Below are 114,005 nucleotides of genomic sequence, written 5' to 3'. Positions count from 1 at the left end.
GACGTGCGCGGCACGCTCACCCCGCAGCTGCATCGCGACGAGGCAGAAACCCATCTTCTGCTGGTCGATCTGGGGCATGGCCGCAACCGCATGGCCGGCAGCATCCTGGCGCAGGTACTGGGGCAGGGCGGAGACACCGTACCCGATCTCGACGATGCACAGGATCTCGTCCACCTCGTGCAGGCCATCAACCTGCTGCGGGCCCAGGGCCACATCCTGGCCTATCACGACCGCAGCGACGGGGGCCTGCTGGCTGCCGTGGCCGAAATGGCCTTTGCCGGCCATGTGGGCGTCGCCCTCAACATCGACATGCTGCTGGCTCCCGGTGACGGCGTCAGCGACAGCCGCATGGACAGCGGCGAGAGCAAGAACTGGGCCCAGCAGATCAGCGGGCGCCGGCATGAGCAGACCCTTGATGCGCTCTTCAGCGAAGAACTGGGCGTGGTGCTGCAGGTACGCAGCAGCGAGCGCAGCGCCGTCATGCAGGTCCTGCGCGAACAGGGGCTGGGCGCCTGCTCTCACTTCATCGGCACGGTGCGCGCCGAATCCTCCTCGCTCGAAATGGGCAAGGGCCAGCTCTCGATCTGGCGTGATGCGCAGCAGATCTTTGCCGCCGATCTTCACGACCTGCATCAGGTCTGGGACAGCGTGAGCTGGAAGATCTGCCAGCAGCGCGACAACCCCGCATGTGCCGACAGCGAGCATGCCGCTGCAGGGGCCAAGGACGATCCCGGCATGCACGTGCACCTCACTTTCACGCCCGAGGCGCCAGCCGTGCTCAGCCACCGTCCGCGAGTGGCCGTGCTGCGCGAGCAGGGAGTCAATTCCCACATCGAGATGGCCTACGCCTTCGACGCCGCAGGCTTCGAGGCGCTGGACGTGCACATGACCGACCTGCAGTCCGGCCGCGTGCGCCTCGAAGATGTGCAGGGCGTGGTCGCGTGTGGCGGCTTCAGCTATGGCGATACCCTCGGAGCCGGCGTGGGCTGGGCTCGCAGCATCACCTTCAATCCGATGCTGCGCGACGCCTTTGCCACCTTCTTTGCCCGCACCGACACCTTTGGGCTCGGTGTGTGCAACGGCTGCCAGATGTTTGCCGAACTCGCTGGCATGATCCCGGGGGCCGAGCACTGGCCCCGCTTCACCCACAACCAGAGCGCCCGCTTCGAGGCGCGCCTGAGCATGGTCGAGGTGCTGGACTCTCCCAGCTTCTTCCTGCAGGGCATGGCAGGGAGCAGGCTGCCCATTGCAGTGGCCCATGGCGAGGGCTATGCCAACTTTGCGGTGCAGGGCGATGCTTCCCGTGTGCTGGCTGCCATGCGCTATGTCGATCACCATGGCCAACCCACCGAGGTCTACCCCTTCAACCCGAACGGCAGCCCTGGTGGCCTCACTGCCGTGACCACGGCCGATGGCCGCTTCACGGCCATGATGCCGCATCCCGAGCGGGTCTTCCGTCAGGCGCAGATGAGCTGGACCGACCCTGCCCAGGCAGGCGATTGCAGCGGCTTCAGCCCCTGGATGCAGCTCTGGGTCAACGCGCGCAAGTGGGTGGGCTGATCCACCGCACCGGCCCTCGCCCCCTGCACCGGGACGCCGCGCTCCCAGCGCCTTTGCCTGCAGACAGCAGGCAAGGCAGCAGGCAGCGCATGGCGGTCGATGGGCGCGGGAAGACCCGCATCAGGCGTGACGAGGTGCCCGCCTCTTGATCCAGGCCATCCAGTCCCCGTCTGCGATGACGGGGGCATGGCGAACGCACGCGGAGTTTATCTCGTAGCAGATGCCGTCCAGTCGATGGCGGTGGCCATGGTCCGTGTCCACCTCCACCGACAGGACGCGCTTGGCTATTCGTCCAGTCCCTGCGGATGGATGCCTTCGATGGCGTCGAGCTGGCGCTCCAGCTCCGGCGTGATGGCCCATACCTCTGCCTGTACATGGGGCGCCATATCCGTGCGCAGGACCAGGCCCGGATAGGCCCCCAGATCATGCAGTGTGCCGGACAGCAGCGTGGTGCCCACATACTGCGGAGCGGGGGTGAGCAGCGTGATGTCATTGCTGCCTCCCCGTCGCAGGGTACCGTAGACCAGCACATGCGTCACCGGTGGCGAGCGGCGTGCGAACGAGACGAAGCCATCGTCAGGCAGAACAGGGGGTATCGGCATAGAAACTCACTCCTCGGACGTGGAACTGGGCCCCGTCTCCGACCCTGGTGGTGAGGGCCAGGTCGCTCGGGCAGGCGAACCATCGACCTCCGTGGCCGATTCCAGCAGTGCATGCAGGTGGAGCCGCCGGGCATCCAGTGTCGGGTACCCCGAAAAGACCACGCGATAGCCGGACTCCGTGCCCTCGATCCGGGCCGGAAACCCGAGCGGCATGGTGACCTTGTCGTGAATATGCCCGAACGGGAACCCAGTGAACACCGGCAGCCCCGTGAGCTGGCGCAGCGTGGCAATGACGCTGTCGAAGTCATAACTTTCGTCATACAGATCGTGCACGCCGCCCAAGCGAAATGTCCCCAGCACAATGGCCTGCTGTCTGCGTAACACCCCTGCGAGGTACAGCGTCTGCAGCATGCGTTCGAGCCGGTAGGGCTGTTCGCCCACATCCTCCAGGAACAGAATGCCGCCCTGCACATCCGGCATCCACGGGCTGCCGACGAGCGATGCCAGCACCGAGAGGTTGCCTCCCCAGAAGCGGCCTTCGACGCGCACCGCACGGCCGGTTGGCGGGGGCTGCATCGCGACGCGTACCTCGCAGGACGGGCTGGTACTGGTCTCGACAAAATGGCGCAGCGTGTACAGGCTGGGATTCAGGCTGCCGAACTCGCTGGAAAACATCGGGCCGGCCAGACTTCCCATGTTCCCCTGTGCCAGCAGGGCCAGTTGCACGGCGCACACATCGCTGTATCCCATCAGCAGGGTGCCCGCTTCGCGCATGCGGTGGCCAAGCCGGCGCCAGTCGACCAGCGGCAGCAGTCGGATGGCTCCATAGCCTCCACGCACACCCAACAGCAGCGCCGGCAGAGAGGCGCGTCCCTGTGCGACATCCTGCAGGTCGGCAGCCCGTTCGGCATCGGTACCGGCAAAGCGCTGGTGACGCCGATAGAGGGCGGCCGTGTTGTCCACCACGAATCCCGCGCTTTGCAGCCGCTGCAGGCCGATGCCGATGCGCTCCGAGTGGGCCAGATAATTGGAGCAGGCAAAGAGGCGCAGATGGGGCGCTGCAGATTCCGGGGACTCGGCTGCACCGCAAGCCAGCGGCCACAGGCTTGCGCATGCTGCAGTCGTCCCGAACCGCAGCCAGGTCCGGCGCGAGATCGGGAGATGCTCTGAAAGAGGGGGAGACATGGAAGACATGGAGCCATTGTTGCGTCATTCCGCGCCTGCATGGGGCACCGCTGGCGATTTGCATGACAGTTCCTGAATGATGCCCGCCGGATGCCCACCTCCCCACGATGGGATGACCCGCATCAAGCCCCCGGGAGGGCCTGCCATGGAGGCGGTCTTTCCTCGACCTAGAATGCAGTCTGGTCTGTTCACTGTTCGATGGCTTCCGCTCCTGCGGCTGCATGCTGCGCAGGGGAAATGGACGGGCCTTGAGTGACTTTGCCGCTGTGCGCCATGCGTCCGCTTTCCGACTGCTGCTTCCTGTGTCATGACACCTTGCTCGCCTGATTCTCCCCCTTCCGCCTGCCTCCGGGGGCAGGATCTGTGGGCCGACATTGCCGCTGTGCGGCAGGCATCTCCCCTGGTGCACTGCATCACCAATCTGGTGGTCATGCAGCTCAACGCCAATGTGCTGCTCGCTGCCGGTGCAGCGCCCGTCATGGCCCATGCGCATGAGGAAGTGGCCGACATGACGGCCATGGCGGGGGCGCTGGTGCTCAATATCGGCACGCTCGATCCTTACTGGGTACGCAGCATGGCGCTTGCCATGCAGGCCGCCGGGTCCCACGGTGTGCCTGTGGTGCTCGATCCGGTCGGGGCCGGAGCCACTCCCTACCGCAACCGCACGCTGGAGGCTCTGCTCGAAGTGGGAGCTCCCGCCGTGGTGCGCGGAAACGCCTCCGAGATCATGAGCATGTCGCACGCCACGGTGAAAACCCGGGGCGTGGAAAGTACAGCCCAGGCTCAGGCGGCTCTGGAGGCTGCGCGCAGCCTTGCACGGCGCACCGGAGGTACGGTGGCCGTGAGTGGCGAGATCGATTTTGTTCTGGACGCCCGGGGCAGGCAGGCGGCGCTGCGCAACGGCCATGTCTGGATGACCCGGATCACCGGCATAGGCTGTTCTCTGTCGGCACTGGTCGGTGCCGTCTGCGCCGTCCAGCCCGATGCCTGGCGTGCCACGCTGGCGGCCATGGCATGGATGGCCGTCGCAGGCGAGATGGCCGCCGAGCGTGCGCTCGCGCAGAAACAGGGAGTGGGCAGCATGGCCGTGCATCTTCTGGACAGGCTGCAGCTTCTGACCGAGGCCGAATTCCTGCAGCGTCTGCAGTGGGAGGCAGTGCCCGCATGACCCTGGACATCCGCCCCGCATTGCAGCCTTGGGGAGTGGAGGCGCTGCAGGTGTACATGGTGACGGATCGTGCCCTGACGACAGGCAGACCGCTCGATGAGGTGGTGCGTGCTGCCGTGGCCGGAGGTGCCGGCTGCGTGCAACTGCGCGAAAAACACCTTTCCACCCGCGACTTTGTGGCACAGGCCCGTGCGCTGCGCCCTCTGCTGGCCGCCTGCCATGTGCCGCTGGTCATCAATGACCGCATCGATGTAGCGCTGGCCTGCGGGGCCGACGGCGTGCATCTCGGGCAGGACGACATGCCGGCCGAGGACGCGCGGCGCCTGCTGCCATCGACCATGTTCATCGGCTGGTCGGTGGAGACGCTGGAGCAGGTGCGCCAGGCAGAGCAGCTTCCGGTGGACTACCTCGGCATCAGCCCCGTATTTGCCACTCCCACCAAGACCGATACCGCTCCGCCGTGGGGACTGGAAGGACTGCGCCATGCGCGGGCGGGGAGCCGGTTGCCGCTGGTGGCCATCGGTGGCATCCACGAGCACAATGCCGCATCGGTGATCGCCCACGGCGCCGATGGGGTGGCGGTGGTGCGCGCCCTCTGTGCGGCAGACGACCCCAGACAGGCCGCTTCCCGCTTGCTCGGTGCTGTGCAAGCGGCGTGCCATGGCCCCCCTTCTTCCGCATGAAGGCGCCATCGCTCGACACCATGGCTTTTGCTCAAGCGGTCCTGAAGGCACATCCTCGTGATCCATGCGGCATGATGCGCGCATGACCTCTGCTCCCGCCTCCGATTTTCTGTGGACGCCCCTGCATGACTGGCCCCTGGATTCGATCCTCGCGCTGCAGGCACAGGCCTATGCGCCTGCGCTGCGCGAGAAGGGGGCGGTACTGCAGGCCAAGCGCGATGCTTCTTCCCGCATGCATCCACTGAGCTGGGCAGTGGCCAGCGCGCTGGCACCGACACGCCTCTGTGCCTATGCCATCGCATGCCCCTGGCGCACCGACATGCCCGCGCAGTGGAATCATGCCCACCTTCCGCCGGCGGCGCCGGATTGCCTGTATGTGCACGACATTGCGGTGGCTGCAGACTGGCAGGGACACCATCTGGCCGCAGGGCTCCTGCAGCGCATTCTGGACGAAGGAGACAGACTGGGATATCGGCAGGCCGTGCTGATCGCCGTGCAGGGCGCCGAACGCTACTGGTGCCGGCATGGATTCGTGCCGGACAGGGCAGCAGGCATGTCCGGTTTCGGCGATTCGGCCATCCGGATGACGCGTGTGTGGACCGGAAAATGAACAGTGCGCACGAGGTGCCTGCCTTGCCGACGGGCGCCCGCGCCGTGGCTCATGGCCTTGGCGCGGAACTCTCGGAAGGCGGGAGCCATTCCACGCTGATGTGCACCAGTTCCTCGTGCACGGCCAGAGCCTGACGCAGGAGGGATGCGCAGGCAGGATCGGGAGCACGCACACTGATCACGGCTGCATAGCGTCCCTTGCCTACCCGCCACACATGCAGATCGGCCAGCGAGGCCGGAGCGGGCAGGGCGGCTGCGGCTTCCCTGATTTCCTGCACCACCGGATCGGTCATGTGGGCATCGAGCAGTACGCACCCGGACTGGCGCAGCAGCCCCACGGCCCAGCTTGCCACCAGCACGCTGCCCGCAAGGCCCATGACGGGATCGAGCCATGCAGCGCCCCACCACCATCCGGCAGCCAGCGCCACGATGGCCAGCACCGATGTCGCCGCATCCATGAGTACATGCACATAGGCCGAACGCAGATTCAGGTCGTGGTGGTGTCCATGGTCCAGTTCAGCATCATGCACGTGTCCATGCGTATGAGCGTGGGCATGTCCGGAGCTGCCATGCAGCAGCCGTGCACACACCAGATTCACGACCAGTCCCAGCACCGCCAGCGCGATGGCCTCCCGGTAGTGAATGGCCACCGGATGCACTACGCGCAGGGCTGACTCCACCAGCATGGCTGCCGCAATGCCGAGCAGCAGCAGGGCGCTGGTGTAGCCCGCCAGCACTTCCACTTTCCAGGTGCCAAAGGCAAAACGCGGATCCTGACCGTGGCTTCTGGCATAGGCATACGCAAAGGCTGCCAGGCCCAGCGCCAGGGCATGGGACCCCATGTGCCAGCCGTCGGCAAGCAAGGCCATGGAGCCCAGCCACCATCCACCGGTGATCTCGGTGGCCATCATGACCACGGTCAGCCACATCGCCATGCGGGTGTGTCTTTCCCCCGTGGGATTGCCCGTGTCGAAATGGTGGTGGGTCTTGCAGGGAGAACACAGGGAAATGGATGACATGGCAGGCAGGGCATGAGGGATGAAAATAGTATACCCCCCTATACCATATGTGGATTCGGCAGCTTGCAGCTATGATGTTCCCATGAGCCACACCATCAAGGACAAATCCCGCCTGCTTGCCCGGGCCCGCCGCATGGAAGGGCAGATGCAGGCCCTGTGCAAGGCGCTCGAAGCCGAATCACCCTGCCAGTCCATCCTGCAGCAGATTGCCTCCATACGCGGCGCCGCTAACGGTCTGATGCTCGAAGTGCTCGAAGGTCACATCACCGACCATCTAGAGGATCCCCAGGCCGATGCGCAGCAGCGCCAGCAGGACACGCGCCAGCTCATCGAGCTGCTGCGCAGCTACATCCGCTAGACGGTGCCCCTGCCTTGGTAGCAGGGAGGCGCTGCAGTGCACTGCACGCTGTGGCCGCCATGGCGTTCCCCCTGCAGTGCCCGGCATGCGGGCAGCGGGTACACTCCGGCACCATGTGTTCCCAAGCCCTGCGCCCACGCCTGTCGACTGCTCCGCTCCTCGATGTCTCGGATCGCCACGCCCGCTATCTCTGGCGGCTGCTGAGCCACGATGCGCTCCTCTATACCGAGATGATCAACATGGGGGCCATCTGCCGGGGAGCGGCCGAGAGCCATCTGCGTTACAACGCGGAGGAGCATCCCGTGGCCCTGCAGCTCGGTGGCAGCGACCCTGCCATGCTGGCCCAGAGTGCCCGCATGGGCGAGCAGTGGGGCTACGACGAAGTCAACCTCAACTGCGGCTGCCCCAGTGACCGGGTGCAGAAAGGAGCCTTTGGCGCCTGTCTGATGCGGGAACCCCGGCTCGTGGCGGACTGCATCAAGGCCATGCAGGATGCCGTGGAGCACATCCCCGTGACTGTCAAGCACCGCATCGGGCTTGACCGGGACGACAGCTACGATCTGGTGCGTGATTTCGTGGGGACGCTGTCCGAGACCGGATGTCGGCATTTCATCGTCCATGCGCGCAATGCCTGGCTCAAGGGCCTGAGCCCCAAGGAAAACCGCGAGATTCCTCCCCTGCGCCCCGAGGTGGTCTACCGGCTCAAGCAGGATTTTCCGGGGCTGCACATCACCCTCAATGGGGGGGTCGTCACCGAAGAGCAGATCCGCATGCACTGGACCCATGTGGATGCCGTCATGGTGGGGCGCGAAGCCTGGCACAACCCCTGGTCGCTGTCCCGCTGGGATGGACTCATGGCAGACGAGCCGGAGCGCCCGCCCCATCTCACCCGCGAGCAGGTCGAGGAGGCCATGGTGCGTTACATGGAGCGTGAAGCCCGGGACCATGGCACCGGCTGGTACGCCATTGCCCGCAGCATGCTGGGCCTGCGACATGGCCTGAGAGGTGCACGCCGGTGGCGTCAGGTCTGGAGTGACCACCGCCTCAAGGACATGCCACCTCATCAGGTCATGGTCCTGGCCCATGCGGCCGAACCTGACCCAGAAGACAGCGCTCCCTCCCACAGCGCTCTCTGAAGCCCGGTGTCATCCACCAGGGGGGCGCAATGCCACGTCGTGGCGGGCCTCACGATCCGCAGAGATGCAGGCCCGGTGCGGGTGTCAATGTGCCGCGCTGGCGCACTGGTGCGTGATGTCCCAGTCGGGCCGGTAGACGCCTGTGCGCACCTGCAGCGCGCCCAGCACGGTATGGAAGTAGTTGTCTTCGCTATAGCGCTCATCGAGCTGGCGTGACAGACAGGCATTGCTGGTGCCCGTGCGCTTCTGCCACTCGGGCGACTGCCACAGAATCATGGGCACATGCTTCTGCACATCGGGGGCAATGGAGTAGGGCAGTCCATGGAGGTAGAGATTGTTCTCGCCCAGGGATTCCCCGTGATCGGCCACATAGAGCAGGGACGTGGCATGGGTGGCGGACTGCGTGCGCAGCCACCCGATGGCATCGTGCAGGAACTTGTCCGTGTAGACGATGGAGTTGTCGTAGGCATTCACGAGCTGGTCATGCGGGCAGTCCTGCAGCACATTGGTGGTGCACTCGGGGAGGAACTTCTTGGTGGAGGCGTCGGACCGCTCGGAATAGGCAGGGCCGTGGCTTCCCATCTGGTGCATGGCGATCACGATGCCCTTGGCACGGCGCTCGGCAGGCAGCTCCGCAATACGCCGATCCAGATCCCTGAGCATGATCTGGTCCATGCATTCGCCACGGGGACACAGGGCAGGGTCCTTGAGTCCGGACGTCATGACATGGGGAACCCGGTCGCACACGCCCTTGCAGCCTGCCGGCTGGTTGTCGATCCACAGCACCGCCAGGCCCGCATGCTGCAGCACGTCCATGAGCGTGGCGTAGTCCTTGTCGCGGGCCTCGTAGGCGACCTTGCCCAGATGAGAGTACATGCAGGGCACCGCCGTGGCTGTGCTCGTGCCGCAGGACCACACATTGTGAAAGCTCAGCACGCCGTCCTTGGCCAGCAGCGGGTTGGTGTCACGGTCATAGCCGTTGAGTGAGAAGTTGCCGGCCCGGCCCGTCTCGCCCAGCACCAGCACCATGAGCGGCGGCTTCTGGGCCGGATCGGCATACGCCGGTCCAAGGGTGGCGTCCTGCCCGATGTCCTGGAAGGGCCGGGGCTTGATCAGCCGGTGCACGACCGTCACCTCCACGAGCGAATACACGGTAGTGAGCGGATTGATGGTGTAGCGGATCTGATGGTGGTTGCGCATCAGCGAGGCCATGGGCTGGTAGCAGGCCAGCAGCGTCATGGCGAAGATCACCAGCGCAGCCACCCAGGCCACCGCGAGCCGACCCAGATGCCCCAGCACCGATGCCGCACGCGCCACCGGGATGCGCCAGAAAAAGGCAGTCGGCAGGAGTGCCACGATGCCCACTACCACCAGCATGCGCCAGTTGAGCAGATCCCGCGTTTCGCGCACATCGGTCTGGAGCACGTTGTTGATCATGTCGCCGTCGATCACGATGTTGTACTGCATCATGAAATAGGCTCCGAATCCTGCCGTGAGCAGAAGAAGCACGGACACCGGCTTGATGAGTGGGCGCCAGGCCAGCGGGATCATCACCAGCATGTTCAGGCAGGCGATGAGCACTGCAAACCCGACAGCGAACAGAATGCCCTCCGCATTGGCCGCCTGCTCCGGCAGGCTGAAGAGGTTGTGCCACAGCACCATGTTGCCCACCGTCGCCATCCAGAGACTGGAGATCATGGCGAACCACAGGGGCGAGCGGGAAGTCCTGAAAAATGCCGGCGAAGCGGCAGGCAGCGTAGCAGTCATGGAGGAGAAGAAGAGGCGTGGGCGACAGGATGCATGCCGCATCGCGATGGGCATGAGCCGCAAACCGATCGGTTCTGTCGCGCCAGAATGCGTACGACCAGCCAGAACCAGCTGGAGGTCATACGGTAAGAATCGAATCAGCTTGTCTGATTATCGCGATCCGCACGCACGTCCACTTTGCCGAGAATGAAACAAATTGCCACTATCTGGGGCAATGCAGGTCAAAAAGCACGCAGCGGCTGACATGTGCGCAGCCTCCTGCATGCCACACCGCTCACCACTCGAAATTCAGCATGCGGTCGGTGGTTTCGGGCAGATGTGCAGCCGGCTTGTTGTCGGGCGGGCTGGTCTTGAGGATGACCATGGAAAGGTTGTCTCCCACCCCGTGTCCCCGGCTGCGCGCGAGCTCGGTGAGCTGCTGGCAGGCTTGGGTGGGCGAGAGCGAGAAGGTGATCTTGGCCATCTCCTTGTCACTGACATGGCCCCACAGCCCATCGGAGCAGGCCAGTATGACATCCTCGGGTTCCAGTTGTCCCCGGTTCTGCTCGCCAAAACGGGGCTGTTCGGGCCCCCCCAGGCAGGAGACGAGCAGATTGCTCTTGGGGTGATGGTAGGCCTCGGCTTCGGTGATCTTGCCTTCGTCGAGCAGACTCTGCACATACGAATGATCCCGCGTGCGGCAGATCATGGCGCCACGGCGGAAATGGTAGAGCCGGGAGTCTCCGCTGTGGATCCAGAAGCACTCCCCCGACGGCATGAGCAGAAAGGCCGCCACCGTGGTGTGCGGCTCGTGCTCGCTGCTGATGTTGAGCATGCGGATGACCGAGTGGGCATCCATGACCAGCTGGCGCAGCAGCGCCTGCGGATTGTCGTGGTCGACATCGAACTGCTGCAGGAGCTGGCGTCCACTGTCGATGACCTGGGCCGAAGCCAGCGCCCCACCGCTGCGACCGCCCATGCCATCGGCCAGCAGGACCAGCAGGCACTGCTTGTTGTAGGGATGCTGGATCACCTGGACACGGTCCTGCTGGTACTCGCGATCCCCCTTGTGGATGGCGGTGGCGATGTTGATGCGGTAATTGCTCATGCGGGGCAGGGACGGGAACATTCCCCCTGGACGGGGGGACTGGCACAATGATGCTCTTTCTGCGCACATGGGGTGTACAGAATCGGATGATGAGGGTCTCTCTCAGTATGGCAGAAAAATCCGCACACGATCGGGCAGTTGCGGCTCCACGGGCCGGGGCAGAGGCGCTCCGGGAGCGGGTGGCCGGTGTGTTCTCGGTCGAGGGGCCGCTGGCGACGGACAATCCGCGCTACCGTCCCCGCCCCGGACAGCTGGACATGGCGCTCGGGGTCGCGCGCACCATCGCCCACGGAGGCGCCTTCGTCGTCGAGGCTGGCACCGGTGTGGGCAAGACCTTCGCCTATCTGGTGCCCGCGCTCCTGAGCGGCGAGCGCATTCTGGTGTCCACGGCCACCAAGAACCTGCAGGATCAGCTGTTCGCACGCGATCTGCCCTATCTCTGCCATCTTCTGGGGCTGCCGGTGCGGCTGGCGCTGCTCAAGGGGCGTTCGAGCTATGTCTGTACCCATCGGCTGCGGCAGGCACGGCAGGACATGCTGGCGGTGGAACCTGCGGTGCAGCACACGCTCGCGCGCATCGAGCGCTTCGTGCAGTCCACCCGCAGTGGCGATCTGGCGGAACTCGACGGACTGGACGAGCGTTCGCCGGCCCTGACTCTGGCCACCTCCACGCGCGAGAACTGCCTGGGCAGCAACTGCCCCGATTTCCGGAGCTGCTACGTCAACCAGGCGCGGCGCGAGGCCCTGGAGGCCGATGTGGTCGTGGTCAATCACCACCTGTTCTTTGCCGACATGGCCGTGCGCGAATCGGGCATGGCCGAGCTCCTGCCGACCGTACAGACCGTGATTTTCGATGAGGCCCATCAGCTCAACGAAACGGGCGTGATGTTTCTGGGACACCAGCTGGGCACCTCGCAGCTGCTCGATTTCTGTCGGGACACCCTTGGGGCCGGCATGCAGCTCGCACGGGGCCTGGTGGAATGGCAGACCCTTTGCGGGAATCTGGAGCGGGCCGCACGCGATCTGCGGCTCGTGGCTGGACGCATGCCCGCTGGCGCCCGTCTGCGCTGGACCGAACCTACCCCGGAAGGACTCGATGAAGTCGAGTGGTATGACGCCCTGGGCGTGTTGAGGCGCGCACTGGAGGCTCTGGTGCCTGCACTCGACACTGTCACTGAGCTGGCCCCCGATTTCGGGCGGCTGATGCAGCGGGCACAGTTGCTGCAGGAGCGCCTGGAAGCGTTCGGACGCCCCTGTCCGGTCGATGCCGTGCGCTGGGTGGAGGTGGCGGGCGGGCTGCGCATGATGCAGGCTCCCCTCGACATTGCCGCGACCATGCGCGACCGGGTGCTGCACCTGCCTTGCGCCGATGCAGGCGACCCCGCATCCGACACATCCGATGCACAGGAGGCCCACCACACAACCCAGCAGGAAGAGCACGATGCCCACCGTGCCTGGATTTTCACTTCAGCCACGCTGGGGGACGAATCCGGTCTGGGATGGTTCACCCAGCCGTGCGGCCTCCAGGACGTGCCGGCACTGCGGGTGGCCAGTCCCTTTGACTATGCAGGGCATGCCAGTCTCTATGTCCCACCGCTCGTGCGTCCGGGCGATGCAGCCCATCCCGTGGCCGTGGCCGTCTTTGCGGCTCGGGCAGCGCGTGCGCTGGGCGGCCGCACGCTGGTCCTGACCACGACACTGCGGACCCTGCGCATCATCGGTCAGGCCCTGCGTGCCAGTCTGGAGCCGGAAGGCCGCATCGAGGTGCTGATCCAGGGAGAATCGACCAAGCGGCGCCTGATCGAGCGGTTCCGCCAGGGTGCCGGCAGCGATGGAGAACGCGGCTGCGTGCTCGTGGCATCCGCCTCGTTCTGGGAGGGAGTGGATGTGCCCGGCGAGGCGCTGCAGATGGTGGTGATCGACAAGTTGCCGTTTCCTCCTCCCCACGATCCGCTGGTGGAAGCGCGCGCCCATCGTCTCGAAGCCCAGGGCAAAAGCCCCTTCAAGGAATACTTTCTGCCCGAAGCGGCCGTCATGCTCAAGCAGGGGGCAGGGCGACTCATCCGAAGCGAAACGGATACCGGCATTCTGGCCGTGTGCGACAGTCGTCTGACACAGATGGGCTATGGCGCACGTCTGCTCAAGGCGCTGCCGCCGATGCGGCGCCTTGCCTCGGAAGAGGAATTTGCGCGTTGCCTGAAGGATCTGGCTGCCCAGCGCACTGACCCTGCGGTATCCGGGAACCCCTGAACACACCGCAGGGCTGAGGCCGGCATGCTTGCGGGGCAGATAGCAAAAAACCCCTGGCTGCCAAGGCAGACAGGGGCGATGCAAGGAATCTGCAGGAACCGGGAATCAGGCAGCCGCTGCAGCGGAAAACTCCCGGAAGGCTGCCAGAGCATTGGCCGTATACATCAGAGACGGCCCCCCTCCCATGTAGACACACACGGCCAAGGCTTCCTCGACTTCTTCCTGCGTGGCACCCAGTTTGACCAGAGCCTTGATGTGGAAGCCGATGCAGGCATCGCAGTGTCCTGCCACACCCAGCGCCAGCGCAATCAGTTCCTTGGTCTTGGTGTCGAGCGTGCCGGCCGCCGTGGAAGCGCCCGCAAGGTCGTTGAAGGCCTTCATCACGTCAGGCTGGTGGCTGCGCATGACAGCCAGACCCGTGGAAATGTCGCGGATGTGGGACTTGTACTCGGGAATGCTCATGGAATGTTCCTCTGTCCTTGGATGTATCGTGCAGTCTTTATTTCTTCATCGGGCAGGTGTTGATGCCGAGGAGCTTGTAGGCAGGGCAGAAACCCAGCACTCCGGTCAGCAGGGGCACCACACCGATCCATGCCCAATTGCTGTTGATGTATCCCATCAGCTGGGGCGTGCCGAGTACCAGCGCCAGCCCCACCACGACACGAATCACGCGATCCAGACCACCTTCGTTCATGACGTTCTCCTCGTTCGAAACAATTTACATTGAAGTAAATTATAAGGGGATAAAAAGACGGGTCAGGACCCGTCCAGGAAAAATGCCCCGCGAAGGATCATCTTCTTGCAGGGCATTTGGTTTCGATCAAGACTTTGCGTCTTCGACCGGAACGTACATCTCGCCGCCTCCGGCGATGAACTCGGCGCTTTTCTCGGCCATGCCCTTTTCAAGGGCTTCCTTCTGGGCGGCGTAGTCGCGCACCTCCTGCGTGATCTTCATCGAGCAGAACTTGGGGCCGCACATGGAGCAGAAGTGCGCCACCTTGCTGCTGTCCTTGGGCAGGGTTTCGTCATGGAAGTCGCGGGCAGTGTCGGGATCGAGGCTGAGATTGAACTGGTCGGCCCAGCGGAATTCGAACCGCGCCTTGCTGATGGCCGAATCCCGAGCCCGGGAGCCCGGATGCCCCTTGGCAATGTCGGAGGCATGGGCAGCGATCTTGTAGGCGATGATGCCCTGCTTGACATCATTGCGGTCGGGCAGGCCCAGGTGTTCCTTGGGCGTCACGTAGCAGAGCATGGCCGTGCCGAACCAGCCGATCATGGCTGCGCCGATGGCGCTGGTGATGTGGTCGTAGCCAGGAGCAATGTCGATGGTCAGGGGGCCGAGGGTATAGAAGGGGGCCTCGTGGCAGTGCTTGAGCTGCTCGTCCATGTTGGCCTGGATCATGTGCATGGGCACGTGTCCGGGGCCTTCGATCATGGTCTGCACATCGTGCTTCCAGGCAATCTGCGTCAGCTCGCCCAAGGTACGCAGCTCGGCGAACTGTGCTTCGTCGTTGGCGTCGTCGTTGCTGCCTGGGCGCAGGCCATCTCCAAGGCTGAAGGAGACGTCATACGCCTTCATGATGTCGCAGATGTCCTCGAAGTGGGTGTAGAGGAAGTTTTCCTGATGATGGGCAATGCACCACTTGGCCAGAATCGATCCCCCACGGCTCACGATGCCCGTGCGGCGGTTGGCGGTGAGGTGGATGAAGGGCAGACGCAGTCCGGCGTGGATGGTGAAATAGTCCACCCCCTGTTCGGCCTGCTCAATGAGCGTGTCGCGGAAGATCTCCCAGCTCAGGTCCTCGGCCACGCCGCCCACCTTTTCCAGGGCCTGATAGATCGGCACGGTACCGATCGGTACAGGAGAGTTGCGGATGATCCAGTCGCGGGTGGTGTGGATGTTCTTGCCCGTGGAGAGATCCATGACCGTGTCGGCCCCCCAGCGGATCGCCCACACCAGCTTCTCGACTTCCTCCTCGATGCTGGAGGTCACGGCACTGTTGCCGATGTTGGCGTTGATCTTGGTGAGAAAGTTGCGCCCGATGATCATGGGTTCGATCTCGGGATGGTTGATGTTGGCCGGAATGATGGCGCGTCCCCGGGCCACTTCATCACGCACGAATTCGGGTGTGATGATCCGGGGAATCTGTGCGCCCAGCCCATTGCCCTGCAGACGCATTTCGCGGTTCAGATCGGCCTGGTACTCGGCCATCCAGGCACGCTTGCCGTTTTCGCGGATCGCGATGTATTCCATCTCCGGCGTCACGATGCCCTTGCGTGCATAGTGCATCTGCGTCACGTTGGCACCCGGCATGGCACGGCGGGGCTGACGCTGCAGGGCAGCTGCCTCGCGGCGCAGCTGGTCGATGCGCTCTGCATCCCGGTCATCGAGCTTGCCCCCATCGTCGAGGATGTGGTGCAGGCGGCCTTCGTAGGATTCGGTGTCGCCTCGGGCCTCGATCCATGCGTTGCGCACACCCTGCAGACCGTGGCGCACATCGATGGTGGCTGCAGGATCGGTATAGGGGCCGGACGTGTCATAGACCGTGACCGTCTCGCCATTGGTGAGACTGATCTCGCGCATGGGCACGGAAACTCCCGCCATGGTTCCCGGCTCCATGGTCTTGCGGGAGGCGGGAAGCGGATCGCGGGTGAGAGTCAGCAGCGCGTTGAGGTCTGCGGGTGGGGCGGGAATCTGGTCGGGCGCGTTCATGGGCAATCTCCGGGGTGGGAAAGAAGTGCTCCGAAGTGGCCGGACGCCCGGGACTGCTGCATGCATGGGGATGCCAGGAGGGGCATGGGCATCTGCAGGTCAGGGGGCAGGCTCTCCTTACGCCGGTGTGAGCCGGGTCAAGTTCGCGGGTTCGGCGTCAGCCATCTCAGCCTGTGGCTCTTCCGCGAACGGACGCCACAAACACCCCGGAGCGCTTGCATTGTATGCACAAAGTCGGACGTGACAAAACGGCACGCCGTCCTCTCCTCCTGCCCCGCAGAATGGGACGGGCGTGGGGCGGCTTTTTCTGCGGAGATCCCTGCGCGGCCATCCCCCGCTATCATTGGCGCTTTGCACAAGGATGAAGGCATGTCGACGATCGACACGGAACAGCCCGCGATGCACATACGGCTCAATGATCAGCCCCTGGAAGTGGCAGGGCAATGCTCGCTCGAAGAGCTGCTCGTGCAGCAGGGCATTGCGCCCGATACGCACGCCACGGCGGTCAATGGGCAGTTCGTGCCGCGCACCCTGCGCGCAGGCACGGCCCTGCAGTCAGGCGATGTGGTGACGTGCTTTCAGGCCATAGTCGGAGGGTGAGTCACCATGACCTGGCAGATTGCCGATGCGGCTCTGGAGAGCCGTTTTTTCCTGGGATCGGCGGGGTATCCTTCGCCCGATAACCTGCGTGAGGCCATCATGGCCTCGGGCGCCGAAGTGGTCACTCTGGGACTGCGCCGGCAGCTCGGAGCCGATCCCCACGCCCGCACCGACAACGGATTCGTGGAGGTGGTGCGCTCCACTGGTGTACGGCTGCTGCCCAACACCGCCGGCTGCCGCAGCGCACGCGAAGCGGTGACACTGGCCATGATGTCGCGCGAACTGCTGGACACCCATTGGATCAAGCTCGAAGTGGTCGGCGACGAACAGACGCTGCAGCCCGACCCTTTCGAGCTGGCAGAGGCGGCCGATGCGCTGGTTCGCGAGGGGTTCGAGGTATTTCCCTACTGCACCGACGATCTGGTGAGCTGCCAGCGGCTGCTCGATGTGGGCTGTCGCATTCTCATGCCGTGGGGGGCTCCCATCGGATCCGGACAGGGGCTGCTCAATCCATGGGCGCTGCGCACCCTGCGTGCCCGCTTGCCGGACGTGCCGCTGGTGGTCGACGCTGGGCTTGGGGCGCCATCTCATGCCGCCGAGGCGATGGAACTGGGATTCGATGCGGTGCTGCTCAACTCGGCCGTGGCCCAATCCCATGACCCCGTGAAAATGGCTGGCGCCTTCCGCGATGCCATTCGGGCGGGGAGGGCTGGATTCGAAGCCGGGCTCATTGCGCCTCAGGACATGGCTGTGGCCAGCACGCCCGTGACGGGGCGCCCCTTCCTGCTCTGAAGCGGAGAGCGAAGCATGAACAAGGCATTCACCCGCGAATCAGATCGCGAGGACGATGAGGACGACGAAGGCGCTGGCCTGCCTGCCTTGCCGACCGGAACCCGCAACTACATGACTCCCCAGGGCTATGCGCGCCTGCGTGCCGAGCTCATGCAGCTCATCGACGACGAGCGTCCGCGCATCGTGGACATCGTGCACTGGGCTGCCGCCAATGGCGACCGTTCCGAGAACGGCGACTATCTCTATGGCAAGAAGCGCCTGCGAGAAATCGACCGACGCATCCGATTTCTGACCCGTCGACTCGAAAAGGCCGAAGTCACCGACCCCAGCGTCCACCACGGCAGTGACCAGGTCTTCTTCGGGGCCACAGTGACCTACATGGAGGAAGATGGCGAGGAGAAAACCGTCACCATCATGGGAATCGACGAGGTCGACAACCTGCAGGGACAGGTCAGCTGGATCGCTCCCGTCAGCCGTGCACTGCTGCGTGCACGGGTAGGGGACGTGGTGCCACTGCACACGCCGGCCGGCATCCGCGACATCGAGGTGATCGATGTGCAGTATCCCGCACCATCCGGAAACCCTCCCGAGGCCTCCTGACCGTCTCCTCTCTGCCTGCAGATATCCCGATGAAGCGCGTGGACTAGGAGGAGGTCTTGACCCGCATGGCACGGATGGCGGCTGGCACGCGGCGAATGGCGCGCAGGACATGGGCCAGATGCTGGCGATCCCGCACCTGCAGAATCATGCGCAGATCCATCACCTCCTGGCTCATGTCGTCCGACATGCTGATGTACCCGATGTTGGCATCGGCATTGGCAATCGCCATGGTGACGCTGGCCACGGCACCCACACGGTTGTGGATGGTCACCGTCACCGCAGTGGCAAAGCGGCTTTCCATGTGGTCGGACCATTCCACGGGCACAAAGCGCTCGCCGTCGCGTGTCTTGAGCCGCTTGGCCACATTGCAGTCGGCCGTGTGCACAATCAGGCCTTCTCCGCGTCCCAGATAGCCGACGATCTGGTCTCCGGGCAGAGGATGGCAGCAGGAGGCATACTTGACCGACGATTTTTCGCTGCCGTCCAGGGCAATGGTCGGTTTGTAGTGCTGCTCGTCCTGGCTGTAGCGTTCCATGGACATGAGCACGGCATCGGGACGTTCCCCCATTTCGGTCATGAGCGTCGCGAGCTGCTTGGCAATCACGCTGGTGATGCGCTTGCCGTGGCCAATGTCGGCAAACAGGTCATCAAGGGTCTTGTTGTTGGCAAAGCGCAGCAGCTTTTCCCAGACGCTGCGATGTGCATCGTCGTCGGGCGGGAGCTGCTCCATGCCCTCGGCCCGGTAGGCCTGGGTGAGCAGCCGCCGGCCCAGTACCTTGGCTTCGGCCTCGGACTGGATCTTGAGATGGTTGCGGATGCGCGAACGCGCCCGCGCCGTGCGCACGAAGCTCAGCCACGCAGGCTTGGGGCGCGAGTCGGGATCGGTCATCACCTTGACGACATCTCCGCTGTGCAGTTCGGTACGCAAGGCAGCCGGCTGGTTGTTGACGACAGCCGAGACAGCCTGATCCCCCACGTCACTGTGAATGGCATAGGCAAAATCGATCACCGTCGCTCCCCGCGGCAGCGACATGATGCGGTTCTTGGGCGTGAAGACAAACACATCCTCGGGGAAGAGGTTGAGCCGCACATGGTCGAGAAACTCGTTGGAATCCAGTGTCTCCTTCTGGATGTCGAGCAGGCTCTTGAGCCAGTTGGCTGGCTTGGCGTCCTTGCCGTCTGCCGTGGCCTGCAGGGTCTGTTCGTTCTGGCTTTTGTAGAGCCAGTGGGCAGCCACCCCCGATTCTGCTACCTGGTGCATCGCGTCGGTACGCATCTGGAACTCGACGTGGATGCCGGCCGGGCCCACCAGCGTCGTGTGCAGGGACTGATAGCCGTTGTCCTTGGGAATGGCAATGAAATCCTTGAGCCGCTGGGGCACTGGCTTGTAGAGCGAATGCAGAATGCCGAGCGCGATGTAGCAGTCGGTATTGGTCGGCACGATGATGCGGAAACCGTAGATGTCGTACAAATCGGCAAAGCTCTGCCGTTTGGTATCCATCTTGCGGTAGATCGAATAGATGGTCTTCTCGCGTGCGCTGATGCGGGCATGCAGCCCGGCTGCCGCAAAGGCATTCTCGACGTTCTTCTGAACTTCCTGCACAAGGTGGCGCCTGCGGCTGCGGGCACGTTCGATGGCCTTCACCAGCGTCTGGTAGCGCCACGGATGCAGGTATTTGAAGGACAGATCCTCCAGCTCGCGGTAGGCACGATTCAGACCCAGTCGGTTGGCGATGGGAGCGTAGATCTCGAGCGTCTCTGCGGCAATGCGCTTCTGTGCCTCCGGCTTCATGTCGGAGAGCGTGCGCATGTTGTGCGTGCGGTCGGCCAGCTTCACCAGGATGACGCGTACATCGTTGGCCATGGCCAGCAGCATCTTGCGGAAGGACTCTGCCTGATTTTCCTGGCGGGTGCTGAACTGGAGCTTGTCGAGCTTGGTCAGGCCGTCGACCAGGTCTGCCACATGGGCACCGAACTCTTCCGTGAGCTGGGCCTTGGTGACCCCCGTATCTTCCATGGTGTCATGGAGCAGGGCAGCCATGAGAGCCTGTGCGTCGAGCTTCCACTCGGCACACTGTGCAGCGACCGCGATCGGATGGGTGATGTACGGTTCGCCGCTCTTGCGCATCTGCCCCAGGTGCGCGCGGTCCGCCAGCTTGTAGGCCTTGCGCACGCGCGCTATGTCTTCTGGACTCAGATAGTCCAGTTTGGTGAGCAGCGCCGCAAAACTGGCGGCGGAAGCATTTTCGGCGGCGGAATTGACCATGGTGGAAACAGTGCACGCCGTCCTGACTACCCCATGCAGCGGTTCGGCGCCTATGTCAGGAATCTTAACCTCAACTCTGCCTGCTCGACAGGACTCTCCCATGCAGGAGTGCGTGCACAGGGTAGACAGGCTGCGTGGATCAGGCAACAAAAAGGCACCTCTGCGAGGTGCCCTGGACGGTGGCGTCGAAGCGCAGCGTATGCGCAGAGCTCAGGTCGGAACCTTCTTGAGCATTTCGAGGCCCACCTTGCCTTCTGCGATTTCACGCAGGGCAGTGACGCCGGGCTTGTTGCGGCTTTCCACCTTGGCGGTGTGGCCCTGGCTCAGCATGCGGGCACGATAGGTGGCCGCGAGCACGAGCTGAAAGCGGTTGGGGATTTTTTCCAGGCAATCTTCCACAGTGATGCGGGCCATGAGGGGACACTCCTGTCAATTGATGCGCAGCTGCGCAAAAACATCCGCCTTGGAGCGGAGCTGCGCAACGAACTTGAGACGCTGGGCGTGCACGATGCTCTTGAGATCGAAGAGCGCACGCTCGAATGATTCGTTGATTATAACAAAATCGAAATTTTGGGCCTGCTGCATCTCGTGCTCGGCGTTGACGAGCCGCTGCTCAATGGTGTCCGAGCTGTCTTCTCCGCGGCGCTCCAGGCGGGCACGCAATTCCTCCAGACTGGGGGGAAGAATGAAGATCAGCACGGCGTGGGGAAAAATCCGCTTGATCTGCAATGCGCCCTGGAAATCGATCTCGAGCAGCACATCGCCTCCAGCGGCAATGCGGGCTTCGACTGCCTGACGCGAGGTGCCATAGCGGTTGCCGTGCACGCTGGCCCATTCGAGGAAATCGCCTTCCTGCACCATGCGGTCGAAGGTCGAGCCATCGACGAAATAGTATTCACGACCATGCTTTTCCTGTCCGCGGGGAGCTCGGGTGGTGTGGGAAATGGAAGCCTGCACGCCTCCATCGACCTCCATGAGAGCCCTGACGAGACTGGATTTTCCGGCTCCGCTCGGAGCGGAAACGACAAAGAGATTGCCAGGATATTTCCGGGCGCTGCAAGAAGAAACTGCGGTCATGATGACGTGGGATGGTGGATCACTCGATGTTCTGGACCTGCTCGCGCATCTGCTCGATGAGGACCTTCATGTCCACGGAGATGCGGGATGTTTCCAGGGAGGCGGATTTGGAGCCCAGTGTGTTGGCTTCACGGTGCAGCTCCTGGATGAGAAACTCCATCCGCTTGCCCAGCTCGCCTCCGTCCCGCAGGTGCTTCTCGATGGTATCGAGATGTGCCTGCAGGCGGGTCAGCTCCTCGGCCACATCGATGCGGATGGCAAAGGCCGTGGCCTCGGTCAGTGCCCGCTCCTCGGCTGTTTCCGAAATGTGGCCCTGCCGGGAAGCGGTCTGCAGGGCATCGTTCCAGCGGTCGAGGAAACGCTGCTTTTGCTGGGCAACCAGCTGGGGGATCAGCGGTTCGGCTTCGCGGGCAAGCGTGCGCAGGGCATCTACCCGTTCCAGCAGGCTGTCGGCGAGCTGTTTGCCTTCGGTGGCACGGGTCTGCTGCATCTGGTCGAGCAGGGCGGTCACGGCAGATGCAAAAGTCCGGGACAGGGCATCCATGGGAAGGGTGGGACGGGCGGTACCGGCAATGCGCAGGACGTCAGCGACCGACAGCGGCATGGCCTGCGGCATCCAGGAGCGAATGGCTTCTTCGCAGGAAGCCAGTCGCTGAAGCGTTCCAACTGCAGGCATGTTGGCTGCGGCGCCGCTGGCGGTGCCGCCGTATTCGAGCGAGGCGCGGAGTTCCAGCTTGCCGCGATGCAGACGCCGCTGCAGCTGTTCACGCGCCAGCGACTCGAACGGACGAAGCTCATCGGACAGGCGGAAGGCCAGGTCGAGGAAGCGGCTGTTCACGCTTCGCAGTTCCAGCGCGAGCTGCCAGGCATGTTCGGATTCCGTGACAGATTTGGCGCTGTCGCTGCCGGTTGCCGAAGGGACGACCGGGATTTGCAGGCTCGCGTAGCCTGTCATGCTGTAAACTGGCATTCATTCCTCACTAGGCATTCCGTATGCAGCCGCAGGCCGCGCAGGGTGTGCCAAGTATAGCCTTCGCGCATTTGTCCTTCGTGTCGATCAGCCCACCATGACCACTGTTGCCAAAGTCAAGCCCGCACCGCTGGCACCTGGCACCCAGCTGGGGGACTACCGGATCGTCAAGCAGATTGCTGCGGGGGGGTTCGGGCTGGTGTATTTCGCCATCGATTCCGCAGGGCGCCGTGTGGCCATCAAGGAATACCTTCCGGCAGCGCTTTGCACGCGGGAAGTCGGTCAGTTCGTGCCGGTGATCCAGCCCGAGAAGATTTCCCTGTACCGCCTCGGGCTCAAGAGCTTCTTCGAGGAAGGGCGTGCCCTGGCACAGATTTCGCACGACTCCGTCGTGCGGGTGCTCAACTTCTTCCGTGAGAACGAAACGGTCTACATGGTGATGAACCTGCTTGAAGGGGCTTCCCTGCAGGATTTCATCCTTACCGCCCGATCGCTCAAGAAACCGCGCGTATTCCATGAGGCCACCATCCGTTCGCTGTTCGAGGAAGTGCTGCGCGGGCTGCGCATCGTGCACCAGCACCGCATGCTGCACCTCGACATCAAGCCGGCCAATATCTTCATCACCAACGAGGACCGCGCCGTGCTGATCGACTTCGGGGCTGCGCGCGAGGTGATCAATCACGAGATCAATTTCGTCCGCCCCATGTACACTCCGGGCTTCGCTGCTCCTGAGATGTACCGGCGCAAGGGGGAGCTGGGTCCCTGGACCGACATCTATGCCATTGGTGCGTGCATGTTCGTGTGCATGCTGGGCTATCCACCCAACGCGGCACCGCAGCGCCTCGAAAAGGATCGCCTGACTCTGGCACTGTCCAAGGTCCGGCGCATCTATTCCGATTCCCTCATCGAGATGGTGGAGTGGTGCATGGCACTTGATCCTCTTTCTCGGCCACAATCAGTGCATGCGCTGACCAAGGAGCTTGAAGCGGATGGGTTGAGGCTCTATTCCCAGAAATATCTGAGTGTGCGGTAACGAGCCGTGCTCGGCGGGAAACAGAGGCGTGGCCTGTATTTCAGGGAATCGGCGCATTCAAGCAACATTGCCCGGCAATGGGTGTGACAGGGTCCGACAACAAAAGAGGCAGGCATGAAATTCAGCGTGTTCCAGCTCAGCCGCCGCGGCGGTCGCAAGAAGAACGAAGATCGCATGGGCTATTGCTATACCCGTGATGCAGCCCTGTTCGTGCTCGCGGACGGCATGGGCGGGCATGTGGAAGGGGAGGTGGCGGCCCAGATTGCCCTCCAGTCCATGGCAGCCCAGTTCCAGGCCGAAGCCAAGCCCACTGTGCGCAAACCGGCGGAGTTTCTCTCGAACGCCCTGATGAACGCGCATCATCAGATTCTGCGGTATGCGGGTGATACCGACATGCCCGATACGCCCCGCACCACGCTGGTGGCGGTCATCGTGCAGGAAGGGCATGCCACATGGGTGCACTGCGGTGATTCGCGGCTCTACATGATCCGCAACGGCAGCCTGCTGGTGCGCACGCGCGACCACAGCTACATGGAGCAGGGTGAGCATTACGTGACCAAGTCCATGCACATCAACCGCAATGTGCTCTTCACCTGCCTGGGATCTCCGAGCCGGCCGATCTTTGATGTGTCCCTGCCCATGCTGCTGCAGCAGGGCGATCGCATTCTGCTGTGCTCGGATGGCCTGTGGGGCACCATGAGTGACGAGGATGTGGTGAAGGGCGTATCCAATATCGACAAGCCGCTGGCCGAATGCGTGCCTGATCTTGTGGAAGAGGCCCTGCGTCGCGGTGGCCCCGGGTGCGACAATACCACCGCCCTGGCGCTGAGCTGGGAAATGCCTGCCACCGAGGGGGCGGAAGTCGTGACCGACAGCATCCTCGATGGGGTGTTTGCCTCCACGATCCAGGCTGCCGGCTGGGACAGCGAGACCGAGAACGAGCTCAACGAAGACGACATCGAGCGTTCCATTGCCGAAATCAATGCCGCCATCCAGCGAGGCGGCCCTCTCAAGAAGAACGAACAGAACTGACTCCATGACAACCGAAGCGAATGTACGCTCGGGCGGTCGCCGCTCGAATGAAATGCGCCCTGTGCGCCTCACCCGCCACTACACCATGCATGCTGAAGGATCGGTGCTGGTCGAGTTCGGCAACACGAAGGTGCTGTGCACTGCCTCCGTGGAAGAAAAGGTGCCCCCGTTCAAGAAGGGCAGCGGCGAGGGATGGCTGACGGCTGAGTACGGCATGCTCCCCCGCTCCACCCACACACGCACGGCCCGCGAGGCAGCCAAGGGCAAGCAATCGGGCCGCACGCAGGAAATCCAGCGGCTCATAGGCCGTTCCCTGCGCGCAGTGGTGGATCTGAAGGCGCTGGGCGAACGCACCATCCAGTTCGACTGCGATGTGCTGCAGGCCGATGGCGGTACCCGCACTGCGTCGATCACCGGCGCCTATGTGGCTCTGCAGGATGCCGTGGCCGTGCTGATGCGCGAAGGCAAGCTCGCGCAGAGTCCCGTGCGGGAGCCGGTCGCAGCCATTTCCGTGGGCATCGTGAACGGCACTCCGCTTCTCGATCTGGAATACACCGAGGATTCGTGCTGCGACACGGACATGAATGTGGTGATGACCGGAGCAGGGCGTTTCATCGAGGTGCAGGGGACAGCCGAAGGAGCTCCTTTCAGCCGACAGGAGCTCGATACCCTGCTGGCACTGGCCGAGAAGGGCATTGTGGAGCTGCATGCGCTGCAGGCGCGCGCGCTGGCAGAGTGAGGGCGATCGGCATGCGCATCGTTCTCGCATCGCACAATCAGGGCAAGCTCGTGGAGCTGCAGGCCCTCTTCGGTGTCCTGGGCGTGGAGCTGGTGCCCCAGGGAGCGCTGGGAGTTCCCGAGGCTGAGGAACCCTTTCACACCTTTCTGGAAAACGCTCTGGCCAAGGCACGCCATGCCAGCCGTCTGACCGGACTGCCGGCCATTGCCGATGATGCAGGGCTGTGCGTGGATGCCTTTGGTGGCCTGCCCGGCGTGCAGACGGCCTACTATGCCACCCAGTTCGGCTATCCCAAGGGAGATGACCAGAATGTCAGGGCACTGCTCGAACAGATGCGCGAGGAACCCCGGCGACGCGCGGCTCTGGTGAGCACGCTGGTGGCGTTGCGCTCGCCCGATGATCCCGAGCCCTTGGTGGCCGTGGGACGGGCCGTGGGAGAAATCACGCGCGAACCCGTGGGCACGCATGGTTTCGGGTTCGACCCTGTGATGTACATTCCCTCGAAGGGCTGCACCTTTGCCCAACTTCCTCCCGAGGAAAAGAACCGCTTGAGTCACCGTGGACGGGCAGCGCAGGAGATGCTGCGCCTGCTGCGAGCCACCTGGTTTGCGGAGGCAGCACGTCCATGACCCTGCCTGCGATAGTGGCTGCCACCGAGCCGGTGCGGGACATCATGGACTACATGCGGCCCGGGGCCCTGCAGCTGGCCTCGCTGCCTCCACTGTCTCTGTATGTGCATCTGCCCTGGTGCCTGCGCAAATGTCCCTATTGCGACTTCAATTCGCATGCGTGGGCGACCTCCGAGTCCCCATTGCCCGAGCAGCCCTACATCGATGCCCTGATGGCCGACCTGCAGCAGGCCCTGCCTCTGGTCTGGGGACGTCCGGTGCACAGTGTGTTTCTCGGTGGAGGCACGCCCAGTCTGTTCTCGCCCGATGCCGTGGCCGAGCTGATCAGCCGCATTCGTGCGCTCCTGCCCTTGGTGCCGCTGTGCGAAATCACCATGGAAGCCAATCCAGGCACCTTCGAGCGCGAGCGGTTTGCTGCCTTTGCCGCAGCAGGGGTGACGCGGCTGTCGATGGGTGTGCAGAGCTTCAACGACAGGCATCTGCAGGCGCTGGGCCGGGTACACGACGGGCGGCAGGCGCGCGCCGCAGTGGAGGAGGCGGCCCGCAGCTTCCAGACATTCAATCTCGACCTGATGTATGCCCTGCCGGGGCAGACGGGGGAGGAATTGCAGCAGGACATTGCACAGGCCATGGCCTTTGCGCCGCCGCACCTCAGCATCTACCATCTCACGGTCGAGCCCAACACCTACTTTGCCAAATATCCTCCGCAGGCGCTTCCCGACGAGGATACCGCCTATGCCATGCTCGATGTCCTGACCGAAGCCACGGCACGGGCGGGACTGGACCGCTATGAGGTATCGGCTTACGCACGACCGGGACATCGGTGCGTGCACAACGTCAATTACTGGACCTTCGGCGACTATCTCGGCATCGGGGCCGGAGCGCATGGCAAGATCAGCTTTGCCCACCGTGTGGTCCGGCAGGTCAAGGTCCGCGATCCGCAGCGCTACATGCAGCAGGCTCTCGAAGGGCGTGCACTGGCGCAGGAGCACGAAGTGGCGCGGGAGGAGCTGCCCTTCGAGTTCATGCTCAATGCGCTGCGGCTGCGCCATGGGTTCGATCCGGCCCTGTTCGTGCAGCACACGGGGCTTGCACCTACTGCCGTGGAACGGGGACTCGACGAAGCCGAGCGCCGTGGATGGATCACCCGCGATCTGCATCATGTGCGTCCCACGGAGCGGGGATTCGATTTTCTGAGTGACCTGCAGGAGCTGTTTCTGCCGTGAGGGGCACGCACAGGGTGCGGCCGCCCATCGGGAGGGGCGTCGTGGGCTGCGTCATAATCGCAGGCAGGTCAGTCCGGCTGGTGCGATGACACTGTCTGCGGTAGCGCTGGATTCTGTGTTTTTTCTTTCTTCACCACGATCTTCATGACTCTGCGTATCCATGTGGCCCAGCTCAATCCCCGGGTGGGTGATTTTGCCGGCAATGTCGAGGCCATCATTCGGGCAGCACGGCATGCCCATGCGGATGGAGCGCACCTGATGCTCACGCCCGAAATGTCCATCTGCGGCTATCCGGCACAGGATCTGTGGCAGCGGCCGGCGTTTCAGAAGGCCTGCGACGAAGCCGTGGAGGCTGTCGCCAGTGCGCTGTCCGATCTGAAGGGGTTCTCCGTGGTGGTGGGTCACCCCAGTGGCAATGACAGCCTGCGCACGCGCTGCGTGACTGTGCCGCAGCACCACAATGCCGTGTCCGTGCTGCGGGAAGGGCAGCGCGTGGCCTGGTATGCCAAGCAGAAATTGCCCAACTACCAGGTGTTTGATGAGCTGCGTTATTTCACTCCCGGCACGGCTCCCTGCGTGATCGAGGTGCAGGGCGTGCGCATAGGCCTGCTGATCTGCGAAGACTGCTGGTTCGACGAGCCGGGTGCTGCTGCTGTGGCCGCAGGGGCACAGGTGCTGGCCATCGTGAATGCCTCTCCTTACCACATGGGCAAGGCGCGGGATCGGGAGCGCCGGCTGGCCGAGCTGTCGAGCCGGCTGAAGGTGCCGACTCTCTATGCCCACATGGTGGGGGGACACGACGAACTGGTGTTCGACGGGGGATCGTTCTGCATGCATGCAGATGGCACCCTGGCTGGACGTGCACGCAGCTTCGTCGAGGATTTCTGGCGGGTGGATGTGGAGCCACCTGTGGCGCCCGGATTGCCGTGCGGACTGCAGGCCCGCATCGAACCTGCGGCAGAACGCGATGGTGTGATCGGCCTGCCGCCCTACCAGCACCGATTCAGCAGTGAAGAGGTATGGCACGCCCTGGTCACGGGGACACGCGACTACGTTCGCAAGAGCGGGTTCGAGCGGGTGGTGCTGGGGCTGTCCGGAGGCATCGATTCGGCTCTGGTGCTGGCGATTGCGGTGGATGCTCTCGGGCGCGACAACGTGCGTGCGGTGATGATGCCTTCGCCCTACACGGCCGATATTTCCTGGCTCGATGCGCGCGACATGTCGGAGCGGCTGCAGGTGCGGTACGACGAGATCCGCATCCTGCCCGCCTTCGAGGCGTTCCGGTCGGCACTGGCGGACGTGTTCGAGGGGCTTCCGGAGGATACAGCCGAGGAGAACATTCAGGCGCGCATCCGTGGCACCCTGCTGATGGGCATTTCCAACAAGCTGGGCTGTCTGGTGCTCACTACGGGCAACAAGAGCGAGCTCTCCACGGGATATTGCACCCTGTATGGGGACATGGCCGGCGGATTCGCTCCCATCAAGGACCTGCTCAAGACCCAGGTCTATGCGCTGGCGCGGTGGCGCAATGCGCATGATCCCTACGGGACTGGGCGCGAACCGATTCCCGACCGGATCATCACCCGTGCGCCGAGTGCGGAACTCCGCCCCGACCAGACCGACCAGGACAGCCTGCCTCCCTATGAGGTGCTCGATGCCATCGTGATGCGCTACATGGAAAACGATGTGCCCATGGCGGACATCGTTGCCGATGGGCTTCCAGCCGAGGCAGTGCAGCAGGTGACTAGGCTCATTCGCATCAACGAGTACAAGCGCCAGCAGGCGCCTGTGGGCATCCGCATCACGCACCGCAGCTACGGCAAGGATTGGCGCTATCCGCTGGTCAATGCCTTCCGCGAGCGCATGGAGTGAATTCACTCGCCCCTGCGCGCGTTCTCCAGAGGACGGCGCGGCATGGGGTAAAGTCCTGCATGCGGACAGGTGCGTACGAGCGCCCTGTCGTTTTATTGTGTTTTTGTCAGCTGAGGAGACCTTTCCCCCATGAAACAGATTACCGCCGTCATCAAGCCGTTCAAGCTCGACCAGGTTCGCGAGGCACTGGCCGAATGTGGCGTCACGGGCTTGACCGTGACCGAGGTCAAGGGCTTCGGTCGCCAGAAGGGACATACCGAGCTGTATCGCGGCGCTGAATATGTGGTGGACTTTCTGCCCAAGATGAAGGTGGAGCTGGTGGTGAACGATGGCGATGTGGACAGCTGCGTCGATGCCATCATCAAGGCCACGCGCACCGGCAAGATCGGAGACGGCAAGATTTTTGTGTCGCCGGTCGAGAACGTGATCCGCATTCGCACGGGCGAGATGAACGAAGACGCCATCTGATCAGCGGGGCTGCCCAAGCCCCTCCGGCATCACCAGGCTCCCGTTCCCGTTCAGGGGGCGGGAGCCTTGCTGTTTGGGGCGGCAGCTGAGAAGGAAACGGGGCGAGCCTTCACTGCTTGCGCAGCAGCAGACTGCCGATGGAGTAGCCGGCCCCGAAGGAGCAGATCACGCCCAGGTCGCCTGCCTCCAGGTCCTGCTGGTGGCGATGGAAGGCAATGATCGAGCCAGCCGACGCGGTATTGGCGAATTCGTCGAGGATCACGGGCGCCTCGTCGAAGGAGGGCTCGTGTCCGAGCAGGCGCCTGGCGATCAGGTGGTTCATGCTCAGATTGGCCTGATGCAGCCAGAACCGACGGATATGTTCCGGCAGGTGGCCACAGTCCTCGATCTGGGCGGTGATGTGTTCCGCAGCCATGGGACAGACTTCCTTGAACACCTTGCGGCCTTCCTGCATGAAGAGCTGATCCCGGTCTGCGGGGTTGCGGTCCTCGGCACGGCTCATGAAACCGGCGTTGTTGCGGATGTTGTTGGAGAAGCGGGTGGCCAGCCGGCTGCCGAGCACTTCCCAGCGATGCGCTGCCACGGAGTCGCCAGCGCGCTCCAGCACCACGGCGGTGCAGACATCGCCAAAGATGAAATGGCAGTCCCGGTCCATCCATGCCTGATGCGCGGAAGTGAGTTCGGGATTGACCACCAGCGCCCGTCGGACCTGTCCTGTGGCAATGGCGTTGACTGCCTGACTGATGCCGAAGGTGGCCGAGGAGCAGGCGACATTCATGTCGAAGGCATGTCCGCCTGCACCGAGGGCATGCTGGATCTCGATGGCCATGGCCGGGTAGGCACGCTGCATGTTGGAGGCAGCGCAGATGACCAGATCGAGGTCCCGGCCATCGCAACGGGCGGCTTCGAGCGCCTGGCGGCCTGCATCGACGGCGATTTCGGCCATCAGCGAGAGCTCGTCATCGGGACGCGGAACCAGACGCGGACGCATGCGCTGGGGATCGAGCACGCCTTCCTTGTCGATCACGTAGCGCTGGCGGATGCCCGAAGCCTTCTCGATGAAGGCCGCATTGGATTCCGGCAGGGCCGCCTGTTCGCCGGCCGCAATGGCAGCCGCATGCTGAGCGTTGTAGGCCTGGGCATATGCGTTGTAGGACGCGACCAGTTCGTCATTGGTGATGGTGTGGGGAGCGACCCAGAGGCCGCTGCCGCTCAGGATGACCGGATGCATGATGGACAGGAGGAAGTTGCAGAAAATCGAACGATTGTACGATGCAGAGCCGCGCGAGCCCAGACGGGCAAAAGGGGGTGAACTGCTCCGGATGGACCTCGCAAAACAGGCTGGCGGTGGCCCTGAGAAAATCGGAAGATCACAGCTTGTCCACAGGATTGTGCACAGGGTGTGGAGGGGGAATCCTCTACCATAGCGGCCTGGCTTCCGTATCCGGATGTCCAGTCGATCTACCCATTTCCATCATGAATCACCCCCAGGACGCCCTTCCCGACATTCCGCAGGATATGCCCGATTACCCCAGCTATCCGGACTATGGCGGCGCTTCCGATGAGCGCATTGCCCAGCTGCGGGTGCCACCGCATTCGGTGGAGGCCGAATCCAGCGTGCTCGGCGGGCTGCTGCTCGACAACAATGCCTGGGACCGCGTGGCCGACCTGCTGGTCCCCAAGGACTTTTACCGCTACGAGCACCAGATGGTGTTCGAGTCCATCGGCAAGCTCATCAACGCCAGCAAGCCAGCCGATGTGATCACGGTGTTCGAGACGCTGCAGAGCCTGGGCAAGGCCGACGAGGTGGGGGGGCTGATCTACCTCAATGCCTTGGCGCAGTATGTGCCAAGCGCCAGCAACATCCGTCGCTATGCAGAAATCGTGCGTGAAAGATCGATCCTGCGCAAGCTTGTGACAGCCAGCGACGAAATTGCGACTACCGCCTTCAATCCTCAGGGCATGCCGGTCGACAAGATTCTGGATCAGGCCGAGCAGAAGATCTTCAAGATCGGCGAGGAAGGCTCCCGCATGAAGGAGGGCTTCCAGCCGATGGAATCGCTGGTGGTGGAACTGCTCGACCGGGTGCAGGAAATGGCCGACAACCCCAATGACATCACGGGGGTGCCCACGGGGTTCTATGACCTCGACCGCATGACCAGTGGCATGCAGGCGGGTGATCTGGTGATTCTGGCGGCACGGCCTTCCATGGGGAAAACGGCCTTTGCGATCAATATCGCCGAACATGTGGCGCTGACCGAAGGCCTGCCGGTGGCCGTGTTCTCGATGGAAATGGGCGCTGCCCAGCTGGCCGTGCGTATCGTGGGTTCCATCGGGCGCATCGACCAGGGGCGGCTGCGCACCGGCAAGCTGACCGACGAGGAGTGGCCCCGCCTGACCGAGGCCATCGAGAAGCTGCGCACCGTGTCCATGCACATCGACGAAACGCCGGGCCTGACGCCCAGCGAGCTGCGCGCCAACGCCCGGCGGCTGGCACGCCAGTGCGGCAAGCTGGGCCTGATCGTGGTCGACTACCTGCAGCTCATGAGTGGCAGCGGGGGCGCCAGCAGCGAAAACCGCGCCACCGAGCTCAGCGAGATTTCGCGGGGCCTCAAGATGCTGGCCAAGGAGCTGCAGTGTCCGGTGATCGCGCTCTCGCAGCTCAACCGCAGCGTGGAAACCCGTACCGACAAGCGTCCCATGATGAGTGACCTGCGCGAATCAGGCGCCATCGAGCAGGATGCCGACGTCATCATGTTCATCTACCGGGATGACTACTACAACAAGGAAAGCCGCGAACCCGGAGTGGCCGAGATCATCATCGGCAAGCAGCGCAATGGCCCGACCGGTACCGTGAAGCTTGCCTTCATCAAGCCCCTGACCAAGTTCGAGAGCCTTGCCAGCATGCCCGAAGAATTCTGAGAGGGCGCCATCCGCTCGGCGCTGGCTGGGTCAGGAGTCTGCTGGTGGGGCCATGCGTACCCAGCCACGCACGCTGTTCACGGCCCACAGGGTTTCGTCTGGAGCCAGCACCCGCAGCCGCTCCATGGGCAAGGGGGCTTCTTCCAGCACGCCACGCTGCAGCAGTGCCTCGCGCAGCGTGCCAGCCAGCAGCCCGGCGGTACGGGGAGGCGTCAGCCACCGGCCATCGGCGGTATGCAGCACCATGTTGGCGCGGGTGGTTTCGGTGACCTGGCCCGAGTGTGTGTACAGCAGGACATCCCAGGCGTCGGGATGAAGGGAGCTGGCACGGTCGTAGTGGCTGCGACGCGTGGTCTTGTGCAGCAGCCAGGGACGCAGGGTGTCTGGCATGGGAGCATCGGCCCAGGCTACGGGCTGTGGGGGAGCGGACAGCGCCTCTCCTGCAGGAGGAGAAAGCCAGTGAACCGGCGCCAGTCCATCGCTGGACCAGATGCGCAGCGCCGGAGAAACATCGCCCTGCAAAAGCGTGGCAGTGGTCGAGAGGGTGCCTTCGGCCGTCTGCACGAGGCGCACGCGCCAGCATCCGCCGGAATGCATGCGGGCACAGGCGTCGAGTGTGTTCTGCCTCTGGGCGCGGGACACAGGGCGGAAGTTCCAGGCACGGGCCGACGCTTCGATGCGATCCAGATGCAGGGGCAGCAGGGCATAGCGCCCATCGACCAGCAGCAGGGTCTCGAACAGGGCAAAGTCGGGCTGCGGCAGCGGAGGGGTATCGAGAAAGCAGGCCTTGAGCTGTGCTTCGGAATATTCGGCCTGTGCGTTCGATGACCAGGTGATCCCGCTGCCCACGCCAGAGGTAAGCCGGCCGCTGGCATCGGCCACCACGGTACGGATGGCGACGTTGAAGACGGCCCTGTCAGGATGCACAATTCCCACGGCACCGCAGTACACCCCCCGGGGTTCGGCTTCCTGCCCGGCAATGCGTGCCATGGCCTTGCGCTTGGGCGCTCCGGTGATCGAACCGCATGGAAAGAGCGCCCGCAACACATCTGGGAGGGTGGTCTCTGGCCTGACGGTGGCTTCCACGGTGCTCGTCATTTGCCACAGGGTGGGATAAGGCTCGGTCGTGAAAAGCCGGGGAACCTGCACGCTGCCTGTCGTGGCGATCTGTCCCAGGTCGTTGCGCAGCAGGTCGACGATCATGACGTTTTCGGCCCGCTCCTTGGTGTTGGAACGCAGGGCCTCGGCCTGTGCTGCATCTTCGGCCGGGGTGGCACCGCGTGGAGCGGTCCCTTTCATGGGACGAGTGACGATGTGTCCCGTGTGCCGGTTCCAGTCGAAGAACAGCTCGGGCGACAGCGACAGCACCTGTTCATCCCCCCAGTCCAGCCAGGCGCTGTAGCGGGCCTGTTGACGCTGGCGCAAGGCCTCGTGGTAGTGCCAGAGGCCCAAGGGGCGTTCGGAGGTCTGCGTCTGCGTCTGCGTCTGCGTCTGCGTCTGCGTCTGCGCATGCGCATGCAGGCGCAGGGTGTGGTTGACCTGGTAGACCTCTCCGGCAGCAATCGCTTCCCGGATGGCTGTGATGGCTGCCTGGTGCTCGGCGGCATCTTCTGCCATGTGCCAGACAGGGGCATCCGCAGGTGCAGCAGATGCGGGGAGCTGGACGGCATGGATGGGCAGGCCCTGGGTGCCCTGGGCATAGTCCGGGGCGGCATCGGGAGCGTCGAACAGGGCAAAGGCCACCAGCGGCTGCGCAGAAGACGATGCGGCAGACGGTGTCGCCAGAGGCAGCCATGCCGCAGCGGCCTCGTAGGCGACATAGCCTACTGCCCAGGCTCCCCGGCGCGTGGCTGCATCGACCTCTGCCAGCGCATCGGCCACCTGATCGGCCCGCCATGCCATGCATACGCGGTGCGCCTGTGTGAAGACGAGCCGCTCCATCCCGCCCTGTGCATCGGGAAAATCGACCACCATGCGGATGGCGGCAAGAGAGGGCATGGGCATGTCCGGCATGTCTGGAAACAGGGCTGGGCAAGACGATACGGCAGCGGAGACAGGGTGCTGGCCAGGCAAGGGCCAAGGGCAGCATGCACACGACAGCACACCACGGCGCGGCAAGGCACTACAGAACTGCATGGCGCAGTGCCGCAGGCCTTGCCGGGCATCGTCACAGCAGGTGCTGCAGCGACTCCTGCTGTGGATTCAGAGCACTTCGCTGGCGAAATCGGCCAGGCGGGAGCGTTCGCCACGGGCCAGCATGATGTGCCCGCTGTGGGGCCAGCCCTTGAACTTGTCCACCACGGCGGTAAGGCCGGAGGAGCCTTCGGTGAGGTAGGGCGTGTCGATCTGGGCCAGGTTGCCCATGCAGATGATCTTGGTCCCCGGACCGGCCCGGGTGATGAGCGTCTTCATCTGCTTTGGGGTGAGGTTCTGGGCCTCGTCGATGATGACGAACTTGTTCATGAAGGTGCGGCCGCGCATGAAGTTCATGCTCTTGATCTTGATGCGGCTGCGCACCAGTTCCTGCGTCGCGGCACGTCCCCATTCGCCGGCACCGCCGTTGCCCGAGCCTTCGCCCTTGGTGAGGAATTCGAGGTTGTCGTCGAGCGCGCCCATCCAGGGCCCCATCTTTTCTTCTTCGGTGCCGGGGAGAAAGCCGATGTCCTCGCCCACGCTCACCGTGGCGCGGGTCATGATGATCTCGGTGTAGCGGCGCTCGTCGAGCACCTGGGTGAGGCCACAGGCCAGCGCCAGCAGGGTCTTGCCGGTACCTGCCGTGCCGGTGAGCGTGACGAAGTCGATCTCGGGATCGAGCAGCAGGTTCATGGCGAAGTTCTGCTCGCGGTTGCGGGCCGTGACTCCCCAGGCCGCGTGCTTGGGGTGCGTGCAGTCGCGCAGGGTCTTGAGCACGGCACTGTCGCCCCGGATTTCCACCACGCGGGCGTACAGGCTGGGTTCACCGGGCTGCTCGAAGTAGACGAACTGATTGACCAGCATCTGCTGCGCAAGCGGGCCGTGCACGCGATAGAAGGTGTATGCACCTTCCTGCCAGCTTTCGATCCGGTCTGGGGTGTCCCAGAAGTCCGGGGGCAGGGGAAGCGTGCCGTTGTAGAGCAGCTCGTCGTCGTCGAGGGTCTTGTCGTTCTGGTAGTCCTCGGCGGGCAGACCCAGCGCACGTGCCTTGACACGCATGTTGATGTCCTTGGAGACCAGCACCACTTCGCGCCCGGGATGGAGCTGTTCGAGTGCAGCCACGACGCCGAGGATCTGGTTGTCTGCCTTGCCCTGGGGCAGGGAGTCGGGCAGCGTGGAGCGCAGTGCCTCGGTCTGGAAGAAGAGCCGGCCGGTGGCTTCGCGGTGGCCGGTGGCGTCGAGCGGCATGCCATCGGACAGGTCCTGCCGATGCACGGCTTCGACCAGGGCATCGAGTGTGCGACTGGTCTGGCGCACATTGCGGGCCACTTCGGTGACCCCCTTCTTGTGGTTGTCCATTTCCTCGAGCACGATGAGCGCGAGGTAGATGTCGTGTTCCTGAAAGCGGAACAGGCTCATCGGGTCGTGCATGAGCACGTTGGTATCGAGCACAAAGAGCTTGCGGGCCGCCGGTGCCGCTGCGGACGAGGGGGCCGCCTGAGGTGCAGGAGGGGCACTGCGCACGGGAGTCTGTGGGCTCCTGGCCGGGACACGCGGCTGCGGTTCGGCCGGCGCGGTGCGCGCTGTCACGGGGGCAACAGGGGCTGCAGGAGCGGGCGTCGATGCCGCAGATGCATTCCCTGCGCTCTTGCGGGCGCGGCGTGCGGGCTTGGCTGCCCGGTCGGGTGCGCCAGCAGGCTTTGCGGTGTCAGGCAAGGAGGAAGATGTGTCCGCCGCCTCGGGAGCAACGGCAGGCTCAGCCTGAGGCATGGGTTCCATGAGCGCAGCCTTGCGCTTGCGCGTGGCTGTCTTGCGCGGAGCGGGTGCCGCCGGGGAAGGAGCGGAGTCGGTCTCTGCGGCAGAGGCCGTGGCCTGCAGGGGCACGTCGGCAGGATCGGCGTCGGCTTCGGAGAGCTTGCGCGGCTGGAAGTATTGGGAATCCAGCAGGCTGGCCGGTTTCTTGGGAGGAGGAGGCAGGGGCATGGGTACGGGAGATGAGGTCTATGGCAACACACCAACCACACCACGGCATGGGCAGCGTGCCAGAAGGACTTGCGTGTCTGTTGCCTGCCAATATACAACCTGCGGTGGCGGTTCTGTCACGGCAGCGTCATCATCCCTATGACGCTGCGCCCCCCTGCAGCCGGCAAGGTGCGGCATGTCGCTCCCGCAGCCGTGGCCACTGGCGCCGGGACCGTGCCCGGTGCCGGTGGCCGGATTCCTGCCGGCACAGGGATGGTCAGGTGCGGCTCGATGGGAAGCTGAACACACTGCCTTCGCGCACGCCGGCCGAAGGCCAGCGCTGGGTGATGGTCTTGCGCTTGGTATAAAAGCGCACGGCATCGGGCCCATAGGCGTGCAGGTCGCCGAAGAGGCTGCGCTTCCAGCCTCCGAACGAGTGGTAGGCCACTGGCACCGGCAGGGGCACGTTCACGCCCACCATGCCGACCTGGATATGGTCGGTGAAATGGCGTGCCGCCTCGCCGTCGCGCGTGAAGATGCAGGTGCCGTTGCCGTATTCGTGTGCGTCGATGAGCTGCATGGCCTCGGCCAGGGTGTTCACACGCACAATGCCGAGCACCGGCCCAAAGATTTCTTCCTGATAGATCGTCATGCCGGGTCGCACATGGTCGAACAGGCAGGGGCCGATGAAATAGCCTTCCTCATGTCCGGGCACGGTGAGCGTCCGGCCATCGACCAGCAGGGTGGCACCTTCGGCCACGCCCTGGTCGACATAGCCACGCACCTTGTCGAGATGCTGGCGGGTCACGAGCGGGCCCATGTCGCAGGTATTGTCCGAGCCGGGCCCCACGTGCATGGCGGCAATCTCTTCCTTGAGACCGGCAATGAGCGCATCGGCCACCTGGTCCCCCACGCACACCGCCAGGGGCACGGCCATGCAGCGTTCGCCGCAGGATCCATAGGCCGCTCCCATGAGGGCATGCACGGCCTGGGCGATGTCGGCATCGGGCATGACCACCGCATGGTTCTTGGCGCCTCCCAGGGCCTGCACGCGCTTGCCGGCCCTGCAGCCCTCGGCGTAGATGTGCTCGGCCACGGGGGTGGAGCCGACAAAGCTCACCGCCCGCACCCGCGGGTCGTGCAGCAGGGTCTCCACGGCCTCGCGGTCGCCATTGACCACATTGAGCACCCCAGGGGGGAGGCCAGCCTCCAGTGCCAGGCGGGCGATGTACAGCGTGCTCGACGGCGCGCGCTCGGAGGGCTTGAGCACAAAGGTGTTGCCGCAGACCACGGCCATGGGCCACATCCACAGCGGCACCATGGCAGGGAAGTTGAAGGGTGTGATGCCTGCAGTGACCCCCAGGGCCTGAAATTCGCTCCACGAGTCGATGCCGGGGCCGACGTTGCGGGTGTGCTCGCCCTTGAGCAGCTCCGGCGCATAGCTGGCGTATTCGACGTTTTCGATGCCCCGCTGCAGCTCGCCATGCGCATCCGACAGCACTTTGCCGTGCTCGGCCGTGATCAGCGCGGCAATCACGTCGGCCTGCTCCTCCAGCAGAACCCGGAACCTGGCCATGATGCGCGCCCGCTTGAGCGCAGGCGTATTGCGCCATGCCGGAAAGGCCTGTTCAGCCGAGGCGATGGCGGCCCCGACGGTGGAAGCCTCGGCCAGTGCCACCTGGGCACGGATGGCTCCGGTGGAGGGATCAAACACGGGCTGGGTGCGGGAGGAATCGGAAGACACCAGGGTGCCATCGATCAGATGGCCAATGATTTTCTGCATGGTCGTGAATAGGGGGAGGCAAAGGGAAGAAGGAATTCCCTCCGACCCTGTGGCGCATGCCTGTCGATATGCAGCCTGGGAGGGAGGGAAAAAGCAGCATCAGGACCTGGCTCTCCCCCGCAGGAGAGAGGCACCCGCAGGCGCGGGAGCTCTGAGCCAGGGCCCCATGAAGAGGCACTGTCAGGCCACCTCCGAGAGAGCATCTCCCAGGGCGCTCACCAGACGGTCGATGTCGGCCGGCTCACTGATGAAGGGAGGCGCCAGCTGGATGGTGTCGCCGCCATAGCGTACATAGAAGCCTTTCTGCCAGCATTTCATGGCCACCTCGTAGGGGCGCAGGGCAGGTTCGCCGGGCAGAGGCGCGATGCTGATGCCTGCAGCCAGACCGAAATTGCGGATATCGGCCACATGGGGAGCCCCTCGGAGGCTGTGCACGGCCTGCTCGAAATACGGTGCCAAGGTGCGTGCGCGTTCCGGCATGGCCTCGCGCTCCAGCAGATCAAGCGCCGCCAGCCCTGCCGCACAGGCCACAGGGTGGGCCGAATAGGTGTAGCCGTGGGCAAATTCGAGCATGTACTCGGGGCCACCTGCTGCCATGAAGGTGTCGTAGATCGTCTTGCTGGCCACCACCCCGCCCAGCGGCTGGGCTCCGTTGGTGACCTGTTTGGCAAAGTTCAGGATGTCAGGCGTGACACCGAAGGCTTCGGAAGCCGTCCATGCCCCGCTGCGGCCGAATCCGGTGATCACTTCATCGAAGATGAGCAGAATGTCATGCTGGGTGCATATCTCGCGCAGGCGCTGCAGATAGCCCTGCGGAGGAATCACCACCCCGGCCGACCCGCTGAAGGGCTCGACGATGACAGCGGCAATGGTGCTGGCATCGTGCAGGGCAATCACGTCAAGCAGCCGGTCCGCCAGGGCACGGCCCCCTTCGGGAGGCAGGCCCCGATGAAAGGAACCCATGGGAGGTTGCGTGTGGGGCAGGTGATCTGCCTCGATGCCCTGTCCGAAGGTCTTGCGGTTTCCGCCGATGCCGCCCACGGAAATGCCGCCGAAGTTCACGCCGTGGTAGCCCTTTTCGCGTCCGATGAAACAGGTCTTGGAGGCCTGACCACGGGCACGCCAGTAGGCACGTGCCATCTTGAGCGCCGTGTCGGCCGATTCCGATCCACTGCCGGTGAAGAACACATAGTCCAGCCCTTCCGGTGTCAGTGCCTTGATTTTGTTGGCCAGGGCGAAAGACAGCGGATGACCGAACTGGAACCCGGGGGCATAGTCGAGCCGCGATACCTGCCGGGCCACTGCCTCGCTGATCTCGCGGCGGCCATGTCCCAGACCGCTGCACCACAGGCCAGAGAGACCATCGAAGATCTTGCGTCCCTCGCTGTCGGTGTAATAGGCGCCCTGCGCCGAAGTGATGATGCGCGGATCCTGCTTGAACTGGCGGTTGGCCGTGAAGGGCATCCAGTGGGCATCGAGCCAGGCGGCATCCTGACGCAGGGGGACATCGGCGGCCGTCTGGGTGGGGACGGGGAGGGGGGATGAGGGCACAGCAGTTTGGGCAACAGGCGGGTTCATGTGAGACAGCTCCATGGGCAACAGGGGAGAGCGGAAAAACCGGGACGGGATCGTGCGGCATTCCGAAGTCCATTCTGCGAAGCGGTGTTGCTCTTTAAAATAGGCATATATCCATGTTCAGTTGCCGATTCATGCAAGCAAACATCTCGTCAGATGCTCCCGATGCGGCTCCCGCTGTCCTGGCAGCCGCCACGGGGCGCTCACGGGCCGTGCTGGGCCAGCTCAGCGACATGGATCTGCGGCTGCTGCAGGTGTTCAAGGCCGTGGTGGAGTGCGGAGGGCTTTCCGCCGCCGAGCTGGAGCTCAACATCGGCACCAGCACCGTAAGCCGCCATCTCAAGGACCTCGAAACCCGGCTCGGCCTCACCCTGTGCCGACGCGGGCGGGGCGGCTTTGCCCTGACGCCCGAAGGCCAGCGCGTCTACGACGAAACGCTGCGCCTGCTCGCAGCCGTGGAGGGCTTTCGCGCCAGCGTCGATGACATCCACGCCCGCATGGGCGGAGCCCTGCACGTGGCCGTATTCGAAAAGACTGCCAGCAACCCCGAGGCCCACATTGCCGAAGCCATCGCCGCCTTCGTGCAGCGTGCCCCGCATGTGGATCTGCACCTGCATGTCGGTTCCATCCGCACCATCGAACGCGGCGTCATCGATGGCAGCTTTGCCGTGGGCATCGTGCCCACGCACCGCAGTTCCGCCAGCCTGCGCTATGACCGGCTGTTCGGCGAAACCATGGGGCTGTACTGCGGCACGCAGCATCCTCTGTTCGGAGCCAGCCATGCCGCACTGGACTGGCACGCCCTGCGTCAGCGGGGCGATTTTGCAGGGCTGGGCTACCACTCTCCCAACATGGAGCTGGCGCATGCCAGACACCTGCCGCGTACCGCCACCGGTTTCGATCAGGAGGGCATTGCCACACTGATCCTCTCTGGCCGCTTTCTGGGCTTTCTGCCCGACCACTATGCCGCACCCTTCGTGGCCACAGGCCGCATGCAGGCTGTGCGGCCTGGCGTGCTGCGCTACGCCTGCGATTTCGTGAGTGTGCTCAGGCGGTCCCCCCGGCCGGCACGTGCGGCACTCGCCTTCCATGCCTGTCTGCTGGAAGCGCATCGGGAATCTTCCTGACTGGGCGGAACGGCAGGCACAGCACCTGACAGACAGTTGTAAGCACATGCCGAAATATTCTTTATTGAAAATAAGACGAGTGCATATCATGACTTCATGTTTTGAAAGAGGTCCTGCGCCATGCCATCGTTCCCCACAGGCTCCTGGAGCCGTCGCCATTTCGTCACCCGTCTGCCCGCACTCGGAGGTGCCGTTATGGGCAGCTCCTGGCTCGCCGGCTGCAGCAAGCCCCAGCAGGTCGAGTTGCTCAATGTGAGCTATGACCCCACCCGGGAGCTCTACCAGGACATCAACCGGGCCTTCACCAAGGCCTATGCCGCACGCAACAGCCATGTGGCCCTGCAGGTCAAGCAGTCGCATGGAGGCTCGGGCAAGCAGGCACTGGCCGTCATCAATGGCCTCAAGGCCGACGTCGTGACTCTGGCCCTGGCTGCAGACATCGACCAGATTGCCAGGCAGGCCAAGCTCCTTCCGGCCGACTGGCAGAAGCGCCTGCCCAAGAACAGCACCCCCTACCGCAGCACCATCGTCTTTCTGGTGCGCAAGGGCAATCCCAAGGGCATTCACGACTGGAACGACGTGGTGCGGCCCGGCGTCGCAGTCATCACCCCCAACCCCAAAACGTCCGGTGGTGCCCGCTGGAACTACCTGGCAGCCTGGGGTCAGGCCCTGCAGCGCACGGGCTCGGCCGAACAGGCACGCGCCTTCGTGGCCGATCTGTATGCCCATGTGCCCGTGCTCGACACGGGTGCGCGCGGCTCTCTCATCACCTTTGCCCAGCGGCATATCGGCGATGTGCTCCTGTCCTGGGAAAACGAGGCCTATCTCGCCCTCAAGGAAATGGGACAGGATCAGTTCGACATCATCACCCCACCGGTGAGCATTCTGGCCGAGCCGCCCGTGGCCCTGGTCGATCGCAATGTCGACGCACGCGGCACCCGCGCCATTGCCACGGCCTACCTCGAATTTCTTTACACCCCCGAGGCCCAACGCATCATGGCCACGCACTGGTACCGTCCCGCCGACGAGCAGGTCGCGCAGACCGTGGCAACGCAGTTTCCCAGGCTGGAGCTGTTCACTCTCGACAAGTATTTCGGGGACTGGACCCGGGCCCAGAAAGAGCACTTTGCCGATGGCGGCGTCTACGACCAGCTGGTGGCTGCACGAGGCAAATCCTGAGGCGATGCACGCTGTGCAACGGGGGCTCGGCCATGCCGCGTCCACAAGCCGCCGTTTATCATGGAATGCGGGCCCCCTGCAGGGGCCGCAGCGACAGAGCCGGCGGCTTTCTGCCCATGGCCTGCCGTGCACGCATGAAAGGCATCCAGGATGAAAACCATCGGGCTCATCGGCGGCATGAGCTGGGAATCCACCATTCCCTATTACCGCCAGATCAATGAAGCGGTCAAGCAGGCACTGGGAGGACTGCACTCGGCCAAGATCGTGCTCTACAGCGTCGATTTCCAGGAGATCGAATCCTTGCAGCACCAGAACGACTGGGACACGGCAGGACAGCACATGGTCCGGGCCGCATCTGCGCTCGAAGCCGCCGGGGCCGATTTTGTCGTGCTCTGCACCAACACCATGCACAAGGTGGCACCGGCCATGGAGACAGCCGTGCACATTCCGCTGCTGCACATTGCCGATGCCACGGCCCATGCCATCCGGCAGGCGGGGCTTGCGCGCGTGGGGCTGCTGGGCACGCGCTTCACCATGGAGGAGCCTTTCTACCGTGATCGTCTGCAGCGCATGCATGGCATCGATGTGCTGGTGCCTGAAGCCGCAGACCGTCTTCTCGTGCATGAGGTCATCTACCACGAGCTGTGCCTGGGACGCATCCACGAGACCTCCCGCACGGCATTCCGCGCCGTCATGCAGAGGCTCGTGGAGCAGGGCGCCCAAGCCATCATCCTCGGCTGCACCGAAATTTCTCTGCTCGTGCACCCCGAAGATGCCAGCGTGCCGCTTTTCGATACCACCACCCTGCACGCACAGGCCGCTGCCCGGCTGGCTCTGGGGAGCTGAACGGCACACCGAACCTGCACCCGCCGTGGTATGGCACAAAAAAGCCACCGCAGTGCGGTGGCCTGGGTGGAGGAGGGCAGGGCAGGCCTCCCCGGCAGCCTCTCTCCACAGAGTGGGGCGGCCGCAGAAGGCGAGGCCCTGCAGGCCCCCAGTCGATCAGCCCAGCACCTTGGCAATGCTGGCGCAGACGTGACCGATGTTCTTGTGGTTGAGCGCAGCCACGCACATGCGACCGCTGTCGGTGCCGTACACACCGAACTCATTGCGCAGGCGCACCATCTGGTCCTTGGTCAGACCGGAATAGCTGAACATGCCGATCTGCTGCGTGATGAACGACATGTCGCGCTGCACGCCGGCCGCCTGCAGACCTGCGACCAGGGCCTGGCGCATTTCCTTGATGCGGGTACGCATGTGGCCCAGTTCCTCTTCCCATTGCGTGCGCAGCTCGGGAGTGTTGAGCACCGTGGCCACCACCGTGCCGCCATGCACCGGCGGGTTGCTGTAGTTGGTGCGCACCACGATCTTGAGCTGGCTCAGCACGCGCGCAGCAGCATCCTTGCTGTCGCAGACGACGCTGAGCGCACCGACGCGCTCGCCATACAGGCTGAAGCTCTTGCTGAAGGAGGTGGACACGAAGAATTCCAAGCCAGAGGCCACGAACTTGGCGATGGCAGTGCCGTCCTCGACCAGACCGTTGCCGAAGCCCTGATAGGCCATGTCCAGGAAAGCCACCAGCTGGCGTGCCTTGACCACCTCGACCACCTGATCCCACTGCGCAGCAGTGATGTCGTAGCCGGTCGGGTTGTGGCAGCAGGCATGCAGCACCACGATGGTGCCGGCCTCGGCGCCCTGCAGGCTGGCGAGCATGCCCTCGAAGTTCACGCCGCGCTTTTCGGCGTCATAGTAGGCATAGGTCTCGACCTGAAAGCCTGCATTGGTGAAGATGGCGCGGTGGTTTTCCCAGCTGGGGTTGCTGATGAGCACCTTGGCAGCAGGACGCAGCTTCTTCAGAAAGTCGGCGCCCAGCTTCAGGCCGCCCGTGCCACCGAGCGCCTGCACGGTGCAGACACGGCCACCCTGCACGAGATCGCTCTCGGCACCGAACACCAGGCCCTTGACGGCGCTGTCATAGGCGGGAAGACCGTCGATGGGCAGATACCCGCGGGCAGCCTTCTTCTCCATCATCATCTGCTCGGCGGTCTGCACACACTTGAGCAGGGGCAGCTTGCCGTTGCCGTCGAAATAGACGCCCACGCCGAGGTTGACCTTCTGGGGATTGGCATCGGCGGCGTACTGTTCATTCAGACCCAGAATCGGGTCGCGGGGGGCCATTTCTACGGCAGAAAAGAGAGACATGAAATTTTTCCTTAGTGGAGACGAGACAACAGAGACATCCGCGAAGACAGGTTGCACCGTGCATCTGCCCAGAGGAGAACCCCATGAGATTCCCGGCAGGAAACCGGCATGTCAGCCGACAGTGCCATCCTTCTGTCTTGCCCCCCTATTGTAAAAGCCGCACAACGGCTGTGCACAGAGATGGCCGGGATAGGGAGACCTAAACCCGTCATGGTGCCGGAAGGTGACAGCAAGCACGCCCCGCATGCATCGCGCGGAGGCACACCGGGCCGCTGCAGACCGGGCATGATTGCTTTACATTGCGCGATTCGCCTCCATCTCCTTGCCATGCCAGACACTCCTTCCTCCTCCGACGCACCGGTGGCCGCCACGTCCGGCCGCTTTGCGCATTTTCCCGATTCGCCCTTCGAGCTGTTCGAACCCTATCCGCCCGCTGGCGATCAGCCCACGGCCATCGACAAGCTGGTCGAAGGAGTCCAGGATGGCGAGGCCTACCAGACCCTGCTCGGCGTGACCGGGTCCGGCAAGACCTACACCATGGCCAATGTCATCGCCCGTCTGGGGCGCCCGGCCATCGTGTTTGCGCCCAACAAGACCCTGGCGGCCCAGCTCTACAGCGAATTCCGCGAGTTCTTTCCCAAGAACGCAGTCGAATACTTCGTCAGCTATTACGACTACTACCAGCCTGAAGCCTACGTGCCGCAGCGCGACCTGTTCATCGAGAAGGACAGCGCCATCAACGAACACATCGAGCAGATGCGCCTGTCGGCCACCAAGAGCCTGCTGGAACGCAGGGACGTGGTCATTGTCGCCACGGTGTCTGCCATCTATGGCATCGGCAGCCCAGAGGAATACACCGAGATGCGGCTCATCACGCGGGCGGGCGACCGGGTGTCGCAGCGTGACTTCATCGCCCATCTGGTGCGCATGCAGTACACCCGCAACGACATGGATTTTGCGCGCGGCACCTTTCGGGTGCGTGGCGACACCATCGATGTCTTTCCTGCAGAACACTCGGAGCTGGCCATCCGCATCGAGATGTTCGACGACGAAATCGAGGCGCTCACGCTCTTTGACCCCCTTACCGGCAAGACAGTGCACAAGGTGCCGCGCTTCGCCATCTACCCGGCAGGCCACTACGTGATGGGGCGCGCCAGCGTGCTGCGCGCCATCGAGACCATCAAGGCAGAGCTGTCGGAGCGACTCAAGCAGTTTCTCGATGACGGCAAGCTTGTCGAGGCCCAGCGGCTCGAACAGCGCACCCGGTTCGACCTCGAGATGATGCAGGAAGTGGGCTATTGCAAGGGCATCGAGAACTATTCACGCCACCTCTCCGGCGGAGCCCCCGGCGATCCTCCTCCCACGCTGGTCGAGTATCTGCCTTCCGATGCGCTGATGTTTTTCGACGAATCTCATGTCCTCATCGGACAGTTCAACGGAATGTACAACGGCGATCGGGCCCGCAAGACCACGCTGGTGGAATATGGGTTCCGTCTGCCGTCGGCACTGGACAACCGTCCTCTCAAGTTTCCGGAATTCGAGCAGCGCATGCGCCAGTCGATCTTCGTGTCGGCCACGCCCGGGGACTACGAGCTGCAGCACTCTGGAGGCGCGGTGGTCGAACAGGTGGTGCGGCCCACCGGTCTGGTCGATCCCATCGTGGAGGTGCGCCCAGCCACCCATCAGGTCGATGACGTGCTGCAGGAAATTCACGAGCGCGTCAAGGTGGGCGAGCGGGTGCTTATCACCACGCTCACCAAGCGCATGGCCGAGCAGCTCACCGACTACCTCACCGAGAACGGGGTCAAGGTGCGCTACCTGCACTCCGACATCGACACCGTCGAGCGCGTCGAGATCATTCGGGACCTGCGCCTGGGCGCCTTCGACGTGCTGGTGGGCATCAACCTGCTGCGCGAAGGACTGGACATTCCCGAAGTGTCGCTGGTAGCCATCCTGGACGCCGACAAGGAAGGCTTCCTGCGAGCCGAACGCAGTCTGATCCAGACCATCGGCCGGGCAGCCCGCAACGTGCATGGCAAGGCCATCCTCTATGCCGATCACGTCACCGAATCCATGCGGCGCGCCATGGGCGAGACCAGTCGGCGCCGAGCCAAACAGCTCGCCTTCAATGCCGAGCACCACATCACCCCGCGCAGCGTGGTCAAGAAGGTGCGCGACCTCATCGATGGGGTCTACAGCGACAAGGCCGGCAAGGCTGCACAGGCACAGGATCTGGTGCGTGCCTACGTCGAGGACGTGAGCGAGAAAGACCTTTCCCGTGAAATCAAGCGTCTGGAAAGGCAGATGATGGAGCATGCCAAGAACCTGGAGTTCGAGCAGGCTGCCCGAACCCGCGATCAGCTCGCAGCGCTCAGGCAACGCGTGCTGGGCGGTGCCGCACACGATGCCGTGGAATGACATGGTGGGTGTGGCCTGTTTCTTGCTTTGAAATGCGCCGGGTTGCCTGCAGTGCCTCATTCTGGGGCGCGCATGTCCGGCAGGGGGTACATGGGACCCCCACCCGCACCTTTGCCGGGCACGCCCCTCCATGGAGGCATCGGGATGCACAGGCCTTGTCCATCCTCGAACCGAGACACTGCCCCCGCTCACATCCCTTTCACTTGATTTCAGACAAGGCGTCGGCGCAAATTTTGTGCCTTCCAGCGACGTACTTGAGAGAATTTCTCAGTTATCGGGTATACTTGAGTCAAATAGTAGGAAAAGAGGTCCGCTGGCCTTTGACCGAGGTTTGCGCTGGCGGTGGGGCAAAACCCTGTCCCTCCGTGTCTTTCCTTTTTTCCAGACTTGTGGAGCACATGCACATGCGACTTACTACCAAGGGCCGTTTTGCAGTCACCGCCATGATCGATCTCGCCCTGCGTCAGAGCAGTGGCCCTGTCACGCTGGCTGCCATCAGCCAGCGCCAGCAGATTTCGCTGTCCTACCTGGAGCAGCTGTTCGGCAAGCTGCGCCGTCACCATCTGGTCGAATCCACCCGGGGTCCGGGTGGCGGCTACACCCTTGCACGCAAGGCATCGGACATCAGCGTGGCCGAAATCGTCGTGTCGGTGGACGAGCAGCTCGACGCCACCAGCTGCGGCGGCAAGGAAAACTGCATGGGTGAACACAACGGCCCCTGCATGACCCACGATCTGTGGACCAGTCTCAATGCCAAGATGCTGGAGTTTCTGCAGTCCATCAACCTCCAGAAGCTGGTCGACGACCAGCTCAGCAAGGGCGTGCAGATCGAGGATCGGCCCATGCTCAAGCGCGCCATTTCCTCCACTCCGGTGCTCAAGCCCGTGCGCGTCAACGCCCCCAACTCCGTGTTTGCGCTGGGGTCCACGCCGCTGGCCAAGTGACCTGGCAGGGGGAACGCCCAAGTACCCGCATCGCGGCCGTTGGCAAGTCTCCCCTCACAATGTTTCCTTTCGGGCGCGGTGGTATACCACGCATCCTCAGAATTTGATACGAGAGCATCATGACCGACAAGCAATATCCCATCTATCTCGACTACGGTGCCACCACGCCGGTGGATCCGCGCGTGGTCGATGCCATGGTGCCCTGGCTGCATGACCATTTCGGCAATCCCGCCAGCCGCAGCCATGCTTGGGGCTGGGAAGCGGAAGAAGCCGTCGAAAAGGCCCGTCAGCAGGTGGCCGACCTGATCCACGCAGATTCCCGCGAAATCATCTGGACCAGCGGAGCCACCGAATCCGACAACCTCGCCATCAAGGGCGCTGCCCACTTCTACCAGGGGCGTGGCAAGCATCTCATCACGGTCAAGACCGAGCACAAGGCCGTGCTCGACACCATGCGCGAGATGGAGCGCCAGGGATTCGAGGTGACCTATCTGGAAGTGCAGGAAAACGGACTCATCGACCTTGAACGCTTCAAGGCCGCCATCCGTCCCGACACCATCTTCGTGAGCGTCATGTTCGTCAACAACGAAATCGGCGTCATCCAGGACATTCCTGCCATCGGAGCCATCTGCCGTGAAAAAGGCATCATCTTCCACGTCGACGCCGCACAGGCAACCGGCAAGGTGGAAATCGATGTCAACACCATGCCCATCGACCTGATGAGCCTGGCGAGCCACAAGACGTATGGCCCCAAGGGCATCGGTGCCCTGTATGTGCGCCGCAAGCCACGGGTCCGCATCGAGGCCCAGATGCATGGTGGTGGTCATGAGCGCGGCATGCGCAGCGGAACCCTGCCTACCCACCAGATCGTGGGCATGGGAGAAGCCTATCGCCTGGCCAAGGAAGAGATGCAGCATGACCTTGCCCATGCCCGCAAGCTGCAGGCCCGGCTGCTGGCCGGACTCAGCTCGGTCGAGCAGGTCTACGTCAACGGAGACCTGGAACACCGGGTGCCGCACAACCTGAACATGAGCTTCAACTTCGTCGAAGGCGAATCGCTCATCATGGGCATTAAGGGTCTCGCAGTATCGAGCGGATCCGCCTGCACCAGCGCCAGCCTGGAGCCCAGCTATGTGCTCCGCGCCCTGGGGCGCAGCGACGAACTTGCCCACAGCAGCCTGCGCATGTCCTACGGCCGTTTCACCACCGAGGCCGAGATCGACTATGCCGTACAGGTCATCAAGGAAAACGTGGCCAAGCTGCGCGAACTCAGTCCGCTGTGGGAAATGTACCAGGACGGGGTGGACATCGGTTCCATCGAGTGGGCCGCGCATTGATGGCAGGGCAGGGGAGGCACATGCAAACGCACACGCTACCCTCCTGGCACAGACGCCCAGGCACAAGGCCCGCATGGCTGGCGGGGGTGGTGCTTGCAGCCACCCTGGGAGGCAGCATGCCAGCCCGGGCTGCCATGAACATTTCGTGCCTCATGGCTGCGCGGGTACAGGAAGCCCATGCGCAGCCCTTGCACGAGCTCATGGTCAAGGCGCAGGTGCTGGCCGTGCACGATGACAACAACCACCGCAATGATGTCGAGTGTCCCAAGCAGTTCAAGACGGGCTCTTCCCTCTGGCTGAGCCTCAATGCGCGCAAGGTGAGCCGCACAGTGCGTCCCGGCGACAGCATGTGGCTCAGCCTGCGCTACGGAGAAGACCGCAGCGGCGCGAACTGGCGCCGCTATGAGCCCATCACCTACCAGGAATATCAGGAGAGAAAAAATGGCATACAGTGAAAAGGTCATCGACCACTACGAAAATCCCCGCAACGTGGGATCCTTCGACAAATCCGATGCATCCGTAGGCACCGGCATGGTGGGGGCTCCGGCCTGTGGCGACGTCATGAAGCTGCAGATCAAGGTCAACCCCGCCACTGGCGTGATCGAGGATGCACGGTTCAAAACCTACGGGTGCGGCTCAGCCATTGCATCGTCGTCTCTCGTCACCGAATGGGTCAAGGGCAAAACCCTGGACGAAGCCTCTGCACTCAAGAACAGCCAGATCGCCGAGGAGCTTGCCCTGCCTCCCGTCAAGGTGCATTGCTCCATTCTGGCCGAAGATGCCATCAAGGCTGCTGTCAATGATTACCGTCAGAAGCACGGCGCAGCCTGAGACGGTGCTGCGCGCGCCGATCGACGTTTGAATTTCTGAGGTCGGCACGAACCTCCCCTCACGATGTCCGTGCCGACAAACTGCGAAGGTATCACCATCATGGCTATCAGCTTGACGGAAGCGGCCGCGCGTCATGTGACGCGCTCGCTGGCCAAGAGAGGCAAGGGACTGGGCGTGCGGCTCGGTGTAAAGACCACGGGCTGTTCGGGCCTGGCTTACAAACTTGAATATGTGGATGAAGTCGAGCCCGAAGACGTCGTGTTCGAGCAGCATGGCGTGAAAGTGCTGGTCGATCCCAAGAGCCTGTCCTATATCGATGGAACCGAGCTGGACTTCGTTCGCGAAGGACTCAATGAAGGGTTCAAGTTCAACAACCCCAATGAGCGCGATCGCTGCGGCTGCGGCGAGAGTTTCCGCATTTGAGGGCAAGGCACACGTCATGAACCTGCAGGACGATGACTTCACGCTGTTTGGTCTGCCGCGTACCCAGCAGCAGGACGAAGCGCAGCTCGATCAGCGCTGGAAGGCCCTGCAGCGCCAGGTCCACCCCGACCGGTTCGTGGGCGAGGGACCGGCGGCACAGCGCGTGGCCATGCAGTGGTCCGTGCGCGTCAACGAGGCCTATCGCCGCCTCCGCGACCCCCTGCAGCGTGCCGCCTATCTGTGCGAGCTTGCAGGCATGCCGATTCAGGCGGAGCAGAACACGGCCATGCCGCCGGACTTCCTGATGCAGCAGATGGAATGGCGCGAACAGCTCGATGAGGCCGACAGTGCCCAGGCTCTTCAGAGCCTCGCAGATGCGGTACGCGCGGAGCGTGACCGCCTGCTGGCTTCGCTCCAGGTGCATCTGGATGCATCGCCCGACTACGCGGCGGCGGCGTCCGAGGTCCGCTCGCTCATGTTCATTGAAAAATTCGCCAGGGATGTGCGGCAACGCCAGCTGCAGTGGCAACATGCCCAGGCAGCCGGCGCATGATGCGTCGGTTTTTTCTTCCTCAGGGGCATGGGGCAGTGCGCATGCACTCCTGACGTGCTGCATGCCTCTCTCCCTTTCATCTCTCCCATTGCCAGGCCGGTGCTGAAAGGCACCGCCTCTTTCGTCATCTATGGCTCTTCTACAGATTTCCGAACCCGGACAGACTCCGGACCCGCACGAACGGCGCATCGCGGTAGGCATTGATCTGGGCACCACGCATTCCCTCGTCGCGGCCATGCGGCATGGCGTGGCCGAATGCCTGCCCGATGCGCAGGGCAAGGTCATTCTGCCCTCGGCCGTGCGCTATCTCCCCTCGGGGGGGCGACAGATCGGCGCCGAAGCCCTGCAGCATCTGGCAGAAGACCCCCTGAACACGGTGGTTTCCGTCAAGCGGATGATGGGACGCAGCCTGCGCGACATCCAGACCTCTCTCGGGCATTCCCTGCACTACGAGCTGGTGGCCGAAGACCCGGACAAGGGCATGGTGCACATCCGCACACGCGGCGGAGACAAATCCCCCGTCGAGATCAGTGCGGAAATCCTGGCCACCCTGCGCCAGCGTGCCGAAGACACCTTCGACTCCGAGCTCTACGGCGCCGTCATCACGGTGCCGGCCTATTTCGATGACGCACAACGCCAGGCCACCAAGGATGCTGCCCAGCTGGCTGGCCTGCACGTCCTGCGTCTCATCAACGAACCCACCGCAGCCGCCATTGCCTACGGCCTCGACAATGCCAGCGAAGGCATCTATGCGGTCTTCGACCTCGGTGGCGGTACCTTCGACATTTCCATCCTGCGGCTCACCCAGGGCGTTTTCGAAGTGGTAGCCACAGGCGGTGATTCGGCGCTGGGAGGCGATGACTACGACCGTGCGCTGGCCGACCTGGTGCTGCAGCGTTCCGGCCTCGCTGCCCCCACAGCCATGGACCGTGCCGCTCTCTCCGTTGCCGCCCGTGCCTGCAAGCATGCCCTCACGACACAGGAACAGGCCCCGTGCATCGCGCGGCTCTCGACTGGAGAAGCGCACGTCCAGGTCAGTCGTGCAGACTTCGAATCCGTCACGGCCGCATTGACCGGACGGTGCCTGCAGGTCATGCGGTCGACCCTGGATGATGCCGGACTCCTGCCATCCGAAGTGCAGGGCGTCGTCATGGTCGGCGGCTCGACACGCATGCCCCATGTGCAGACAGCCGTCGGGCAATTCTTCGGCTCGCAACCGCTCACGAATCTCAATCCCGACGAAGTGGTTGCTCTGGGTGCAGCCATCCAGGCCAACCAGCTCGCCGGCAACAGCACGGATGGCAATCTGCTGCTGCTCGATGTCATCCCCCTGTCGCTGGGCATCGAAACCATGGGAGGACTGGTCGAACGCATCATCCCCCGCAACCAGACCATCCCCGTGGCCATGGCACAGGACTTCACCACCTACCAGGACGGCCAGACCGCCATGAGCCTGCATGTGGTGCAGGGCGAACGCGACATGGTGGCCGATTGCCGCAGTCTGGCGCGTTTCACGCTGCGCGGCATTCCTCCCATGACGGCAGGAGCCGCACGCATCCGCGTGACTTTCACGGTCGATGCCGATGGACTCCTTCAGGTCAGTGCACGGGAGCAGACCAGCGCAGTGGAAGCCCATGTCGAGGTCAAGCCCAGCTATGGCTTGACGGACGATGCCATCTCCCACATGCTGCAGGACAGCTTTGACGCCGCGCATCAGGACAAGGAGGCGCGTGCACTGGCCGAGGCCCGTGTGGATGCCGACCGCATCATTCTGGCCACGGAAAGCGCCCTGGCTGTCGACGGCCATCTCCTCACCGACGAGGAGCGTGCCCACATCGATGCGCTGATTGCAGCCCTGCGAGACCAGCGGCATGCCGAGGATGCCGCTGCCATCGAAGCCGCCAGCAAGGCTCTCGCCAGCGGCACCGAGGCATTTGCCGCCAAGCGCATGAACCAGAGCATCCAGCAGGCCCTTTCCGGCAAGAACATCGAGACCATTTAACCATGCCACACATCAAGATCCTGCCTCATCCCGAGTACTGCCCCCAGGGCGCCGACATTGAAGTGCCCACCGGCACCACCATCTGCCAGGGACTGCTCGACCACCATATCCCCATTGAACATGCCTGCGACATGAGCTGCGCATGCACCACCTGCCACGTCATCGTGCGCGAAGGTTTCCGCAGCCTCAATCCGATGGATGAATGCGAGGAAGACATGCTTGATCGCGCCTGGGGCCTCGAACCCGATTCGCGCCTGTCCTGCCAGGCCATGGTGGCGCAGCAGGACCTCGTCGTCGAGATTCCCCGCTACTCCATCAACCACGCCAAGGAAAAACACTGAGTACCCCTGACGGCATCGCACGTGTCCTGCGTGCCATGATGAAAAGCCTGCCGCCTCCGCAGGGCAGGGCGAGGGCGCATGCCTGATGGGCGATTTCTCCCGCAGGCGTGCCATCCACGGAAGTCATAAGGAAACCTCTTTCCATGCGTCAGATCATTCTGGATACCGAAACCACCGGCCTTGAAGTCAGCGATGGCAACCGCATCCTCGAAATCGGCTGTGTCGAGCTGGTCAACCGCCAGTTCAGCGGCAATACGCTCCACCTGTACATCAACCCCGAACGCGAAAGCGAGGAGGGCGCACTGCGGGTACACGGACTAACTACCGAATTCCTGCGCGACAAACCCACCTTTGCACAGATTGCAGATGATTTCCTGACTTTTGTGCAGGATGCGGAAATCATCATCCACAACGCAGCGTTCGACACGCGCTTTCTCGACAATGAGCTCCAGCTCGTGGGCAAACGGGAATTCAGATCCTATGTCGCAGGCGTTGTCGACTCCCTGGCACTGGCCAAGGAGCAATTCCCCGGCAAGCGCAACTCGCTGGATGCCCTCTGTGACCGATTCGGCATCGACAACTCCAGCCGCACCTTGCACGGCGCCTTGCTGGATGCCGAACTGCTGGCCGACGTCTACATCAGCCTCACCCGTGGCCAGGAGTCGCTGGTCATGGACACCGGAACCGACACACCAGAGCAGCAGTCTGCCGCTGCCAGTGCCAAGCTCGACCTGAGCCAGATCGTGCTCCCCATCCTCCATCCGAGCGATCTGGAACGTCAGGCGCATGAAGCCATGCTCGCCGTCATCGACAAGGCCAGCGGCGGAGAAACCATCTGGAAAAAAAATTCGTCCACATAGACAAAACCAGAGATTTCATGCCATAATTCAATCTTTCGCAGCAAACAACAGTGAGTTGCAAAACAAGTCAAGGGTGATTAGCTCAGCGGTAGAGCACTGCCTTCACACGGCAGGGGTCACATGTTCGATCCATGTATCACCCACCAATAAAAGGCGCCTGATCCACGATCAGGCGCCTTTTTCATGCTTGCTTCAGGGGCTGCACCAGCCAAACACGAGGCGGTCAAGGTGGAGCAGGGCAGTTTGCCTAGAATGAGACTTGACGCAGCAAATCGCAGTGCGTCCTCAACCCCTTCTTTCCTTCCTTCATTTTCATCTTTTCCATGAAGTCCATTCGTCGATTGCATGTGGAGCCCAGGTACAGCGATGTCGCGGTGCACGCTGGAGTTGCCTATCTGGCTGGTCAGGTTCCCGAGGACAGCACACAGGACATTCGCGGACAGACACGCCAGGTTCTGGCTACGGTAGATAGACTGCTCGAAGAAGCTGGCAGCCATCGGTCACGCATCCTCATGTGCCAGATCTTTCTGCGCGACATCGAGGACATCGGCGGCATGAATGAGGTATGGGACTCCTGGGTCGACTCTGCAAACAGCCCCCCGCGCGCCACCGTGCAGGCCCACCTCGCAGACCCCACCTGGCGCATCGAGATCGTCGTCACTGCAGCAGCAGAGGAATAATACAAAATGGGCAAATTTTTTGCGTGGCTGTGGGGCAGCTTCTCGCTGTTTCTGGGACGATGTGTCCTCATCTTTTGCATCCTGCCGGGCATCGTCCTTATGGCAGTAGCCATCCCGTCATACAAAAACTACATGGACAAATCGCACAAAGCGAGAGCAGAAGCGGAAGCAGCAGCCGCCGCGCAGAAAGACGGCGCCACATCAGCACCGCAGACCGACAAATGCCTGCCAGGAATGACCACAGAGCAGTGCAACGCCACCCGCACCAACGAACAGAAGGGCATCCCGGCAGACCAAGCCGCATCCAGCTAATCGCCACCAGCACCCACCAAGCCCGCCCAGCGCGGGCTTTTTCATGCCGCAGGGAATCGACCTGCGCCGCCAGATTCGCTGCCACATTTCCAGACATCACATCCGTATACTGTGCCGTCCCTCGGGAAACTCATCCCACAACAGCAGCCGGAGGCTGCGCCCGACCGGCAAGCCAATTCTTGACAGTAGACGTCGACACATGCCAATGAAGCGCATAAGGGGGTTCTAAGCCGGAACCGCCGAAAATTCCGTCAGCCGATCAACGTGGCTTGTCCCGCGCCCGGTCGATGGGGTAGACCCAACAGTCGTGTCACTAGCCGCCATTTCGATCACGGCAATGCCAGCCGGACGTCACGTCCAGATTGTTCCGGTCTGGATGAGGCCGACTGACGTCTCGGATGACGGGTGGCATACAACTGCTGTGAGTCCTGCAGGGGGGCAGCTGCCTGACCGGACGGCGAGCATCAGCCCATCTCATGTATTAGTCATGTCAGCTTTGACACTGCGCACGCGACGGCACCCGACCCGTTGCAGACCCCCAGACATATGGAAAGCTGACGCTCAACGTGGAGTTAGCCGGCGCGGCGCGGCTTCATCGCGCAGCGTCCGTGTTGATGGATGGGTTAGAACTCTCTGGGGCACACATTTGAGAAAGACTATTTTTCAGCCAACGCAAAACCCGCGTTGCCAGATGCAACCACTGAGACAAATACAAACGGCACTGGACTAGTATTTAGAGCGCCATGCACTTGGCCAGGTTTTGCTATGGCAATATCTCCAGCCTTTAGATGAGCGACTTTGCCGCCTCCTTGGTAATACTCAGCCTCTCCAGAGATAACCGTCCAAGTATCTTGGCCGTCCGGGTGAACATGAGCGGTTATTTCTTGCCCAGGATGGGCATGCCAAACAACAACTGCTGAGTCCTTGGTTTCCAGAACCACTGAACGAATTGGTTCGCCGTCAGACGGACGAATATATTCTGTTACCGAAAATATTCTTGATTCCATTTCCATATCCACTCCAAAAATCAATTTGGCTTGAGAAGTTATTACAGAACAACTGTATCCGAGAGTTCTACGTTGCCGATAACCGGCCCGAAACGGCGGCGCAACGCGCCGCTGTTGGGGGTCCGTGTTCATCGGCGGGTTAGACCTGTGCTTGCGTAAGACGAATATCGACTTCTCGGTCGACGTATTTCCATTCCTCTGACGCACGCAGTTCGGAAAGCAGCCTGTTGAACTCAACCTCATGAATTGGCGCGTATTCGAACCAATTCAGAAAATCGAACGGTTCATTCTCTGAGAGGTCGCGGCAGTGGTGGAGCTTGCGCGCTACTGCAGGCAAATACTGAAGCCCGATTTGGACGTGCTTCGACTGTTCGAAAACGCTCCGGCGTTCGTCTTGCGTGAGCTCCCACCAAGCTGCGTTCTTCCGGATCGGTATTAGCGCACCGCACGTTGCTTCTGGGCGCGCCAGACCTTGCTGCTTCGCTACAATTTCATTCTTCTCTGCGCGCATGACATATCGTTCATTGCTGGTTATTCCACGAAGTATCCAGGGTGCATTGGTTTCAGACTGCAACTCTGAAGCGGATACGACGTTGAGCCTTTTGGCTTCAGGCAGGGGCTCGCCAACTCTCGTTTCGGCCCTGACAATCCGCCAAGGGCCAATGTCTGCGCCGACGAAAGCAAATAATCGTGTATCCATTTCAATCTTTCATGTGTGAATGTTTTAACTCTTGCAGCTTCGAAGAACCTATCTGCCGATCCCGTGCTTGTGCATCATCGCCTCCGCGCAACTGCGACGACCGCCCGCAGCAATCACATTGAACTTTCGAATCGAAACTGCTGAAGCGAACCTACGCGGACGTACGGCCGCAGTCTGTGCGCTGCCGGACGGAGCGCTGCCAATTTGCGCCTACTGGCAGGCTGTGAGTGCGCGGATGGGCCAGCGACCTCCCTTCATAGAGGGAGCGAAGCAGGTCAGAGACACTATTGAACGTCCGCTACCGGGAAGATGCTTGACCGTCCGCAACTGGCCGCCTGCCGCCGACCGCGGTCTGGCTCGAAAGCAGTCTGTCAACGCGCCGTTTCATTGTTGCCATGATCATATCTTAATCGCGCACAGGCGGCCACAGGCGGGCAGTATGAACCAGCGTCAGTATCCACACCGTTTCGCCGTCGATCTGATACACCAGGCGATAGCTTTCGTGCGGGATCAACTCGCGGGTCCCGGGAATCTTTCCCGGCTTGCCCAGCATGGGGTGCTGGATCAAGCGGGCGGCCGCGTCGCTGAAAATCTCATCCATCCGGGCCGCCGCGCGCGGATTGTCGGCTGCGATGTAGTCCCACACATCGGCACGGTCTTGCTGCGCTTCGGGCGTCCAAACAACCCTCACGCCTGGCTCGCCACACTGGCACGCCGTGCGGCGAATTCGGCCTCAACTTCATCGTTCGACCGCCCCAATCCAGCGCGCATCGAAGCCCGGCCGGCTTCGACCTTGCGGCGCAGGAACTCGTCGTACTCGCGCGACTCGCGCTGGCGCTGAACGAACTCGCGCATCAGCTCGCGCAGCACTTGCGACGCCGGGCGATGGGCCGCCTCGGCTTCGGCCATAAACTCGGCGCGCAACTCAGGCTCCAGCTTCATCGTGAAAACGGCTTGTTTTGACATGATCGGGGCCTCCTGCCACTTGATACTAACAAAGTATATACGCCGTCATTACTAAGCGCTATTCACAGAACGCTGCAAGGCGGGCGTGCGCTAGGCCAAGGCCTGTCGGAAAACATTTGTTTTTCGACAGGCCTTCAACGGTCCTCTGCACCAACCTCCGAGTGGCCGCAAAATTGTGCGGAAAACTCTGTCGCCAGACGCTACCATACGGAAACCTCGTCTTAATGGTTTTCCGCTTATGTTGGTAGGTTACATGCGCGTGTCGTCGGACTCCGACCGCCAGAGCACGAACTTGCAGCGCGATGCGCTGCTCGCCGTCGGCGTCGATGCGCGGCATCTGTTCGAGGATCATGCTTCCGGCGCGAAGGACGACCGCGCGGGCCTGGCGCGGGCGCTCGAATTCGTTCGCCCTGGCGACGTGTTGGTCGTGTGGAAGCTCGACCGGCTCGGCCGTTCGTTGTCGCACTTGCTCGCCATCGTGACCTCGCTCAAGAAAAAGCAGGTGGCGTTCCGCTCGCTGACGGAGAACCTGGATACCACGACGCCCTCGGGCGAGTTTCTGTTCCAGGTGTTCGGCGCGCTCGCGCAGTACGAACGCGCCTTGATCCAGGAACGTGTCGTCGCCGGTCTGGCTGCCGCCCGCAAACGCGGCCGGATCGGCGGCCGGCCGCAGGCGATCACCGGCGAGAAGCTGGAGGCCATCGTCGCTGCGCTCGATGGCGGCATGTCCAAGGCGGCGGTGTGCCGCAACTTCGGCGTCAAGCGAACCACGCTGATCGAGACCCTGGCACGGGTTGGTTGGACGGGCTCTCGTGGAGCGTCATCGCGATGACGACCAAGAGCGAACGATTGACCGTCCTGTCGGACGCCGAGCAGGAAGCCCTGTACGGCCTGCCGGACTTCGACGACGCCCAGCGGCTGGAATACTTGGCGTTGACTGAAACCGAACTGGCGCTCGCCAGCAGCCGGCCTGGTCTCCATGCCCAGGTCTATTGCATCTTGCAGATCGGTTACTTCAAGGCCAAGCATGCCTTCTTCCGCTTCGACTGGAGTGAGGTCGAGCACGATTGCGCCTTCGTGCTGAGCCGCTACTTCCACGGCGAGTCCTTCGAGCACAAGCCAATCTCCAAGCACGAGCACTACACCCAGCGCGAGTGGATTGCCGATCTGTTCGGCTACCGGCCGTGGGCGGCCGAGTTCCTGGCGCAGCTCGCGCAGCAGGCCGCGCAGACCGTGCGGCGCGACGTGATGCCGGGGTTCATCGCCGCCGAGCTGATCGTCTGGCTAAACGAGCACAAGATCATCCGGCCCGGCTATACCACCCTGCAAGAGCTGGTGAGCGAAGCCCTGTCCGCCGAGCGTCGGCGGCTGGCTGGCCTGCTGTCGGAAGTGTTGGACGAATCGGCCAAGGCCGCGCTGGGTCGGCTTCTAGTGCGTGACGACACCCTGTCGCAATTGGCGGCGCTCAAGCAGGACGCCAAGGACTTTGGCTGGCGTCAGATGGCCCGCGAACGCGAAAAGCGCGCCACGCTGGAGCCGCTGCACCGGATCGCCAAGGCGCTGCTGCCCAAGCTCGGCGTCTCGCAGCAGAATCTGCTGTACTACGCCAGCCTGGCGAACTTCTACACCGTCCACGATCTACGCAACCTGAAGGCCGATCAGACCTACCTCTACCTGCTTTGCTATGCCTGGGTGCGCTACCGGCAGCTTTCCGACAACCTGGTCGATGCGATGGCCTACCACATGAAGCAGTTGGAGGACGAAAGCAGTGCGGGCGCAAAGCAATCCTTTGTCGCCGAGCAGGTGCGCCGTCAGCAAGACACACCGCAGGTCGGCCGCCTGCTGTCGCTTTACATCGACGACAGCGTGCCCGATCCCACGCCGTTCGGCGATGTGCGCCAGCGCGCCTACAAAATCATGCCCCGCGATACGCTGCAAACCACCGCGCAGCGCATGAGCGTGAAGCCGGTGAGCAAGCTGGCTTTGCACTGGCAGGCGGTGGACGGCCTGGCTGAGCGCATCCGCCGCCATCTTCGGCCGCTGTATGTCGCGCTCGACCTCGCTGGCACTGATCCGGGCAGCCCGTGGCTCGTGGCGCTGGCCTGGGCCAAGGACGTGTTCGCCAAACAGCAGCGCCTATCGCAACGGCCGCTCGCCGAATGTCCAGCGGCCACGCTGCCGAAACGCTTGCGACCGTACCTGCTGACCTTCGATGCCGATGGCAAGCCGACGGACCTGCATGCCGACCGCTACGAGTTCTGGCTGTACCGCCAGGTCAGGAAGCGCTTCCAGTCGGGTGAACTCTACCTCGACGACAGCTTGCAGCACCGGCATTTTTCCGACGAGCTGGTTTCGCTGGATGAGAAGGCCGCCGTGCTGGCGCAGATCGACATCCCGTTCCTGCGGCAGCCACTCGATGCCCAGCTCGATGCGCTCGCGACCGAGCTGCGCGCTCAGTGGCTGGCCTTCAACCGCGAGCTGAAGCAGGGCAAGCTGACGCACCTAGAATACGACAAGGACACGCAGAAGCTGACATGGCGCAAGCCCAAGGGCGAGAACCAGAAGGCGCGCGAGAAGGCGTTCTACGAGCAACTGCCGTTCTGCGACGTGGCCGACGTGTTCCGCTTCGTCAACGGCCAGTGCCAGTTCCTGTCGGCGCTGACGCCTTTGCAGCCGCGCTATGCGAAGAAGGTCGCCGACGCCGACAGCCTGATGGCGGTCATCATCGCGCAGGCGATGAACCACGGCAACCAGGTCATGGCACGCACCAGCGACATCCCGTACCACGTGCTGGAGAGCGCCTACCAACAGTACCTGCGCCACGCAACGCTGCACGCGGCCAACGACTGCATCAGCAACGCCATCGCCGCGCTGCCGATCTTCCCGTACTACTCGTTCGACCTCGATGCACTGTACGGTGCCGTCGATGGTCAGAAATTCGGCGTCGAGCGGCCGACCGTGAAAGCGCGCCACTCGCGCAAATACTTTGGGCGCGGCAAGGGCGTGGTCGCCTACACGCTGCTGTGCAACCACGTGCCGCTCAACGGCTACCTGATCGGCGCGCACGATTACGAGGCCCATCACGTGTTCGACATCTGGTATCGCAACACGTCGGACATCGTGCCGACCGCGATCACCGGCGACATGCACAGCGTCAACAAGGCCAACTTCGCTATCCTGCACTGGTTCGGCCTGCGTTTCGAGCCGCGCTTCACCGACCTTGGCGATCAGTTGAAGGAACTCTACAGTGCCGACGATCCGGCGCTGTACGATCAGTGCCTGATCCGGCCGGCCGGGAGAATCGACCGCGATCTCATAGTCAGCGAGAAGCCGAACCTCGACCAGATTGTCGCCACGCTCGGACTGAAGGAGATGACGCAGGGCACGCTGATCCGCAAGCTATGCACCTACACCGCGCCGAACCCCACGCGGCGCGCGGTGTTCGAGTTCGACAAGCTCATCCGCAGCATCTACACGCTGCGCTACCTGCGCGATCCGCAACTGGAGCGCAACGTTCACCGCTCACAGAACCGCATCGAGTCCTATCACCAGCTACGCTCAACCATCGCCCAGGTCGGCGGCAAGAAGGAATTGACCGGGCGCACCGACATCGAAATTGAGATCAGCAACCAGTGCGCCAGGCTGATCGCCAACGCGGTCATCTTCTACAACTCGGCCATCCTCTCGCGGCTGCTGATGAAGTACGAGGCGAGCGGCAACGCCAAGGCGCACGCTCTCCTGACCCAGATATCGCCGGCGGCCTGGCGGCACATCCTGCTGAACGGGCATTACACCTTCCAGAGCGACGGCAAGATGATCGACCTGGATGCGCTCGTGGCGGGGCTGGAGCTGGGATGACGGAAATTTCGGCGGTTCTGGCTTAGAACCCCATAAGGGATGTGAAACCATGATAGATGACACACCGTGCAGCGCATTGCACCTTTAGAGCCTTGCCTAAGTTAACGTAATATACATTGTGTAAAGTATGATCATGAGGTGGGCATGCCATTTCGTCATGTGCTGGACCATCTCGACATGACGCCCATGGCTGCCCGACACCGTGGCAGCCGCTCCTGATCGTCCTGTCAACTCCATGACGGATCCCGTTTTCGTACTCCTTATCTCTACAATCCTGCCAGGAGGTATGAATATGGGACTCATGGATCGCGATTACATGCACGAGCGACACCGTCAGCGCACGCGTGGATCCTCAAATGCAAACCCAAAATTCGATCGGAAACGCATCGAGTACGATCCTCGCCAGTTCAGACGGGATCGGACTGCGCCGCAGCTCTCCCGGAATGCAGATCGACCACCTGTCAACCGCAACCTGCGCTATCTGCTGATCTGGCTGGCGTTCTTCTACATTCTGTACGCTGTCATCAAGCGCTTCCTGCACGTTTAGCACTACAGCCTGTGGGCAGCGCCTTCCATGCGCATGCGCTCCATGTGCACCCCGCGCCATCTGTCGGTAAAATACACAACTTTTTACGATTGGTTGTCGCACGCAGGAAGCCGCGTTCCTGGCAGCCTGGGGGACTCTTCATGCAGTGGCTCATGCAATTATCCAGGGCTATCGATGGCCTCAACCGATGGGTGGGAAAATCGGTCATCTGGCTCATCCTGGCTTCGACTCTCATCAGTGCGGGCAATGCGCTGGTGCGCAAGATATTCAACACCAGCACGAATGCCTTTCTGGAAATCCAGTGGTATCTGTTTGCCTGGTCTTTCCTGCTGGCAGCCGCATTCACTCTACTCAATCAGGAACATGTCAAGATCGACGTGCTGTATTCGCGCCTCGCGCGTCGTACGCAGGTCTGGATCGATATTTTCGGCTTCATCTTCTTTCTGACGCCCTTCTGTGCGGTGATCATGTACTACGCCATTCCGGTGGTGATGAGCAAGATCAGCTCGGGCGAAATGTCGGGCAATACGGGTGGGCTTATTTTGTGGCCCGTCTGGATTGCGCTGCCGATCGGCATGTGTCTGCTCATGCTGCAGGGATGGTCGGAAGCCATCAAACGGGTCGCCTTTCTGCGTGGAGAGATTCCGGATCCAGCTGAAAAATCCGAAGAAAAAACCTCCGAGGAAGAACTGGTAGAAGCCATCCGTCAGCAGACGGCCGAGAAAAACCGCACGGCATCGGCGCCGTCTGTGCATTGAAAGACGAAGGCACAAGGCATCTCATGGAATTCATTACACAAAATTTTGCCCCCCTGATGTTCGGTGGGCTGGTGGTCTTTTTGCTTCTCGGTTTTCCAGTGGCATTCAGCCTGGGCGCATGCGGACTGTTTTTCGGGTTCCTGGGCATTGAACTTGGGGTATTGCCGAGCGAATTGATGCAGGCGCTTCCGCTGCGGATCTTCGGCATCATGAAGAACGATACGCTGCTGGCCGTTCCCTTCTTTACCCTGATGGGGCTGATTCTGGAGCGCAGCGGCATGGCCGAGGACTTGCTGGAAACCATTGGACAGGTGTTTGGCCCCATGCGCGGAGGATTGGCCTTTGCCGTCATTCTGGTGGGCGCCCTGCTCGCAGCCACCACAGGGGTTGTGGCTGCATCGGTCATTTCCATGGGGCTTATTTCCCTGCCCATCATGCTTCGCTATGGGTATGACCGGCGCGTGGCGTCGGGTGTGATCGCCGCATCGGGCTCGCTTGCCCAGATCATTCCGCCTTCGCTGGTTCTGATCATCATGGCCGACCAGCTGAGTCGGCCTGTGGGCGACATGTACAAGGGCGCCTTCCTGCCTGGCTTCATTCTCATGGGGCTCTATCTGGGGTATGTGGCACTGCTTGCCATTTTCAAGCCGGATCGCGTCCCCGCTCTGCCTCTCGAGGCGCGCATCTACCGGGAAGCCAATGGCAAGAGCGGCTATCTGTCGCTTGCGGTGGTGATGGCACTTTCTGGCTTGGCGGCTTATTTCGTCGCAGTGCACTTGGCCGATATCCGGCACTGGTATTCGGGCCAGCCGATCACGGATGTGCCCATGGACGAAACCATCGTCATTGCATTGTGTGGCGCGGTGGCTCTCGCACTGGTGCTCGCATTTCTCAATCGGGTGAGTGGTCTGCATTTGCTGTCCAAGCTCGCCGAGCGCGTGACCTTTGTGCTCATTCCTCCCCTGCTTCTGATCTTTCTGGTTCTGGGTACCATTTTCCTGGGCATTGCATCGCCTACCGAAGGGGGAGCCATGGGAGCCGTGGGCGCCTTTGTGATGGCGCTGGTGCGTGGCCGGCTGAATTTCGGCCTGCTCAAGCAAGCGCTGACTTCCACCACGCGCCTGACCAGTTTTGCCACCATGATTCTGGTGGGATCCACCGTGTTTTCGCTGGTGTTCCAGGGAGTGGACGGATCGCACTGGGTCGAACATCTGCTCATCGACCTACCTGGAGGCACTGTAGGGTTCCTTATTTTCGTGAACCTGCTGATTTTCTTCCTGGCCTTCTTCCTCGATTATTTTGAGCTGTCCTTCATCGTGATTCCCCTGCTGGCCCCGGTGGCAGAAAAAATGGGCATCAACCTGATCTGGTTCGGCGTGCTGCTGGCGGTCAACATGCAGACTTCGTTCATGCATCCACCCTTTGGGTTCGCCCTCTTCTTCCTGCGTTCCGTCGCTCCCGCCAAGGAATATCTGGATCGAGTGACCAAGAAAATGATCGCTCCCGTGACCACCATGCAGATCTACTGGGGAGCCATTCCCTTTGTGCTGATTCAGATCATCATGGTGGGCCTGATCATCACCTTCCCTCAGATCGTCACTGGAGGCCTTGAAAAGCAGAAGACCTATGACCTCGACAAGGTGGGGGAACAGATGCGCGAAAGTCTGTCCGCCCCTGCGCTGGATGCGCCTCTGACGGCTGCTCCTGCTGCTCCTGCCAAGCCAGGCACGTCGAGCACAGCAAACGCTCCCGTCAACAAGGCCAAGGCAGACAAGGCGCATGCAGCCCCTGCCAAGGCAGACCCGCTGGCTCCACCCCCCATGGATGGGCTGAGTGACGATCCCATGAAGGATCTGAAGCAGTCGATGCAGAAGCAGTGAGTTCGTTCTCCGCCATCCTCTTGCCGGCCTCTGGAAGTTCCGTTTGGAATATCCAGAGGCAGGACAGAAAACGGCGGCCTTGTGCCCCATCTGCAAAGCCACAAAGCCCTCGCGTGCACCCACGTCGAGGGCTTTGTGGCTCCTGAAGCACACGGGATGAATTGGCTGTGAATGGAGATGCGGATGTTCACGCTGCCGATGTGCACCCGAAGTACCGTTGGCAGGAGTGCGCGCGTTCTGGCGAAACAAAAGGCGCGTGAATGTGATGGTGCCCGAGGCCGGAATTGAACCGGCACGCCTTGCGGCGAGGGATTTTCGTCCCACTTCAGCTTTCGCTGCCCATGCGGAGCACGGTTCGTGGGCTGGAGCACGCCTTCACCATAGTCCGAAAAGACCGTAGGTGCCCGCCGTCTGCTCTCTACACCTTCCCGATGGAAACCATCGGGCTTGGCTCGGCGTTGGCTCGGATGCAAGGCATCCAGGGCTTTCTCCGACTTTGACGGGATTCACTCCAGAAGTTTCCCTCTGGAGGCTCAAATTGTTCAAGTCCCTTGTGTCTACCGATTTCACCACTCGGGCAGTATGCACGTGGCATGCGCAACGGAAAACGGGAGTACCCCGTCTGTCCTGCGCAGGTGCTTGTCTGAGCCTGCAGGGAAGGTCCTTTCAGGCTGCAGATGGTGCATGGGATGGCGCCGATTATACGGGGCGGACGTGACTGGGCCTTTGGCTGGTGCGCTCATTCATTGGAAGCGCGCTGATCCCAGTCGAGTGCCGGTGTGGCGGCCAGCAGCTCGTCGAGCGTGGTCAAGCCTTCTGCCACACGCAGCGACCCTGCCAAGCGCAGGGGACGCATGCCGTCCTTGACGCCCTGGCGGCGCAGCGTGTCGATATCGGGCTGGGGGGTGACGAGTTTCTTGAAGGTTTCACTGATGGTGAGGAGCTCGTATACGCCCATGCGCCCTCGATAGCCTGTATTGCGGCATTCCAGACAGCCTACGGGCGTATAGCCCTGGTAGGCTCCATGAATTTTCCAGGGCTTGACGGCCTGACGCAGCAGGGACTGCTGCTCTCCTTCGGTATCAGGCTGCTTGCAGTGCGGGCAGAGAATGCGGACCAGCCGTTGCGCCAACACCCCCAGGAGGGTGGCATTGATCAGGTAGCTGGGTACTCCCAGCTCGATGAGGCGTGTGATGGCCGATGGCGCATCGTTGGTATGCAGGGTGGAGAAGACCAAGTGCCCCGTCAAGGCCGCCTGGATGGCCATGTCGGCGGTCTCCAGATCACGGATTTCTCCCACCATGATGATGTCGGGATCCTGCCGCATGAGGGTACGCACGCCTTCGGCAAATCCGAAGTCGAGCTGAGACTGTGCCTGGGTCTGGTTGAAGGCCGGCTCGATCATCTCGATGGGGTCTTCGATGGTGGCCACATTGACTTCCTCGGTGGCCAGACGCTTGAGGGTGGAATACAGCGTCGTGGTCTTGCCGGAGCCTGTGGGGCCAGTCACGAGGATGATGCCACTGGGTTTGGAAATGAGCTCCTGCCAGCGTTCTGCATCGTGTTCTGCAAAGCCGAGCTGTTCCAGGGTCTTGACGGTGGAGTCTGGATCGAAAATCCGCATCACCAGCTTTTCGCCGAAGGCTGTGGGCATGCTCGAAAGGCGCATTTCCACCTCGTTGCCCAAGGCGTTGCGGGTCTTGATGCGTCCATCCTGAGGGCGGCGTCGTTCGACGACATCCATGCGCCCCAGCAGCTTGATGCGTGCCGTGACGGCCGCCATGACGGATTGGGGAAGCTGGTAGACGGGATGCAATACCCCATCGATCCGAAACCGCGCGACGGCCATGTCACGACGGGGCTCGAGATGGATGTCGCTGGCTCCCTGCTCGAAGGCATACTGCCAGAGCCAGTCCACCAGCTGGACGATACCTTGGTCGTTGGCATCGAGATTCTTGCTGTTCTTGCCCAGCTCGACGAGTTGCTCGAAGCTGACGCTGCCCTGCCCCGTTCCGTTCCGAGTGACGGCCTTGATGGAGTGGGAAATGCTGTAGAACTCGGTGGTGTAGCGTGCGATGTCTTCGGGGTTGGACACGACGAGCCGCACGTCCTTGCGGCACTGACGCTCCACCTCGGGAACCCAGTCGGTCAGGAAAGGCTGCGACGTGGCCACCACGATTTCCGTCGGGCTCACCTGAACAGGCAGGATCTTGTGCCGCTCGGAATAGCTGCTGCTCATGGTTTCGGCGATGCGGCCGGCATCGACCTTGAGGGGGTCGATTTTCAGGTACTCCAGCCCTGCCTTGTGGGCCAGGAAGCGCACCAGATATTCCATGTCCATGGGCGTGCCATCGCTGGCTTTCTGCACGCCCAGCTGAGCCAGACGCACCAGCGGATGCTGACGGCTTTCCATGACGGTGCAGCGCTCGACAATGCGCTCGTATTCCTGCTGCGTGATCTCGCGGTCGCGCAGCAGCCAGCGACTCAAGCGCCTCCAGTCGATGGATGTACGTACCGACCGCACATGATCGGCAGAATGAACTGGTGGTGCGTGCAAATCTCCCATGGGCGCATTATGCGCTGCAAAGCGCTGTGCCGATACCACGCATTCTGCGACTCAGACCACGCGCGCCCCAGGGGAGAATGATGATCTGTCAGCCTGCAGTGGAGATGCTCCGCTGCCTGCGGGTCTGGACAGCCCGAGCCAGCTCGCGCAGCACGGGTTCGGTCTGCTCGAAACTGATGCACGCGTCGGTGATGGACACGCCGTACTGCAGCTCCCCCTTGCCCAGATCCTGACGCCCTTCGTGCAGGTGGCTCTCGATCATGACGCCCATGATGCGGGAGTCGCCACCCGCGATCTGGGCTGCCACGTCAGATGCGACATCGATCTGGCGACGATGCTGCTTGCTGCTGTTGGCATGGGAGAGATCGATCATGACTTCTTCGCGAAGTCCGCTGGCCTTGAGGAGCTGGCAGGCGGCTTCGACGTGCTCGGCACTGTAGTTGGGAGCTTTGCCTCCGCGCAGGATGACATGGCAGTCCTGATTGCCTCGGGTCTCGAAGATGGCTGCCTGCCCCATTTTGGTCATGCCCATGAAGGCATGGGCAGATTGGGCCGCCACGATGGCATCCACGGCGACCTTGACGCCGCCATCCGTGCCATTCTTGAAACCGACGGGGCAGCTCAGACCGGATGCAAGCTGACGATGGCTCTGGCTTTCGGTGGTGCGGGCGCCGATGGCCCCCCACGAGATCAGATCGCTGATGTACTGGGGACTGAGCAGGTCCAGAAATTCAGTGCCGGTAGGCAGACCCAACCCTGCAATGTCGAGCAGCAACCGGCGGGCACGCTCCAGACCGACATTGATGGCAAAGCTGCCATCCAGGTAGGGGTCGTTGATGTAACCCTTCCAGCCCACGGTGGTGCGCGGCTTCTCGAAATACACGCGCATGACCACGATCAGCTCGTTACCCAGTTCTTCGGCCAGGGGCTTGAGACGCTGCGCGTAGTCCATGGCCTGATCATGGGCATGGATGGAGCATGGGCCCACCACCACCACCAGACGGTCACCGCGGCCATGCAGAACGTCCGAAATGGCATGCCGGTGGTGTTCCACGTCGGCGAGCACCTGTTCGCTCACGGGCAAGGCTTCCTGCAGGAGCGCAGGGGTGATGAGAGGACGCACCGCGCCAATGCGGGTGTCGTCGATGCGGGTCAGGTCTTGGGTGGAGGGCATGGCAGCGAAAACGGAAAAACGGATCGAATCGAAGGGCCGAAAAAGCCAATGCAGAGGCAGGAAGATGCATCCGCGTCAATGTCCTGCATTGTAGGCGGTAGGAATGCGCCCCTTCCCCTGCCACCGTCTGAGGCGGCAGTCCCTGCTACGGATGCGCACGCCAGCGCATCTCCAGACGGGGCCAGGTCACATTGACGATCAGCCCTGCCATCACCAGCAGACCGGCCTCCACCTTCCAGGCCGGAAGAGGCTCGCCGAGCCACAGGGCAGCCGCCCCCATGCCGAAGACGGGAACCAGCAGGGCCATGGGCGTTACCGAAGCGGCCGCATAGCGGTTGAGCAGCCAGGCCCAGGCGCCGAACCCGAAGATGGTATTGCCATAAGCCTGCCACATCACCGCCAGCCAGGCCATCGCATCGGCGTGGAGAAGTGCCTGGACAATCCGCTGGGGACCTTCGAGCCATACACTGAGCAGGGACAGGGGCAGAATGGCAAAGACACTGCTCCAGACCATGTATCCCAGCATGTCCACTCTGCCGGCTGCCCGGCTCACCAGATTGCCGCAGGCCCAGCTCAGGGCCGCAGCGCCCGAGAAAGCAAGTCCCACGGCCGTGGTGGTGCCATCGGTGTGAAGAGCAATCAGCAAGAGCCCTGCCACCGCAATGCCCATGGCGACCCACTGAAACAGGCGCGGCCTTTCCCTGTCCACCAAGGCCACCAGCAGCATGGTCAGGAAGACCTGGGATTGCATGACCAACGATGCCAGACCCGGCGAGATGCTGTGCTGCATGGCGATGTAGAGCAGTCCGAACTGCCCAACGCCGATCAGCACGCCATAAGCGGCCAGCTGTCGCCAGGGCACGGCAGGCTTGCGAATGAGGAAGATGCCCGGCAAGGCTGCCGCAGTGAAGCGCAGGGCCGCGAACAGCAAGGGCGGCAGTTCATGCAGGGCCAGTTTGATGACCACGAAATTCGTTCCCCAGACAAAGACCACCGCCAGCGCCAACAAGAAGTGCCTCACGGGCAGGACAGCTGTCAACAAGGGTGTACTCCTGGCTTTTTGCGATGCGGGGACATGGTGAGAGAAGGAAGTTCACTGAAGAAAAGTCTTCCTGTCAGCTTCCGAAGAGCTCCTGGGAAGCTCCCATTCTGGCATCGTGCGCATGTCCCCTGCGCAAGGGACATCACTTGGCCCTTCATTCGTGTACGGCCAGGAATGGCAGAGGGAGCCCATTGCCCGACAGCACCAGTCGAAATGTCGCCCGTTGCCTGCTGCCATGCACACGCGGATGGCATGCGTCTTGAGGGGGAGCACGGCCCTGCCCTGTCAGGTTTCTGAGGGTTTATTTGTTACGGATTAGGCACAAACTTCTACAATTTCGCCGAAACCGTCCCCTCCTTCTGCGTTCCAATCGAATAGCCGTATGGATGACGAACACTGTTCGGCTGAAACACACAGGAGTATGAACATGCAGATCAACAAGAAGTGGTGCGCAGCCCTTGTGGTTGCGGGGGCAGGCTGTCTGGCTGCCGGTGCAGCACAGGCGCAGGTCACGATTGGGACTCCGATCACCCCCGGAGTCTATGGACAGATCGTCATTGGCAATGGCGCGCCGCCGCCGGTGTACGTGTCCACGCCTGTGGTGGTGCGCCCTGTGGCTGCCCCTCAACCGCCTGCCTACCTCTATGTGCCTGATGGACACCGTCGGCATTGGGCCCGTTACTGCGGCCGCTACAACGCCTGCGGTCGCCCGGTGTATTTCGTGAATGGGCACGATCCCCGCGCCCGCCGCTTCCATTACGAAGGACAGCGTGCCGAATGGCGAGGCGATCGTCGCGAGGACCGCCGCGAATGGCGCCATGACGAAGGACGTCACCTGGGCTGGGAACGTGGAGTGGGCAACCCTCACCGCGACTGATCACCCCAGCCACAGGGCCTGACAGGGCCATCACCGCCGGGCAATCTTCAGACCGCCCGGCATCCACAGCCAGCAGAAGGCACACGCCATGCCTTCTGCTGGTTTTTTCATGTGCAAGACATGGGCCATGCGCGCGCATCTTGTTGTTGCGTCAGGACAGTCACAGCGCAGGCAGCATGTAACCTTCGAGCATCTGGCGGACACGGGTCTTGAGCATCTTGCCGGTGGCTCCCAGAGGAATGGTGTCGACAAACACCACATCATCGGGAATCTGCCACTTGGCCAGCTTGCCCTGATAGAACGCCAGCAGCTCGTCCCGTGCCAGCTCCGTGCCTGGCTTGAGGGATACCACCACGATGGGCCGCTCGTCCCATTTGGGATGGGGCATGCCGATGCAGGCGGCCATGGCCACTGCGGGATGCCCCATGGCAATGTTTTCGATGTCGATGGAGCTGATCCATTCACCGCCGGACTTGATGACGTCTTTGCTGCGGTCGGTGATCTGCATGAAGCTGTCGGGGTCGATGGTGGCCACGTCACCGGTATGGAACCATCCCTGCTCAGATACCGCCGGGGCGTCGCTGCGGAAGTAGCGCTCGATGACCCAGTTGCCCCGTGCCATGAGGTTGCCATAGGTCACGCCGTCATGCGGGAGGGTCTGACCGTCGTCATTCATGATGGCCAGTTCGACACCAAAGACTGGGCGCCCCTGCTTGACCAGCAGTCTGCGCTGATCGTCATGGGACAGGGACTGGTGCTTTTGCTTGAGGGTACTCAGCGCCCCCAGAGGGGACAGCTCGGTCATCCCCCAGGCATGGATGACCTGGACCCCCATGCGCTCGAAGGCGTCGATCATGGCAGGCGGGCAGGCTGCTCCCCCTATCACGGTGCGTCGCAGGGAGCTGAAACCGGCCTGAATGCCCTGCACATGCATGAGAAGCATCTGCCACACGGTGGGCACCCCTGCGCTGAACGTGACCTGTTCGCGCTCCATGAGCTCATGGACCGAGGGGCCGTCGAGTGCGGGGCCAGGAAACACCAGCTTGCATCCAGTCATGGCTGCGCTGAAGGGAATGCCCCAGGCATTGACGTGGAACATGGGCACCACAGGCAGTACGACGTCTCGGGCACTCAGGCACATGGCGTCGGGGGCAATGGCAGACAGGGCGTGAAGAATGTTGGAACGGTGGGAGTAAAGAGCGCCCTTGGGGTTCCCGGTGGTCCCGCTGGTATAGCACAGGCCGCTGGCTGTGTGTTCGTCCAGGCTGGGCCAGTCGTAGGTGGTGGGCTGATGGGCGATGAGAGCCTCATAGCTCGACAGGTGGGGAATGCCGCTGTCCGGAGGCAAGGCATCGGCATTGCACAGGGCAATCCAATGCCGCACCCCAGGGCACTGGGCATGAATGCGTTCCATGAGCGGCAGAAAAGTCATGTCGAAGCACACAACCTCGTCTTCGGCGTGGTTGATGATCCAGGCCATCTGGTCGGGATGCAGCCTCGGGTTGATGGTGTGGATGATCCGCCCATTGCCGCTCACCCCGTAGTACAGCTCCAGATGGCGGTAGCCATTCCAGGCCACGGTGCCCACGCGCGCGTCTGCACTCAGTCCCAGACCATCCAGGGCATGGGCAAGCTGGCGGACCCGGCGCGCAGCGTGGTGCCAGGTGTAGCGGTGCACATCCCCTTCCACCCGGCGCGAGACGATTTCGGTATCTCCATGGTTGGCGGCAGCAAACTCGATCAGCGAGGATTGCAGCAGGGGTTGGTTTTGCATCAGTCCGAACATGGAAAGCGATTCCGTATAAAACAAAAGGGTCTGCACAGCCACCGGCAGCATTGGATATATGCAAAGCAGAAACGTTGCCGTATTTTCTGCGTCAAAAAATACAAATAGCAGTGCGTTGATGAAAAATAGGTGAAAACCTGATGCAGGTCGGGGAATTCGGCCATCCTGCACAATGCAGACATGAGTGACGTTTCCTCGACCCCGCTACCCGCCCCTCCTCCGCCGACGACCGGAGCTGAAACTGTGCCCGCCTCTCAGCCTGAAGGGCCTGCATGGTCTCCTGGCCTGGCGGAACTGGGTGACGCTTTCGTCACGCATCTGCCCCCGCACCCTCTGCAGGATCCCCACTGGGTGGCGATCAGTCCACAGGCCGTGGCCGATCTGGGACTGGATCCGCTGTGGATGCAGGAGGAAGACGCGCTGCGGCTTTTTTCGGGCAATGCCGTGCCGCACGCCAGCCGACCATGGGCCAGCGTCTACAGCGGACACCAGTTCGGAGTCTGGGCAGGACAGCTGGGAGATGGCCGCGCCCTGACACTAGGGGCCTTTCAGGATGCCTCCGGCGCCCTGCAGGAAATCCAGCTCAAGGGCAGCGGACTGACGCCCTATTCACGCCATGGGGACGGACGTGCGGTGCTGCGCTCCTCGATCCGGGAATTCATCGGCTCGGAAGCCATGCATGCGCTGGGCATACCGACCACCCGCGCGCTCTGTCTCACGGGCTCCTCCGAGCCGGTGTACCGGGAAACGGTGGAAACAGCCGCCGTAGTCACCCGATTTGCCCCGAGCTTCATCCGCTTTGGGCATTTCGAGCACTTTGCGGCCCGCCGGCAATGGACACCCCTGCGGCAGTTGGCCGACCATGTGATCCACACCTGGTATCCGGAATGTCTGCAGGAGACGCAGCCCTATGCGGCCTTTTTGCGGCAGGTCAGCCTGCGCACGGCAGAGATGATCGCGCAGTGGCAGGCAGTGGGCTTTGCGCACGGTGTCATGAACACCGACAACATGAGTATCCTGGGCCTCACGCTGGATTACGGGCCCTTCCAGTTCCTCGATGCCTATGACCCTGGGCATATCTGCAATCACAGCGACCATGCAGGCCGCTATGCCTTCGATCGACAGCCCGATGTGGCGCAGTGGAACCTGTATGCCCTGGCGCAGGCCCTCCTGCCCCTGATCGAAGATGGAGAAGCCGCCAAGGCCGCAGCGGAGGCATTTGCCCCGCATTTTCATGCCACATGGCAAAGTCACATGACACGCAAGCTCGGCCTGCAGGACGATGCGCGCGCCCGGGCCCTCCTCCAGGATCTGCTGACCCTCATGCACATGAGCCGTGTCGATTACACCCGCTTCTGGCGCACGCTGGCGCGCTGGGTGCAGGGCGAAGTGCCGCAGGAGCAGCTCGAAGACCACTTCACCTGCCGTGCCGAGTTCAGGGAATGGCTGCAGAAGTACCAGGCCCATCTGTCCGGCGAGCAAGGAGTGCTGCCGCAGGTGGGCGCCGTCATGCTGCAGGCCAACCCGGCAGTGGTTCCCCGCAACTATCTGTGTCAGAACGCCATCGAGGCCGCCGAACAGGGAAACTCCCGTCTGGTGCAGGATCTGCTTGAGGCATGTACTTCTCCCTTTGATTCGCGTTGGGACGACACGCCCTATGCCGCCCTGCCTCCCGCGTGGGCGGCAGGCCTCACGCTGAGCTGCTCCTCCTGAACGGCATGCCCATGGTGGATCCCTCCCGTTTCCTCTTTTCCGTTGACTTCCTGTTTTTGCAAGGAGCTGTGCATGTCGTCCTTTCCTGTCGCCAAGTCGCCTGAAGAGTGGCGTGCCCATCTGGCTGCGCGCCAAGCCGAGCCGGGCGCCTATGAAATCACCCGGCAGGCTGCCACCGAGCGTCCCTTCACGGGGGTTTATGCCGACTTCGACCAGCCGGGGCTGTACCGTTGCATCTGCTGCGATCAACCGCTGTTTTCGAGCCTGACCAAATTCGACGCAGGCTGCGGCTGGCCCAGCTACGGAGCGCCCGTGCGCCCTGGCGCCATCATCGAGCGCACGGACGCCAGCCATGGCATGGTGCGTACCGAGGTGCTCTGCAGCCACTGCGGGGCCCATCTGGGCCACGTCTTTCCAGATGGCCCAGCTCCCACGGGGGACCGGTACTGCATCAATTCGGCAGCACTGGCCTTCGACCCGGAATCCCCATCCACCTGACCTTCGCATGGCCCTTGGCTGAAAGACGCGACATCCTGCAGACTGTCGCTCCACTGCCCCCTTTCACACGCACCCCACGAGAAGCTGCTGCAGATGTTCTGCATCCTCGGATGCCTCTGCCAGAAAACAGCGCACAATCTCGGCTTCTCTGCACTCTGTCCTCTCACTGCCCCTCGATGAAACAGCTTCTCGACCTCATTCCCATCATCGTCTTCGTGGTGGCCTACCGGCTGCAGGGCATCTATACCGCCACAGCAGTCCTCATGGGTGCCACCGTGGTACAGATGGCGGTGGTGTATGCGCTCGATCGCCGCCTCAGCCCCATGCACAAGGCCACCCTGGCGCTGATCCTGGTCTTCGGCACCCTGACGCTCACACTGCACGACGAGCGCTTCATCAAGTGGAAACCCACCGTGCTTTACGGTGCCATGGCCCTGGTACTGGCGCTGGCGCTGCTGATCTGGAAGCGCAATCTGCTCCAGCAGATGCTGGGCAGCCAGCTGGAGCTGCCCCAGGCCGTGTGGCAGCGCCTGGCATGGTCCTGGGTGGGCTACTGCGTGTTCATGGCCGCCATCAATGGCTATGTGGCCCAGTTTTTCACCACTTCCCAATGGGTGGACTTCAAGCTGTGGGGCTATGCCTTTCCTCTCGTGTTCCTGGTGGGACAGGGCATCTACATTGCCCGCTACATGAAAGCGCCCTCTTCCTCCTCCGGTTCCGACTCCGCATCATGACTGACTCTGCCTTTTCGATTCCTACCGCCGACGCCCTGCGCGCACAGCTCCAGTCCACCCTTTCTCCCACCGTGCTGGAGGTGCTCGACGAAAGCGGCACCCACCGCGGCCATGCCGGGGCCAACGACCTGGGATACGGCACCCATTTCAGGGTGCGCATAGGGGCTCCGGCCTTCGAGGGTCAGGCACGCGTGACCTGCCACCGGCTGGTGTATGACGCGCTCGATCCCTTCATTCGCGCCGGCCTGCACGCGCTCGTCATCGAGATCGTGCGCTGACGCACAAAGCCTGCCCCCGGGCGTCTGCTGCCCGCAGGGTGCGCTATAGTCCAAATTTCCTCACCTCATCTCCCTCGCTGACATGAAAAAAATGCACATCGCGGCGCTTGCAGGCGCCGCCTGCGTGGCTGCCACTGCGGTATTTGCGCAGAATCTGGCCATCGTCAATGGCAAGGCCATCCCGCTGGCCAAGTACAACTCCATCGTGGCAGCCGTCAAGGACCAGTCCGCCCAGACGGGCCGTCCCCTGCCTGTCGGCTATGAAGACCGCATCAAGTCCAAGCTCATCGAGACCACCGCGCTCGTGCAGGCTGCAGAGGCACGCGGTCTCAACACCACCCCCGAATTCCGCGAGAAAATGGACGAGGCACGCGATGCCATCCTGATCTCCCTGCTCTATGAGCAGTACAAAAAGACCCATCCCGTCACCGACGCGCAGGCCAAGGCCGAATACGACCGCTTGGTCGCTGCCAACGGCACCGAGTACCGCGCGAGCCACATTCTGGTGAAGACCGAGGCCGAAGCCCAGAAGGTCGAAGCCGAGCTCAAGAAGGGAGCCAATTTCGGCGCTCTGGCGCGCAAGTATTCTCTCGACCCCGGCTCCGCACGCCGCGGCGGCGATCTGAACTGGTCGGTGGCCAGCAACTACGTACCGCCCTTTGCCCAGGCGCTGGAAACCCTCAAGAAGGGGCAGATCACCGCCACGCCGGTCAAGAGCCCGTTCGGCTACCACATCATCCGGCTCGACGATGTGCGCAAGGCCCCGGTACCCGCCTTTGAGCAGGTCAAGGGACAGATCAGGGACCAGATGGAACAGCAGCAGATCATGCGCTTCCAGCAGGAAATGCAGGCACACGTCAAGATCCGCTGATCCTTGCTTCCGGCATCGCACAGGCGAACCTCCCCATGGGCGGTTCGCCTTTGCTTTTTCAGCCTCCTGCCCCACAATTGCGTGCCATGCTTTCCCATCAGCTCGAACTTCTCAGCCCCGCCCGCACCGCCGATATCGGCATCGAAGCCATCCGCCATGGAGCAGATGCCGTCTACATCGGCGGCCCGGCCTTCGGTGCCCGTGCCAACGCCTGCAACAGTGTGGAGGACATTGCCCGTCTGGTCGAATTCGCCCACCGCTACCACGCCCGCATTTTCGTGACGCAGAACACCATCCTGCGCGACGACGAGCTCGAACCCGTGCGACGGCAGATATGGCAGCTCCACGATGCGGGTGTCGATGCCGTGATCGTGCAGGACATGGGCCTGCTCGAACTCGACCTGCCCCCCATCCAGCTCCACGCCAGTACGCAGGCCGACATTCGCACTCCCGAAAAGGCCCGCTTCCTGCAGAACGTGGGCTTCAGCCAGCTGGTGCTGGCACGGGAGCTGACCCTCGAACAGATCGCGGCGGTCCGCGCTGCCTTGCGCCCTGACACCATCATCGAGCACTTCGTGCATGGTGCCCTGTGCGTTGCCTACAGCGGGCAGTGCTACATCAGCCACGCCTCGACCGGGCGCAGCGCCAACCGGGGCGACTGCAGCCAGGCCTGCCGCCTGCCCTGGGAAGTGCGCGACAGCCACAACCGCATCGTCGCGCACGACAAGCACGTGCTCTCCATGAAGGACAACGACCAGAGCGCCAACCTGGCCGCCCTGGTGGACGCGGGAGTGCGCAGCTTCAAGATCGAGGGACGCTACAAGGACATGGGCTACGTCAAGAACATCACCGCCCACTATCGCCGGCTGCTCGACGATCTGCTGACCCAGCGGCCCGATCTGGCGCCTGCCAGCAGCGGACAGTGCTGCTTCACCTTCACGCCCGATCCCCGGCAGAACTTCAACCGCGGCAGCACCGACTATTTCACCCACGGCCGCCAGCAGGACATCGGCGCCTTCGACAGTCCCAAGAACCCGGGCCAACCCATCGGCTACGTCACGCGGCTGCACCCCACCAGCCTGGAGCTGATGCTGGACGATGCCGCTGCCACCCTGCAGAACGGAGATGGCCTGTGCTACTTCGATTTGCACCATAACCTTATCGGCCTGCAGATCAACCGCGCAGAGAAGCTGCCGGGGAGCAAGCCCCTGTGGCGCATCTTCCCCAAGGACCCCATGCACAGCTTCCGCGATCTGCGGCCCGACACCGTGGTCAATCGCAACCGCAGCATGGACTGGGTGCGCACCCTCGACCGCCCCAGTGCCGAGCGCCGCATCCCGGTCTGGGGCACCCTGACGGATACCGCCGAAGGAGTCGCCCTCACCTACACCGATGCAGAAGGCTTCAGCGGACAGGCCAGCCTCGTCTGCGACAAGGCCCACCCCCGCGACATTGCGCGCGGTCGCGCAGCCCTGGAAGACAACCTGCGCAAACTCGGTACCAGCGCCTACCGCGCAGAGCACATCGACCTGCGGACCGCCGAGCCCTGGTTCATTCCCTCTTCGCAGATCAATGCCTTGCGCCGTCAGGCGGTGGAAGCACTCGATGCCGCCCGGCTGCAAGGCTACCCCCGCCCACAGCGGGCACCAGCAGTGGAACCCGCCGTCTCTTTTCCCGAAGACACACTCACCTATCTCGCCAACGTGTTCAACCACAAGGCGCGGGATTTCTATGCGCGCCATGGCGTGCGCCTCATCGCCTCGGCCTATGAAGCGCATGAGGAAGAAGGCGAAGTTCCCCTCATGATCACCAAGCACTGCGTGCGCTTCAGCCTGAGCCTCTGCCCCAAGCAGGCCAAGGGCGTACAGGGTGTGCAGGGCCAGGTGCGCGCCGAGCCGCTCACCATTACCCATGAGGGCGACACCTACACCCTGAAGTTCGATTGCAAGCCTTGCGAGATGCACGTCATGGGCAAGCTGCAGCCCTCGATCCGGCGCCGCGGTGTGGTGCCGGCCGAGGAACGTCCGGCTGCTGAAGTTCCCATCATGTTCTACCGCTCCCGCGCCGATCAGTCCGCCTGAAGCGGTGCTCGCTCGCCACCTCTTCGCCTCGCGCAATCCCCATGAGCGACAGCTCCTCCACCTCCATCGCACTGCCCTGGCTGGAACCCCACCAGCCCTTCCCTCCTGTGGAACAGGCGCTGGATGCAGACTCACCCTGGCCTGGTCTGCTGGCGGCTGGAGGTGTGCTGGATGCCGTCACCCTGCGCATGGCCTACGCACAGGGCATCTTCCCATGGTACAGCCAGGAGCAACCCATTCTGTGGTGGAGTACCGATCCGCGCATGGTGCTGCGCCCGCAGAACTTCCGCTTTCACAAATCCCTGCGCAAGCGCATGGCGCACTTCCAGGCCGATCCCGCCTGCGAAATCCGCGTCAACCATGCCTTTGAACAGGTCATGCACGCCTGCGCCGAACCACGCGAGGGACAGGACGGCACCTGGATCACCCCCGACATCCTGTCCGCCTATGTCGACCTGCACCACCAGGGCCTGGCCTACAGCGTGGAAACCTGGGTCAACCACCAGCTCGTCGGCGGACTCTATGGCGTGGCGCTCGGACACGCTGTATTCGGCGAAAGCATGTTCACCCGCATTCCAGACGCCAGCAAAATCGCTCTGGCCGCCCTCATCGGCATCTGCAGCGCCCAAGGCGTCGAAATGATCGACTGCCAACAGGAAACCGCCCACCTCGCCCACATGGGCGCATCCCCCATCCCCCGAGCCGAATTTCTGCAATCCATCACCCGCACCCAGTACCAACCGCCCCTGAACTGGAACCTGTCAGGCAGATTGTTGGCGGTTGCTGGGTGGTAATCCCCCCGCAAATTCAGTGCGCTGTGGGCTGTTGCCGATTTCAAAGACACCTTGTTAAGGTGGAAGATGAAACCGGAGGTGGTTCATGGAGAGAAGAAGGACATTCAGCCGAGAGTTCAAACTCGAGGCGGTCAAGCTGGTCATCGAGCGTGGCGTGGCCGTGGTCCAGGCGGCCAAGGACCTGGACGTTCACGAGAACGTGCTGCGCAAATGGGTTCGTGAGCTGCGAGACGAACCCCAGGAAGCCTTTCCTGGCAACGGTAAACAGAAGGCTCAAGACGCGGAGATAGCACGGCTGCGCAAGGAAGTGGCCAAGCTCAAGATGGAGCGCGACATCCTGAAAAAAGCCGCGGCCTACTTCGCGAAGGAGTCGATGTGAAGTTCGGCTTCGTGGCGAAACACCGGGGGGCATGGCCGGTCAATCTGATGTGCGAGGCGCTCGGTGTCTCGCGAGGCGGCTTCTACGCGTGGCTCACACGGCCCAGGAGCCGACGCAGCCTCAGCGATGAGGTGCTGGGCGCACAGGTTCACCAGAGCTTCATGCGCAGTGACCACACCTACGGCGCACGCCGCGTGTGGCACGACGTTATGGAGCAAGGCCAGACTTGTGGTCTGCACCGCATCGAGCGCCTCATGCGCGAACACTGGCAATTTCCGCCACTGCGCCCATTGCTCACGTGCAGTCGAAAACGATTCGACCTCAGCGCCAGTGTCAGCCCAATAGGCAATGAGCGCCAAGATCAGCCCCTATTCGAGATGGCGCGGACGCGAATGGCCGTTCTTGCGGACTTCCCTCGATTCTGACTGGAATCACTTTGGCGACTTGAACGCAAGAAAGTCCTCCAATGCATGAAATTCCAGTTGCTTGGGGCGCTTGGCTGGCGTCAGATAGTCCTCGATGTCGGAAAAAATCTTGTCGTAGTCTTGGAGATCCTTGTCCGTGTAAACGATCACGGGAATCCCGCGCTTGCGGAAGTACGCCTTCAATTTCGACATTTCTCTCTCGAAATTGGCTTGCGCTTCTTCGTTGATGGCCTTTTGGGTTTTGCCCTTGGTGCCAGAAAGAAGGCCATGAGTCGACCAGGGAGACAACTCGAACCCTACCTTGGACAGCGTGTACGGATCGATAACGGTGAAGTCCAGGCGATGCTCGTGCTTGACCTCTTTCCCACCATAGCGCAGTTCGGGAATGAGCAGCGGCACATCTTCCGGTGCTGCACTTTCTCGAACAAACTCGCAGTAGAGCTTGGCAATGGCAAGCTCGTGCGCTGAGCCGGAGTTCCGCACAAGGGTGTTGCGAAAGAACGAAAGATACTGCTCGACGTCGTTGAACGTGATGCGCTCGTCCTCATCAGGTATGACGAACCCGGTTTCCAAGATGTGGCCGATCGTCCAATACTTCGGTTTGAAGTGCCTGATCTCGCTCTTGTCGTTTTCCCACGCCCCGTTCTTGAACCTCGGCGTCACGAAGATTCCATAGGCGGCATTTTTCTGGCCGATCCAGATCTCCGCCTCTTCAACGTCCGGGCGCTTCTTGGACAGGGCGTCGTAGTTCCTGAGATAGGTGCGCGTCAGAAAGAGCTTGAGCCACTTGAGCACCTTCTTGTGGTTTCGGACATGCACGTAGGCATCGAAGTAGCGATTGCCTGCGCGTGCGTAGATGCCCAGTCCTTCCAACGTCCGCAGGAACCCCTGAAAGTACAGGGCCACGAATTGCTCGGGCGTGTCGATCACCTCGTTCTTGATGTCGATGTACTCTGCATACTTTCCGCCATAAGTCGCATTCAGTGAGTGCTCGTTCTCGTATCCTGTCAATTCAAGAACATCGTCAAGACGGTCGTTAATCTCTTCGGTCAGCTTAGCGATCTGCTGATTGCGTAGGGTCTTTACGGGATCTCTTTTTGCCATCGTCTCTGCCGCCTCCAAAATGGTTCATCTCGCTTACATATGGTAACCCCGGTTATCCGAAGCACCGACCGATATGAGTTGAAACGGCGATGCCCTTTACGATCCGGCATTCACAAAGGCTGTCACGTACCAATTCGAATCTGACAAGCCTGCCGGGATCGATTTCCGTCAACTCTTGATGTAGCTGCGTCGATGGACAAGATCATTCGTGGTCGTTCGCTTCAACGCACCCTTCCCGCAATGGGGGATGTGCACCCGCTCACAAAATTCAAGCGCGAAGCCTCTGCATCGTGGGCATTCACGTTCTCAGTCTCAGTTGCCTCATGACAACCCGCACGCATCTAGTTATAATTATCGACCAGGCGCTCGCCGTACTTGCACGCGAGTAGAAACAGGCTCTTCTTCCATCGTTATCGATCTCCCTTCCGGACCTCGTCATCGGGGACTTAAACGCGTGCGTCTGCCCCGATGCGGCGAGGTGAACCGAAAGGAAGACGCATGACTTTCAAAGCACTGGCGCGCGCCGCGCACCAATCCCTGCAGGCCCGCGCGGGCCGCGACATCCGCCACAGCCACGTACACGAACTGCTGGCCGCGGCTTTCGGCTACAGGACCTGGGCCGCACTGACCACGGACGCGCTGTTGGCGGACCATGGTGTCGGTCAGGCCCCGCAGGCTTCCGCTGGGCCGCAGATCGCCGGCCGCGCGCTGCAACTGCAGTACGGTCAAACCGAGGCGCTGGCCATGGCGGACGCTCTGAGCGAATTCATCGCCGACAAGCAATTGGGTGTGGTTCGCTGGACGACGCTGGCACCACTGCTGCCCATGGCCACGCAGTCCACAGCACTTGGCGCGGATGACGAGGACGGCGATGCGGATGAAGACCTGGATGACTGGGACGATGCCCCCCGTCCATCGGAAAACGCGACCGCCCTCCCCCGCGAGCAGCTCCTCTCCTCGGAACTTCTCCTGGAGAGCCTGGAGCACGCCGCGACGAAGAACCCGCATGCACATCAGGTACTGGCTGCGTTGTTCCGTTGCAGGAAGCCCAATCCCTACCTCTACGAAGAGTCGCTGAAGGGGCGCCAGCTCACCGCCAGCGAACGTGGCTGGGTCGAGCAGTATCTGTTGCTGGCGCCCCTGTATGTGCGCTATGAGGCTCATTTGAAGGCTGCCGCCGAAGCTGGTGTGCGCGCCGCTGCGCTGGAGTACGGGACGGTCTTCGAGCGCCCGGAGTTCATCGCCCTGGCCGAACGCTTGGACGGCCACGTTGACCCCGAAGAGATGGCGCGGGTGGCCACGAGCCTCGAATCCCGCACCCGGTGGCTGCGCCAGGCCGCCGCGGCGGGTTCTCGCCGAGCCTTGGAAGACCTCGCCGATCTCGGTGACCCCTGGGCCCAAGAACGCATGGCCCCCCGAGCCAGCATGCACTGGCTACGAGACGCTGCCGAGCACGCTCTTGCCGACAACGATCCGGTGCGTGCCTGGGTCTGGCAGTACGTGGCGCTGGCGCGCGGTGAAGACCTGACGCGTTCCACGTTGGCAGCCCGCCACGACGGCGGCTCGAACGATGGCGAGTTCTACGACAGCGACTTCGGCGGGCCGCTGTACGTCGATGGCGACGAAGGACTTGCTCTGCCCGAACTGGAGCGTGACCAGGACCGCGAAGCGCGGGCGAAGGCCCAGGCGATCCTGCGACCTTGAGCGCATTGGCATCGGCGCACACGATGCCAAGCCGAAAACAGGGGCTCGAAGCAGTGGCTGGGAAAATACTGGCATTGCTTCGCCGTCCCTCGTTGCCATGCCCGTCCACTTCGCCATGATCCAGCTGTTCGATTCCGTCCAGGGCAGTCTCGCCGAGATCGAGCTGGCGCACCCGGACATGCCGCGCGGCGAGCGCCGCTGGCTCTGGATCGAGCCCAACTGGGTGACGCTCCTGCACCCCGTCAATGAAGGGACACCGGCGCGTACCTGGACGACACCGAACGCGAGCTGATCATGAGCATGGTCGGCACCGTCATCTACTACCCGGAGGAATCGAGGCGCGATCCGGAGCCCATCGCTCCGACGCTGACCTCCATCAGCCAGTTGCTCTACGGCCAGGCTGCAGGCTCGGGCACCAACGTGGTCCAGCACCTGCTGCGCTGCAACGACTAGACGTTGTGTGGTCTGCTCGCCTTCATCCGCTCCTTGGGGATCGTCCACACACCCGCCTCGAAATCGACTTCCTCCCACTTGGCTTGGGTGAATTCGCTCTTTCGCACCATCGTCAGCAACATGAACTTGACCGCGAGACGCAGCGTCGCCGCGGATGAGACCTCCTCGAGCGCGTTGAAGTACTTGTGGATTTCCTCCGGAGAAAGGGCTCGGTCCCTGACTTTGAAGGCAGCAATGGCGCTCGGACGAATCGCCTCCGCAGGGTTTTCAATCCTCAACCCTCTCGCCTGGACGAAGCGGAAGATCTGCAGCACGATGTCCCGCGACTGGACTGCCGGCGCGGGCGCTCCTCGTTCCTTGATTTTTTCGCATCTCGCCATCAAGCGCGATGGCGTGATCTCTTCCAGTTTGAGACGGCCGAACTCCGTGGCCAGGTTGCGGTCATAGACGGCCCTGCGCATTGCGCGCGTCGACTCCGCCAGCTTGACTTCGGCGAAGTACTTTTCAGCCCATCCGCCAAACGTCACCCCCTCATTGGCCTCGACCCGTTTCTCCACCTTCGCGCGGGAGGGGCTGTCGCCCTGCTCGATAGCGCGCCGTGCATTGGCCAGGAGCAGGCGCGCTTCCGCAAGCGACACCAACATGCCGTACTCCAGGGTCGACGCCTCTCGCGGCTTCCTGGCCGCGAGCGTCGAATCGTACTGTCCGATCACCAGGGTTTCGCGGCGGCCATTGAGTCGGTAGTCGTAGCGAAAGCTGATGCTCCCCGTTCGCAGGACCGTTGCATACAGCCCTTGCTGGTCGGCGACCTTGTAGACCTTCTCAGATGGTCTCAGCGCCCGTAACTGCTTGTCAGTAATCATCTTTTCCTCCAACTTGATACCGTCAGTTGATACCGTCAGACCACTTGACGGTATCAAGGACGGTAGTTGGAGGATCAGTTCACCGATACCGTCACCGGTACCGACAGAACTGTCGGGCACCGGCGAAGCAGCATGGGACCAAGTGGGACGCTAACCTCTTGTCAGGACTGCGTTTCTCGGAAGAACCGACACGCCATGGGAAGTCCTGAAACGAGAGAAATTTACTCCCACTCAATCGTAGCAGGCGGTTTGCTGCTGACGTCGTAGGTGACGCGGTTGATGCCGCGGACTTCGTTGATGATGCGGCTGCTGACTTTCTTGAGGAGGGCGTAGGGCAGTTCGGCCCAGTCGGCGGTCATGAAGTCGCTGGTCTGGACGGCGCGGAGGGCCACGACGTAGTCGTAGGTGCGGCCATCGCCCATGACGCCCACGCTCTTGACGGGCAGGAAGACGGTGAAGGCCTGGCTGGTCAGGTCGTACCAGCTCTTGCCGCTGTTGTGGTCGATGCAGGCACGGAGCTCCTCGATGAAAATGGCATCGGCACGGCGCAGGAGGTCGGCGTATTCCTTGCGGACTTCACCGAGGATGCGCACACCGAGGCCCGGACCGGGGAAGGGGTGGCGGTAGACCATGTCATGGGGAAGGCCGAGCGCCACACCGAGTTCGCGGACTTCGTCCTTGAAAAGATCGCGCAGGGGTTCGAGGAGCTTGAGTCCGAGCTGCTCGGGGAGGCCGCCCACGTTGTGGTGGCTCTTGATGACAACGGCTTTCTTGCTCTTGGCACCACCGGATTCGATGACGTCGGGGTAGATGGTGCCCTGCGCCAGGAAGGTCGCGCCCTTGTGGCCGGTGCCGCTGGCCTTGAGCTTCTCGGCTTCGGACTTGAAGACATCGACGAAGAGGCGACCGATGATCTTGCGTTTTTGCTCGGGGTCAGAGACGCCGGCCAGGGCGTTCAGGAAGAGGTCGCTGGCATCGACACGGATGACTTTGGCCTGCAGCTTGCCGGAGAACATCTCCATGACCATGTCCCCTTCATTGAGACGCAGCAGGCCGTGGTCGACGAAGACGCAGGTGAGCTGGTCTCCGATGGCGCGGTGGATGAGGGCTGCCGCCACACTGGAATCGACACCGCCCGACAGGCCGAGGATGACTTCTTCGTCTCCGACCTGCGCGCGGATTGCCTTGACGGCTTCCTCGATATGGTCACGCATGATCCAGTCGGGTTCTGCGCCGCAGATGCCGAGCACAAAGCGCTCCAGCATGGCTCTGCCCTGCACGGTATGGGTGACTTCGGGATGAAACTGCACCGCGTAATAGCCGCGGGCTTCGTCAGCCATGCCGGCAATGGGGCAGCTCGGGGTGGATGCCATGAGGCTGAACCCCTCGGGCATGGCAGATACCTTGTCGCCATGGCTCATCCAGACCTTGAGCATGCCGTGGCCTTCGGGCGTGGTGAAGTCGGCCAGCGCATCGAGGAGCTTGGTGTGGCCATGCGCACGCACTTCGGCGTAGCCGAATTCGCGCTGGCGACCGCTTTCCACCTTGCCGCCCAGCTGCAGGGCCATGGTCTGCATACCGTAGCAGATGCCCAGCACCGGCACGCCAAGCTCGAACACGCCATCGGGCGCCTTGTCCGTGCTTTCCTCGTAGGCGCTGGCATGGCTGCCGGACAGGATCACGCCCTTGAGCTTGCCGTCGGAGGCAAATTCGCGCACCCATTCGCTGCTGACGTCACAGGGGTGCACTTCGCAGTAGACATGGGCTTCACGCACGCGGCGAGCGATCAGCTGGGTTACCTGGGAGCCGAAGTCGAGGATCAGAATCTTGTCATGCTGCATGGAGTGCTACCTGCAAGAAGGCGGAATGACCGCCAAAGATGGAGAGGATGGAAAAAATGCGGCCAGTGTCCGCCGGGCAGGCACTGGCCGTGTGTCGTGTCACGTCACGCGTGCAGAGAACGCTCAGTCTGCGCGGTAGTTGGGCGCTTCCTTGGTGATCTGCACATCATGCACATGGCTTTCACGAATGCCGGCTGCCGTGATCTGGACGAACTCGGCCTTGTTGCGCATGTCTTCGATGGTGCCGCATCCGCAATAGCCCATGCTTGCCCGCAGGCCGCCAGCCATCTGGTAGATGATGGCGACGACAGAGCCCTTGTAGGGAACGCGCCCTTCGATGCCTTCGGGAACCAGCTTGTCGGCGTTGGGGTTGCCGGTGCTGCTTTCCTGGAAGTAGCGATCGGCACTGCCCTGCTGCATGGCACCGATGGAGCCCATGCCGCGATAGCTCTTGTAGCTGCGGCCCTGGAAGAGGATGACCTCACCGGGAGCTTCCTCGGTGCCTGCAAACATGCCGCCCATCATGACGGTGCTGGCACCTGCCGCGATGGCCTTGGAGATGTCGCCGCTGAAGCGCACACCGCCATCGGCGATGAGGGGCACGCCCGTGCCGCGCAGTGCCGTGGCCACGTTGTCGATGGCCGTGACCTGGGGAACGCCCACGCCGGCGACGATGCGGGTGGTGCAGATCGAGCCGGGGCCGATGCCTACCTTGACGGCATCGGCTCCTGCTTCGACCAGGGCCTTGGCAGCTTCGCCGGTGGCGATGTTGCCGCCGATGACCTGCACCTGGGGATAGTGCTGCTTGACCCAGCGCACGCGCTCGATGACGCCATGGCTGTGACCGTGGGCCGTGTCGACCACCAGGGCATCGACCCCGGCCTTGACCAGGGCTTCCACCCGCTCTTCGGTCCCTGCACCGACACCGACGGCGGCGCCTACGAGCAGGCGGCCGTTCTCGTCACGGGCTGCATTGGGGAAGTTGGTCTGCTTGTTGATGTCCTTGACGAGGATGAGCCCCTTGAGCTCGAAGGCATCGTTGACGACCAGCAGGCGTTCGAGCTTGTGCCTGTGGAGCAGCTCCTTGGCGTCCTTGGGGGCGGTGCCCTCGGGAACGGTGATGAGTTTTTCGCGCTGGGTCATGATGTCGCGCACGGGCACATCAAGACGGGTCTCGAAGCGGATGTCGCGGTTGGTGACGATGCCTACCACTTTGCCGCCGTCGATCACGGGAAAGCCGGACACGCCCAGCTCGTCGGAGAGCTGCTTGACCTGCAGGACCGTGGTGTCGGGCGTGATGACCACGGGGTCCTTGAGAAGACCGCTTTCGTGGCGCTTGACCTTGGCGACCTGGGCTGCCTGCTCCTGGGCAGTCAGGTTCTTGTGCACGATGCCGATGCCGCCTTCCTGCGCCATGGCGATGGCCAGGCGGGCCTCGGTCACCGTGTCCATGGCAGCGGACACGAGGGGAAGATTGAGCGTGATGTCGCGGGTGAATTGGGTGCGGAGCGAAGTGTCCTTGGGCAACACTTGCGAATAGGCGGGCACCAGAAGAACGTCGTCAAATGTGAGCGCTTTGCCGAGCAGACGCATGGGGTATTCCTCCAAAAGAGAGATTGTACCTGTTGCAATTCGGTCTTGCCACCCGCGTGCAGAGCGCCGCTTGGCCGGGATGTGCCTTTGCCCGCCATCCGGAGGGCTACACTTGGGTCATCGCAAGAAGAAGACGAGGATGCGAATCAGCATGCAAAAGACACTCCACATCATGCGGCAGGGTTTTCTGGTCCTGGCGGCAAGCGCGGCCACGGGGGCCTTTGCCCAGTGGGCATGGATCGATCACGCAGGGCACAAGGTCTACAGTGACCGTCCGCCGCCATCGAGTGTGCCGGCTAAGAACATTCTGCGTCGCCCGGGCGCTGGCTCGCACGGCCTGCACACTGTCGTGTCCAGAACGGCTGCTTCGGCTGTTCCACATGCCGCTGCGTCCAAGCCGGCTGGCGGCAATGCGGAAGAGGAAGCCAGGAAAAAGGCTGCCGCCGAGAAGGAAGCCAAGGTCAAGGCCGACAACTGCCAGCGTGCGCAGAGCTATCGCAACACGCTGCAGTCCGGCTACCGCGTCTCCACGATGAATGCCAAGGGAGAACGCATCATCATGGATGACACCGCCAAGGCGGCCGAGCTCAAGCGGGCCGAAGAGGCCATTGCTGCCAACTGCAAGTGAGGCTCGCAGGAGGTGAGGCGCCAGCGCCCTCCTCTTGCCCGTGGCTTTCTCATTGCTTCAGCCCGAAAGGCCGAAAAGGTAAAGGCAGCATCCGATCTGGGTGTGCTGCACCGTCTCAGCTTGCGGCCATGGCTGCAAGCCGCTGCGAGACATAGGTGATGAGCTGGACGGCCAGAGCCGTCTTGGAAGCGCGAGGGAATTCGATCACTTCGTGATCCGAGACCAGCAGCAGGGCGTTGTCGTCCTTGCCGAAGGTGGCGGGGCCGATGTTGCCCACCAGCAGCGGCACTTGCTTGCGCAGCCGCTTGGCCTGTGCATGGCGCAGAAGGTCATGGCTCTCTGCGGCAAATCCCACACAGTACAGGCGCCCTGCCCTTGCCTGAGGGCTTTGGGCGATGGTGGCCAGAATGTCGGGATTCTCCACGAAGTGCAGGGTCGGGACCTGGGCCTGGGGATCCTTCTTGATCTTGGTGTCGGAAAACGTGGCAGGGCGCCAGTCGGCCACGGCTGCCGTGGCAACGAAGACACCCTGCTCCGGTACATGGGCCTGCACGGCATCGAGCATCTGCCGGGCTGTCTGCACCTGAACCCGCTGTACGCCCGCCGGTGTCGGGAGCTGCACAGGGCCAGCCACCAGCGTGACCTGCGCGCCTGCCCGCGCGGCTGCTGCGGCAATGGCAAACCCCATCTTGCCGCTGGAGTGATTGGTAATGCCGCGCACGGGGTCAATCGGCTCGAAAGTCGGGCCGGCAGTGACCAGCACCTGCACGCCTGCCAGCACCTTGGGAGTGAAGTGAGCCACCAGCGCTTCCAGGATCTGCTCCGGCTCCAGCATCCGGCCATCTCCGGTTTCTCCGCAGGCCTGCGGGCCACACCCCACCCCCAGCACCTGGGCTCCATCTGCCGCAATCTGGGCCACATTGCGTACCGTGGCAGGATGGGCCCACATTTCGCGGTTCATGGCGGGAGCCACCAGCAGGGGCTTGCCCGCCGGACGCGCCAGGCACGTGAGACTGACGAGTTCGTCGGATCGGCCCTGGGCCAGACGGGCGATGAAGTCTGCGCTGCAGGGAGCCAGCACGATGGCGTCCGCATCCCGTCCGAGGTGGATATGCGGCATGTGATCTGCACTGCGCGCATCCCATTGCGAAAGGATCACCGGCTGGCCGCTGAGGGCCTGCATGGTGACGGGGGTGATGAACTGCCCTGCAGCCTCGGTCATCATGACCTGCACCTGAGCGCCGGCCTTGACCAGCAGCCGGCAGAGCTCAGCCGACTTGTAGCAGGCAATGCCGCCGGTCAGACCCAGCAGAATGCGCCGTCCGTCCAGGGGGCGGCCATCTTCCGCAGGCAAAAGTGCGGCAGCGGACGGGGATGCGGGAGCAAGAACAGGCTCGGTATGCATGGGAAAGCGCCTCCTTATGCCGGCTGCCAGCTGGCCATGCCGTCGATGGCCATGGCATACCCCTGCACGCCCCATCCGCACATCACGGCCCGCGCAGCGGGGGAAATGTACGAATGGTGGCGGAAGGCCTCCCGCGCAAACACGTTGCTGATGTGCAGTTCCACCAGCGGGATGGACGTGCCCTTGATGGCATCGAGCAGCGCAACGCTGGTGTGCGTATAGGCCCCTGCATTGAGCACGACACCCACCAGTCGCCCGGCGGCATGGGCACGCCCGGCCTCGTGGATGGCATCGACCAGATCGCCTTCATGGTTGCTTTGCCGGAAGTCCAGCGTCCAGCCGTGCCGGGTACAGGCGGAAGCACAGAGACGCTCCACATCCGCCAGAGTGGCAGCGCCGTAGATGTCGGGTTCCCGCGAGCCCAGCAGGTTCAGATTGGGACCGTTGAGCACGAAAACGAGGGAAGAGGAGTCAGAGCTGGACATGGGAAACCAACAGAAAAGGCAAGGGGAAAATCACGAAAAGCGTACCACCAAAACCCGGAGAAACAGTTCACGCCCTCTCTCGTCCTGCATGTGAAAGGACACGTCCACCCGGCAGGCGCACCTCACGCAGGGGAGGAAGCATTCAGGACTGCAGTGCCGAGCCTGCCCCCGAGGCCAGGGCCTGATCGACTCCCCGATTGGCCAGTTCATCGGCTTTTTCGTTGCCGGGGATGCCTGCATGGCCCTTGACCCAATGCCACTCGATGCGGTGCGTGCCGTCGTGCACGAGCGCATCGAGCGCGCGCCACAGTTCGGCGTTCTTGACGGGCTGCTTGGCCGCTGTCTTCCAGCCTTTTTTCTTCCAGCCATGAATCCATTCGGTAATGCCCTGCCGGACATACTGGCTGTCGAGATAGATGGTGACGTGGCAGGGGCGCTTGAGCGCCGACAGGCCCTGAATCACCGCCATGAGCTCCATGCGGTTGTTGGTGGTGTTGAGCTCACCGCCGAAAAGTTCCTTGCTGTGCGGACCGCTCTGGAGCCATACACCCCATCCTCCCGGTCCCGGGTTGCCCTTGCAGGCCCCGTCGGTATACAGGGTCACGTGCTGCGTGCTTGTTTCTGTCATCTGAATGTCCGATTCCTCATGGAGTCATGTCCCGCCGCGCCGCTGGTCGACGCTGGGCCACGGGCATGCTGCCACGCGCCAGCTTGGCCAGCTTCCAGCGGGGCTGAATCATACGCACTCCGCGCACGCGCTTGACGGCCTGCAGGAAATACACACCTCCCAGAATGGGCCACCAGCGGTCCCCTGCCTTTTCCATCCAGCCCAGCCGGTCAAACCAGGTCTGGCTGTGCAGGCCCGGGCGATAGCAGCCGAAACGCCCCGCGTCGATGTCCAGATTGAGCAGGTGCAGCCAGTCCTGCAGACGGTGGTAGCCGATGAAGTCGTCCACATCCGGGATGAAGGGAGGGCCTTCCAGCCCGAGCCGATCCATGAACAGGTGGTGCCACTGCTGCACCCCCCACAGGCTCAGAGGGTTGAACCCGAAGATCAGCACCCGCCCTTCGGGCACGAGAACCCGGGCCACTTCGCGCAGCGTGGCATGGGCGTCGGCGCTGGCTTCCAGGGTATGGGGCAGGATGACCAGATCGAGGCTGTTCTCGGCAAACGGCAAGCTGGTCGGCTCCAGGAACAGATGCGGCGATGCGGCGCCTGCGGCTTGCATGCAGGCGGATACTTCGGCTGCGGAGGCCGCCTGAGGCGTTTCCAGCCCGGCGAGCCAGCGATGGCGCACCCTGCTGTTTCTGAGCAGCGGCAGATTCAGCGCCCCTATCTGCAGGGCCTGGTAGCCGAAGCAATCCGCCACGGCGCGATCGCCCTGGGAGAGCTCCCAATCCTGCAGACAACGGCCGGCCGGTGTCTGGAACCATTGTGCAAAATCTATAATCTGCGTCGACATGCATCGTCCGGCCTGAGGGCCACCCGCTCAACAATGAATCTGATTGCGCTTGCTGCGCTGACCGACAACTATATCTGGATACTGGAAGACACCCTATCCGCCTGGGTCGTGGATCCGGGGGATGCCGTGCCGGTGCTGGAGCACCTCGACCGGCACGGGCTCGTGCTGGGCGGCATCCTGGTCACGCATCACCATGCCGACCATGTGGGGGGCATCAATGCCCTGTGCAAGGCTCGCGCATCGGATGCCCCCCTGCTGTGCCTGCCCGCTGCCGATGGCGTGCCACAGGCAGCCTATGCCGCCTGGGCCCCGGAACGTGTGCGTCTGGTGCAGGAAGGGGATGTCATGACCTTCCCCGGATTTCAGGCACGGGTGCTGGATGTGCCGGGCCACACGGCTGGTCATGTGGCCTACGTCTGTACCTTCGATGCCTCTGCCTCCCGGACAGCAGCCCCTGTGCTGTTCTGCGGCGACACCCTGTTTTCAGCAGGATGCGGGCGGCTGTTCGAGGGCACCGCAGCCCAGATGCTTGCCTCTCTGCAGAAGCTGGCTGCCCTGCCTCCGGACACGCGGGTCTGTCCAGCCCACGAATACACCCTGGCCAACCTGCGCTTTGCGCGGGTGGTCGAGCCCGGCAATACCCTCTTGCTGGCCCATGCGCAAACCTGTGAGGCCCTGCGTGCCCAGGGTTTGCCCACCCTGCCTTCCACGGTGTCCCTGGAACGAGCCATCAACCCGTTTCTGCGCACCGGAGAACCCGAGGTTCTTCTCTCCATTCAACGGCATGCACATGCACCCGGGGCACAGCGCCCCGACGAGGTCTTTGCTGCTCTCAGGGCCTGGAAAGACCACTTCTGACCGCCCCTTTTCCCCGTAGTCTTCCCCATGCATTTCATCCGTCTGATGATCGTAGGTATTGCCATTGCCGTTCTGGCGGGCTGTGCCAGTGACAAGAACAATGGCTCCGTCGGCATCCGCATGTCCGACCTTTCTGCTGGAGCACTGTCCGGCCAGGGCGAAACGGCAGGACTGGCCGGTGGCTCCGGGCTGAGCGTTCCCACTGATCTGTGGGACCGCATTCGCCAGGGATTTGCCATTCCCGATCTCGATGACGATTTCGTGCGCACGCGGGAATCGTGGTATGCATCCCATCCCGAGCAGGTGGAGCGGCTCTTCACGCGTTCCAACAAATACCTCTACCACATCGTCGAGGAGCTCGAACGTCGCCACATGCCTACCGAGCTGGCCCTGCTGCCCTTTGTCGAAAGCTCCTTCAATCCCCAGGCCATCAGCAGCGCCAAGGCTGCCGGCATCTGGCAGTTCATTCCCAGCACCGGCAAGCACTATTCCCTGCGGCAGAACATGTTCCTGGATGATCGCCGCGATGTGCTGCGATCCACACGGGCAGCCCTCGATTACCTGCAGCGCCTCTACACCATGTTCGGTGACTGGCAGCTGGCACTGGCCGCCTACAACTGGGGCGAGGGCAATCTGCAGCGGGCCCTGCAGCGCAACCCGGGCGCCCGCTATCAGGATCTGAAGATGCCGCTCGAAACGCGCCAGTACGTGCCGCGCCTGCAGGCCATCAAGAACATCGTCCGCAATCCAGCCACCTTCAATGCCTCGCTGCCCAATGTGGCCAACCACCCCTATTTCGACCGTGTCGACATCAACCGCGACATCGACGTGTCCATGGTCGCCCAGCTCGCGGGCATCTCGGAGGACGATTTCCGCGCCCTCAACCCCGCGCTCAACAAGCCACTGGTCATCGCTTCGCTGACGCCTCGCATTCTGCTGCCCTGGAAGAACGTGGATGCGTTCCGCCAGAACCTGGCCCAGGCTGGCAGCAGGTCCCTGTCGAGCTGGACGGTGTGGACCGTGCCCAGCAACATGACGGTGGCACAGGCGGCCAAGTCCAGCGGTGTGGATGAAGGCGTGCTGCGCTCGGTGAACCGCATTCCTCCGCGCATGATGGTCAAGGGCGGCTCCACCCTGCTCGTGCCCCGCACCGAAGGACAGACATCGGACATTTCCAGTCTGGTGGCCCAGACCGGAAGCCTCAGTTTCACGCCCGAAATCGTGCTGGTGCGCGGCACCATCAAGGCCCGCAGGGGAGACACGCTCGGCTCCTTTGCCGCACGCTACGGCCTGCCGCCTGAAAACGTCGCCGCCTGGAATCACACCGATCTCCGCGCCCCCCTGTACGACAACCAGCCCGTGGTGGTGAATGTGCCGCGTGCACAGCTCAATCGCCTGCAGAAGCAGGAACGCGAGGAACAGGCGGAGGCTGCCCGCGAGGCACGCAAGGCCCAGATGGAAGCCGAGCAGGCGCGGCGCAAAGCCCGCCTCGAAGCCCAGCGCGAGGAAGAGGATGCACGCCGTGCCCGTCGCCGCCGTACCGCTGCCTCCCGAAACGAGGAACAGGACACCGAAGCGCCCACCCGCACCCGGCAGCTCACCAAGCAGCGCCGGCATCCGGCCGACACCCAGGACGACGAGGACACCGCCAAGAAACCGGTGCACGGCAAGACCCGTTCCAAGGCGGGACGCGACACTGCGGACGAACAGGACACCGCACCGGCCAAGGGTTCCCGCAAGGACCGACGCAGCCGCAAGGACGCAGCGACAGAACAGGCACCCACATCCACTTCCCGCAAGGGCAAACAGGCCACTGCCGGACACGGCAAGGCACAGGCCACCGAGGAAGAGGACAACAGCCACGATCGACGCAATGGCGTGAAGAACCGCAAAGGCAGCGCTCTTGCAGCTCAGCGTGGCCGTCAGACCGATGAGGAAGATGACGCCAAGACCTCCCGCAAGTCTGCAGCCAAGGCGGCAGACCGCCGCAGGAAGTCCCGTGCAACAGAGGACGATGCCGAAGCTCCCGCACCCAGCAGCACCCGCCGCAAGGCCGTGAACAAGAAGGAAGCCGACAAGGCGGCGGCTGCCGACTCCCGCTCGCAGACAGGCAAGCGCCGCACTGCAGGCAAAGACAGGGAGGACGAAGACGCCCGCGATACAGGCAAGGCCAAGTCCCGCACCGCCAAGGCAGCCGGGCGCAAGGCACGCGCCGAAGAGGAAGACGCACCTTCTGCCAAATCCAGAAAAGCCACGGCGACCAAGTCGGCCACCAAGGACAGGCGCGCCAGTGAAGACCGGACATCCTCCGACGATGCCCACAAGAACAAGAAGGGGCCCAAGGCCCGCAAGCGCAGCACTGCAGACGATTGAGCAGCCAGCGGCACGGAAGGACCAAGCCCCTTCAGCCTCTGCGGTGCAGCGATGCTCTACGGCTCATGCGTCCATCCGCAGCGGAGAGGGGCACACCAAGGCACACCGAGAGCGTCTGTGCCTCTCGACTCGCTGTTCCGCGCGGGCTGTACACGCTGGCAGCCAGCCGGGCCAAGGAGCCGGCCCTTCTGCCACAGCAGAAGGCTATCGCTGCAGCACCCCCGTTGCCAGAGGGTCCAGAGTCTCCAGAATGACCGCCAGATGGCGCTCCAGGGCCCCCCTCCGGCGCTCCACTTCGGCCAGCTGCTCGGGAGCTGGCTCGCGCAGCGGATCGGCCCATACGGGCCTGGGAAAATGGCTGTCCCACTCGAAGCGCGCAATCGCGTGCCAATGCAGATGCGGCACCACATTGCCCAGTGTCGCCAGATTCATCTTGCAAGGCTGCAGGTGCTCGCGCATGGCCTTCTCGATCTGGGTAAGCGCTTCCATGGCCTCCATGCGCTCCGTGTGATCGAGATCGCTCCACTCTTCCACATGGCGATTCCAGATCAGGCGATAGAACCCCGGGAATCCCTTTTCCTCGGCGTGCACCAGCCTCCAGCGCGCCCCCTGCCACACCACCTCTCCTCCTGCTGACGCACACAGTGGGCAGGACACGGTTTCAGAACAGACGGGGGCAGAAACGTCAGGCATTCAGGGGTCTCCTTTTTCAGGCGCGGGCTCATACAAACGGATGCATTCCCTTCCGGTCAGAAGAGGCACAATCGCCACATGCTTCGATGGTGTGCCTGTGTCGCCTTCCGGCCAAGTCGGGTGTCCTGCCATCATGCCATGCCCTGAAGCCCCGCTGCATTCGGCCTCCGCTCGCCTTCCTTCCATGTCGTCCACGAACTTCTCTTCCCCTGCCCTGCATCCTGTTCCCTCTGTGCACCGCCGTACCTGGCATCGGCTGGCGGTGGCAGGGGTGATGTGGGCTCTGGGCATGACGGGCTGTTCGGCCAACTGGGCCGGCGAGCATACCCTGCATGTCGATGGAGGCAAGCTGCAGCAGAAACTCAATGACCGTTTTCCCATGCACAAAGAGGCACTGGGGCTGTTTGCCGTGACACTCAGCCAGCCCAGGCTGCACTTCGATGCGCCCAACAACCGACTCGGAACCGAGCTGGTGGTCGATGTTCCTTCCGCCGGAGGCTGGTTGCCAGCCATCCATGGCACGGCCCTGGTGACCTATGGTCTGCGCTTCGACGCCACCGACTACAGCGTGCGCATGACACAGGTGCATGTGCAGGCACTCGATCTGCGGCAAGGCGGCGCACCCGCCAATCCCCAGCTGGGCCGCGCCCTGGTGGCCATGGGAGAACGCGCGTTCAACGACTATCCCATCTACCGCTTTTCGGCCTCGGATCTGGCCAAGGCCAGGCAGTACCACTACCTGCCCAAGACCATCGCAGTGCGTCACGATGGGCTCGATGTCACTCTTGCCCCTGCTCCCTGAGGGTCGTTTCATTCCCCTTTTCGCTCCAGTCTGAGCGGTTGATCGCACCGTCTGTTGCCCTGCCATGTCCCTGCCGGAAACATGGCCCGATGCAGCTGCGACAATGCAGGCAAGCGGAGCCACAGCATGGCTGCCGCACATCATGACCCGCATGGAGGAATGTGCATGTCGAGCTTCTGGGATCAGAACTACAGTCAGGCAGAAGGATACAAATACGGCGAGACGCCCAATGCGTTTCTGGTGCAGGAAGCCCATCGCCTGGCTCGTCCAGGCTGTGTGCTGGTGCCTGGAGATGGAGAGGGTCGCAATGGAGTATGGCTGGCCGAGCAGGGCTTCGAGGTTCACACGCTTGATGGATCCGGGGTGGGCGTAGCCAAGGCGCGCGCACTCGCCGAACGGCGTGGCGTTTCCCTGGATGCCCAGCAGGTCGATCTGGCCGAATGGGAACCTGCCCCTGCGGGGTTTACCGGCGCAGCCATCATCTATCTGCATCTGCCGCCTGCGCTGCGTGTGGCCGTGCACCACAAGGTAGTGCGTGCCCTGCAGCCTGGAGGCATCCTCATTCTGGAAACCTTCCATTCCCGCCAGCTCGAATTTCACAGCGGCGGCCCCAAGGATCCGGACATGCTGTACACCCTGGACATGCTGCGTGCGGACTTTGCGGACGGCATGGAAGAACTCCTGGGACAGGAGTGCGACACCACCCTGACCGAAGGCGCAGGGCATGAAGGACATGCCTTCGTGACCCGCTGGATCGGTCGCCGGCTCGCCTGAATGCCTGAGATGCTAGGCCCCGCTGCCATGCCCAGCCACAACAACGGGAAAATGGCACAGAGGTAGTAGTTTCCAGAAGGGAAGAAATAGCACCTTTCCTATAATCGGTGGATGCCTACTTCAGACCTTTCCTCTCTGCCATCTTCTCGTCCCGCGCATGGCAGCGATTTGCAATGTGTGCGCTATGTCGATTCGCGCCAGCAGGAAGATAACGAACTGGACGTGATGCAGATTGCAGATGCCCTGCTCTCCTCCTGGCGCACCTGGACGGCTGGAATGGTGGTAGGGGCCTGCCTGGGGGTGGGTGCCGGATTTCTGCTGCCCCCCAAATACGAGGCGCATGGCGTGCTGCAGCTTGCGCAATCCGACAACCTGCTCGAAAGCGTGCCAGATACCATGGCCCGCCTGCAGTCGTTCTCCTTTCGTGCCAGAGTGGTCGACCGCCTGATTCATGGCGGCACACTGGGAGAATCTGACCGTCTGAAGTGGCTCAAGCAACTGGGGCAGAAAGCCATCTTCACCCCCGTCAAGGACGCCAAGTACATCGAAGTCACCATTCAGGCCCCCTCCCCCACGCTGGGCCTGGCTGTCATCAATCAGGTCGCATCCGTTCTGACCGAACAGCAGAATGTGCTTCTGACGCAGCGCCGGCATCAGATCCAGGCGTATATCCATGACGCGCAGGCCATGGTCAGCAGTCTGGATGTCCAGAACAAGACAGCCGCTTCTTCCACTCATGCACTTTCCGCCACGGATATGGCTCTGCAGGCAGTGGCCCGCTCGGCCAACGCCACGGCCTATGCCATGGCCAAGCAAAAGCTCATGGAGCAGCAGGCTCTGCTGATGCCTCCCACCACCCGTCCTGCCGGATTGATAGAACCCGCAGGCGTATCCCCTCAGCCTGTCGGGCTCTCCAAGGGCGTGCTGGGGTTCCTGGGAGCCTTGGTGGGCGGTGCCCTGGCAGCCGGGTATGGATTTCTCTCGACCAGCTGGAAGCGCTACCAGGCAGGCAAGCAGGCGCAGTGATGCAGTTCATGCGCTGAACTGCAGAAGAAGGCGGTGTGCTGTCCGATCCACGCTGCCATGCCTTCATTCATGCCGCTACTGCTGTGAATCTGCGCCTCTGAATGCGCACTGCCAGTCTGCAGCAGGGCAGCGCTTTCAGGGTAGTGGGAAGGTCACAGGGCTCGACCTTTCCCACTGCTGCATCATCGGGCGCAGCCGTCAGACCAGCACCCGCTCGATGCCCCCTGCATTGGCGGCATTGACGTAGTCCTTCATCCAGCCCTCACCCAGGATCTGGCGCGCCATTTCCACCACGATGTAGTCCGTTTCCATGAGACCGTGCGGCAGGTCTTCGCCGTAGCGGCTCAGCCCCTGGAAGCAGCTCGGGCAGGTGGTGAGCATCTTGACCTTCTGCTCGCCATGCTTGCCACGGGGCAGCGACAGGCCATTTTCGGTCTGGAGCTTTCGGAGCTGGTCGGCATTCTTGCGGATTTCCTCCGTTTTGCGGAAGCGCACCTGCGTCGAAATGTCGGGTCGGCTCACGCCCAGCGTGCCCGATTCCCCGCAGCAGCGGTCGCTGCGGATGACGGCATCGCCCAGGAGGCCCTTGACCGTCTTCATGGGGTCCTGCTGCTTGAGCGGCGTATGGCAGGGGTCATGGTAGAGGTAGCCTTCGGGGCGAGGCAGGGTGATGCCCTTTTCGAGCAGGAACTCGTGGATGTCGATGATGCGGCATCCGGGGAAGATCTTGTCGAAGTGGTAATCCTGCAGCTGGTCATAGCAGGTACCGCAGCTCACGACCACGGTCTTGATGTCGAGGTAGTTGAGCGTGGTGGCCACGCGGTGGAACAGCACGCGGTTGTCGGTGATCATCTTCTCGGCCACATCGTACTGCCCTGCCCCGCGCTGCGGGTAGCCGCAGCAGACATATCCTGGGGGCAGCACAGTCTGCACGCCGGCATGCCAGAGCATGGCCTGGGTAGCCAATCCCACCTGGCTGAAGAGCCGCTCGGACCCACAGCCCGGGAAATAGAACACGGCTTCGCTGTCCACCGTGGTATGTCCGGGATCACGAATGACGGGGACGTACTGACGATCCTGGATGTCGAGGAGCGCGCGTGCCGTCTTGGTCGGGAGTCCGCCGGGCAGCTTCTTGTTGACGAAGTGAACGATTTCTTCCTTGAGCGGTGCAGAGCCCACGGTGGCGGGTGGATGGGCCGTCTGGTGCCGTCCGGCCACGCGGAACATGTCCACCGCCGCACGCTGGGCCTTGAAGCCGATGTTGACCATGCCTGTGCGCAGCAGGTTGATGCGCGAAGGTTCGGTGGCGTTGAGCATGGTCATGGCCAGGGCCTTGCCCGGACGGAAGCTCTGCTTGTCCATCTTGCGCAGGAGATTGCGCATGTTCATGCTGACATCGCCGAAGTCGATGTCCACCGGACACGGAGCGAAGCACTTGTGGCAGACGGTGCAATGCTCGCCCACATCCTCGAATTCCTGCCAGTGTCGCACGCTGACGCCACGGCGGGTCTGCTCTTCGTACAGGAAGGCTTCGGCGAGCAGGGATACCGAGAGAATCTTGTTGCGGGGGCTATAGAGCAGGTTGGCGCGCGGGACGTGGGTCGCGCACACCGGCTTGCACTTGCCACAGCGCAGGCAGTCCTTGACGCTGTCGACGATCGAGCCGAGATCGCTCTGCTGCATGATGATCGACTCGTGCCCCATGAGGCCGAAGCTCGGGGTATACGCATTGGTGAGGTCGGCAAGCGCCGTGGTGCCTGCGTAAACGGCACGCTGCTTCTCGCTCATCACCACCGGCCGCAGAAGCTTGCCGCGGTTGAAGCGCCCCTCGGGATCGATCCTGGCCTTGTAGGCGGCAAACGGAGCCAGCTCGGCATCGCTGAGGAATTCGAGCTTGGTGATGCCGATACCGTGCTCGCCGGAGATCACCCCGTCCAGACTGCGTGCGAGCGCCATGATGCGCTTGACGGCCTCGTGGGCGAGCTGCAGCATCTCGTAGTCGTCGCTGTTGACGGGGATGTTGGTATGCACGTTGCCGTCACCGGCATGCATGTGCAGGGCCACCCAGACCTTGCCCTTGAGCACCTTCCTGTGCACATCCTGCACGGCTTCCAGCAGGGAACGGTAGGCGCTGCCCACAAAGATGCCCCGGAGCGGGTTGCGGAGCTGGATCTTCCAGCTCGCACGCAGGCTGTGGTCCTGCAGCCGCTCGAAGTACTCGTCCAGGTGGTCATACCAGGTCTGCCACTGGGCCTTGACCTGGGCGATGAGCTCCCGGGCACTCGCCACGCGGGCCGCCAGTTCTTCGGGGGTATCGAGCTCGACGATGTCCTCTTCGACCGACACCTTGCCCAGCGGCAGCTGCGGCTGGCTGAAGAAGGCAAGCAGTTCGTCGCACAGATGCAGCTTGTTGCGCAGGCTCAGCTCGATGTTGATGCGCTCGATGCCGTCGGTGTATTCGGCCATGCGGGGCAGCGGAATCACCACGTCCTCGTTGATCTTGAAGGCGTTGGTGTGGCGGCTGATGGCTGCCGTGCGCTTGCGGTCGGCCCAGAACTTCTTGGCAGCCTCGGGTGTCGTGGCAATGAAGCCCTCGCCACTGCGGCTGTTGGCGATGCGCACCACCTCGCTCGTGGCACGGGCCACGGCGTCGGGGTCATCTCCCACGATGTCGCCGATGAGCACCATCTTGGGCAACCCGCTGCCTCCGAGTTCGCCGCTGGCGCCGCGCTTGCTCTTGGTGGCATAGCCCACCGCCTTGAGATAGCGGTCGTCGAGATGTTCGAGGCCCGCAAGCAGCACCCCGGTGCGCTTGCGCTCGGCAAACATGAAGTCGCGGATTTCCACGATGCTTGGCACTGCCAGCTTGGCGCTGCCGAAGAATTCGAGACAGACGGTGCGGCTGTGGCTCGGCATGCGGTGCACCACCCAGCGTGCGCTGGTGATGAGACCGTCACAGCCTTCCTTCTGCACGCCCGGCAGACCGCTGAGGAACTTGTCCGTCACATCCTTGCCCAGTCCTTCCTTGCGGAAGGTGGAGCCGGGAATGTCGAGCCGCTCGGTCCGGATCGGCGTCTTGCCGTCGGCTTCGAAGTAGCGCAGCTCGAAGCTGACCAGGTCCACGTCATGGATCTTGCCGAAGTTGTGCTGCAGACGATGCACTTCCAGCCACTGCGCGTCCGGTGTCACCATGCGCCAGCTCGCGAGGTTATCGAGTGCGGTACCCCAGAGCACAGCCTTCTTGCCCCCCGCGTTCATCGCGATGTTGCCTCCGATGCACGAGGCTTCGATGCTGGTGGGATCGACTGCGAACACATAACCCGCACGCTCGGCAGCCTCGGCCACGCGAATGGTCACGACGCCCGCTTCGCTCCACACGGTGGGCACGGGATGGTCGAGTCCGGGCAGCTGCACCATTTCGACCTCGCTGAGGTGGTCGAGCTTTTCAGTGTTGATCACGGCGCTCTGCCAGGCCAGCGGAATGGCGCCTCCCGTGTAGCCGGTGCCGCCGCCGCGCGGAACGATGGTGAGGCCCAGCTCGACGCAGCCCTTCACCAGCTCGGCCATCTCGGCCTCGGTGTCGGGCGTGAGCACGACGAACGGATACTCGACCCGCCAGTCGGTGGCGTCGGTGACATGGCTCACGCGGCTGAGCGCGTCGAACTTGATGTTGTCCTGACGGGTATGCTTGCCCAGACGGCGCTGGATCCGGTGGCGCAGATCGAGCGTGACGCCGAAGGACCGCTCGAAGCTGTTCACCGCCTCATTGGCCTGGGCGAGCACCTCGCCGACCGCCTCGTCACGGGCCTTGTCCACGCTGGCGTTGCGGCGCTTGTCGATTTCGCGCAGACGATGGCGCATGGCCTCGACCAGCAGTGCACGGCGCTTGGGATTGTCGAGCAGGTCGTCCTGCACATAGGGGTTGCGCTTGATGACCCACATGTCACCCAGCACTTCGTAGAGCATGCGAGCGGAACGCCCCGTGTCCCGCTCGTCGCGCAGCACGCTCAGAAGGTCCCAGCACCGCTTGCCCAGCAGACGTTCCACGATCTCGGCATCGGAGAAGCTGGTGTAGTTGTAGGGAATTTCACGGATGCGCTGGCTGGCGGGCATAGCCGCCAGCAGGTGGTTACGGAGTGCGGGAGCGTTCATGGATGTGTCTAACCTCGACTGCGCGCCATTCTGGTGCGGCACGCGGGTGATGGGATCACGAAGGGGGATTCTATTGCAGCGGCCTGATTCCCCATTCGATGAAGGGACTGCGCAGCACCCCCGTGGAGAGGGAGAAAGATCAGGATCGGGAAGCGTCCTGGGACGCACTGCGGTACCGATGCACGAGCCACGCCTGCACTGCCCCCGTCGCGACCACCAGCGCCAGGTAGGTCAGCATGGCGCCGTCACGCTGCAGAACCAGCCAGCCGGCCACGATCACGGCCAGCCCGGTCAGGAAAAGCCACATCCACTGGCGCCCCCACCCGAGGCGCAGCGGATGGCGCCAGCCGGCAAGCCGCTGCAGCACCACCAGGGTGGTAGCCATCCAGAGCGCAGGCAGGGCCAGATTGAAGAGGTGATCGATCAGTGCGAGAAAACCCATGGAATCAGCTGGAACAACGGGCATCTAGGTACGGGAGCCACGTACCTGCTCACCCGGGAAGGGGGCAGGCAACACAGGCAACTCCCGCCCGCACGGCACACATGCCAAAGACACATGTGCACAAGGCCCGTCGTGGATCAAGACAATGCGGAAAGATCAATTTTATAATCACCGCCATGTCAGTATGGACTCTGGGCATCAACCATCATACCGCCCCGCTCGATTTGCGGGGCCGTTTCTCATTTGCGCTTGAGCAGATGGGCCCCGCCCTGCACGGGCTACGGCAGACTTTTGCCCACCATCCGGAAGCGGCCATTCTCTCGACCTGCAACCGCACCGAGGTGTACTGCGCAAGCGACCGTGTGGACGTGGATCACACACTCAACTGGCTCGCCCAGGCTGGCGGTGTGCCCATGCATGCCCTGCGCGACTACACCTACACGCTGCAGGACGACACGGCGGCCCGCCACGCCTTCCGCGTGGCCAGTGGACTCGACAGCATGGTGCTGGGCGAGGCCCAGATTCTGGGGCAGATGAAGAATGCCGTGCGGGCCGCCGAGGCGGCCGGCAGCCTCGGCACCACGCTCAACCAGCTGTTCCAGCGCAGCTTCTCCGTTGCCAAGGAAGTGCGCAGCAGCACCGAGATTGGTGCGCACAGCATCAGCATGGCTGCTGCGGCGGTGCGTCTGGCATCGCAGCTGTTCGAGGACCTGGGGCAGATCCGCATCCTGTTCGTGGGAGCGGGCGAAATGATCGAGCTCGCCACCACCCACTTTGCGGCGCGGTCTCCCAAGCAGATCGTGATTGCCAACCGCACCATGGAAAAGGGCGAGGCCCTGGCGGCACGGTTCGGCGCCAGCGTGATGCCGCTCGCCGACATGCCCGAGCGGCTGCACGAATTCGACGCGGTGATCAGCTGCACCGCCAGCACCCTGCCCATCATCGGGCTGGGAGCGGTGGAGCGCGCCCTCCGCAAGCGCCGCCACCGGCCCATGTTCATGGTCGATCTGGCCGTGCCGCGCGACATCGAACCCGAGGTCAAGGCCCTCGACGATGCCTATCTCTACACCGTGGACGATCTGGCCACCGTGGTACAGACCGGACAGGCCCAGCGGCAGGCGGCCGTGGAACAGGCCGAGGCCATCATCGACGAAGGCGTGCAGAGCTTCATGCAGTGGATGCGGCAGCGTGACCCCCATTACGGGGTCGTGTCGCTCATCCGCGAAGTCAACCAGCAGGCCGATGCCTGGCGCGAAATGGAACTGGCCAAGGCCCGCAAGCGTCTGGCCAAGGGCGAAGATGTGGATGCCGTGCTGGAAGCCCTCTCGAGGGGACTGACCCAGAAGATGCTGCACGGAGCGCTCTCCGAGCTGCACCACCCCGATCTGGCCCACCAGACCCAGGCGGCCGAGACGGTGCAGCGCATCTTTCTGCGCGGCAAGCATTAGCCGTCGTTCAGCCCTTCGCGTTCTCCGGCGGGGGACACGTCACGTCACCCCGGGCGGCATGCGCCTGCTGAGGCGTGCGTGGTTCCTGCGCCCGAATGGGCAGCGCACTGCCCTCCCCCTTCCGTCTGATCCGTTCCTGCCCGCCTGAGGGCTGTGCCGGACTTCTCCTGCGATGCTTCCGTGAAACCCTTTCTCCGATCCCAGCTCCAGCGCTTTGCAGAGCGCCAGCACGAACTCGATTTTCTCCTCAGCCGGGAGGACATCATGCAGGACATGGGCCGGTTCCTGGCCCTGTCGCGCGAACACAATGAAGTGACCCAGATCGCGGGGCGCTGGCAGCGCTACCAGCAGGTGGAGCAGGATGTGGCCACGGCACGCGACATGCTGGAAGACCCCGAGATGGCCGACCTGGCCGAAGAGGAAATCACGGCCGGAGAGGGAGAACTGACCACCCTGGAGCAGGAACTGCAGCGCCTGCTGCTGCCCCGCGACCCGGACGAGGCGCGTCCGGCTTTCGTCGAGATCCGTGCCGGCACCGGGGGCGATGAATCGGCCCTGTTCGCGGGCGATCTGGCCCGCATGTACATGCGCTACGCCGAATCCCAGGGGTGGCGGGTCGAGACCCTGAGCGAAAGTCCCGCCGAGCTTGGCGGTTACCGCGAGATCGTGCTGCGCATGGAAGGTCCCGACAGCACCGATACCGGCACGGGAGTCTACGGCACGCTCATGTTCGAGTCGGGCGGGCACCGGGTACAGCGGGTGCCGGTCACCGAGTCGCAGGGGCGGGTGCACACCAGCGCCTGCACGATAGCTGTAATGCCGGAGCCAGACCCTGCCCGTGCCGTGACGCTCAACATGGCCGACATCCGGGTGGACACCTTCCGCGCCAGCGGCGCCGGAGGGCAGCACATCAACAAGACGGATTCCGCCGTTCGGGTGGTGCACCTGCCCACCGGGATCGTGGCCGAATGTCAGGACGGCCGCAGCCAGCACAGCAACAAGGCCAAGGCACTGCAAGTGCTGCAGGCGCGCATCCAGGAAAAGGAACGCAGCGAGCGTGCCGCCAGGGAAGCCGCGCTGCGCAAGGGGCTGGTAGGCAGCGGCGACCGCAGCGACCGCATTCGCACCTACAACTTTCCGCAGGGACGGCTGACGGATCACCGCATCAACCTCACGATCTACAAGCTCTCCCAGGTCATGGAAGGCGATCTGCACGAGGTGCTGCAGGCCCTGCGCCATGCGCACGAGGCCGAGCAGCTGGCCGAGCTGGAAGTCAATCAGTAAGCCTCATCCGCACGCATCGCCTGAAGCGGGCAACAGGGTGCTGGTGCTGGTGCTGATACCGCAATCGGAGCTGTGCCCTGCCCGCGACCGCGCACACGGCACGGCACGGCACGGCACGGCACGGCACGGCACGGCACGGCACGGCACGGCACGGCACGGCACGGCATGGCATGGCAGCGGGGCCTGACACACGGGCCGCCCCGGGAAATCCCCTGCGCAGATGAGGGATTTGGAATGCCATAATAATTGCCGAAGCAATTTTTTGTCTGGCAACCATTTTTTCCATGTCTGCGTCCTCTCCCGTTTCCGAACACCACGCCGAACAGCTCGGCAGCATGCTGTTTCTGCTGCGTTCCATCCTGGTGCACGAGATGGAGAAGGAGCTGGCCGCAGACCCCAGCGAGCTGCGCATGACGCAGGCCCAGGTGGTGCTGCGGCTGGCCTGCCAGGGGGCCATGACGGCGGGCGATCTGGCGCGTTCCATCGGGCACGATCCTGGCGCCCTCACCCGCATCATCGACCAGCTGCAGCACAAGGGTCTGGTCGAGCGCCAACCCCACGAATCGGATCGCCGCGCCCTGCGCATCGCCCTCACCCCGCAGGGCATGCTGGTGCAGCGGCGCCTGCATGCCACCCGCATGAAAGTCATGTCCCGCCTGCTGGCGGGGCTGCAGGATGCGGAACGCGAACAGCTCATGGACTTCATGCAGCGCATGCTGCATTCCCTGCAAAACCCCACGGATTCCCATCAGGTCTGACCATGCCCAAGACGCCTCTTTTTCCCTTTGCTCCCTCTTCCCTGCGTACCCTGCCCACAGGGGCTCTGCTGGTGACGGCAGCCGTGCTGGCCGGCTGCGCCAACAGCCGGGGGCTCACGCCCCATGCGCAGACGGCTCCTGACGCCTCACAGCTCGATGCCCGGCAGGTGGTGCGCCGCTCCGGTCTGTCCGTTACCCAGGCGTGGCCCCAGAAGGACTGGTGGCGCGGCTGGCATGACGCCCAGCTCGACGCCCTGATCGAGCAGGGGCTGCGGCAGAGCCCCACCCTGGCACAGGCCCTGGCCCGCGTCCACGCTGCCGAGGCCCAGGCCGGTTATGCCGATGCGGATCGCGGTCCCACCGTGACAGCCTCTGCTGGCTACAGCGGGGTGCGTCTGCCGGACGCCCTGCTGCCCGCCAATTTCGGCGGAGGCAAATTCGGCTACAAGAGCGACACCCTGGGCCAGTTCAAGTGGGACGTGGATCTGTGGGGCGGCAAGCGCAGCACCTGGGAAGCCCTGGCCGGCGAGGCCCAGGCCAGCGCCATCGATGCCGAGGCCGCCCGCATCACCCTGAGCACGGCCATTGCCCGCACCTATGCCCAGCTGGCCGGTGCCTGGATGCTGCAGGATGTGGCCACGGCCGATGTGGCCCGCAACCGCCAGATGGTGGCACTCCAGTCCCAGCGCGTGAAGACGGGTCTCGACAACCGCATCACACTCCAGCAGTTCGAATCCGAGCTGCGTGCGGCCGAACAGCGTCGCGAGCAGGCAGCCCAGAGCATCACCCACCTGCAGCTCGCGCTGGCCCAGCTCGCCGCCATGGGGCCCGACAGAGCGCTCACCCTGAAGCGCCCCCGGCTCACGCCCGAGAGCATGCGCTTTGCCGAGGCTGTGCCTGACGATGCATCGGTCTCCCTCATGGCACACCGCCCGGACGTGCAGGCCGCCCTGCTCCGCGTACAGGCCAGCAGCAGGCAGATCGACGCTGCCAAGGCGCGCTTTCTGCCCAACATCAGCCTGGGGGCACTGGCCGGCGCACTGGGAAACGAGCACTTCGATCTGTTCCATCTCAGCAATGTGTTCTACCAGTTCGGGCCAAGCATCAGTCTGCCCATCTTCGAGAACGGCCGCCTGCGGGCCAACCTCGACGCCCAGGACGCACGCTATGAAGCGGCCGTGGCGCAATACCACCAGACCCTGCTGGGAGCTGCCCACCAGGTGGCTGACAGCGTCCAGAGCGCCCATGCCCTGAAGCAGCAGGTGGACGAGGCGCGCCAGTCCGTCACCGCTGCCCAGCAGGCCTGGACACTGACCCGCCAGCGCCGCGACAGCGGCTTGCTCAATTCCATTCAGGTGCTCCAGGTGCAGCAGCAGCTGCTCGGAGCCCAGCAGCGCCTGGCCCAGCTGCAGGCACAGCGCATGGACAACGCCATTGCCCTGACCTATGCACTCGGAGGTGGCTATGCCGCCGATGCGTCCCATGCGCCGGCTGCAGGCATCGGCCATGACAGCGGCACCGACCAGCACGGCACTGCCGCGCGCTGATCTCCATTTTTCGTTTTCCTCTTTTCCCCTCCTTCTTCCGGAAACCGCAGGCTCTCCATGACACAAGAAAAATCACCCGAAGAGACCCCTCCCCAGGCAGCCCCTGACCCCTCTGCTGACACGCCCCCCGAGACGGACAAGGCTGCCGCTGCGCCCCAGAGCCCACCCTCTGCCGCTGGAGCCACTGCATTCCATGAGCACCTGAGCCGCAGCCAGAAGCGCCGCAAGGCCCTGGTGATCCTGGGCATGGTGCTGCTCGTGGCAGGCGTGGGAGTGCTGGCCTGGTACCTGCTCTTTGCCGAGTGGAACGAATCCACCGACGACGCCTACGTGCAGGGCGACATCGCCCAGATCAGCAGCCTGGTGCCAGGCACGCTCGTGAGCGTGCAGGTGCGCGACGGCGACAAGGTCGTGGCAGGCGACCGGCTGGCCCAGCTCGACCCCGCCGACACCGAACTCGCTCTGGCCGAAGCCAAGGCGGGCCTGGCCAACGCGGTGCGGCAATCCCATGGCCTCTACAACCAGGCCACCAGTGCCAGCAGCGAGCTCACCGCCCGCCGCCAGGCCTACCAGATTGCCCGCAACGACTACGAGCGCCGGCAGGCCCTGGCCAAGACAGGCGCTGTCTCGGCCGAAGAACTCGACCATGCCCGTCAGGCCTATGACGCCGCCCAGAGTGCCTACACCGTGGCGCAAGAGCGCTACAGCGCCAGCAACGTGCTGGTGCAGGGCACGCGGGTCAGCACCCAGCCAGCCGTGGAAATGGCCGCCGCCAAGGTGCGCGTGGCCTACCTCAACGCCCAGCGCAACGCCATCCTCAGCCCGCTCACCGGCTACGTGGCCAAGCGCAGCGCCCAGGTGGGGCAGCGCGTGCAGCCCGGTCAGGCCCTGATGGCGGTCGTGCCGCTGCAGGACGTGTGGGTGGATGCCAACTTCAAGGAAACCCAGCTCCACAAGCTGCGCATCGGCCAGACCGCCACCATCGTGAGCGATGTGTACGGCAGCAAGGTCACCTACAAGGCCCGCGTGGTCAGCCTCGGCGTGGGCACGGGCAGCGTGTTCTCGCTCCTGCCGGCCCAGAACGCCACCGGCAACTGGATCAAGATCGTGCAGCGCATTCCCGTGCGGGTGAACATCGAGGATGCGGCGCAGCTGCAGAAATACCCCCTGCGTCTGGGCATGTCGGTCACCGTCGATGTCGACATCCACGACCAGAACGGCCCCATGCTGGCCCAGAAGCCCCCCGTGCAGCCCGCCCAGCAGACCGATGTCTACCAGAAGCAGCTGCAGCAGGCCGATGCCCTGATCGCGCAGATCATCCGCGACAACCAGCCCGGCGCCGGCAAGGGGAAGTGACGTGTCCGCCGCTCAAGCGACCGCCGCTCAAGCGACCGCCGACAACGCCGCCCCTGCACCGGCCACCCCGGCAGACCAGCGGGGCCATGCAGAGCCGGCGCACGGCCTGCATGCCGACGTGCCGGCCTTCGTGCCGGCCAACTTCGGGCTCACCGCCTTCGGGCTGTGTCTGGCCACCTTCATGCAGGTGCTCGACACCACCATCGCCAACGTGTCCCTGCCCACCATCGCAGGCAACCTCGGCGTGAGCATCAGCCAGGGCACCTGGGTCATCACCTCGTTTGCCGTCTCCAATGCCATCGCGCTGCCGCTCACAGGCTTCCTGAGCCGGCGGTTCGGCGAAGTGCGGCTCTTTGTCTGGGCCACGATGCTGTTCTCGCTCGCCTCGTTCCTGTGCGGCATCTCGACCAACATGACGGAGCTGATCTTCTTCCGTGCCCTGCAGGGTGCGGTGGCCGGCCCCATGTACCCCATCACCCAGACGCTGCTGATCTCCCTGTTCGCGCCCTCCAAGCGAGGCATGGCCATGGCGCTTCTTGCCATGGTGACGGTGGTGGCGCCGATTGCCGGCCCACTGCTCGGCGGCTGGATCACGGACAACTACTCGTGGGAATGGATCTTCATCATCAACGTGCCCATCGGCCTGTTCGCCAGCGCCGTCATCGCGTGGCAGATGAGCCACCGCAAGGTCGTCACCGAACGTCCCCGAATGGACTACGTGGGTCTTGCCACCCTGGTGCTCGGCGTCGGAGCCCTGCAGATCGTGCTCGACATCGGCAACGACCATGACTGGTTCAACTCCACGCAGGTCATCCTGCTCACGGTCGTCTCGGTCGTCAGCCTGACCGTGTTCCTCATCTGGGAACTCACGCAGGAAGACCCCATCGTCGACCTGCGCCTGTTCAAGCACCGCAACTTCCGCAACGGCACCATTGCGCTCGTGGTGGCCTTCTCGGGCTTCTTTGCCATCGGCCTCATCGTGCCGCTGTGGGTGCAGCGCATCATGGGCTACAACAGCATGTGGTCCGGCATGGCCACGGCCCCCATCGGGGTGCTGCCCATCCTGCTCACCCCCTTCGTGGGCAAGTACGCCACCCGCACCGACCTGCGGCTGCTGGCCACCTGTGCCTTCATCGTCATGTCGCTGACCTCGTTCTACCGGGCCACGTTCTACACCGAGGTGGATTTCTTCCACGTCGCCATGGCGTCGTTCATGCTGGGCATGGGCGTGGCACTGTTCTTCATGCCGATGATGACCATCCTGCTGTCCGACCTGTCCCTGCGGGAAATTCCGGCCGGCTCCGGCCTCTCCACCTTCCTGCGCACGCTGGGCGGCAGCTTCTCGGCCAGCATCATCAGCTTCATGTGGGACCACCGCGCCATCACCCACCATGCGCACCTGGCCGAACACATCTCGGTCTATGATCCCGTGGCCAGCCAGACCGTGCAGCAGCTCTCCACCCAGATGGGGCAGCCGGGGGCGCTCGCGCTGGTCAACCAGCTCATCACCCAGCAGGCCTACCAGCTCTCGTTCAATGAGCTGTTCCACGCCCTGGGCTGGGTCTTCCTGCTGCTGATTCCGCTCATCTGGCTCACCAAGCCTCCCTTCACGCCCAAGATCGGCGGTGCGCCAGGCGGGGGACACTGAAGGCTCCGATCGCATCGGCTCCCACCCCGAAGCGGGCCCTCTCTCCGGGGTGCCCGCGCTCCTGTCCCTGTCGCCCGCTCCATGCCCATGTCGCCCTCCCCCACCATCGCCGCCACCCTGCAGGATGCTGCCCGACAGGGACTGGCCCGGCTCGATGCACAGCTCCTGCTGCTCGAAGCACTCGGGCAGCCTGCGGATACCGGGCGCGCCTGGCTGCTGGCACATGACACCGACGTACTGCCCCCAGAGGCCCTTGCACGCTGGCAGAACCTTCTTCTGCGTCGGCTCGATGGCGAACCCGTGGCCTACCTGCTCGGGCGCCACGAGTTCTACGGCCTCCTGCTGCACGTCGATGCCCGCGTGCTCGACCCCCGCCCCGACACCGAAACCTTGGTGGACTGGGCGCTGGAACTGCTGCCCGACCTGGGGCCTGCTCCCGTGGTCGCCGACCTGGGCACCGGCAGCGGCGCCATTGCCTGCGCCCTGGCACACCATGCCCCGCAGGCCACCGTCTGGGCCACCGATGCCAGCGCCGATGCCCTCGCCGTCGCCCGCAGCAACGCGCAGCGCCTGCATCTCCCCATCCAGTTCGCCCAGGGCTCCTGGCTCCAGGCGCTCGATGGGCGCATCGCCTCTGCGCTGTCGCTCATCGTGAGCAATCCGCCCTACATCCGCGCGGACGATCCCCACCTTGCGGCCCTGCGTCACGAGCCCCTGTCGGCCCTGGCCAGCGGGGCGGATGGGCTCGACGACATCCGTTCCCTCATCTCCCAGGCCCCAGCGCGGCTCGCCCCCGGCGGCTGGCTGCTCCTGGAACACGGCTACGATCAGGCCCCCGCCGTGCAGCATCTGCTGCACGAGGCCGGATACTCCAGAGTGCAGAGCCGCACCGACCTGGCCGGCATCGCACGCTGCACCGGCGGCCAAATCGGCTGAAGCAGCCCCGCAACTGACGGCAGACAAGCCCTCGCGCCACAGCTGTATTGCCGATCCACGATAATGGAGCATGCCGCGGCTGCGCCGGCACGGGTTCTTGCCCGGCCTGCAGCACGCCCGCAGCACCCCGTGCATTCGGGCCGCCGTGAACCCCCAGGTTTCCGCACACCATGCCCGTGCCTGCCCGTGGCCCTGCCGTCTGCGCCGGACACTACAGGCTTTTTCCTTCTTTTTCTATCCTGCACCACACACCATGAGTGACACCCAGCAACGCATCGACACCCTCGTCAAGACCCACCCCATCGTGCTGTTCATGAAGGGCACCGCCAGCTTCCCCATGTGCGGCTTCTCGGGGCGCGCCATCCAGATCCTCAAGGCCTGCGGCGTCGACACCAAGCAGATCCAGACCGTCAACGTGCTCGAAGACGACGCCATCCGCCAGGGCATCAAGGAATACAGCAACTGGCCCACCATTCCCCAGCTCTTCGTGAACGGCGAATTCATCGGCGGCTCGGACATCATGATGGAAATGTACGAAAGCGGCGAACTCCAGCAACTGCTCCAGCCCAAGGCCGCCTGATCCTGCTGCCGCCCTCTTCTGTTCTGTTCCGCGCCCCGCTGGCGTCACCTGTGCCGCCCCTCCAGCCATGCGCTGCCTGCCGCGCATCGGGACATCCGGGCGGTGGTCACGGCAGAATGTGGCAGAACGGAACGGAACGAGGCAACCCGGCCACACCGTTCCCCATGCCAGCTCCGCAGCCGCTGGCATTTCCTCTTGCGGCGTCGCGTGGTCGCGGGTAGCCTTGTCCTCTGGACGAGAGGGCATGGCGGGTTCCTGCTCCCCTCTCTTCCTCGCTCTCTCATTCACCCTCCACCATCCGCCATGGCAGGTTTCTCGCAAGTCTCCTTGCGGGCAACCCGGGCCATGATTCCGGGGCCCCCGGCCCCTTCCACATTGTGATTACATGACTTTTCTTCAGGACCTGCTCGTCATCTTTGCCCTCATCATCGCCTCGGCGTTCTTTGCCATCGCCGAAATCTCGCTTGCCGCCTCGCGCCGCGTGCGCCTGCGACAACTGGCCGATGACGGAGATGCACGCGCAGAGCGGGTCCTGACCGTGCAGGAGCAGCCCGGCTACTACTTCACCGCCGTGCAGGTCGGCGTCAACGCCATCGCCATCCTGGCCGGCGTGGTGGGCGAAGGCAGCCTCTCCCCCTGGCTCGACTCGATGCTCTCCTACACCTCGCTGCCGGCCCACCTGATCGGCCCCGTCAGCGCCACGCTCTCCTTCGTGCTCGTCACCTCGTGCTTCATTCTGTTTGCCGACCTGCTCCCCAAGCGCATCGGCATGACCGAACCCGAAGTGCTGGCCGTCTGGCTCATCGGCCCCATGCACGTCGTCGTGCGGCTGCTCATGCCGCTCGTCTGGCTCTACAGCCGCACCGCCGACCTCTTTCTGCGCCTGTGGGGCATCCCCACCCAGCGCGACGACCGCGTCACCCCCGACGACATCCTCTCCCTGGCCGAAGCCGGCGCCCAGTCCGGCACGCTCGACCGCAGCGAGCAGCAGGTCATCGAAAACGTCTTCGAGCTCGACAGCATCACCGTGGCCAGCGCCATGACCACCCGCGACCGCATCGCCTGGTTCGACCTCAACGACTCCGACGCCCTCATCCGCGCCCGCATCACCGAGGAGCCCTTCTCCACCTACCCCGTGGTCGACGGCGACCTCGACCACGTGGTCGGCTACGTCGACGCCAAGGACCTCTTCCAGCGTGCCCTCAAGAACGAACCCCTCTCCCTGCATGAGCCCAACCTGCTCCACAAGGTCCTCATCGTCCCCGACCAGCTCACCCTCTCCGAAGTCCTCACCCAGTTCCGGCAGGTGCACGAGGACTTCGCCGTCGTCATCAACGAATACAGCATCATCGTCGGCGTCGTCACCCTCAACGACGTCATGAGCACCGTCATGGGCGACCTCGTCTCCCTCGACGAAGAAGAACTCATCGTGCGCCGCGACGACAACTCCTGGCTCATCGACGGCATCACCCCCATCTCCGACGTCATGCGCGCCCTCGGCATCGACAGCCTCCCGCACGAAGGCAGCTACGAAACCCTGGCCGGCTTCCTCATGACCATGCTGCGCCGCCTGCCCAAGCGCACCGACTGCGTCCAGTTCGAGAACTACACCTTCGAAGTCATGGACGTCGACAGCTACCGCATCGACCAGGTCATGGTCACCCGCACCCCCGAAGCCTCTGCCACCACCGCCCCCCTCTCCCCGCTCGCCGCCCTCGGACAGAGCAGCAGCTGAACCAGACAGGCAACGCCCCCACGCCGACGCGCCTTATGCCGGTTCCTGCCTTCCGCATCCCTTACAATGTACAGTTGATCTGATTTCTTCCCTTCC

At 63.1% G+C, this 114,005-nt stretch carries 100 protein-coding genes, 1 tRNA gene, 2 pseudogenes and 1 riboswitch (1 of these 104 cut by a window edge); of the genes and pseudogenes, 66 read left to right on the top strand and 37 right to left on the bottom strand.

Annotated features, from left to right (window positions below):
* On the top strand, window positions 1–1,560 hold the end of the coding sequence (purL, locus tag ACP2WS_RS01555; protein ID WP_374490808.1) for a phosphoribosylformylglycinamidine synthase. It extends 2,490 nt beyond the left edge of the window; the window shows 1,560 of its 4,050 coding nt (coding positions 2,491–4,050); its start codon lies off the left edge, out of view; it ends in the stop codon at window positions 1,558–1,560.
* Between the two features lie 284 nt (window positions 1,561–1,844).
* On the opposite strand, the gene ACP2WS_RS01550 is transcribed toward purL, so the two are convergent.
* Window positions 1,845–2,162 carry a gamma-glutamylcyclotransferase family protein gene (locus tag ACP2WS_RS01550; protein WP_426459160.1) on the bottom strand — a complete coding sequence of 106 codons (318 nt, stop codon included), beginning with the start codon at window positions 2,160–2,162 and terminating at the stop codon, window positions 1,845–1,847.
* 6 nt (window positions 2,163–2,168) lie between these two features.
* Entirely contained in the window at window positions 2,169–3,356 is a 1,188-nt protein-coding gene (locus tag ACP2WS_RS01545; RefSeq protein WP_426459158.1) for an LD-carboxypeptidase, read from the bottom strand.
* Window positions 3,357–3,654: 298 nt separating this feature from the next.
* Between ACP2WS_RS01545 and thiM the strand changes: the two genes are divergently transcribed.
* From thiM to ACP2WS_RS01530, 3 genes are all read left to right on the top strand, one after another.
* A complete protein-coding gene (gene thiM / locus ACP2WS_RS01540; protein WP_426459156.1) occupies window positions 3,655–4,515 on the top strand; it encodes a hydroxyethylthiazole kinase in 861 nt (286 codons plus the stop codon).
* Entirely contained in the window at window positions 4,512–5,198 is a 687-nt protein-coding gene (thiE, locus tag ACP2WS_RS01535; RefSeq protein WP_426459154.1) for a thiamine phosphate synthase, read from the top strand. The genes thiM and thiE overlap by 4 nt, the downstream gene beginning before the upstream one ends.
* An 82-nt stretch (window positions 5,199–5,280) precedes the next feature.
* Entirely contained in the window at window positions 5,281–5,808 is a 528-nt protein-coding gene (locus ACP2WS_RS01530; RefSeq protein WP_426459152.1) for a GNAT family N-acetyltransferase, read from the top strand.
* Window positions 5,809–5,857: 49 nt separating this feature from the next.
* Here the strand turns inward: ACP2WS_RS01530 and dmeF are convergent, their stop codons facing one another.
* On the bottom strand, window positions 5,858–6,826 hold the full coding sequence (gene dmeF / locus ACP2WS_RS01525) for a CDF family Co(II)/Ni(II) efflux transporter DmeF (RefSeq protein WP_426459150.1): 969 nt from the start codon (window positions 6,824–6,826) through the stop codon (window positions 5,858–5,860).
* A gap of 82 nt (window positions 6,827–6,908) precedes the next feature.
* On the opposite strand from dmeF, the gene ACP2WS_RS01520 reads away from it, so the two are divergent.
* Together ACP2WS_RS01520 and dusA are read left to right on the top strand one after the other, a co-directional pair.
* Entirely contained in the window at window positions 6,909–7,184 is a 276-nt protein-coding gene (locus ACP2WS_RS01520) for a metal/formaldehyde-sensitive transcriptional repressor (protein WP_374490793.1), read from the top strand.
* Window positions 7,185–7,297: 113 nt separating this feature from the next.
* Window positions 7,298–8,320 (top strand): tRNA dihydrouridine(20/20a) synthase DusA, encoded by a 1,023-nt coding sequence (gene dusA / locus ACP2WS_RS01515; RefSeq protein ID WP_426459148.1) that lies wholly within the window; start codon window positions 7,298–7,300, stop codon window positions 8,318–8,320.
* An 84-nt stretch (window positions 8,321–8,404) separates the two neighbouring features.
* On the opposite strand, the gene ACP2WS_RS01510 is transcribed toward dusA, so the two are convergent.
* The gene (locus ACP2WS_RS01510; RefSeq protein ID WP_426459146.1) at window positions 8,405–10,087 is read right to left on the bottom strand and encodes a phosphoethanolamine transferase; all 1,683 of its coding nucleotides are present in this window, start codon (window positions 10,085–10,087) and stop codon (window positions 8,405–8,407) included.
* A 274-nt stretch (window positions 10,088–10,361) separates the two neighbouring features.
* Entirely contained in the window at window positions 10,362–11,174 is an 813-nt protein-coding gene (locus ACP2WS_RS01505) for a PP2C family protein-serine/threonine phosphatase (protein WP_374490788.1), read from the bottom strand.
* A gap of 107 nt (window positions 11,175–11,281) precedes the next feature.
* Here ACP2WS_RS01505 and ACP2WS_RS01500 point away from each other — a divergent pair, with 107 nt between their 5' ends.
* Window positions 11,282–13,423: an ATP-dependent DNA helicase gene (locus tag ACP2WS_RS01500; RefSeq protein WP_426459144.1), complete on the top strand. Its 2,142-nt coding sequence runs from the start codon at window positions 11,282–11,284 to the stop codon at window positions 13,421–13,423.
* A 105-nt stretch (window positions 13,424–13,528) separates the two neighbouring features.
* On the opposite strand, the gene ACP2WS_RS01495 is transcribed toward ACP2WS_RS01500, so the two are convergent.
* The 3 genes from ACP2WS_RS01495 to thiC form a co-directional block, all read right to left on the bottom strand.
* A complete protein-coding gene (locus ACP2WS_RS01495; RefSeq protein WP_374490784.1) occupies window positions 13,529–13,885 on the bottom strand; it encodes a carboxymuconolactone decarboxylase family protein in 357 nt (118 codons plus the stop codon).
* Between the two features lie 37 nt (window positions 13,886–13,922).
* Window positions 13,923–14,117 (bottom strand): YgaP family membrane protein, encoded by a 195-nt coding sequence (locus tag ACP2WS_RS01490; RefSeq protein WP_374490782.1) that lies wholly within the window; start codon window positions 14,115–14,117, stop codon window positions 13,923–13,925.
* Between the two features lie 126 nt (window positions 14,118–14,243).
* On the bottom strand, window positions 14,244–16,136 hold the full coding sequence (gene thiC / locus ACP2WS_RS01485) for a phosphomethylpyrimidine synthase ThiC (RefSeq protein ID WP_374490780.1): 1,893 nt from the start codon (window positions 16,134–16,136) through the stop codon (window positions 14,244–14,246).
* A 97-nt stretch (window positions 16,137–16,233) separates the two neighbouring features.
* A riboswitch (TPP riboswitch) is annotated at window positions 16,234–16,355 on the bottom strand.
* A gap of 150 nt (window positions 16,356–16,505) precedes the next feature.
* Between thiC and thiS the strand changes: the two genes are divergently transcribed.
* From thiS to greB, 3 genes are read left to right on the top strand one after another with little or no spacing between them, the layout of a single operon-like run.
* A complete protein-coding gene (thiS, locus tag ACP2WS_RS01480; RefSeq protein ID WP_426459141.1) occupies window positions 16,506–16,736 on the top strand; it encodes a sulfur carrier protein ThiS in 231 nt (76 codons plus the stop codon).
* 6 nt (window positions 16,737–16,742) lie between these two features.
* Window positions 16,743–17,528 carry a thiazole synthase gene (locus tag ACP2WS_RS01475; RefSeq protein WP_374490775.1) on the top strand — a complete coding sequence of 262 codons (786 nt, stop codon included), beginning with the start codon at window positions 16,743–16,745 and terminating at the stop codon, window positions 17,526–17,528.
* Between the two features lie 15 nt (window positions 17,529–17,543).
* On the top strand, window positions 17,544–18,128 hold the full coding sequence (gene greB / locus ACP2WS_RS01470) for a transcription elongation factor GreB (RefSeq protein ID WP_426459139.1): 585 nt from the start codon (window positions 17,544–17,546) through the stop codon (window positions 18,126–18,128).
* Between the two features lie 43 nt (window positions 18,129–18,171).
* On the opposite strand, the gene ACP2WS_RS01465 is transcribed toward greB, so the two are convergent.
* The 4 genes from ACP2WS_RS01465 to ACP2WS_RS01450 form a co-directional block, all read right to left on the bottom strand.
* On the bottom strand, window positions 18,172–20,394 hold the full coding sequence (locus ACP2WS_RS01465) for a RelA/SpoT family protein (protein ID WP_426459138.1): 2,223 nt from the start codon (window positions 20,392–20,394) through the stop codon (window positions 18,172–18,174).
* A gap of 210 nt (window positions 20,395–20,604) precedes the next feature.
* Entirely contained in the window at window positions 20,605–20,808 is a 204-nt protein-coding gene (gene rpoZ / locus ACP2WS_RS01460; protein WP_374490769.1) for a DNA-directed RNA polymerase subunit omega, read from the bottom strand.
* A 15-nt stretch (window positions 20,809–20,823) separates the two neighbouring features.
* Entirely contained in the window at window positions 20,824–21,471 is a 648-nt protein-coding gene (gene gmk / locus ACP2WS_RS01455; protein WP_426459136.1) for a guanylate kinase, read from the bottom strand.
* 19 nt (window positions 21,472–21,490) lie between these two features.
* Entirely contained in the window at window positions 21,491–22,441 is a 951-nt protein-coding gene (locus ACP2WS_RS01450) for a YicC/YloC family endoribonuclease (RefSeq protein ID WP_426459135.1), read from the bottom strand.
* 97 nt (window positions 22,442–22,538) lie between these two features.
* Between ACP2WS_RS01450 and ACP2WS_RS01445 the strand changes: the two genes are divergently transcribed.
* From ACP2WS_RS01445 to ACP2WS_RS01415, 7 genes are all read left to right on the top strand, one after another.
* Window positions 22,539–23,474 carry a serine/threonine protein kinase gene (locus ACP2WS_RS01445; protein ID WP_374490763.1) on the top strand — a complete coding sequence of 312 codons (936 nt, stop codon included), beginning with the start codon at window positions 22,539–22,541 and terminating at the stop codon, window positions 23,472–23,474.
* A gap of 114 nt (window positions 23,475–23,588) precedes the next feature.
* The gene (locus tag ACP2WS_RS01440; protein ID WP_374490761.1) at window positions 23,589–24,506 is read left to right on the top strand and encodes a PP2C family protein-serine/threonine phosphatase; all 918 of its coding nucleotides are present in this window, start codon (window positions 23,589–23,591) and stop codon (window positions 24,504–24,506) included.
* 4 nt (window positions 24,507–24,510) lie between these two features.
* A complete protein-coding gene (rph, locus tag ACP2WS_RS01435; protein ID WP_426459133.1) occupies window positions 24,511–25,245 on the top strand; it encodes a ribonuclease PH in 735 nt (244 codons plus the stop codon).
* A gap of 11 nt (window positions 25,246–25,256) precedes the next feature.
* Entirely contained in the window at window positions 25,257–25,874 is a 618-nt protein-coding gene (rdgB, locus tag ACP2WS_RS01430; RefSeq protein WP_426459131.1) for an RdgB/HAM1 family non-canonical purine NTP pyrophosphatase, read from the top strand.
* A complete protein-coding gene (hemW, locus tag ACP2WS_RS01425; protein WP_426459129.1) occupies window positions 25,871–27,100 on the top strand; it encodes a radical SAM family heme chaperone HemW in 1,230 nt (409 codons plus the stop codon). The genes rdgB and hemW overlap by 4 nt, the downstream gene beginning before the upstream one ends.
* A 144-nt stretch (window positions 27,101–27,244) precedes the next feature.
* Window positions 27,245–28,972 carry an NAD+ synthase gene (locus ACP2WS_RS01420; protein ID WP_426459128.1) on the top strand — a complete coding sequence of 576 codons (1,728 nt, stop codon included), beginning with the start codon at window positions 27,245–27,247 and terminating at the stop codon, window positions 28,970–28,972.
* 129 nt (window positions 28,973–29,101) lie between these two features.
* The gene (locus ACP2WS_RS01415; RefSeq protein WP_374490750.1) at window positions 29,102–29,440 is read left to right on the top strand and encodes a P-II family nitrogen regulator; all 339 of its coding nucleotides are present in this window, start codon (window positions 29,102–29,104) and stop codon (window positions 29,438–29,440) included.
* Window positions 29,441–29,549: 109 nt separating this feature from the next.
* Here ACP2WS_RS01415 and ACP2WS_RS01410 read toward each other — a convergent pair whose 3' ends face one another.
* Window positions 29,550–30,671 carry a beta-ketoacyl-ACP synthase III gene (locus ACP2WS_RS01410; protein ID WP_374490748.1) on the bottom strand — a complete coding sequence of 374 codons (1,122 nt, stop codon included), beginning with the start codon at window positions 30,669–30,671 and terminating at the stop codon, window positions 29,550–29,552.
* Between the two features lie 287 nt (window positions 30,672–30,958).
* On the opposite strand from ACP2WS_RS01410, the gene dnaB reads away from it, so the two are divergent.
* A complete protein-coding gene (dnaB, locus tag ACP2WS_RS01405; protein WP_374491631.1) occupies window positions 30,959–32,362 on the top strand; it encodes a replicative DNA helicase in 1,404 nt (467 codons plus the stop codon).
* A gap of 30 nt (window positions 32,363–32,392) precedes the next feature.
* Here the strand turns inward: dnaB and pabB are convergent, their stop codons facing one another.
* From pabB to aptA, 4 genes are all read right to left on the bottom strand, one after another.
* Window positions 32,393–34,366, bottom strand: a complete 1,974-nt coding sequence (gene pabB / locus ACP2WS_RS01400; protein WP_426459126.1) for an aminodeoxychorismate synthase component I — start codon at window positions 34,364–34,366, stop codon at window positions 32,393–32,395.
* Window positions 34,367–34,564: 198 nt separating this feature from the next.
* Complete coding sequence (locus ACP2WS_RS01395) at window positions 34,565–36,478, bottom strand: PhoH family protein (RefSeq protein WP_426459125.1); 1,914 nt, start codon at window positions 36,476–36,478, stop codon at window positions 34,565–34,567.
* A 256-nt stretch (window positions 36,479–36,734) separates the two neighbouring features.
* Window positions 36,735–38,240, bottom strand: a complete 1,506-nt coding sequence (locus ACP2WS_RS01390) for a CoA-acylating methylmalonate-semialdehyde dehydrogenase (protein ID WP_426459124.1) — start codon at window positions 38,238–38,240, stop codon at window positions 36,735–36,737.
* Window positions 38,241–38,420: 180 nt separating this feature from the next.
* Entirely contained in the window at window positions 38,421–39,818 is a 1,398-nt protein-coding gene (aptA, locus tag ACP2WS_RS01385) for an omega-aminotransferase AptA (protein WP_426459123.1), read from the bottom strand.
* Between the two features lie 230 nt (window positions 39,819–40,048).
* On the opposite strand from aptA, the gene ACP2WS_RS01380 reads away from it, so the two are divergent.
* The 3 genes from ACP2WS_RS01380 (at window position 40,049) to ACP2WS_RS01370 (ending at window position 42,967) form a co-directional block, all read left to right on the top strand.
* Entirely contained in the window at window positions 40,049–40,942 is an 894-nt protein-coding gene (locus ACP2WS_RS01380) for a LysR family transcriptional regulator (protein WP_426459567.1), read from the top strand.
* Between the two features lie 195 nt (window positions 40,943–41,137).
* Window positions 41,138–42,121: a sulfate ABC transporter substrate-binding protein gene (locus ACP2WS_RS01375; RefSeq protein ID WP_426459566.1), complete on the top strand. Its 984-nt coding sequence runs from the start codon at window positions 41,138–41,140 to the stop codon at window positions 42,119–42,121.
* Window positions 42,122–42,271: 150 nt separating this feature from the next.
* Window positions 42,272–42,967 carry an aspartate/glutamate racemase family protein gene (locus tag ACP2WS_RS01370; protein ID WP_426459122.1) on the top strand — a complete coding sequence of 232 codons (696 nt, stop codon included), beginning with the start codon at window positions 42,272–42,274 and terminating at the stop codon, window positions 42,965–42,967.
* A 156-nt stretch (window positions 42,968–43,123) separates the two neighbouring features.
* Here ACP2WS_RS01370 and ACP2WS_RS01365 read toward each other — a convergent pair whose 3' ends face one another.
* A complete protein-coding gene (locus tag ACP2WS_RS01365) occupies window positions 43,124–44,323 on the bottom strand; it encodes an amino acid aminotransferase (protein WP_374490736.1) in 1,200 nt (399 codons plus the stop codon).
* A gap of 327 nt (window positions 44,324–44,650) precedes the next feature.
* On the opposite strand from ACP2WS_RS01365, the gene uvrB reads away from it, so the two are divergent.
* From uvrB to ACP2WS_RS01300, 13 genes are all read left to right on the top strand, one after another.
* A complete protein-coding gene (gene uvrB, locus ACP2WS_RS01360; protein WP_374490734.1) occupies window positions 44,651–46,741 on the top strand; it encodes an excinuclease ABC subunit UvrB in 2,091 nt (696 codons plus the stop codon).
* A 404-nt stretch (window positions 46,742–47,145) separates the two neighbouring features.
* The gene (locus ACP2WS_RS01355; protein WP_374490731.1) at window positions 47,146–47,685 is read left to right on the top strand and encodes a Fe-S cluster assembly transcription factor; all 540 of its coding nucleotides are present in this window, start codon (window positions 47,146–47,148) and stop codon (window positions 47,683–47,685) included.
* Between the two features lie 119 nt (window positions 47,686–47,804).
* Complete coding sequence (locus ACP2WS_RS01350) at window positions 47,805–49,022, top strand: IscS subfamily cysteine desulfurase (RefSeq protein ID WP_374490729.1); 1,218 nt, start codon at window positions 47,805–47,807, stop codon at window positions 49,020–49,022.
* Between the two features lie 134 nt (window positions 49,023–49,156).
* Entirely contained in the window at window positions 49,157–49,477 is a 321-nt protein-coding gene (locus ACP2WS_RS01345) for a hypothetical protein (protein ID WP_426459121.1), read from the top strand.
* On the top strand, window positions 49,464–49,853 hold the full coding sequence (gene iscU / locus ACP2WS_RS01340; RefSeq protein WP_374490725.1) for a Fe-S cluster assembly scaffold IscU: 390 nt from the start codon (window positions 49,464–49,466) through the stop codon (window positions 49,851–49,853). The genes ACP2WS_RS01345 and iscU overlap by 14 nt, the downstream gene beginning before the upstream one ends.
* A 99-nt stretch (window positions 49,854–49,952) precedes the next feature.
* Complete coding sequence (iscA, locus tag ACP2WS_RS01335; protein WP_374490723.1) at window positions 49,953–50,276, top strand: iron-sulfur cluster assembly protein IscA; 324 nt, start codon at window positions 49,953–49,955, stop codon at window positions 50,274–50,276.
* A gap of 16 nt (window positions 50,277–50,292) precedes the next feature.
* Entirely contained in the window at window positions 50,293–50,829 is a 537-nt protein-coding gene (hscB, locus tag ACP2WS_RS01330; RefSeq protein ID WP_426459119.1) for a Fe-S protein assembly co-chaperone HscB, read from the top strand.
* Window positions 50,830–50,959: 130 nt separating this feature from the next.
* Window positions 50,960–52,831 carry a Fe-S protein assembly chaperone HscA gene (hscA, locus tag ACP2WS_RS01325; RefSeq protein ID WP_426459118.1) on the top strand — a complete coding sequence of 624 codons (1,872 nt, stop codon included), beginning with the start codon at window positions 50,960–50,962 and terminating at the stop codon, window positions 52,829–52,831.
* A 2-nt stretch (window positions 52,832–52,833) separates the two neighbouring features.
* Window positions 52,834–53,172: an ISC system 2Fe-2S type ferredoxin gene (fdx, locus tag ACP2WS_RS01320; protein ID WP_374490717.1), complete on the top strand. Its 339-nt coding sequence runs from the start codon at window positions 52,834–52,836 to the stop codon at window positions 53,170–53,172.
* Window positions 53,173–53,315: 143 nt separating this feature from the next.
* A complete protein-coding gene (gene dnaQ / locus ACP2WS_RS01315) occupies window positions 53,316–54,032 on the top strand; it encodes a DNA polymerase III subunit epsilon (protein WP_426459117.1) in 717 nt (238 codons plus the stop codon).
* A 71-nt stretch (window positions 54,033–54,103) separates the two neighbouring features.
* A tRNA-Val gene (locus ACP2WS_RS01310) sits at window positions 54,104–54,178 on the top strand.
* Window positions 54,179–54,355: 177 nt separating this feature from the next.
* Window positions 54,356–54,712 (top strand): RidA family protein, encoded by a 357-nt coding sequence (locus ACP2WS_RS01305; protein WP_426459116.1) that lies wholly within the window; start codon window positions 54,356–54,358, stop codon window positions 54,710–54,712.
* 6 nt (window positions 54,713–54,718) lie between these two features.
* Entirely contained in the window at window positions 54,719–55,024 is a 306-nt protein-coding gene (locus tag ACP2WS_RS01300; protein ID WP_374490711.1) for a hypothetical protein, read from the top strand.
* A gap of 656 nt (window positions 55,025–55,680) precedes the next feature.
* On the opposite strand, the gene ACP2WS_RS01295 is transcribed toward ACP2WS_RS01300, so the two are convergent.
* From ACP2WS_RS01295 to ACP2WS_RS01280, 4 genes are all read right to left on the bottom strand, one after another.
* Window positions 55,681–56,037 carry a cupin domain-containing protein gene (locus ACP2WS_RS01295; protein WP_012435589.1) on the bottom strand — a complete coding sequence of 119 codons (357 nt, stop codon included), beginning with the start codon at window positions 56,035–56,037 and terminating at the stop codon, window positions 55,681–55,683.
* Between the two features lie 133 nt (window positions 56,038–56,170).
* Entirely contained in the window at window positions 56,171–56,731 is a 561-nt protein-coding gene (locus ACP2WS_RS01290) for a chlorite dismutase family protein (RefSeq protein ID WP_011514928.1), read from the bottom strand.
* A gap of 406 nt (window positions 56,732–57,137) precedes the next feature.
* Entirely contained in the window at window positions 57,138–57,422 is a 285-nt protein-coding gene (locus ACP2WS_RS01285; protein ID WP_011342942.1) for a type II toxin-antitoxin system RelE/ParE family toxin, read from the bottom strand.
* The gene (locus ACP2WS_RS01280; protein ID WP_011342941.1) at window positions 57,419–57,697 is read right to left on the bottom strand and encodes a hypothetical protein; all 279 of its coding nucleotides are present in this window, start codon (window positions 57,695–57,697) and stop codon (window positions 57,419–57,421) included. Before ACP2WS_RS01280 ends, ACP2WS_RS01285 begins: the two co-directional genes overlap by 4 nt.
* 238 nt (window positions 57,698–57,935) lie before the next feature.
* On the opposite strand from ACP2WS_RS01280, the gene ACP2WS_RS01275 reads away from it, so the two are divergent.
* The 5 genes from ACP2WS_RS01275 (at window position 57,936) to ACP2WS_RS01255 (ending at window position 64,740) form a co-directional block, all read left to right on the top strand.
* On the top strand, window positions 57,936–58,529 hold the full coding sequence (locus tag ACP2WS_RS01275) for a recombinase family protein (protein ID WP_012435588.1): 594 nt from the start codon (window positions 57,936–57,938) through the stop codon (window positions 58,527–58,529).
* Complete coding sequence (locus ACP2WS_RS01270) at window positions 58,526–61,555, top strand: Tn3 family transposase (RefSeq protein ID WP_012077404.1); 3,030 nt, start codon at window positions 58,526–58,528, stop codon at window positions 61,553–61,555. The genes ACP2WS_RS01275 and ACP2WS_RS01270 overlap by 4 nt, the downstream gene beginning before the upstream one ends.
* A gap of 301 nt (window positions 61,556–61,856) precedes the next feature.
* A complete protein-coding gene (locus tag ACP2WS_RS01265) occupies window positions 61,857–62,102 on the top strand; it encodes a hypothetical protein (protein ID WP_426459111.1) in 246 nt (81 codons plus the stop codon).
* Between the two features lie 140 nt (window positions 62,103–62,242).
* Window positions 62,243–62,860: a TRAP transporter small permease subunit gene (locus ACP2WS_RS01260; RefSeq protein ID WP_374491623.1), complete on the top strand. Its 618-nt coding sequence runs from the start codon at window positions 62,243–62,245 to the stop codon at window positions 62,858–62,860.
* Window positions 62,861–62,883: 23 nt separating this feature from the next.
* The gene (locus ACP2WS_RS01255; RefSeq protein WP_426459110.1) at window positions 62,884–64,740 is read left to right on the top strand and encodes a TRAP transporter large permease; all 1,857 of its coding nucleotides are present in this window, start codon (window positions 62,884–62,886) and stop codon (window positions 64,738–64,740) included.
* 739 nt (window positions 64,741–65,479) lie between these two features.
* Here the strand turns inward: ACP2WS_RS01255 and tfpB are convergent.
* The 3 genes from tfpB to ACP2WS_RS01240 all read right to left on the bottom strand — a co-directional run bounded on the left by tfpB (window position 65,480) and on the right by ACP2WS_RS01240 (window position 69,507).
* Window positions 65,480–67,306, bottom strand: a complete 1,827-nt coding sequence (tfpB, locus tag ACP2WS_RS01250; protein WP_374490705.1) for a type IV pilus assembly ATPase TfpB — start codon at window positions 67,304–67,306, stop codon at window positions 65,480–65,482.
* A gap of 88 nt (window positions 67,307–67,394) precedes the next feature.
* Window positions 67,395–68,480, bottom strand: a complete 1,086-nt coding sequence (locus ACP2WS_RS01245) for a 3-deoxy-7-phosphoheptulonate synthase (RefSeq protein ID WP_374490703.1) — start codon at window positions 68,478–68,480, stop codon at window positions 67,395–67,397.
* A gap of 145 nt (window positions 68,481–68,625) precedes the next feature.
* Window positions 68,626–69,507, bottom strand: a complete 882-nt coding sequence (locus ACP2WS_RS01240; protein ID WP_426459565.1) for an EamA family transporter — start codon at window positions 69,505–69,507, stop codon at window positions 68,626–68,628.
* Between the two features lie 442 nt (window positions 69,508–69,949).
* On the opposite strand from ACP2WS_RS01240, the gene ACP2WS_RS01235 reads away from it, so the two are divergent.
* Entirely contained in the window at window positions 69,950–70,399 is a 450-nt protein-coding gene (locus ACP2WS_RS01235; RefSeq protein WP_374490701.1) for a hypothetical protein, read from the top strand.
* A 160-nt stretch (window positions 70,400–70,559) separates the two neighbouring features.
* On the opposite strand, the gene ACP2WS_RS01230 is transcribed toward ACP2WS_RS01235, so the two are convergent.
* Window positions 70,560–72,185: a 3-(methylthio)propionyl-CoA ligase gene (locus tag ACP2WS_RS01230; RefSeq protein ID WP_426459109.1), complete on the bottom strand. Its 1,626-nt coding sequence runs from the start codon at window positions 72,183–72,185 to the stop codon at window positions 70,560–70,562.
* A gap of 180 nt (window positions 72,186–72,365) precedes the next feature.
* Here ACP2WS_RS01230 and ACP2WS_RS01225 point away from each other — a divergent pair, with 180 nt between their 5' ends.
* The 8 genes and pseudogenes from ACP2WS_RS01225 to ACP2WS_RS01190 all read left to right on the top strand — a co-directional run.
* On the top strand, window positions 72,366–73,898 hold the full coding sequence (locus ACP2WS_RS01225; protein WP_426459108.1) for a protein adenylyltransferase SelO: 1,533 nt from the start codon (window positions 72,366–72,368) through the stop codon (window positions 73,896–73,898).
* Between the two features lie 72 nt (window positions 73,899–73,970).
* Window positions 73,971–74,396, top strand: coding sequence for a peptide-methionine (R)-S-oxide reductase MsrB (msrB, locus tag ACP2WS_RS01220; RefSeq protein ID WP_426459107.1), 426 nt, complete (start codon window positions 73,971–73,973; stop codon window positions 74,394–74,396).
* A gap of 176 nt (window positions 74,397–74,572) precedes the next feature.
* Window positions 74,573–75,130: a septation protein A gene (locus ACP2WS_RS01215; RefSeq protein ID WP_374490693.1), complete on the top strand. Its 558-nt coding sequence runs from the start codon at window positions 74,573–74,575 to the stop codon at window positions 75,128–75,130.
* Window positions 75,127–75,408 (top strand): BolA family protein, encoded by a 282-nt coding sequence (locus tag ACP2WS_RS01210; protein WP_426459106.1) that lies wholly within the window; start codon window positions 75,127–75,129, stop codon window positions 75,406–75,408. The genes ACP2WS_RS01215 and ACP2WS_RS01210 overlap by 4 nt, the downstream gene beginning before the upstream one ends.
* An 82-nt stretch (window positions 75,409–75,490) precedes the next feature.
* A complete protein-coding gene (locus tag ACP2WS_RS01205; protein WP_426459104.1) occupies window positions 75,491–76,279 on the top strand; it encodes a peptidylprolyl isomerase in 789 nt (262 codons plus the stop codon).
* An 86-nt stretch (window positions 76,280–76,365) separates the two neighbouring features.
* The gene (locus tag ACP2WS_RS01200) at window positions 76,366–78,360 is read left to right on the top strand and encodes a peptidase U32 family protein (RefSeq protein WP_426459103.1); all 1,995 of its coding nucleotides are present in this window, start codon (window positions 76,366–76,368) and stop codon (window positions 78,358–78,360) included.
* A 41-nt stretch (window positions 78,361–78,401) separates the two neighbouring features.
* A complete protein-coding gene (aat, locus tag ACP2WS_RS01195; protein WP_426459101.1) occupies window positions 78,402–79,154 on the top strand; it encodes a leucyl/phenylalanyl-tRNA--protein transferase in 753 nt (250 codons plus the stop codon).
* A gap of 85 nt (window positions 79,155–79,239) precedes the next feature.
* Window positions 79,240–79,796 (top strand): annotated as a pseudogene (locus tag ACP2WS_RS01190) (transposase); the annotation flags it as partial.
* Window positions 79,797–79,964: 168 nt separating this feature from the next.
* Here ACP2WS_RS01190 and ACP2WS_RS01185 read toward each other — a convergent pair.
* Window positions 79,965–81,062, bottom strand: a complete 1,098-nt coding sequence (locus tag ACP2WS_RS01185; RefSeq protein WP_374490684.1) for a topoisomerase — start codon at window positions 81,060–81,062, stop codon at window positions 79,965–79,967.
* A 498-nt stretch (window positions 81,063–81,560) separates the two neighbouring features.
* Here ACP2WS_RS01185 and ACP2WS_RS01180 point away from each other — a divergent pair, with 498 nt between their 5' ends.
* The 3 genes from ACP2WS_RS01180 to ACP2WS_RS01170 all read left to right on the top strand — a co-directional run bounded on the left by ACP2WS_RS01180 (window position 81,561) and on the right by ACP2WS_RS01170 (window position 83,219).
* Window positions 81,561–82,766, top strand: a complete 1,206-nt coding sequence (locus tag ACP2WS_RS01180; RefSeq protein ID WP_374493809.1) for a hypothetical protein — start codon at window positions 81,561–81,563, stop codon at window positions 82,764–82,766.
* A 97-nt stretch (window positions 82,767–82,863) separates the two neighbouring features.
* A complete protein-coding gene (locus ACP2WS_RS01175; protein WP_374493811.1) occupies window positions 82,864–83,058 on the top strand; it encodes a hypothetical protein in 195 nt (64 codons plus the stop codon).
* Between the two features lie 2 nt (window positions 83,059–83,060).
* On the top strand, window positions 83,061–83,219 hold the full coding sequence (locus ACP2WS_RS01170; protein ID WP_374493813.1) for a hypothetical protein: 159 nt from the start codon (window positions 83,061–83,063) through the stop codon (window positions 83,217–83,219).
* On the opposite strand, the pseudogene ACP2WS_RS01165 reads toward ACP2WS_RS01170, so the two are convergent.
* The 3 genes and pseudogenes from ACP2WS_RS01165 to guaB form a co-directional block, all read right to left on the bottom strand.
* Window positions 83,219–84,082, bottom strand: a pseudogene (locus ACP2WS_RS01165) (tyrosine-type recombinase/integrase); the annotation flags it as partial. The gene ACP2WS_RS01170 and the pseudogene ACP2WS_RS01165 overlap by 1 nt on opposite strands.
* Before the next feature lie 221 nt (window positions 84,083–84,303).
* Window positions 84,304–85,923 carry a glutamine-hydrolyzing GMP synthase gene (guaA, locus tag ACP2WS_RS01160; protein WP_426459100.1) on the bottom strand — a complete coding sequence of 540 codons (1,620 nt, stop codon included), beginning with the start codon at window positions 85,921–85,923 and terminating at the stop codon, window positions 84,304–84,306.
* Window positions 85,924–86,046: 123 nt separating this feature from the next.
* Window positions 86,047–87,516, bottom strand: coding sequence for an IMP dehydrogenase (guaB, locus tag ACP2WS_RS01155; protein ID WP_374493817.1), 1,470 nt, complete (start codon window positions 87,514–87,516; stop codon window positions 86,047–86,049).
* 151 nt (window positions 87,517–87,667) lie between these two features.
* Between guaB and ACP2WS_RS01150 the strand changes: the two genes are divergently transcribed.
* On the top strand, window positions 87,668–88,144 hold the full coding sequence (locus tag ACP2WS_RS01150) for a DUF4124 domain-containing protein (protein WP_374493818.1): 477 nt from the start codon (window positions 87,668–87,670) through the stop codon (window positions 88,142–88,144).
* 115 nt (window positions 88,145–88,259) lie between these two features.
* Here the strand turns inward: ACP2WS_RS01150 and coaBC are convergent, their stop codons facing one another.
* From coaBC to ACP2WS_RS01130, 4 genes are all read right to left on the bottom strand, one after another.
* On the bottom strand, window positions 88,260–89,549 hold the full coding sequence (coaBC, locus tag ACP2WS_RS01145; RefSeq protein ID WP_426459098.1) for a bifunctional phosphopantothenoylcysteine decarboxylase/phosphopantothenate--cysteine ligase CoaBC: 1,290 nt from the start codon (window positions 89,547–89,549) through the stop codon (window positions 88,260–88,262).
* Window positions 89,550–89,563: 14 nt separating this feature from the next.
* A complete protein-coding gene (aroQ, locus tag ACP2WS_RS01140; protein ID WP_426459097.1) occupies window positions 89,564–90,034 on the bottom strand; it encodes a type II 3-dehydroquinate dehydratase in 471 nt (156 codons plus the stop codon).
* 142 nt (window positions 90,035–90,176) lie between these two features.
* Window positions 90,177–90,662, bottom strand: a complete 486-nt coding sequence (gene rnhA / locus ACP2WS_RS01135) for a ribonuclease HI (protein ID WP_426459095.1) — start codon at window positions 90,660–90,662, stop codon at window positions 90,177–90,179.
* A gap of 16 nt (window positions 90,663–90,678) precedes the next feature.
* Complete coding sequence (locus ACP2WS_RS01130) at window positions 90,679–91,497, bottom strand: class I SAM-dependent methyltransferase (protein WP_426459094.1); 819 nt, start codon at window positions 91,495–91,497, stop codon at window positions 90,679–90,681.
* A 33-nt stretch (window positions 91,498–91,530) separates the two neighbouring features.
* On the opposite strand from ACP2WS_RS01130, the gene gloB reads away from it, so the two are divergent.
* Window positions 91,531–92,355: a hydroxyacylglutathione hydrolase gene (gloB, locus tag ACP2WS_RS01125; protein ID WP_426459093.1), complete on the top strand. Its 825-nt coding sequence runs from the start codon at window positions 91,531–91,533 to the stop codon at window positions 92,353–92,355.
* A gap of 27 nt (window positions 92,356–92,382) precedes the next feature.
* Window positions 92,383–94,728 carry a transglycosylase SLT domain-containing protein gene (locus ACP2WS_RS01120; protein ID WP_426459092.1) on the top strand — a complete coding sequence of 782 codons (2,346 nt, stop codon included), beginning with the start codon at window positions 92,383–92,385 and terminating at the stop codon, window positions 94,726–94,728.
* A 204-nt stretch (window positions 94,729–94,932) separates the two neighbouring features.
* Here the strand turns inward: ACP2WS_RS01120 and ACP2WS_RS01115 are convergent, their stop codons facing one another.
* On the bottom strand, window positions 94,933–95,421 hold the full coding sequence (locus ACP2WS_RS01115) for an HIT family protein (protein WP_426459090.1): 489 nt from the start codon (window positions 95,419–95,421) through the stop codon (window positions 94,933–94,935).
* 184 nt (window positions 95,422–95,605) lie between these two features.
* Between ACP2WS_RS01115 and ACP2WS_RS01110 the strand changes: the two genes are divergently transcribed.
* The 3 genes from ACP2WS_RS01110 to ACP2WS_RS01100 all read left to right on the top strand — a co-directional run bounded on the left by ACP2WS_RS01110 (window position 95,606) and on the right by ACP2WS_RS01100 (window position 98,023).
* Window positions 95,606–96,223: a YceB family lipoprotein gene (locus ACP2WS_RS01110; RefSeq protein ID WP_426459088.1), complete on the top strand. Its 618-nt coding sequence runs from the start codon at window positions 95,606–95,608 to the stop codon at window positions 96,221–96,223.
* A 165-nt stretch (window positions 96,224–96,388) separates the two neighbouring features.
* Window positions 96,389–96,997, top strand: coding sequence for a class I SAM-dependent methyltransferase (locus tag ACP2WS_RS01105; RefSeq protein WP_426459087.1), 609 nt, complete (start codon window positions 96,389–96,391; stop codon window positions 96,995–96,997).
* Window positions 96,998–97,108: 111 nt separating this feature from the next.
* Window positions 97,109–98,023 (top strand): Wzz/FepE/Etk N-terminal domain-containing protein, encoded by a 915-nt coding sequence (locus tag ACP2WS_RS01100; RefSeq protein ID WP_426459086.1) that lies wholly within the window; start codon window positions 97,109–97,111, stop codon window positions 98,021–98,023.
* Window positions 98,024–98,221: 198 nt separating this feature from the next.
* Here ACP2WS_RS01100 and ACP2WS_RS01095 read toward each other — a convergent pair whose 3' ends face one another.
* The gene (locus ACP2WS_RS01095; RefSeq protein WP_426459085.1) at window positions 98,222–102,175 is read right to left on the bottom strand and encodes a DUF3683 domain-containing protein; all 3,954 of its coding nucleotides are present in this window, start codon (window positions 102,173–102,175) and stop codon (window positions 98,222–98,224) included.
* A gap of 139 nt (window positions 102,176–102,314) precedes the next feature.
* Complete coding sequence (locus ACP2WS_RS01090) at window positions 102,315–102,617, bottom strand: hypothetical protein (protein WP_426459084.1); 303 nt, start codon at window positions 102,615–102,617, stop codon at window positions 102,315–102,317.
* A gap of 176 nt (window positions 102,618–102,793) precedes the next feature.
* Here ACP2WS_RS01090 and hemA point away from each other — a divergent pair, with 176 nt between their 5' ends.
* The 9 genes from hemA (at window position 102,794) to paeA (ending at window position 113,909) form a co-directional block, all read left to right on the top strand.
* Window positions 102,794–104,065, top strand: coding sequence for a glutamyl-tRNA reductase (gene hemA / locus ACP2WS_RS01085; RefSeq protein ID WP_374493841.1), 1,272 nt, complete (start codon window positions 102,794–102,796; stop codon window positions 104,063–104,065).
* Between the two features lie 180 nt (window positions 104,066–104,245).
* Window positions 104,246–105,349 (top strand): peptide chain release factor 1, encoded by a 1,104-nt coding sequence (prfA, locus tag ACP2WS_RS01080; RefSeq protein WP_426459083.1) that lies wholly within the window; start codon window positions 104,246–104,248, stop codon window positions 105,347–105,349.
* A gap of 284 nt (window positions 105,350–105,633) precedes the next feature.
* A complete protein-coding gene (locus ACP2WS_RS01075) occupies window positions 105,634–106,107 on the top strand; it encodes a MarR family winged helix-turn-helix transcriptional regulator (protein ID WP_374493844.1) in 474 nt (157 codons plus the stop codon).
* Window positions 106,108–106,109: 2 nt separating this feature from the next.
* Window positions 106,110–107,654: an efflux transporter outer membrane subunit gene (locus ACP2WS_RS01070; RefSeq protein ID WP_426459082.1), complete on the top strand. Its 1,545-nt coding sequence runs from the start codon at window positions 106,110–106,112 to the stop codon at window positions 107,652–107,654.
* A gap of 57 nt (window positions 107,655–107,711) precedes the next feature.
* On the top strand, window positions 107,712–109,010 hold the full coding sequence (locus tag ACP2WS_RS01065; RefSeq protein ID WP_426459081.1) for an efflux RND transporter periplasmic adaptor subunit: 1,299 nt from the start codon (window positions 107,712–107,714) through the stop codon (window positions 109,008–109,010).
* Between the two features lies 1 nt (window position 109,011).
* Entirely contained in the window at window positions 109,012–110,658 is a 1,647-nt protein-coding gene (locus ACP2WS_RS01060) for a DHA2 family efflux MFS transporter permease subunit (RefSeq protein WP_426459080.1), read from the top strand.
* A gap of 87 nt (window positions 110,659–110,745) precedes the next feature.
* Window positions 110,746–111,594 (top strand): peptide chain release factor N(5)-glutamine methyltransferase, encoded by an 849-nt coding sequence (gene prmC, locus ACP2WS_RS01055; RefSeq protein WP_426459564.1) that lies wholly within the window; start codon window positions 110,746–110,748, stop codon window positions 111,592–111,594.
* Between the two features lie 253 nt (window positions 111,595–111,847).
* Window positions 111,848–112,174, top strand: a complete 327-nt coding sequence (gene grxD, locus ACP2WS_RS01050) for a Grx4 family monothiol glutaredoxin (protein ID WP_374493854.1) — start codon at window positions 111,848–111,850, stop codon at window positions 112,172–112,174.
* Window positions 112,175–112,559: 385 nt separating this feature from the next.
* Window positions 112,560–113,909, top strand: coding sequence for a polyamine export protein PaeA (gene paeA / locus ACP2WS_RS01045; RefSeq protein ID WP_374493855.1), 1,350 nt, complete (start codon window positions 112,560–112,562; stop codon window positions 113,907–113,909).
* Window positions 113,910–114,005 lie beyond the last annotated feature (96 nt).

It is taken from the genome of Brachymonas moutaii (nom. illeg.) (assembly GCF_049977365.1).
Classification (GTDB): domain Bacteria; phylum Pseudomonadota; class Gammaproteobacteria; order Burkholderiales; family Burkholderiaceae_C; genus Brachymonas.
This window is presented reverse-complemented; position numbering and strand designations above follow the sequence as displayed.

Bases quoted from the DNA above. Each gene is read 5' to 3' on its own strand.
- ACP2WS_RS01550 (WP_426459160.1), bottom strand. From the start codon at position 2,162: ATGCCGATACCCCCTGTTCTGCCTGACGATGGCTTCGTCTCGTTCGCA.
- ACP2WS_RS01545 (WP_426459158.1), bottom strand. From the start codon at position 3,356: ATGTCTTCCATGTCTCCCCCTCTTTCAGAGCATCTCCCGATCTCGCGC.
- thiM (WP_426459156.1), top strand. From the start codon at position 3,655: ATGACACCTTGCTCGCCTGATTCTCCCCCTTCCGCCTGCCTCCGGGGG.
- thiE (WP_426459154.1), top strand. From the start codon at position 4,512: ATGACCCTGGACATCCGCCCCGCATTGCAGCCTTGGGGAGTGGAGGCG.
- ACP2WS_RS01530 (WP_426459152.1), top strand. From the start codon at position 5,281: ATGACCTCTGCTCCCGCCTCCGATTTTCTGTGGACGCCCCTGCATGAC.
- dmeF (WP_426459150.1), bottom strand. From the start codon at position 6,826: ATGTCATCCATTTCCCTGTGTTCTCCCTGCAAGACCCACCACCATTTC.
- ACP2WS_RS01520 (WP_374490793.1), top strand. From the start codon at position 6,909: ATGAGCCACACCATCAAGGACAAATCCCGCCTGCTTGCCCGGGCCCGC.
- dusA (WP_426459148.1), top strand. From the start codon at position 7,298: ATGTGTTCCCAAGCCCTGCGCCCACGCCTGTCGACTGCTCCGCTCCTC.
- ACP2WS_RS01510 (WP_426459146.1), bottom strand. From the start codon at position 10,087: ATGACTGCTACGCTGCCTGCCGCTTCGCCGGCATTTTTCAGGACTTCC.
- ACP2WS_RS01505 (WP_374490788.1), bottom strand. From the start codon at position 11,174: ATGAGCAATTACCGCATCAACATCGCCACCGCCATCCACAAGGGGGAT.
- ACP2WS_RS01500 (WP_426459144.1), top strand. From the start codon at position 11,282: ATGGCAGAAAAATCCGCACACGATCGGGCAGTTGCGGCTCCACGGGCC.
- ACP2WS_RS01495 (WP_374490784.1), bottom strand. From the start codon at position 13,885: ATGAGCATTCCCGAGTACAAGTCCCACATCCGCGACATTTCCACGGGT.
- ACP2WS_RS01490 (WP_374490782.1), bottom strand. From the start codon at position 14,117: ATGAACGAAGGTGGTCTGGATCGCGTGATTCGTGTCGTGGTGGGGCTG.
- thiC (WP_374490780.1), bottom strand. From the start codon at position 16,136: ATGAACGCGCCCGACCAGATTCCCGCCCCACCCGCAGACCTCAACGCG.
- thiS (WP_426459141.1), top strand. From the start codon at position 16,506: ATGTCGACGATCGACACGGAACAGCCCGCGATGCACATACGGCTCAAT.
- ACP2WS_RS01475 (WP_374490775.1), top strand. From the start codon at position 16,743: ATGACCTGGCAGATTGCCGATGCGGCTCTGGAGAGCCGTTTTTTCCTG.
- greB (WP_426459139.1), top strand. From the start codon at position 17,544: ATGAACAAGGCATTCACCCGCGAATCAGATCGCGAGGACGATGAGGAC.
- ACP2WS_RS01465 (WP_426459138.1), bottom strand. From the start codon at position 20,394: ATGGTCAATTCCGCCGCCGAAAATGCTTCCGCCGCCAGTTTTGCGGCG.
- rpoZ (WP_374490769.1), bottom strand. From the start codon at position 20,808: ATGGCCCGCATCACTGTGGAAGATTGCCTGGAAAAAATCCCCAACCGC.
- gmk (WP_426459136.1), bottom strand. From the start codon at position 21,471: ATGACCGCAGTTTCTTCTTGCAGCGCCCGGAAATATCCTGGCAATCTC.
- ACP2WS_RS01450 (WP_426459135.1), bottom strand. From the start codon at position 22,441: ATGCCAGTTTACAGCATGACAGGCTACGCGAGCCTGCAAATCCCGGTC.
- ACP2WS_RS01445 (WP_374490763.1), top strand. From the start codon at position 22,539: ATGACCACTGTTGCCAAAGTCAAGCCCGCACCGCTGGCACCTGGCACC.
- ACP2WS_RS01440 (WP_374490761.1), top strand. From the start codon at position 23,589: ATGAAATTCAGCGTGTTCCAGCTCAGCCGCCGCGGCGGTCGCAAGAAG.
- rph (WP_426459133.1), top strand. From the start codon at position 24,511: ATGACAACCGAAGCGAATGTACGCTCGGGCGGTCGCCGCTCGAATGAA.
- rdgB (WP_426459131.1), top strand. From the start codon at position 25,257: ATGCGCATCGTTCTCGCATCGCACAATCAGGGCAAGCTCGTGGAGCTG.
- hemW (WP_426459129.1), top strand. From the start codon at position 25,871: ATGACCCTGCCTGCGATAGTGGCTGCCACCGAGCCGGTGCGGGACATC.
- ACP2WS_RS01420 (WP_426459128.1), top strand. From the start codon at position 27,245: ATGACTCTGCGTATCCATGTGGCCCAGCTCAATCCCCGGGTGGGTGAT.
- ACP2WS_RS01415 (WP_374490750.1), top strand. From the start codon at position 29,102: ATGAAACAGATTACCGCCGTCATCAAGCCGTTCAAGCTCGACCAGGTT.
- ACP2WS_RS01410 (WP_374490748.1), bottom strand. From the start codon at position 30,671: ATGCATCCGGTCATCCTGAGCGGCAGCGGCCTCTGGGTCGCTCCCCAC.
- dnaB (WP_374491631.1), top strand. From the start codon at position 30,959: ATGCCCGATTACCCCAGCTATCCGGACTATGGCGGCGCTTCCGATGAG.
- pabB (WP_426459126.1), bottom strand. From the start codon at position 34,366: ATGCCCATGCCCTCTCTTGCCGCCATCCGCATGGTGGTCGATTTTCCC.
- ACP2WS_RS01395 (WP_426459125.1), bottom strand. From the start codon at position 36,478: ATGCCCCTGCCTCCTCCTCCCAAGAAACCGGCCAGCCTGCTGGATTCC.
- ACP2WS_RS01390 (WP_426459124.1), bottom strand. From the start codon at position 38,240: ATGCAGAAAATCATTGGCCATCTGATCGATGGCACCCTGGTGTCTTCC.
- aptA (WP_426459123.1), bottom strand. From the start codon at position 39,818: ATGAACCCGCCTGTTGCCCAAACTGCTGTGCCCTCATCCCCCCTCCCC.
- ACP2WS_RS01380 (WP_426459567.1), top strand. From the start codon at position 40,049: ATGGATCTGCGGCTGCTGCAGGTGTTCAAGGCCGTGGTGGAGTGCGGA.
- ACP2WS_RS01375 (WP_426459566.1), top strand. From the start codon at position 41,138: ATGGGCAGCTCCTGGCTCGCCGGCTGCAGCAAGCCCCAGCAGGTCGAG.
- ACP2WS_RS01370 (WP_426459122.1), top strand. From the start codon at position 42,272: ATGAAAACCATCGGGCTCATCGGCGGCATGAGCTGGGAATCCACCATT.
- ACP2WS_RS01365 (WP_374490736.1), bottom strand. From the start codon at position 44,323: ATGTCTCTCTTTTCTGCCGTAGAAATGGCCCCCCGCGACCCGATTCTG.
- uvrB (WP_374490734.1), top strand. From the start codon at position 44,651: ATGCCAGACACTCCTTCCTCCTCCGACGCACCGGTGGCCGCCACGTCC.
- ACP2WS_RS01355 (WP_374490731.1), top strand. From the start codon at position 47,146: ATGCGACTTACTACCAAGGGCCGTTTTGCAGTCACCGCCATGATCGAT.
- ACP2WS_RS01350 (WP_374490729.1), top strand. From the start codon at position 47,805: ATGACCGACAAGCAATATCCCATCTATCTCGACTACGGTGCCACCACG.
- ACP2WS_RS01345 (WP_426459121.1), top strand. From the start codon at position 49,157: ATGAACATTTCGTGCCTCATGGCTGCGCGGGTACAGGAAGCCCATGCG.
- iscU (WP_374490725.1), top strand. From the start codon at position 49,464: ATGGCATACAGTGAAAAGGTCATCGACCACTACGAAAATCCCCGCAAC.
- iscA (WP_374490723.1), top strand. From the start codon at position 49,953: ATGGCTATCAGCTTGACGGAAGCGGCCGCGCGTCATGTGACGCGCTCG.
- hscB (WP_426459119.1), top strand. From the start codon at position 50,293: ATGAACCTGCAGGACGATGACTTCACGCTGTTTGGTCTGCCGCGTACC.
- hscA (WP_426459118.1), top strand. From the start codon at position 50,960: ATGGCTCTTCTACAGATTTCCGAACCCGGACAGACTCCGGACCCGCAC.
- fdx (WP_374490717.1), top strand. From the start codon at position 52,834: ATGCCACACATCAAGATCCTGCCTCATCCCGAGTACTGCCCCCAGGGC.
- dnaQ (WP_426459117.1), top strand. From the start codon at position 53,316: ATGCGTCAGATCATTCTGGATACCGAAACCACCGGCCTTGAAGTCAGC.
- ACP2WS_RS01305 (WP_426459116.1), top strand. From the start codon at position 54,356: ATGAAGTCCATTCGTCGATTGCATGTGGAGCCCAGGTACAGCGATGTC.
- ACP2WS_RS01300 (WP_374490711.1), top strand. From the start codon at position 54,719: ATGGGCAAATTTTTTGCGTGGCTGTGGGGCAGCTTCTCGCTGTTTCTG.
- ACP2WS_RS01295 (WP_012435589.1), bottom strand. From the start codon at position 56,037: ATGGAAATGGAATCAAGAATATTTTCGGTAACAGAATATATTCGTCCG.
- ACP2WS_RS01290 (WP_011514928.1), bottom strand. From the start codon at position 56,731: ATGGATACACGATTATTTGCTTTCGTCGGCGCAGACATTGGCCCTTGG.
- ACP2WS_RS01280 (WP_011342941.1), bottom strand. From the start codon at position 57,697: ATGTCAAAACAAGCCGTTTTCACGATGAAGCTGGAGCCTGAGTTGCGC.
- ACP2WS_RS01275 (WP_012435588.1), top strand. From the start codon at position 57,936: ATGTTGGTAGGTTACATGCGCGTGTCGTCGGACTCCGACCGCCAGAGC.
- ACP2WS_RS01270 (WP_012077404.1), top strand. From the start codon at position 58,526: ATGACGACCAAGAGCGAACGATTGACCGTCCTGTCGGACGCCGAGCAG.
- ACP2WS_RS01265 (WP_426459111.1), top strand. From the start codon at position 61,857: ATGGATCGCGATTACATGCACGAGCGACACCGTCAGCGCACGCGTGGA.
- ACP2WS_RS01260 (WP_374491623.1), top strand. From the start codon at position 62,243: ATGCAGTGGCTCATGCAATTATCCAGGGCTATCGATGGCCTCAACCGA.
- ACP2WS_RS01255 (WP_426459110.1), top strand. From the start codon at position 62,884: ATGGAATTCATTACACAAAATTTTGCCCCCCTGATGTTCGGTGGGCTG.
- tfpB (WP_374490705.1), bottom strand. From the start codon at position 67,306: ATGGGAGATTTGCACGCACCACCAGTTCATTCTGCCGATCATGTGCGG.
- ACP2WS_RS01245 (WP_374490703.1), bottom strand. From the start codon at position 68,480: ATGCCCTCCACCCAAGACCTGACCCGCATCGACGACACCCGCATTGGC.
- ACP2WS_RS01235 (WP_374490701.1), top strand. From the start codon at position 69,950: ATGCAGATCAACAAGAAGTGGTGCGCAGCCCTTGTGGTTGCGGGGGCA.
- ACP2WS_RS01230 (WP_426459109.1), bottom strand. From the start codon at position 72,185: ATGTTCGGACTGATGCAAAACCAACCCCTGCTGCAATCCTCGCTGATC.
- ACP2WS_RS01225 (WP_426459108.1), top strand. From the start codon at position 72,366: ATGAGTGACGTTTCCTCGACCCCGCTACCCGCCCCTCCTCCGCCGACG.
- msrB (WP_426459107.1), top strand. From the start codon at position 73,971: ATGTCGTCCTTTCCTGTCGCCAAGTCGCCTGAAGAGTGGCGTGCCCAT.
- ACP2WS_RS01215 (WP_374490693.1), top strand. From the start codon at position 74,573: ATGAAACAGCTTCTCGACCTCATTCCCATCATCGTCTTCGTGGTGGCC.
- ACP2WS_RS01210 (WP_426459106.1), top strand. From the start codon at position 75,127: ATGACTGACTCTGCCTTTTCGATTCCTACCGCCGACGCCCTGCGCGCA.
- ACP2WS_RS01205 (WP_426459104.1), top strand. From the start codon at position 75,491: ATGAAAAAAATGCACATCGCGGCGCTTGCAGGCGCCGCCTGCGTGGCT.
- ACP2WS_RS01200 (WP_426459103.1), top strand. From the start codon at position 76,366: ATGCTTTCCCATCAGCTCGAACTTCTCAGCCCCGCCCGCACCGCCGAT.
- aat (WP_426459101.1), top strand. From the start codon at position 78,402: ATGAGCGACAGCTCCTCCACCTCCATCGCACTGCCCTGGCTGGAACCC.
- ACP2WS_RS01185 (WP_374490684.1), bottom strand. From the start codon at position 81,062: ATGGCAAAAAGAGATCCCGTAAAGACCCTACGCAATCAGCAGATCGCT.
- ACP2WS_RS01180 (WP_374493809.1), top strand. From the start codon at position 81,561: ATGACTTTCAAAGCACTGGCGCGCGCCGCGCACCAATCCCTGCAGGCC.
- ACP2WS_RS01175 (WP_374493811.1), top strand. From the start codon at position 82,864: ATGCCCGTCCACTTCGCCATGATCCAGCTGTTCGATTCCGTCCAGGGC.
- ACP2WS_RS01170 (WP_374493813.1), top strand. From the start codon at position 83,061: ATGAGCATGGTCGGCACCGTCATCTACTACCCGGAGGAATCGAGGCGC.
- guaA (WP_426459100.1), bottom strand. From the start codon at position 85,923: ATGCAGCATGACAAGATTCTGATCCTCGACTTCGGCTCCCAGGTAACC.
- guaB (WP_374493817.1), bottom strand. From the start codon at position 87,516: ATGCGTCTGCTCGGCAAAGCGCTCACATTTGACGACGTTCTTCTGGTG.
- ACP2WS_RS01150 (WP_374493818.1), top strand. From the start codon at position 87,668: ATGCAAAAGACACTCCACATCATGCGGCAGGGTTTTCTGGTCCTGGCG.
- coaBC (WP_426459098.1), bottom strand. From the start codon at position 89,549: ATGCATACCGAGCCTGTTCTTGCTCCCGCATCCCCGTCCGCTGCCGCA.
- aroQ (WP_426459097.1), bottom strand. From the start codon at position 90,034: ATGTCCAGCTCTGACTCCTCTTCCCTCGTTTTCGTGCTCAACGGTCCC.
- rnhA (WP_426459095.1), bottom strand. From the start codon at position 90,662: ATGACAGAAACAAGCACGCAGCACGTGACCCTGTATACCGACGGGGCC.
- ACP2WS_RS01130 (WP_426459094.1), bottom strand. From the start codon at position 91,497: ATGTCGACGCAGATTATAGATTTTGCACAATGGTTCCAGACACCGGCC.
- gloB (WP_426459093.1), top strand. From the start codon at position 91,531: ATGAATCTGATTGCGCTTGCTGCGCTGACCGACAACTATATCTGGATA.
- ACP2WS_RS01120 (WP_426459092.1), top strand. From the start codon at position 92,383: ATGCATTTCATCCGTCTGATGATCGTAGGTATTGCCATTGCCGTTCTG.
- ACP2WS_RS01115 (WP_426459090.1), bottom strand. From the start codon at position 95,421: ATGCCTGACGTTTCTGCCCCCGTCTGTTCTGAAACCGTGTCCTGCCCA.
- ACP2WS_RS01110 (WP_426459088.1), top strand. From the start codon at position 95,606: ATGTCGTCCACGAACTTCTCTTCCCCTGCCCTGCATCCTGTTCCCTCT.
- ACP2WS_RS01105 (WP_426459087.1), top strand. From the start codon at position 96,389: ATGTCGAGCTTCTGGGATCAGAACTACAGTCAGGCAGAAGGATACAAA.
- ACP2WS_RS01100 (WP_426459086.1), top strand. From the start codon at position 97,109: ATGCCTACTTCAGACCTTTCCTCTCTGCCATCTTCTCGTCCCGCGCAT.
- ACP2WS_RS01095 (WP_426459085.1), bottom strand. From the start codon at position 102,175: ATGAACGCTCCCGCACTCCGTAACCACCTGCTGGCGGCTATGCCCGCC.
- ACP2WS_RS01090 (WP_426459084.1), bottom strand. From the start codon at position 102,617: ATGGGTTTTCTCGCACTGATCGATCACCTCTTCAATCTGGCCCTGCCT.
- hemA (WP_374493841.1), top strand. From the start codon at position 102,794: ATGTCAGTATGGACTCTGGGCATCAACCATCATACCGCCCCGCTCGAT.
- ACP2WS_RS01075 (WP_374493844.1), top strand. From the start codon at position 105,634: ATGTCTGCGTCCTCTCCCGTTTCCGAACACCACGCCGAACAGCTCGGC.
- ACP2WS_RS01070 (WP_426459082.1), top strand. From the start codon at position 106,110: ATGCCCAAGACGCCTCTTTTTCCCTTTGCTCCCTCTTCCCTGCGTACC.
- ACP2WS_RS01065 (WP_426459081.1), top strand. From the start codon at position 107,712: ATGACACAAGAAAAATCACCCGAAGAGACCCCTCCCCAGGCAGCCCCT.
- prmC (WP_426459564.1), top strand. From the start codon at position 110,746: ATGTCGCCCTCCCCCACCATCGCCGCCACCCTGCAGGATGCTGCCCGA.
- grxD (WP_374493854.1), top strand. From the start codon at position 111,848: ATGAGTGACACCCAGCAACGCATCGACACCCTCGTCAAGACCCACCCC.
- paeA (WP_374493855.1), top strand. From the start codon at position 112,560: ATGACTTTTCTTCAGGACCTGCTCGTCATCTTTGCCCTCATCATCGCC.